General features: G+C 61.1%; 102 protein-coding genes and 1 tRNA gene (1 of these 103 only partly in view). 58 read left to right on the top strand and 45 right to left on the bottom strand.

Annotated features, from left to right (window positions below; translation table 11 throughout):
* On the top strand, nt 1–108 hold the end of the coding sequence (locus ACMGFM_RS05630; RefSeq protein WP_436901463.1) for a hypothetical protein. Its footprint begins 171 nt before the window's first position; 108 of the gene's 279 nt are visible here — the last part of the coding sequence; the start codon falls outside the window, past its left edge; it ends in the stop codon at nt 106–108.
* 68 nt (nt 109–176) lie between these two features.
* Here the strand turns inward: ACMGFM_RS05630 and ACMGFM_RS05625 are convergent, their stop codons facing one another.
* Complete coding sequence (locus ACMGFM_RS05625) at nt 177–1250, bottom strand: tubulin/FtsZ family protein (RefSeq protein ID WP_436901462.1); 1074 nt, start codon at nt 1248–1250, stop codon at nt 177–179.
* A 435-nt stretch (nt 1251–1685) separates the two neighbouring features.
* On the opposite strand from ACMGFM_RS05625, the gene ACMGFM_RS05620 reads away from it, so the two are divergent.
* A complete protein-coding gene (locus ACMGFM_RS05620) occupies nt 1686–2789 on the top strand; it encodes an aminotransferase class V-fold PLP-dependent enzyme (RefSeq protein ID WP_436901461.1) in 1104 nt (367 codons plus the stop codon).
* On the opposite strand, the gene ACMGFM_RS05615 is transcribed toward ACMGFM_RS05620, so the two are convergent.
* A complete protein-coding gene (locus ACMGFM_RS05615) occupies nt 2786–3439 on the bottom strand; it encodes a hypothetical protein (RefSeq protein ID WP_436901460.1) in 654 nt (217 codons plus the stop codon). The genes ACMGFM_RS05620 and ACMGFM_RS05615 overlap by 4 nt on opposite strands.
* Before the next feature lie 76 nt (nt 3440–3515).
* Nucleotides 3516–4499, bottom strand: coding sequence for a preprotein translocase subunit SecD family protein (locus ACMGFM_RS05610; protein WP_436901459.1), 984 nt, complete (start codon nt 4497–4499; stop codon nt 3516–3518).
* A gap of 126 nt (nt 4500–4625) precedes the next feature.
* Here ACMGFM_RS05610 and ACMGFM_RS05605 point away from each other — a divergent pair, with 126 nt between their 5' ends.
* Together ACMGFM_RS05605 and ACMGFM_RS05600 are read left to right on the top strand one after the other, a co-directional pair.
* Nucleotides 4626–5516 (top strand): NAD(P)H-binding protein, encoded by an 891-nt coding sequence (locus tag ACMGFM_RS05605; protein WP_436901458.1) that lies wholly within the window; start codon nt 4626–4628, stop codon nt 5514–5516.
* The gene (locus ACMGFM_RS05600) at nt 5513–6205 is read left to right on the top strand and encodes a DUF7530 family protein (RefSeq protein WP_436901457.1); all 693 of its coding nucleotides are present in this window, start codon (nt 5513–5515) and stop codon (nt 6203–6205) included. The genes ACMGFM_RS05605 and ACMGFM_RS05600 overlap by 4 nt, the downstream gene beginning before the upstream one ends.
* Nucleotide 6206: 1 nt before the next feature.
* On the opposite strand, the gene ACMGFM_RS05595 is transcribed toward ACMGFM_RS05600, so the two are convergent.
* The gene (locus ACMGFM_RS05595) at nt 6207–7904 is read right to left on the bottom strand and encodes a sensor histidine kinase (protein WP_436901456.1); all 1698 of its coding nucleotides are present in this window, start codon (nt 7902–7904) and stop codon (nt 6207–6209) included.
* A 93-nt stretch (nt 7905–7997) separates the two neighbouring features.
* On the opposite strand from ACMGFM_RS05595, the gene ACMGFM_RS05590 reads away from it, so the two are divergent.
* Genes ACMGFM_RS05590 through alaS form a run of 3 tightly spaced genes read left to right on the top strand, consistent with a single transcriptional unit; the run spans nt 7998 to nt 14352 of the window.
* On the top strand, nt 7998–11069 hold the full coding sequence (locus ACMGFM_RS05590; protein WP_436901455.1) for a replication factor C small subunit: 3072 nt from the start codon (nt 7998–8000) through the stop codon (nt 11067–11069).
* Between the two features lies 1 nt (nt 11070).
* Nucleotides 11071–11514: a nucleoside deaminase gene (locus ACMGFM_RS05585; protein ID WP_436901454.1), complete on the top strand. Its 444-nt coding sequence runs from the start codon at nt 11071–11073 to the stop codon at nt 11512–11514.
* Between the two features lie 60 nt (nt 11515–11574).
* Nucleotides 11575–14352, top strand: a complete 2778-nt coding sequence (gene alaS, locus ACMGFM_RS05580) for an alanine--tRNA ligase (protein WP_436901453.1) — start codon at nt 11575–11577, stop codon at nt 14350–14352.
* Here the strand turns inward: alaS and ACMGFM_RS05575 are convergent.
* Nucleotides 14349–15149 carry a GIDE domain-containing protein gene (locus ACMGFM_RS05575; protein ID WP_436901452.1) on the bottom strand — a complete coding sequence of 267 codons (801 nt, stop codon included), beginning with the start codon at nt 15147–15149 and terminating at the stop codon, nt 14349–14351. The genes alaS and ACMGFM_RS05575 overlap by 4 nt on opposite strands.
* A 102-nt stretch (nt 15150–15251) precedes the next feature.
* On the opposite strand from ACMGFM_RS05575, the gene ACMGFM_RS05570 reads away from it, so the two are divergent.
* The 3 genes from ACMGFM_RS05570 to ACMGFM_RS05560 all read left to right on the top strand — a co-directional run bounded on the left by ACMGFM_RS05570 (nt 15252) and on the right by ACMGFM_RS05560 (nt 19022).
* On the top strand, nt 15252–16133 hold the full coding sequence (locus ACMGFM_RS05570; RefSeq protein ID WP_436901451.1) for a PhzF family phenazine biosynthesis protein: 882 nt from the start codon (nt 15252–15254) through the stop codon (nt 16131–16133).
* 108 nt (nt 16134–16241) lie between these two features.
* A complete protein-coding gene (ppsA, locus tag ACMGFM_RS05565) occupies nt 16242–18509 on the top strand; it encodes a phosphoenolpyruvate synthase (protein WP_436901450.1) in 2268 nt (755 codons plus the stop codon).
* Nucleotides 18510–18590: 81 nt separating this feature from the next.
* Nucleotides 18591–19022, top strand: coding sequence for a helix-turn-helix domain-containing protein (locus ACMGFM_RS05560; protein WP_436901449.1), 432 nt, complete (start codon nt 18591–18593; stop codon nt 19020–19022).
* Between the two features lie 3 nt (nt 19023–19025).
* On the opposite strand, the gene ACMGFM_RS05555 is transcribed toward ACMGFM_RS05560, so the two are convergent.
* A complete protein-coding gene (locus tag ACMGFM_RS05555; RefSeq protein WP_436901448.1) occupies nt 19026–19886 on the bottom strand; it encodes a 3-hydroxyacyl-CoA dehydrogenase family protein in 861 nt (286 codons plus the stop codon).
* Between the two features lie 111 nt (nt 19887–19997).
* Between ACMGFM_RS05555 and ACMGFM_RS05550 the strand changes: the two genes are divergently transcribed.
* Both ACMGFM_RS05550 and ACMGFM_RS05545 read left to right on the top strand, forming a co-directional pair.
* On the top strand, nt 19998–20795 hold the full coding sequence (locus ACMGFM_RS05550; protein WP_436901447.1) for a class I fructose-bisphosphate aldolase: 798 nt from the start codon (nt 19998–20000) through the stop codon (nt 20793–20795).
* A gap of 2 nt (nt 20796–20797) precedes the next feature.
* Nucleotides 20798–21649, top strand: a complete 852-nt coding sequence (locus ACMGFM_RS05545) for a class 1 fructose-bisphosphatase (RefSeq protein WP_436901446.1) — start codon at nt 20798–20800, stop codon at nt 21647–21649.
* Here ACMGFM_RS05545 and ACMGFM_RS05540 read toward each other — a convergent pair.
* The 3 genes from ACMGFM_RS05540 to ACMGFM_RS05530 are packed head-to-tail and all read right to left on the bottom strand — an operon-like array spanning nt 21643 to nt 24292.
* A complete protein-coding gene (locus ACMGFM_RS05540; protein ID WP_436901445.1) occupies nt 21643–22569 on the bottom strand; it encodes a COG1361 family protein in 927 nt (308 codons plus the stop codon). The genes ACMGFM_RS05545 and ACMGFM_RS05540 overlap by 7 nt on opposite strands.
* A 52-nt stretch (nt 22570–22621) precedes the next feature.
* Nucleotides 22622–23071, bottom strand: a complete 450-nt coding sequence (locus ACMGFM_RS05535) for a MaoC family dehydratase (protein ID WP_436901444.1) — start codon at nt 23069–23071, stop codon at nt 22622–22624.
* 30 nt (nt 23072–23101) lie between these two features.
* Nucleotides 23102–24292: a hypothetical protein gene (locus ACMGFM_RS05530; RefSeq protein ID WP_436901443.1), complete on the bottom strand. Its 1191-nt coding sequence runs from the start codon at nt 24290–24292 to the stop codon at nt 23102–23104.
* 75 nt (nt 24293–24367) lie between these two features.
* Here ACMGFM_RS05530 and ACMGFM_RS05525 point away from each other — a divergent pair, with 75 nt between their 5' ends.
* Genes ACMGFM_RS05525 through ACMGFM_RS05515 form a run of 3 tightly spaced genes read left to right on the top strand, consistent with a single transcriptional unit; the run spans nt 24368 to nt 27044 of the window.
* Nucleotides 24368–25219 carry an HpcH/HpaI aldolase/citrate lyase family protein gene (locus tag ACMGFM_RS05525; RefSeq protein WP_436901442.1) on the top strand — a complete coding sequence of 284 codons (852 nt, stop codon included), beginning with the start codon at nt 24368–24370 and terminating at the stop codon, nt 25217–25219.
* A gap of 47 nt (nt 25220–25266) precedes the next feature.
* Nucleotides 25267–26523: a Glu/Leu/Phe/Val family dehydrogenase gene (locus tag ACMGFM_RS05520; RefSeq protein WP_436901441.1), complete on the top strand. Its 1257-nt coding sequence runs from the start codon at nt 25267–25269 to the stop codon at nt 26521–26523.
* A gap of 38 nt (nt 26524–26561) precedes the next feature.
* Nucleotides 26562–27044 carry an SRPBCC family protein gene (locus ACMGFM_RS05515; protein ID WP_436901440.1) on the top strand — a complete coding sequence of 161 codons (483 nt, stop codon included), beginning with the start codon at nt 26562–26564 and terminating at the stop codon, nt 27042–27044.
* Between the two features lies 1 nt (nt 27045).
* Here the strand turns inward: ACMGFM_RS05515 and ACMGFM_RS05510 are convergent, their stop codons facing one another.
* Nucleotides 27046–27534 (bottom strand): hypothetical protein, encoded by a 489-nt coding sequence (locus tag ACMGFM_RS05510; protein ID WP_436901439.1) that lies wholly within the window; start codon nt 27532–27534, stop codon nt 27046–27048.
* Between the two features lie 139 nt (nt 27535–27673).
* On the opposite strand from ACMGFM_RS05510, the gene phoU reads away from it, so the two are divergent.
* The 7 genes from phoU (at nt 27674) to thiD (ending at nt 36847) form a co-directional block, all read left to right on the top strand.
* Nucleotides 27674–28348, top strand: coding sequence for a phosphate signaling complex protein PhoU (gene phoU, locus ACMGFM_RS05505; RefSeq protein WP_436901438.1), 675 nt, complete (start codon nt 27674–27676; stop codon nt 28346–28348).
* 204 nt (nt 28349–28552) lie between these two features.
* The gene (locus tag ACMGFM_RS05500) at nt 28553–29671 is read left to right on the top strand and encodes a transposase (RefSeq protein ID WP_436901437.1); all 1119 of its coding nucleotides are present in this window, start codon (nt 28553–28555) and stop codon (nt 29669–29671) included.
* A gap of 285 nt (nt 29672–29956) precedes the next feature.
* On the top strand, nt 29957–30718 hold the full coding sequence (locus ACMGFM_RS05495) for a DICT sensory domain-containing protein (protein WP_436901436.1): 762 nt from the start codon (nt 29957–29959) through the stop codon (nt 30716–30718).
* Between the two features lie 40 nt (nt 30719–30758).
* Complete coding sequence (locus ACMGFM_RS05490) at nt 30759–31280, top strand: DUF7549 family protein (RefSeq protein ID WP_436901435.1); 522 nt, start codon at nt 30759–30761, stop codon at nt 31278–31280.
* Nucleotides 31281–31346: 66 nt separating this feature from the next.
* The gene (locus ACMGFM_RS05485) at nt 31347–32984 is read left to right on the top strand and encodes a type II/IV secretion system ATPase subunit (RefSeq protein ID WP_436901434.1); all 1638 of its coding nucleotides are present in this window, start codon (nt 31347–31349) and stop codon (nt 32982–32984) included.
* Nucleotides 32981–35476: a type II secretion system F family protein gene (locus ACMGFM_RS05480; RefSeq protein ID WP_436901433.1), complete on the top strand. Its 2496-nt coding sequence runs from the start codon at nt 32981–32983 to the stop codon at nt 35474–35476. Before ACMGFM_RS05485 ends, ACMGFM_RS05480 begins: the two co-directional genes overlap by 4 nt.
* Nucleotides 35477–35518: 42 nt before the next feature.
* A complete protein-coding gene (gene thiD / locus ACMGFM_RS05475) occupies nt 35519–36847 on the top strand; it encodes a bifunctional hydroxymethylpyrimidine kinase/phosphomethylpyrimidine kinase (protein WP_436901432.1) in 1329 nt (442 codons plus the stop codon).
* Nucleotides 36848–37246: 399 nt separating this feature from the next.
* Here the strand turns inward: thiD and ppc are convergent, their stop codons facing one another.
* Both ppc and gfcR read right to left on the bottom strand, forming a co-directional pair.
* Nucleotides 37247–39937 carry a phosphoenolpyruvate carboxylase gene (gene ppc / locus ACMGFM_RS05470; RefSeq protein ID WP_436901431.1) on the bottom strand — a complete coding sequence of 897 codons (2691 nt, stop codon included), beginning with the start codon at nt 39935–39937 and terminating at the stop codon, nt 37247–37249.
* Between the two features lie 63 nt (nt 39938–40000).
* Nucleotides 40001–40639: a transcriptional regulator GfcR gene (gene gfcR / locus ACMGFM_RS05465; protein ID WP_436901430.1), complete on the bottom strand. Its 639-nt coding sequence runs from the start codon at nt 40637–40639 to the stop codon at nt 40001–40003.
* A gap of 91 nt (nt 40640–40730) precedes the next feature.
* Between gfcR and ACMGFM_RS05460 the strand changes: the two genes are divergently transcribed.
* Nucleotides 40731–41969, top strand: a complete 1239-nt coding sequence (locus tag ACMGFM_RS05460) for an HAD family hydrolase (protein WP_436901429.1) — start codon at nt 40731–40733, stop codon at nt 41967–41969.
* 10 nt (nt 41970–41979) lie between these two features.
* On the opposite strand, the gene ACMGFM_RS05455 is transcribed toward ACMGFM_RS05460, so the two are convergent.
* From ACMGFM_RS05455 to glpA, 3 genes are read right to left on the bottom strand one after another with little or no spacing between them, the layout of a single operon-like run.
* The gene (locus tag ACMGFM_RS05455) at nt 41980–43350 is read right to left on the bottom strand and encodes an anaerobic glycerol-3-phosphate dehydrogenase subunit C (protein WP_436901428.1); all 1371 of its coding nucleotides are present in this window, start codon (nt 43348–43350) and stop codon (nt 41980–41982) included.
* Entirely contained in the window at nt 43347–44621 is a 1275-nt protein-coding gene (gene glpB / locus ACMGFM_RS05450) for a glycerol-3-phosphate dehydrogenase subunit GlpB (protein WP_436901427.1), read from the bottom strand. Before glpB ends, ACMGFM_RS05455 begins: the two co-directional genes overlap by 4 nt.
* The gene (gene glpA, locus ACMGFM_RS05445) at nt 44611–46338 is read right to left on the bottom strand and encodes an anaerobic glycerol-3-phosphate dehydrogenase subunit GlpA (RefSeq protein WP_436901426.1); all 1728 of its coding nucleotides are present in this window, start codon (nt 46336–46338) and stop codon (nt 44611–44613) included. The genes glpB and glpA overlap by 11 nt, the downstream gene beginning before the upstream one ends.
* A 372-nt stretch (nt 46339–46710) precedes the next feature.
* Here glpA and glpK (ACMGFM_RS05440) point away from each other — a divergent pair, with 372 nt between their 5' ends.
* From glpK (ACMGFM_RS05440) to glpK (ACMGFM_RS05420), 5 genes are all read left to right on the top strand, one after another.
* Nucleotides 46711–48243: a glycerol kinase GlpK gene (gene glpK / locus ACMGFM_RS05440; RefSeq protein WP_436901425.1), complete on the top strand. Its 1533-nt coding sequence runs from the start codon at nt 46711–46713 to the stop codon at nt 48241–48243.
* Between the two features lie 2 nt (nt 48244–48245).
* Nucleotides 48246–49340, top strand: coding sequence for a DUF7973 family transport facilitator (locus ACMGFM_RS05435; RefSeq protein ID WP_436901424.1), 1095 nt, complete (start codon nt 48246–48248; stop codon nt 49338–49340).
* A 144-nt stretch (nt 49341–49484) separates the two neighbouring features.
* Entirely contained in the window at nt 49485–50660 is a 1176-nt protein-coding gene (locus tag ACMGFM_RS05430; protein WP_436901423.1) for a Cdc6/Cdc18 family protein, read from the top strand.
* A gap of 66 nt (nt 50661–50726) precedes the next feature.
* Nucleotides 50727–51200, top strand: coding sequence for an FKBP-type peptidyl-prolyl cis-trans isomerase (locus tag ACMGFM_RS05425; protein ID WP_436901422.1), 474 nt, complete (start codon nt 50727–50729; stop codon nt 51198–51200).
* A gap of 115 nt (nt 51201–51315) precedes the next feature.
* Nucleotides 51316–52848, top strand: coding sequence for a glycerol kinase GlpK (gene glpK, locus ACMGFM_RS05420; protein ID WP_436901421.1), 1533 nt, complete (start codon nt 51316–51318; stop codon nt 52846–52848).
* Between the two features lie 453 nt (nt 52849–53301).
* On the opposite strand, the gene ACMGFM_RS05415 is transcribed toward glpK (ACMGFM_RS05420), so the two are convergent.
* The 5 genes from ACMGFM_RS05415 to thyX form a co-directional block, all read right to left on the bottom strand.
* On the bottom strand, nt 53302–54234 hold the full coding sequence (locus ACMGFM_RS05415; protein ID WP_436901420.1) for an EamA family transporter: 933 nt from the start codon (nt 54232–54234) through the stop codon (nt 53302–53304).
* A 712-nt stretch (nt 54235–54946) separates the two neighbouring features.
* A tRNA-Glu gene (locus tag ACMGFM_RS05410) sits at nt 54947–55021 on the bottom strand.
* Between the two features lie 54 nt (nt 55022–55075).
* A complete protein-coding gene (locus tag ACMGFM_RS05405; protein ID WP_436901419.1) occupies nt 55076–56236 on the bottom strand; it encodes a helix-turn-helix transcriptional regulator in 1161 nt (386 codons plus the stop codon).
* Between the two features lie 67 nt (nt 56237–56303).
* Entirely contained in the window at nt 56304–59426 is a 3123-nt protein-coding gene (locus tag ACMGFM_RS05400; protein ID WP_436901418.1) for an FAD-binding and (Fe-S)-binding domain-containing protein, read from the bottom strand.
* 100 nt (nt 59427–59526) lie between these two features.
* Nucleotides 59527–60270, bottom strand: a complete 744-nt coding sequence (gene thyX / locus ACMGFM_RS05395; RefSeq protein ID WP_436901417.1) for an FAD-dependent thymidylate synthase — start codon at nt 60268–60270, stop codon at nt 59527–59529.
* Nucleotides 60271–60366: 96 nt separating this feature from the next.
* Here thyX and ACMGFM_RS05390 point away from each other — a divergent pair, with 96 nt between their 5' ends.
* Nucleotides 60367–60756 (top strand): hypothetical protein, encoded by a 390-nt coding sequence (locus tag ACMGFM_RS05390; protein WP_436901416.1) that lies wholly within the window; start codon nt 60367–60369, stop codon nt 60754–60756.
* Here the strand turns inward: ACMGFM_RS05390 and ACMGFM_RS05385 are convergent, their stop codons facing one another.
* Both ACMGFM_RS05385 and ACMGFM_RS05380 read right to left on the bottom strand, forming a co-directional pair.
* Entirely contained in the window at nt 60757–62838 is a 2082-nt protein-coding gene (locus tag ACMGFM_RS05385; protein WP_436901415.1) for a DHH family phosphoesterase, read from the bottom strand. It abuts the gene before it with no gap.
* Between the two features lie 80 nt (nt 62839–62918).
* Nucleotides 62919–63974 (bottom strand): M20/M25/M40 family metallo-hydrolase, encoded by a 1056-nt coding sequence (locus tag ACMGFM_RS05380; protein WP_436901414.1) that lies wholly within the window; start codon nt 63972–63974, stop codon nt 62919–62921.
* 78 nt (nt 63975–64052) lie between these two features.
* Between ACMGFM_RS05380 and ACMGFM_RS05375 the strand changes: the two genes are divergently transcribed.
* Entirely contained in the window at nt 64053–64328 is a 276-nt protein-coding gene (locus tag ACMGFM_RS05375) for a hypothetical protein (RefSeq protein WP_436901413.1), read from the top strand.
* A gap of 41 nt (nt 64329–64369) precedes the next feature.
* Nucleotides 64370–65323, top strand: a complete 954-nt coding sequence (locus ACMGFM_RS05370; protein WP_436901412.1) for a zinc-dependent metalloprotease — start codon at nt 64370–64372, stop codon at nt 65321–65323.
* Here ACMGFM_RS05370 and ubaA read toward each other — a convergent pair.
* The 5 genes from ubaA to rpl7ae all read right to left on the bottom strand — a co-directional run bounded on the left by ubaA (nt 65320) and on the right by rpl7ae (nt 67622).
* Nucleotides 65320–66129 carry an SAMP-activating enzyme E1 gene (gene ubaA / locus ACMGFM_RS05365; protein WP_436901411.1) on the bottom strand — a complete coding sequence of 270 codons (810 nt, stop codon included), beginning with the start codon at nt 66127–66129 and terminating at the stop codon, nt 65320–65322. The two genes, ACMGFM_RS05370 and ubaA, sit on opposite strands and share 4 nt — an antisense overlap.
* A gap of 84 nt (nt 66130–66213) precedes the next feature.
* A complete protein-coding gene (gene ndk / locus ACMGFM_RS05360; RefSeq protein WP_436901410.1) occupies nt 66214–66678 on the bottom strand; it encodes a nucleoside-diphosphate kinase in 465 nt (154 codons plus the stop codon).
* The gene (locus tag ACMGFM_RS05355) at nt 66675–67022 is read right to left on the bottom strand and encodes a 50S ribosomal protein L24e (protein ID WP_436901409.1); all 348 of its coding nucleotides are present in this window, start codon (nt 67020–67022) and stop codon (nt 66675–66677) included. Before ACMGFM_RS05355 ends, ndk begins: the two co-directional genes overlap by 4 nt.
* Nucleotides 67022–67249, bottom strand: coding sequence for a 30S ribosomal protein S28e (locus tag ACMGFM_RS05350; RefSeq protein ID WP_299278371.1), 228 nt, complete (start codon nt 67247–67249; stop codon nt 67022–67024). Before ACMGFM_RS05350 ends, ACMGFM_RS05355 begins: the two co-directional genes overlap by 1 nt.
* A gap of 10 nt (nt 67250–67259) precedes the next feature.
* Nucleotides 67260–67622, bottom strand: coding sequence for a 50S ribosomal protein L7Ae (gene rpl7ae, locus ACMGFM_RS05345; protein WP_436901408.1), 363 nt, complete (start codon nt 67620–67622; stop codon nt 67260–67262).
* 546 nt (nt 67623–68168) lie between these two features.
* Between rpl7ae and ACMGFM_RS05340 the strand changes: the two genes are divergently transcribed.
* The 6 genes from ACMGFM_RS05340 (at nt 68169) to ACMGFM_RS05315 (ending at nt 73170) form a co-directional block, all read left to right on the top strand.
* Complete coding sequence (locus tag ACMGFM_RS05340) at nt 68169–68747, top strand: DUF655 domain-containing protein (protein ID WP_436901407.1); 579 nt, start codon at nt 68169–68171, stop codon at nt 68745–68747.
* Entirely contained in the window at nt 68747–69604 is an 858-nt protein-coding gene (locus ACMGFM_RS05335; protein ID WP_436901406.1) for a 16S ribosomal RNA methyltransferase A, read from the top strand. The genes ACMGFM_RS05340 and ACMGFM_RS05335 overlap by 1 nt, the downstream gene beginning before the upstream one ends.
* A complete protein-coding gene (locus ACMGFM_RS05330; protein WP_436901405.1) occupies nt 69601–70185 on the top strand; it encodes a HemK2/MTQ2 family protein methyltransferase in 585 nt (194 codons plus the stop codon). The genes ACMGFM_RS05335 and ACMGFM_RS05330 overlap by 4 nt, the downstream gene beginning before the upstream one ends.
* Nucleotides 70186–70262: 77 nt before the next feature.
* Nucleotides 70263–71015, top strand: coding sequence for a YIP1 family protein (locus ACMGFM_RS05325; protein WP_436901404.1), 753 nt, complete (start codon nt 70263–70265; stop codon nt 71013–71015).
* A 104-nt stretch (nt 71016–71119) separates the two neighbouring features.
* Complete coding sequence (locus ACMGFM_RS05320; protein ID WP_436901403.1) at nt 71120–72112, top strand: 5-methyltetrahydropteroyltriglutamate--homocysteine methyltransferase; 993 nt, start codon at nt 71120–71122, stop codon at nt 72110–72112.
* Nucleotides 72109–73170, top strand: a complete 1062-nt coding sequence (locus ACMGFM_RS05315; protein WP_436901402.1) for a methionine synthase — start codon at nt 72109–72111, stop codon at nt 73168–73170. Before ACMGFM_RS05320 ends, ACMGFM_RS05315 begins: the two co-directional genes overlap by 4 nt.
* Nucleotides 73171–73185: 15 nt before the next feature.
* Here the strand turns inward: ACMGFM_RS05315 and ACMGFM_RS05310 are convergent, their stop codons facing one another.
* Nucleotides 73186–74034 carry an ABC transporter permease subunit gene (locus tag ACMGFM_RS05310; RefSeq protein ID WP_436901401.1) on the bottom strand — a complete coding sequence of 283 codons (849 nt, stop codon included), beginning with the start codon at nt 74032–74034 and terminating at the stop codon, nt 73186–73188.
* Complete coding sequence (locus tag ACMGFM_RS05305) at nt 74031–74999, bottom strand: ABC transporter ATP-binding protein (protein WP_436901400.1); 969 nt, start codon at nt 74997–74999, stop codon at nt 74031–74033. Before ACMGFM_RS05305 ends, ACMGFM_RS05310 begins: the two co-directional genes overlap by 4 nt.
* A 114-nt stretch (nt 75000–75113) precedes the next feature.
* Here ACMGFM_RS05305 and mutS point away from each other — a divergent pair, with 114 nt between their 5' ends.
* Together mutS and yqeC are read left to right on the top strand one after the other, a co-directional pair.
* Nucleotides 75114–77756 carry a DNA mismatch repair protein MutS gene (gene mutS / locus ACMGFM_RS05300; protein ID WP_436901399.1) on the top strand — a complete coding sequence of 881 codons (2643 nt, stop codon included), beginning with the start codon at nt 75114–75116 and terminating at the stop codon, nt 77754–77756.
* A 40-nt stretch (nt 77757–77796) separates the two neighbouring features.
* Nucleotides 77797–78528 (top strand): selenium cofactor biosynthesis protein YqeC, encoded by a 732-nt coding sequence (gene yqeC / locus ACMGFM_RS05295; RefSeq protein ID WP_436901398.1) that lies wholly within the window; start codon nt 77797–77799, stop codon nt 78526–78528.
* Nucleotides 78529–78560: 32 nt separating this feature from the next.
* Here the strand turns inward: yqeC and mobA are convergent, their stop codons facing one another.
* Nucleotides 78561–79175, bottom strand: a complete 615-nt coding sequence (gene mobA / locus ACMGFM_RS05290) for a molybdenum cofactor guanylyltransferase (RefSeq protein ID WP_436901397.1) — start codon at nt 79173–79175, stop codon at nt 78561–78563.
* A 27-nt stretch (nt 79176–79202) separates the two neighbouring features.
* On the bottom strand, nt 79203–79778 hold the full coding sequence (locus ACMGFM_RS05285) for a hypothetical protein (RefSeq protein WP_436901396.1): 576 nt from the start codon (nt 79776–79778) through the stop codon (nt 79203–79205).
* A gap of 119 nt (nt 79779–79897) precedes the next feature.
* On the opposite strand from ACMGFM_RS05285, the gene fdhF reads away from it, so the two are divergent.
* Nucleotides 79898–82027: a formate dehydrogenase subunit alpha gene (gene fdhF, locus ACMGFM_RS05280; protein ID WP_436901395.1), complete on the top strand. Its 2130-nt coding sequence runs from the start codon at nt 79898–79900 to the stop codon at nt 82025–82027.
* 14 nt (nt 82028–82041) lie between these two features.
* On the opposite strand, the gene ACMGFM_RS05275 is transcribed toward fdhF, so the two are convergent.
* Nucleotides 82042–83319 carry an amidohydrolase gene (locus ACMGFM_RS05275; RefSeq protein WP_436901394.1) on the bottom strand — a complete coding sequence of 426 codons (1278 nt, stop codon included), beginning with the start codon at nt 83317–83319 and terminating at the stop codon, nt 82042–82044.
* A 41-nt stretch (nt 83320–83360) separates the two neighbouring features.
* Nucleotides 83361–83684: a 30S ribosomal protein S10 gene (locus ACMGFM_RS05270; protein ID WP_436901393.1), complete on the bottom strand. Its 324-nt coding sequence runs from the start codon at nt 83682–83684 to the stop codon at nt 83361–83363.
* Between the two features lie 125 nt (nt 83685–83809).
* Here ACMGFM_RS05270 and ACMGFM_RS05265 point away from each other — a divergent pair, with 125 nt between their 5' ends.
* Nucleotides 83810–84244, top strand: coding sequence for a bis(5'-nucleosyl)-tetraphosphatase (locus tag ACMGFM_RS05265; protein ID WP_436901392.1), 435 nt, complete (start codon nt 83810–83812; stop codon nt 84242–84244).
* A gap of 10 nt (nt 84245–84254) precedes the next feature.
* On the opposite strand, the gene nth is transcribed toward ACMGFM_RS05265, so the two are convergent.
* Complete coding sequence (gene nth, locus ACMGFM_RS05260; RefSeq protein ID WP_436901391.1) at nt 84255–84941, bottom strand: endonuclease III; 687 nt, start codon at nt 84939–84941, stop codon at nt 84255–84257.
* 38 nt (nt 84942–84979) lie between these two features.
* Nucleotides 84980–85741: a TrmB family transcriptional regulator gene (locus ACMGFM_RS05255; RefSeq protein ID WP_436901390.1), complete on the bottom strand. Its 762-nt coding sequence runs from the start codon at nt 85739–85741 to the stop codon at nt 84980–84982.
* 199 nt (nt 85742–85940) lie between these two features.
* On the opposite strand from ACMGFM_RS05255, the gene ACMGFM_RS05250 reads away from it, so the two are divergent.
* Both ACMGFM_RS05250 and ACMGFM_RS05245 read left to right on the top strand, forming a co-directional pair.
* Nucleotides 85941–87086, top strand: coding sequence for an SPFH domain-containing protein (locus tag ACMGFM_RS05250; protein ID WP_436901389.1), 1146 nt, complete (start codon nt 85941–85943; stop codon nt 87084–87086).
* A gap of 55 nt (nt 87087–87141) precedes the next feature.
* Complete coding sequence (locus tag ACMGFM_RS05245) at nt 87142–87753, top strand: winged helix-turn-helix transcriptional regulator (RefSeq protein ID WP_436901388.1); 612 nt, start codon at nt 87142–87144, stop codon at nt 87751–87753.
* Nucleotide 87754: 1 nt separating this feature from the next.
* On the opposite strand, the gene ACMGFM_RS05240 is transcribed toward ACMGFM_RS05245, so the two are convergent.
* The 5 genes from ACMGFM_RS05240 to ACMGFM_RS05220 form a co-directional block, all read right to left on the bottom strand.
* Nucleotides 87755–88003, bottom strand: a complete 249-nt coding sequence (locus tag ACMGFM_RS05240; protein WP_436901387.1) for a DUF7123 family protein — start codon at nt 88001–88003, stop codon at nt 87755–87757.
* Nucleotides 88004–88136: 133 nt separating this feature from the next.
* Nucleotides 88137–88526 (bottom strand): TRAM domain-containing protein, encoded by a 390-nt coding sequence (locus tag ACMGFM_RS05235; protein WP_436901386.1) that lies wholly within the window; start codon nt 88524–88526, stop codon nt 88137–88139.
* Nucleotides 88527–88589: 63 nt separating this feature from the next.
* Nucleotides 88590–89270, bottom strand: coding sequence for a YkgJ family cysteine cluster protein (locus tag ACMGFM_RS05230; RefSeq protein ID WP_436901385.1), 681 nt, complete (start codon nt 89268–89270; stop codon nt 88590–88592).
* A 43-nt stretch (nt 89271–89313) separates the two neighbouring features.
* A complete protein-coding gene (locus ACMGFM_RS05225) occupies nt 89314–90063 on the bottom strand; it encodes an MBL fold metallo-hydrolase (RefSeq protein ID WP_436901384.1) in 750 nt (249 codons plus the stop codon).
* Between the two features lie 40 nt (nt 90064–90103).
* Complete coding sequence (locus ACMGFM_RS05220) at nt 90104–90385, bottom strand: MarR family transcriptional regulator (RefSeq protein WP_436901383.1); 282 nt, start codon at nt 90383–90385, stop codon at nt 90104–90106.
* 268 nt (nt 90386–90653) lie between these two features.
* Between ACMGFM_RS05220 and ACMGFM_RS05215 the strand changes: the two genes are divergently transcribed.
* The 4 genes from ACMGFM_RS05215 to ACMGFM_RS05200 all read left to right on the top strand — a co-directional run bounded on the left by ACMGFM_RS05215 (nt 90654) and on the right by ACMGFM_RS05200 (nt 95501).
* Nucleotides 90654–91358, top strand: a complete 705-nt coding sequence (locus tag ACMGFM_RS05215; protein WP_436901739.1) for a class I SAM-dependent methyltransferase — start codon at nt 90654–90656, stop codon at nt 91356–91358.
* A gap of 221 nt (nt 91359–91579) precedes the next feature.
* Nucleotides 91580–93343, top strand: a complete 1764-nt coding sequence (locus tag ACMGFM_RS05210) for a 2-oxoacid:acceptor oxidoreductase subunit alpha (protein WP_436901382.1) — start codon at nt 91580–91582, stop codon at nt 93341–93343.
* Nucleotides 93340–94203, top strand: coding sequence for a 2-oxoacid:ferredoxin oxidoreductase subunit beta (locus ACMGFM_RS05205; protein ID WP_436901381.1), 864 nt, complete (start codon nt 93340–93342; stop codon nt 94201–94203). Before ACMGFM_RS05210 ends, ACMGFM_RS05205 begins: the two co-directional genes overlap by 4 nt.
* Before the next feature lie 74 nt (nt 94204–94277).
* Entirely contained in the window at nt 94278–95501 is a 1224-nt protein-coding gene (locus tag ACMGFM_RS05200; RefSeq protein WP_436901380.1) for an FG-GAP repeat protein, read from the top strand.
* Between the two features lie 78 nt (nt 95502–95579).
* Here the strand turns inward: ACMGFM_RS05200 and ACMGFM_RS05195 are convergent, their stop codons facing one another.
* The 4 genes from ACMGFM_RS05195 to ACMGFM_RS05180 are packed head-to-tail and all read right to left on the bottom strand — an operon-like array spanning nt 95580 to nt 98775.
* The gene (locus tag ACMGFM_RS05195) at nt 95580–96287 is read right to left on the bottom strand and encodes a TOBE domain-containing protein (RefSeq protein WP_436901379.1); all 708 of its coding nucleotides are present in this window, start codon (nt 96285–96287) and stop codon (nt 95580–95582) included.
* Between the two features lie 3 nt (nt 96288–96290).
* A complete protein-coding gene (locus ACMGFM_RS05190; protein ID WP_436901378.1) occupies nt 96291–97097 on the bottom strand; it encodes an amino acid ABC transporter ATP-binding protein in 807 nt (268 codons plus the stop codon).
* Nucleotides 97094–97816, bottom strand: a complete 723-nt coding sequence (locus tag ACMGFM_RS05185; RefSeq protein ID WP_436901738.1) for an ABC transporter permease — start codon at nt 97814–97816, stop codon at nt 97094–97096. The genes ACMGFM_RS05190 and ACMGFM_RS05185 overlap by 4 nt, the downstream gene beginning before the upstream one ends.
* A gap of 47 nt (nt 97817–97863) precedes the next feature.
* Nucleotides 97864–98775 carry an ABC transporter substrate-binding protein gene (locus ACMGFM_RS05180; protein ID WP_436901377.1) on the bottom strand — a complete coding sequence of 304 codons (912 nt, stop codon included), beginning with the start codon at nt 98773–98775 and terminating at the stop codon, nt 97864–97866.
* A 113-nt stretch (nt 98776–98888) separates the two neighbouring features.
* On the opposite strand from ACMGFM_RS05180, the gene ACMGFM_RS05175 reads away from it, so the two are divergent.
* From ACMGFM_RS05175 to ACMGFM_RS05140, 8 genes are all read left to right on the top strand, one after another.
* Entirely contained in the window at nt 98889–100292 is a 1404-nt protein-coding gene (locus ACMGFM_RS05175) for a serine/threonine protein kinase (RefSeq protein WP_436901376.1), read from the top strand.
* Nucleotides 100293–100649: 357 nt separating this feature from the next.
* Entirely contained in the window at nt 100650–101375 is a 726-nt protein-coding gene (locus tag ACMGFM_RS05170) for a GNAT family N-acetyltransferase (RefSeq protein ID WP_436901375.1), read from the top strand.
* A 40-nt stretch (nt 101376–101415) separates the two neighbouring features.
* A complete protein-coding gene (locus tag ACMGFM_RS05165; protein ID WP_436901374.1) occupies nt 101416–101880 on the top strand; it encodes a halocyanin domain-containing protein in 465 nt (154 codons plus the stop codon).
* A 126-nt stretch (nt 101881–102006) separates the two neighbouring features.
* Nucleotides 102007–102555: a halocyanin domain-containing protein gene (locus tag ACMGFM_RS05160; protein WP_436901373.1), complete on the top strand. Its 549-nt coding sequence runs from the start codon at nt 102007–102009 to the stop codon at nt 102553–102555.
* 27 nt (nt 102556–102582) lie between these two features.
* Nucleotides 102583–104811, top strand: coding sequence for a 4Fe-4S ferredoxin N-terminal domain-containing protein (locus ACMGFM_RS05155; RefSeq protein WP_436901372.1), 2229 nt, complete (start codon nt 102583–102585; stop codon nt 104809–104811).
* Between the two features lie 2 nt (nt 104812–104813).
* Nucleotides 104814–106154 carry an NrfD/PsrC family molybdoenzyme membrane anchor subunit gene (gene nrfD, locus ACMGFM_RS05150; protein WP_436901371.1) on the top strand — a complete coding sequence of 447 codons (1341 nt, stop codon included), beginning with the start codon at nt 104814–104816 and terminating at the stop codon, nt 106152–106154.
* A complete protein-coding gene (locus ACMGFM_RS05145; protein ID WP_436901370.1) occupies nt 106151–106366 on the top strand; it encodes a hypothetical protein in 216 nt (71 codons plus the stop codon). The genes nrfD and ACMGFM_RS05145 overlap by 4 nt, the downstream gene beginning before the upstream one ends.
* 95 nt (nt 106367–106461) lie before the next feature.
* Entirely contained in the window at nt 106462–107646 is a 1185-nt protein-coding gene (locus ACMGFM_RS05140; RefSeq protein WP_436901369.1) for an Mrp/NBP35 family ATP-binding protein, read from the top strand.
* Here the strand turns inward: ACMGFM_RS05140 and ACMGFM_RS05135 are convergent.
* Nucleotides 107643–108407: a bacteriorhodopsin gene (locus ACMGFM_RS05135; RefSeq protein ID WP_436901368.1), complete on the bottom strand. Its 765-nt coding sequence runs from the start codon at nt 108405–108407 to the stop codon at nt 107643–107645. The genes ACMGFM_RS05140 and ACMGFM_RS05135 overlap by 4 nt on opposite strands.
* A 133-nt stretch (nt 108408–108540) precedes the next feature.
* Between ACMGFM_RS05135 and ACMGFM_RS05130 the strand changes: the two genes are divergently transcribed.
* The 3 genes from ACMGFM_RS05130 to ACMGFM_RS05120 all read left to right on the top strand — a co-directional run bounded on the left by ACMGFM_RS05130 (nt 108541) and on the right by ACMGFM_RS05120 (nt 113186).
* Nucleotides 108541–109950 carry a class II fumarate hydratase gene (locus ACMGFM_RS05130; protein WP_436901367.1) on the top strand — a complete coding sequence of 470 codons (1410 nt, stop codon included), beginning with the start codon at nt 108541–108543 and terminating at the stop codon, nt 109948–109950.
* A gap of 61 nt (nt 109951–110011) precedes the next feature.
* Entirely contained in the window at nt 110012–111580 is a 1569-nt protein-coding gene (locus ACMGFM_RS05125) for an Hvo_1808 family surface protein (RefSeq protein WP_436901366.1), read from the top strand.
* 124 nt (nt 111581–111704) lie between these two features.
* Nucleotides 111705–113186 (top strand): MATE family efflux transporter, encoded by a 1482-nt coding sequence (locus tag ACMGFM_RS05120; protein ID WP_436901365.1) that lies wholly within the window; start codon nt 111705–111707, stop codon nt 113184–113186.
* Nucleotides 113187–113752: the final 566 nt, after the last annotated feature.

The following is a 113752-nucleotide window of genomic DNA, read 5'->3' as shown; positions in this document are numbered from 1 at the left end:
GATTTCACGCACGATGACACCGTTGCGGTTATCGTGGATCACGACGCCGGCACCCTCACAGTTGACGCAGATAGGGTAAACTACACCTTCAGGCGGCCAAGTGGGTGATGACGACATTCGCTGTATCTTGCACGCCCTCCGTAGCAAATTCTACGGAGTTCAGCAGAACCAGAGACTTAGAACAGGTCGTCGAGGTCGTCGTTATCGAACTGTTCGGTCGGGTCGCGGTTTTCGGCTTCTTCGTTGGCTTCGCGTGCGCGGTCCATGAACTCCTGAATTCGCTGGGACCGCTCGACCCCACCGAGCAAGACGAGCGCAGCGAGTCGGTCGCTCTCCAGTGGGAAGTCACCGCCCCGAACCTGCAGCGAGCCAGTTTCCTCTTCGATCCAGCTGCGTGCACGCTCGACACCTTTCCGCGAGATTCGGTCTGGCTGGCCGGCAATCACCAGCAGCGCAGCCTCGGCGTCGACAGCGTTGGGGAGACTCATTCCCGTCAGCAGTGAGTTGCGGGTAAGGCTCGTGATGGTGTTGACGTTCTCACCCGCCTCTGCAGACGCCTCGGCACTGGCGTAGCCAAGGCTGGCGATGCCACCGTTTTTGAGCGTATTGATGATCTCCGAGGAGTCGACGACGCTCTCGCCGACACCCTCGACAACCTCACCGGAGGCGAGCAGCAGACCCACGCGCTGGGCAATCTGTTGGTTGATGTTCTCGAACCCTTCCTGGACAGTCTCGTCGCTGGTCCGCCAGGCGTCGTTGTCGATCAGCAGGGCGGAATCAGATTCTCTGACGATAGTTTTCAGCGAGCGCCCGGCGTTGGCCTGGTACAGCGACCCCTCGTTGCGTCCGGGGAGAATCCCTAGCGTGTAGATTGGGACATCGTAGACGCGATTGAGTTCCTTGGCGAGAGCGGGCGCACCGCCACTGCCGGTCCCCCCGCCGAGACCCGCGACGATCATCACAGCTTCGGCGTCGGTCGCGATTCGCGCGTCGAGTTCGTCCATCACCTCGGTTGCTTCCTCTTGCATAATCTCTGCGCCGAGTTCGTTGTCCCCACCGACACCGTGGCCCTTCACTCGGTCCTGTCCGATCAGCATCGTATCGATATCGAGCGATTGCAGATCCGCTTCTGCCGTGTTGACCGCGAAAGCACCGCGGATGGCGCCGAATCCCATCTCGTGGTCGAATTCAGCGAGCACCTGCGTTACCTTCCCGCCGGCCTGCCCGACACCGATCAGGACGACTTTCATACTACACACTCTCGGCAGGCCGGCTAATAATCATTGGGTCAACGATTCTGGGTATGAGATGGGGTTGCGTTTGGTAGAGACGTAACCGCGAAGAACCAGAAAGCCCCCGGTCGCTTGACCGTCCGGGCCTCGCTGCGCTCCAGCAGGTGCTTGCTTCGGCCGGGACGGACCAAGCGACCGGCCCCTTTTAGCCCCACCCTATGGCTTGTGACACGGGCCACCGCGGGTGGGAATGAAAGGGGCGACACTCTCGGCGAACCCCGACGACGTAAGCACGTGACCGGAGGGAGCGCGCGCAGCGAGTCGCGGGAGTCGAGAGTGTCGGGGCTTTCTGGTTGTTCAACCCAGTTGCCGTACCGTTACAGACCACTTCAGATCCACAAAATTCGCATCGGTGTGGATGGATTCATACCGCTGGCGACCCCAGCAGAGAGCATGAATCCCGAGACGCTTCGCAACGATATTCCTGCGCTGGAGGAGTGCACGTATTTCAACTGGGGCGCCAGCGGCCCGAGTCCACGAGTCGTCGTCGACGCAGCCACAGAATTCGAGTGCTACCACCAGTACGAAAGTCCCGCCGACGAGGGGATGTACGCGGCCGCAGACGAAGCGACCGAGCGCGCTCGCGAGGCCGTCGCTGGATTACTTGGCACAACCAGCGGCCACGTTGGGTTGACTCAGAGCACCGCCGACGGGATCAACCACGTCGCAACCGGACTGGACTGGGAGGACGGCGACGTTGTCGTCCGCACCGATACCGAGCACAGCGCGGCTCGGTTGCCCTGGGAGCGGATGGCCGAGGAGTACGACCTCGAAATCCGCGTTCTCGAAACCGAGCAGGGTCACATCGACATCGAGGAACTGAAAGCCGAAGTACAGGACGCTCGCCTCGTCTGTTTCAACTCGCCGACGTGGAGTTACGGTAACCGCCAGCCGGTCGGCGATATTGTCGATATTGCACACGACGCGGGTGCGATGGTCCTCGTCGACGCTGTGCAGGCTCCGGGCCAGCAACCTGTCAACGTCGGGGAATGGGGCGCAGACTTCGTAACTGGCTCGGGCCACAAGTGGCTGCTCGGCGTCTGGGGCGCGGGTTTTCTGTACGCCAGCGACGCTGGGCTGGACGCGCTACGACCCACGCAGATTGGCTACTACTCCGTCAAAGACTACGGCGCAGCGGAGTTCGAGTTCTACGACGACGCCAGAAAGTTCGACCTCGGGACGCGCTCGCTCGCGCCCTTCGTTGCGCTCGAAACCGCAATCGACCAGCTCCAGTCAATCGGGCTGGAGACGGTCGAACAACGCATTTCCGAGCTAACTGACCGACTGAAAGACGGACTTGGTGACCGGTTGCTCTCGCCACCAGACGCGAGCAGCGGGCTCGTCACCTTCGCCGCAGAGGACCCAGAGGCGACGGTCGAACGACTCGCCGAGCAAGATATTCAGATTCGGTCGCTACCGAGCCCTGACGCCTGCCGCGTCTCGGTGCACGCGGTCAACACCGCTGACGATGTCGACAGACTGCTCGACGCGCTCTAGGAGTCGTCGACCGGATTCCGCCGCAGTTCGTCGATCAGGTCGTGGAGATAGTTGAGTTCTGATTCGAGTTTTTCCCGGCGGTCGATGAGTTCGCTCAGTTCGTCGGTGTTGACCGAGTGGTCCTGCTGGAGGGCCGCCTCTAAGGAGTCGTTCGTTGCCTGCACCAGATAACTCGCCGACTGGAGCACTTCCTCGGGCGAGCCGCGGTACTCGTAGAGGTCGACACCGCCGGAATAGGCAGTGTAAGAGACCAGCGGTACCTCCTCCTGTGAGTGGTAGGTTGTCGTCACGTCCAGTCCCGTCAGCGGGTTGTACCGCTCGTTCGAGACTTCCATCCGGACGAGGCTGAACGGTTCAGTAAGTGAGGGGTAGGTTTCAGAGAGTTCGCGGAGTTTGTCGGCGGGTTCACCACCCAGCTGTGACTCCACGTCCCCAAAGAAATGCTCAGAGCCGGTCAGCGCGAGCGCAACAGTGTAGAAGACCTGCTGGTTATTCTCGGCGAAGTTCCGAATCCGTTCGCGGAGGCGCTCGTGTTCGCCCTCGATGGACAGCTGTTCGAGGTCGTCGAGTAGTGCCAGCGTCCCGCGCTCGCGGTCGAGATACTCCTCGACCAGCGCGCCGGGCATCTCCTGGCTGTCCACGTCGTCCATACAGCCCATTCGGGCGGCCCCGGTCATATGTCTCCCGGCTACACTCGCGGTGTCACCACTGGCCCCGGCCGCCGTGTTAGTCGCCAATCCGTTCGAGTTCGACCGCTGTCGGGAGCACACCACGGCGGAGCGTGCCCGCGGTCGCCTGCGCCTCGTCGAGTGTCGTCGTTATGATAGCGTACCCGCCGCCGAACTGCTCGGAGTCGAGGGTACTTGCGAAGCTCTGATTGAGACCGCTGCCGTTGACGATGTCACCGTCGAGCATCGTGTACAGACAGTACTCGTTCGGATCTGGTTCGGTCCCCGCCTCCCAGCCACAGGCCTGCGGCCCGGTCACCCCGTCGGCGGTATAGCCGGTCTCCACGAGTCGTCGCTGGAACCGGTCGGCCGCAGCCCGTGTCAATTGAACGGTGACATACGGGCTCGGATAGCGATTGTCCGCCGGTTTCGCCTCGGAAACCCGCTCGAAATCGTCGGCTTCGAGCAGCACCTCTGTCTCGGGGTCAGTCGCGTCGGGTTGGTCTGCCGGGGTCGCAAGCACGACCTGCACGGGATTGTCCTCCGTAACGATATCGGACACCCGGTCGGCGTCGGTTTCGCGAACCTCGACCAGAAGGGCTGGCGCGTCACCGTCACTCTCGGTAGACACACTGACCCCTGAGATATCTGCCCGGTCAAAACGACCCCGGAGCGTGTCACGTGCCTGTACCGCAGTGGGTGCTGTGACGCCAGCCCGAACGTCCGCACTGTCGACAGCGAATCCAGTCGCGGAGAGTGCAGCGACGAACTCACTCGGCGAGAAATCACCGCGCCGGACTTCGACCGCCGCTGCCGAGGAGACGACAGCGACATCGACCGGGTCGATGTCGAGTTCGGTCGCAATCGTCGTTTCGACCGCTGCTGGCTCTCGCTCGATATCGAGACCTGTCGCGGTCTGTCCGAGCAAGGAGACTCGAAACGACGCCTCCGGACGCTCATCACTGTCGGGAGAGTTCTCGATACAGCCAGCGAGAGCGGCCGAGAGAGCAATTCCACCCGCGAGAACCTGTCGTCGTCTCATCGTCCCTCGATTATCTGTTGACCAACAAGTTACTTTTCCATCGTGTCTGTGCTCGAAACAGCGGGGCGTTCGGAGAGTCACTGAAACTGTCCCGACTGTTAAGACGCCCGGCTCCTATATCCGTGTATGCGCATTCTCGTCACCGGTGCGACTGGCTTTGTTGGTGGACTTCTCGTCGAAAAGTTGGTCGAGACTGGTCACGAGGTCCGGGCGCTGGTCCGCGACCCGGGCCGGTACGACGCACCCGACGGTGTCGAGGTATACCAGGGTGACGTACTCGATCGGGGGAGTTTCGAGGACGCCCTCGACGGCGTCGACGCCACCTACTATCTCATCCACTCGATGTACGCTGGCGAGGATTTCGAGGAACAGGACCGAATTGCTGCGCGGAACTTCACCCGGGCGGCGAGCGAGGCAAACGTCGACCGAATCATCTATCTCGGCGGCCTCGGCGAAACCAGCGACCAGCTTTCGGCACACCTGCGCTCGCGCCGAGAAGTCGAATACATTCTCGGCGACGGCACGCCCGAACTGACAACCCTGCGAGCGTCGATTATCGTCGGGGCGGGCAGCGTGAGTTTCCAGATTGTCACGCAACTCGTCAAGCGCTTGCCGGTGATGGTCGCACCGCGGTGGGTCCGGACGCAGTGTCAGCCAATTGCCGTCGACGACGCGCTTGCGTATCTCGTCGGCGTCGTCGAGGCGCCGGAGACGGCCGGCAAGACCTACGAAATTGGCGGGCCAGACGTGTTGACCTACGGGGAGATGCTCCGCCAGACTGCGCTGGCGATGGACCGACGGCCGCCGCCAATCGTGCCGGTCCCGGTGCTCACCCCGAAGCTCTCGTCGTACTGGGTGGGGCTGGTCAGCGACGTGGATTGGCGGGTCGCCCAACCGCTGATTAACGGGCTCAAAAACCCGACAATCGTCACCGACGACAGCATCCGCGAGTACGTCAGCCCGGAGCTGATGCCGTTCAGAGAGGCAGTCACGCTGGCGCTCGCGGAGGAATCATGAGCAACTCGCCGTACAGTGAGTCCTGGGTGTACGAGGGTATCGTCGGCGCGCTGCCGGGTATCGCGGTCAGCCCACGGGTGGCGCTGGCGATGCAGTTTCTGCTGTTCGAGAGCGCAGTCCTCGTCGTTGGGTTTGTCTACGACCTGCCGGAGGCGGCCCTCGCTGGAACCGTCGCAGTGGTCGTCGCCACCGCCGGCAGCGCGGAGTTGATCCGCATCGGCGCCAGAGTTCGAGAGATTCCCGTTCCCGAGCCATACAGACGCCTGCTCTTTGGCTCGAACATCGAGGTAGTGCTGTCGGTGCTTGCCTACATCGCGCTGATTACCCACCTCTTCGTCTTCGACCCCAGACAGGCGGAGGTTCCGCTGCTCGACGCGCTGTTCGGGCCGGAGCCACCAGTGGTCGCCGTCTATCTCATGCTGTTGATCCTCTGGGATGTCTGTTACCGGATCGGTGCGGGCTGGTGGGCGAGTGTCGCGGCGCTGTGGCGCACGCTACGCTACGAGTTCGACCCCAAAAGTCGGCGGAGTCTCCGCCGCATCGACGGCGAAGTTGCACTCTTTGGACTCGCGCAGTGTGCCTTCCTTCCGTTCCTTGTCGGCCAGCCAGTGCTCTTTGTCGTCGTTGCGGGACACGTGCTCGCAGTCGTCCTAGTGAATGGACTCTCAGTGCTGTTGTTGTCACGGTAGCTCAGACAGTCGAGGAGGCGGCTTGCTCAGCCACCAGACTCTCAGCGCGCTCGAATCGAAGTGAAACAGTCGGGCCGCCGGTGCTATCGAACGAAAGGTCACCGCCAGATTTCTCGATAACCCAGTAGACCATCCAGAGGCCGAACCCGCTCTCTGCTGCCATCGACTCGTCGCTCTCACCAAGTGCCGAGACGACTGCCTCGTCGATGCCGGGACCATTATCCGTGACATAGAGACAGCCGTGGTCGCCGTCGACTTCAGCCCGGACAGTTACTAGGGGGTCAGCGGCGGTGTTGTACCGGGCCGCGTTGTCGAGTAAATTCTCGATTGCCTGCTCGATCTGTGGGACGGCAATGACCTCGATTGGGTCGAGATTACCCTCGAAGGTAACTTCCGGATACCGCTCGCGGGCGTCGGCCAACAGCGGTTCAACGACCGCAGCGAGGTCATAGCGGCCAGTGTCTTGCACGTCGACGAGTCGTTCGACTGTGCGGGCTTTCTGGCTCCAATCGATGAGGCGGTCAGTCTTCTCGATGAGTTCCTCGTAGGGCTCAGGTGGGTTGTCGTCGTCAACGAGAAGTGCGGCGTTCGTCCGGACGACGTTGAGTTCGTTACGCAGGTTGTGCCGAAGAACGCGGCTCTGGAGGTCTTTGAGGAGTTCGAGTTCGGACTCACGTTGGCGGAGTTCGCGTTGGCGCTGGCGCTGGTCGGTCACGTCTCGACAGACCAGCACAGTCGCCAGTGCCGCCTCCCTGTGAGCGCCAACTTCCGAGCAGGTGACGCTGTACTGCCGAGCCCCGTCGTTGGTCTCCACCACGAGTTCAGTCTGACCGTCGGCGTCCAACTCCGCGAGTGCGTCATCGCCAAATAGCTCCGTCCCCGGCGTGCCGACGAGTCCATCGCTGCCGAATTGGGTAGTTGCGGTGTCGTTACCCATCACGATTCGCTGGTTCTCGTCGAGGACAACGACTGGGTCGTCCATCACGTCGATGACGCGCTGGCGGGCAATAGGGATCGTATCGAGCAAGCGCAGTCTGAACGTCCCGGTCATCAACAGCAGAGCGCTCACGCCGAAACTCACCGGCGTCATATCGAATGGCAGGAAGCCACTCTGGTAGAGGATACTCACCGAGAACGGAACCGCGACGGCGACAAACAGGGCGAGACTCTGGAGGCGATATCGCGACGGCGAGCGAATCATGACGCTGCCGAGTAACGCTACGCCAGCGGCGGCGACGCCGTACGAGTAGAGCACGTGGAGCAGAAATCCTGGCGTCGGCAGGATTTCATATCCCAACGGCGTCGCCGCTGGGACAGTCGAAAACACCGCAGTCCGAAGCGGCGAGGCAGTGATGCCCAGAACAAGCAGTGGTTTGACCAGCAACAGCGCGACCGTCTGGACGGAGACGAGATGGTCTCGTCCAGTATAGCTCAGCCCGAGCAGTAACATCCCGATGACAGTCAGTTCGATACCGAGTACCCGAACCAGCAGTCCACCCCCAACCATCGGATTTCCGTTTGTTTCGAGAACGACGACGTGCAGCGTATCGGCAAACACCCAGCAGGCAACGCCGACGAACATCACTGCGAGCGGAACCGCACCGCGCTTGTCGTCGTTACGGAGACAGTACGCCAGAAAGAACAGCGAAAGTCCAAGTGTCACAACCAGTGTCGCGCCGGTTATGACATGCGCTGTCATTGTCAGTCAATATGGAATGGGCGTATTAATACTTGTGCTGGACGCCGTGGGAGTCTCGCGGGGTTTATTGGCTGTCCCCCCGTCGTCGCTGGTATGAGCGAGGCTGACAGCGCCGCGGCCGGGCGAGAGGAAATCTGGCTCGAACAGTACCGGCCAGAGCGGTTCTCCGACATCGTCGGACAGGAGTCGATTGTCGAACGACTGGAGAGTTACGTCGCACGCGATGACATCCCGAATATGCTGTTTGCGGGGCCGGCAGGCGTGGGGAAATGTGTAACCGGGGAGACGCCCGTGTTGACGAGCAATGGGCTGAGAAAGATCGAGAACGTCGTCGGCAATCACGACGGGTTCGAGCGGCACGACGGGGACACACAGGTTCTCTCGTATACCGAGGAGGGACAGTTCGAGTATCGAGCGCCCTCGCACCGATTCGCGAAGCAAGCCGACCAGTTGCTCCGCGTTCGGACGCGAGACGGAAACGAGTTCACCGTGACACCGGAGCACAAGTTGCTCGTTCTCACTCACAACGGATTAGAATGGAAACCGGCGTCGTCAGTCGATACGCACGACCGGGTCGTCCGCCCGCTTGAATCGCCACTCCCCGAGACTGACTGCTCGCTCGATTGGGCGACAGAGATGGACGAAGCGCGTATCTTCGTCCATGTGACCGAAGAATTCAGTCAGCAGCACGACATCCCGTTCGAGGAGAACCTCGTCGGACTAAAAAAGCAGGCAGTACGCGGTCTCCGGAACGGAAAATCTGTGCGAGAGATCGCTACGGAGGCGGGAATCAAGCGAAGTACTGTCGCAGCCGCAAAGCGAGAATTCGACAGTACGGACCTCGACGTGCCCAGTACGACCTGTTCGCTCGGATTTTGTCGTCAACTTGGCATTTCGGACGCAGAACTGTCTGAGCATGTGACGAAGATTCAGTACGTGTCGGCGAACAACCAGCGCTCGGAGGCGATCACACCGCCATCGGCGGTAACGCCAGAACTCGCTCGATTCGTCGGACTGGCAATCTCCGAAGCAGGGATCGACGGTGGGACAATCAAATTCTACAATACTGACGAGGAACTTCTCGACGACTTCAAATCGCTAAGCGAGCGACTCTTCGATATTACTCCACAGACGGGAACACAGCAAGGTGTCCCGTATGTCGAACTGAATAGTCGGACGTTAACAGAGTATCTCGGCGCTTGCTTCGACGTGTTTCCGCTCTCCGACGATGACGGAATTGGCTCCGCCCTGCTCCGTGCTGACGAACAGAGTCGACGCGCCTTCCTCCGGGCGGTATTCGACGCCGAAGGACACGTGACAGAACACGGAATCGTTGAGCTCACACAGAAGGACGGTGACCTGATCACACTGCTGTCGTATTTGCTTGCTGGCTTTGGCGTCCCGTCACGGCGAAAACAGGTACAGAAGCAAGCCAGCAACGGCAGCGACATCTCCCGGACGTACCATTCACTGTACATCTCCAGCGCAGCGCATCTCGCCCGCTTCCAGTCCGAGGTCGGATTCGGAATCGAACAGAAATCACGGCGGCTCGCCGAAAACGCGGAGCGTGACGGCAACCCGAACGACGACACCGTACCGACACAGAAGGCAGTCACAGCCCTGTGTTCACAACTCAACCTGACCAAACGAGAGTTCGTCCCCGAGACGCTCAACCCAGAATCGCCGGGACGAGAGCGATACCAGCAGTGTCTCTCAGAATTGGTTGACGACGCGAACGCACGGCTGGAGGCGGTACAGGAGGCACGGGAGCGACTCACACAACTGGAGTCTGCGATCACCTCGCTTACCGCTGTCCCGGTCGAGTGGGAACGGAGCCGTGAGAAGTTGAAACCACTCGCAACGCGTCGGGAAGTTGCAACTGTCACCGACGCTCGTGAGGACTACTTGCTCGAAAACGCCCGCGGCGACCGGGTTCCGTACGCCAACCGAGCCCGAACTATCCTGACGAAACTGAACGAGGACGAACGCAGTGTTTCGGTCGAACAGGTTCAGCGTGAACTCGACGCCATCATCGAAACGCTGGATATCAGCTACGCTTCACTAGCAGCAGGGACGGATTTGCGTTCTTCGGATATCGGGAACCTACTCGGCCAAGACGACCACGAAATCAGAGCCCTCTGTCGATTCGGGACGGTCGTAGAGAAACTTGACGGCGTCCTCTCGGAAATGGCTTCGACCGAGACTCTCGAGTACATGCAGACACTACAGCGAGTCGCCGACGCCGACATCTATCTTGACGAAGTCGAAGGCGTCGAGCAGGTTGACGACCGACAACGCGTGTACGATTTAACTGTGCCGGGCGTCCACAACTACGTCGCTGGCGCTGTGCCGACGGTGATGCACAACACGACCTCCGCAGTGACCATCGCCAAGGAACTGTACGGCGAGGGCTGGGAGGAGCATTTCCTCGAACTGAACGCCTCAGACGAGCGCGGTATCGACGTGGTCCGGGACCGCATCAAGAGTTTCGCCAGAACCTCCTTCGGCGGCGTCAACTATCGGATAATCTTCCTCGACGAGGCCGACGCCCTCACGAGTGACGCACAGTCGGCACTTCGCCGGACGATGGAGCAGTTCTCGAACAACGTCCGATTCATTCTCTCCTGTAACTACTCCAGCCAGATTATCGACCCAATCCAGTCGCGGTGTACCGTCTTCCGGTTCTCGCCGCTATCGGACGAGGCTGTCGAGACACAGATTCGCAGTATCGCCGACGACCAAGGCATCGAACTGACCGAAGACGGCGTCGAAGCGCTGGTCTACGTTGCGGGTGGTGACATGCGCGCGGGAATCAACGGGCTGCAGGCCGCCGCAGTCACCGGCGGCGTCGTCGATGAGGAGGCAGTCTTCGAGATTACGAGTACAGCTCGCCCCGAGGATATCGAGGAGATGGTGACACTTGCGCTGGACGGCGACTTCACCGCCTCGCGGAGCCACCTCGACAGACTGCTGACCGAGGAAGGAATCGCCGGTGGCGACATCATCGACCAACTGCACCGCTCCGTCTGGGAGTTTGGCCTGGGCGACGAGGCGGCGGTGCGGGTCCTCGACAGAATTGGCGAGGCGGATTATCGAATCACCGAGGGTGCGAACGAGCGTATCCAACTCGAAGCACTGCTGGCCGCGCTGGCACTGGAGGAGTAAGATGGACGACGAGGAGTACATCCACGAAGCGATCGACCTCGCCCGCGAAGCCGTCGAAAACGGCAACACGCCGTTCGGGTCGCTGCTCGTGCTTGACGGCGAAGTAATCCAGCGCTCCCGAAACACGACGCTGACTGAGGACGACATCACTGCCCATCCCGAACTGAAACTTGCCCGGTGGGCCGCGCGGGAACTCGACGCTGAGGAGTGTGCTGAGACGACGATGTACACGAGCACCGAGCCCTGTGAAATGTGCGCGACAGCAATTCAGTACGCGGGGCTCGGACGAGTCGTATTCAGTGTCTCGACAGGCGCGCTCGCGGACCTGCGTGGCTCCGAGACGGCCGGCTACACCTGTCGAGAACTAATCGAGGCGAAGGACGGGACAACAGAAGTCGAGGGGCCGGTCGCGGAGGCGGCAGGGCTGGCAGTGCACGAGAATTGACAGTAGCACGCGCGTGTTCGGAACTGTTTTACCCGAACGCTCGCCACATACTCCCAACAGATGAGCGACCTCGACGACGAATACGAGCTCGCGTATTTCGAGGAAGAAGGCTTTCACCGGCTGGAATGCTCGGAATGCGGCGCGCACTTCTGGACCCGCGACGGGACACGGGACACCTGCGGCGAACCCCCGTGTGACACCTACGGGTTCATCGACGACCCCGGCTTCGCCGAGGAGTACACGCTGGCGGAGATGCGGGAAGCATATCTCTCCTTTTTCGAGGAGCACGGCCACACCCGAATCGACCCCTACCCGGTCGCGGCGAACCGCTGGCGTGACGACGTGCTGCTGACGCAGGCGTCGATTTACGACTTTCAGCCACTGGTCACTTCGGGAGAGACACCACCGCCAGCCAACCCGCTGACCATCAGCCAGCCCTGTATCCGGATGCAGGATATCGACAACGTGGGCAAGACCGGCCGTCACACCATGGCCTTCGAGATGATGGCGCACCACGCCTTCAACGCCCGCGAGGACGTTGAAGGAGAATATGCCTACGAGGGAGAGGTCTACTGGAAAGACAAAACCGTCGAGTACTGCGACACCCTGCTCGACGAACTGGGCGCGGATATCGAGGAGGTAACCTACATCGAGGACCCGTGGGTCGGCGGCGGCAACGCTGGTCCGGCCATCGAGGTCATCTACAAGGGATTGGAACTGGCGACGCTCGTGTTCATGTCCATGGAGCAAGACGAGGACGGCGAGTACCTGCTCAAGGACGGCAACCGCTACTCGAAGATGGACACCTACGTCGTCGACACGGGCTACGGACTCGAACGCTGGACGTGGATGAGCCAGGGGACGCCGACAGTCTACGAGGCCATCTACCCCGAGATGATCGACTTCTTGCGCGAGAACGCGGGCGTCGAATACAGCGAGGACGAGGAGGAACTCGTCCAGGCTGCGGCGCGACTCTCCGGGAATCTCGACATCGACGATGTCGACGACGTGGAGGCCGCTCGCGGCGATATTGCCGACGAACTCGGCGTAGATGTCGACGAACTTCGCGAACTGGTCGAACCACTCGAACAGATTTACGCCATCGCCGACCACTGCCGCACGCTTGCCTACATGCTCGGCGACGGCATCGTCCCCTCCAACGTCGGGACTGGGTATCTCGTCCGGATGGTGCTGCGCCGCACCAAACGACTGGTGGACACTGTCGGTGTGGACGCGCCGCTTGACGAACTCGTCGACATGCAAGCCGACCGCCTGAACTACGAAAACCGCGATACGATTCGTGACGTCGTCCGGACAGAGGTCGAGAAGTACCGCGAGACACTCGAACGCGGGACCCGCCGTGTCGAGCAACTCGCCGAGGAGTACGCCCGCGAGGGTGAGCCGATTCCGACCGACGAGCTGGTCGAACTGTACGATTCTCACGGCATCCAGCCCGACACTGTCGAAGAGATTGCCGAGGAGTACGAGGCCGGCGTCGACGTACCGGACGACTTCTACTCGGTGGTTGCGCGACGTCACGGCCAAGAGAGCGACGAGGACGACGAGAGCGAGGACCTCGCGCCGGACGACTTTGAGGACCTGCCAGGCACCGACCGCCTCTATTACGAAGACCAGAACCGCATGGAGTTCGAGGCTGTCGTCCTCGATGTCTCCGAACGCGAGGACGGTTACGACGTTGTCCTCGACCAGACGATGTTCTACCCCGAGGGTGGTGGCCAGCCGGCAGACCACGGGACGCTATCGACCGACGACGTGACCGCCGACGTGACCGACGTCCAGCAGGTCGGTGATGTCATCGTCCATCACGCCGACGAGGACCCGGGCAAAGGCGAGTTCGTCCGCGGACAGGTCGACTCACGCCGTCGCCGCCAGCACATGCGCCACCACACCGCGACACATCTGGTCAGCCACGCCGCCCGCCAGATTCTCGGCGACCACATCCGGCAGGCCGGTGCACAGAAAAGCACCGACAGCGCCCGAATCGACCTGAAGCACTACGATTCTGTGAGCCGCGAACAGGTCGAAGAAATCGAGCGCCTCGCAAACGAGTACGTGATGCAGAACGTCTCGGTCGAACAGGAGTGGGTCGACCGCAACGAGGCCGAGGCAGAGTACGGCTTCGACATCTATCAAGGTGGTGTCCCCGAGGGCAAACAGATCCGACTGATCCACGCCGAAGAAGACACGCAAGCCTGCGGTGGAACGCACGTCTCCCGGACCGGCGATATCGGGTCGATCAAGATGCTCGGAACCGAGCGGATTCAGGACGGCGTGATTCGGTTCACCTACGCCGCGGGTGACGCCGCAGTCGAGGCAACACAGCGGACCGAAAACGCGCTGCTCGAAGCCGCAGAGATACTGGACGTGACGCCACAGGACGTTCCAGAAACTGCCAAGCGCTTCTTCGACGAGTGGAAAGCGCGGGGCAAGCGCGTCGACGAACTCAAAGAGGAACTCGCCGCGGCCCGCGCCGGTGGCTCCGGCGACGGCGAAGAGGTCGAAATTGACGGCACGACGGCTGTCATCCAGCGACTCGACGCCGACATGGACGAGCTTCGCGCAACGGCGAACGCGCTGGTCGAAGATGGGAACATTGCGGTTGTCGGCTCCGGTGCCGAGGGTGCACAGTTCGTCGTCGCGGTGCCAGACGGCGTCGCGGTAGACGCCGGTGACGTGGTCGGCGAACTCGCAAGCCGTGTCGGTGGCGGTGGCGGCGGCCCGCCGGATTTCGCACAGGGTGGCGGCCCCGACAGTGAGGCACTGGAGGCGGCGCTGGGAGACGCCCCAGATATTCTCAAGCAGGTTCGCAACGCCTAGAGAAGCGACCCGAGTCCGAGCGCGAGTCCGTACGCACCGATCAGCAGACAGGCAACCGAGAGCAACGGCCACCCGAGGTGGCTCTTGACGATTCGCCACGCGGTATCGCGCTCGGAGCCGTCAGAAATCACGATCGGCGTGTTCTCGTCCCGAGTCAACAGTGCGTCAACCAGATTGCTCCCCCACTCGCCGGCCGGCGCGCGGCCGACTGCTCCGTAGACGTGGACCGACTCGTCGATATCGAGGCGGCGCTCGATGAACTTCTGGCGGTTGCCGAGATTCAGTTCGGTGATGCCCAAATCCAGCGTGCTGTCCTGATACTCGACATCCTCGGTGTCCCGGATATACTGGGCGATGCGCTCGGGCGGTTCGTCGCCCGGCGAGAGTTCCAGTGTCTCTGGCGAGAGGTGGAGTTCGGCCTCGGTGCTGTCAACCTGCACCCGACCAGTGTCGTCCTCGACGAGGAAGGGGACGCTGTTGCTGCCCTCGTCCAGCGTCTTCCAGTGGCTGTGTTGCCCGCTGCTCTGGTACTCCTGGACCTCGTACTCGTAGGCGAGACAGACCGTGCCGGTGAACAGCGCTTCGACGCCCTTCTCGTCGCCGCGGGCGGTGCCCTCAACTTCGGCCGGTCCGTCGTGATAGACCAACTCCTGGACTGCGACCGGGTCGTTCCTGAAAATCGCCAGCGCGGGGCCGAACTCCCGTTTCGTCTTGACGGCCGCCCCGAGACCGACCAGCAGTAACAGGGTACCGCCAGCGAGCGCGATTCCCGACCCAGAGAAAGCGAACTCGGACATAGCTGAACGGAGACAACCAAGTCCCGTAAATGGTGCCGGTCAGTCTCCGGTCGGGAAACGAGCGAGCAACAGGTTCTTTCCAGTGGCGGGAGAGGTAGGGATATGCAACGCCGAGAGGTGCTACTGGTCGACGCATTTGCCGACGAACCGACCGGCGGGCGGCCGGTGGCGGTCGACCCCAGCGGGGAGTTGTCCGAAACACAACACCACCGAGTTGCGAGTGAACTCGGAACCAGCGGTGTCGTCTCTGTCGACGGCGACACTATCTCCTACACAGACTGCGATGGCTCGCAGGCGGTGGTCTCGGGAGCGACCGCCGGGCTGGCTGGACTCTACAACCGCGGCGCACTCGAACCCGGCATGTACGAACTCGCTGCCGGAGAGAGTGAGTCTATCGAGGTCAACCTCGACAAACACGGGACAGTGACCGTCCACCTGCCGACGGCACCGCCCGAACCCCCAGCTGTCGACGTCGACTGGATTGCAGACGCCATCGGCGTCGACGCAGCGACACTCGAAGATGTGGGTGCCGACCTGCCGGCCGCGCGAGTCGATTCCTTCGGCGGCACGCTACTTGTCGCGGTCAACTTCCTCGAACACGTTTCGGGGGCGAGCCCAGACCGCGGGACAGTCGCGCACCTGCTCGACGCCGCCGACTGCCGACGCCTCGTTGCCTTCACCTTCGATACGCTTGTCGCGGAAACCGAGGTGCACGCGAGAGTGTTCGACCCCGAGGCCCGGGACTGTGAGCGCCCGGCGAGTGGCGTCGGCGTCGCGGCGTGTACAGCACATCTCACCGAGCACGCAGTCTTCGACGGTGAGCGCGACGAGATCGGCGTTGAATCTGGCGCGTTTATCGAGCGGCCATCGACGGTGCGGGCGACAGTGGAGCCAGAGCCAAGCGTCGGTGGAACGGCGCTGACGACACTCGACGGCGAACTTGCGGTCCCTGAGGACGACGACGACGACATTATTGAGGTCTGAGTGTGCTTGTATCCGCAAGCTGGCCGGGAGGAATGTAAGTAGATGTGGACGACTCGGTAGCGGTTCAGAAGCTTCATTACGTTTGTCGGTGATGCTACGACCACGTACATGGCTGTACTCTGGCTGGACGACATCCGGGGAGATGACCTGGAAACCGTCGGCGGGAAAGCGGCTTCGCTCGGGGAGATGACCTCCGCGGGCCTGCCAGTCCCGCCTGCATTCGTCGTGACGGCGGATACGTACCGCTCGTTTATCGAGGCAACCGGTATCGAAGACGAGCTATTCGAACTCGTCGACATCGAGACCGAAGATTCGGCGGCACTCGCGGAGGCCGCCGACGCCGCACAGGAACTCATCCGCGAAACGCCCATGCCGGAGGAGCTCCACGAGGAGATTCTCGGAGCGTACGGTGAGCTCGGTGACGACGTGCCCGTCGCGGTCCGCTCCTCAGCGACGGCTGAGGACCTCCCAGACGCATCGTTCGCCGGCCAGCAGGAAACGTTCCTCAACGTCACCGGCGAAGAGTTAGTCGACAAGGTCCGAGAGTGCTGGGCCTCGCTGTTCACCCAGCGCGCGCTCTACTACCGGCAGGAGCAGGGCTTCGCGGAGGAAGTCGTCGACATCGCGGTCGTTGTCCAGCAGATGGTCGACGCCGACAAAAGCGGCGTTATGTTCACCAGCCACCCCTCGACCGGCGCACCAGTCGTCACCATCGAAGCTGCCTGGGGACTCGGTGAAGCCGTCGTCTCCGGAGCGGTCACGCCAGACAACTACGTCGTCGACCGCAACACTGGCGACGTACAGGACAAGACTGTCGCAGAAAAGAAGGTGATGCACGTCCGCGACGAGGAGAGTGGCGAGACGGTCGAGCGAGAAGTGCCTGCCGACAAACAGAGCGAGCAAGTCCTCTCCGACGCCGAACTAGAGGAACTGCGCGAGACCGGGGAGATGATCGAGGAGTACTACGGCACCCCGCAGGATGTCGAGTGGGCGATTTACGACGACGAACTCTATCTCCTCCAGTCTCGACCGATTACGACCATCAGCGAGGAGGCAGCCGAGAGTGGCGTCGCGGACGGCGGCGCAGCGGCCGTCCAGTCAGACGACGAGGAAATTCCAGTCTCGGGGCTTGGTGCAACGCCGGGCCGGGCCTCCGGCGAGGCGAAGATTATCTACGACCTCGACCAGCTGGACAAAATCGGTGAGGGCGACATCATCGTCGCCGAAATGACGACGCCCGATATGGTGCCGGCGATGAAACGCGCCGCGGGAATCGTCACTGACGAGGGTGGAACGACTTCCCACGCTGCCATCGTCTCGCGAGAACTGGGCGTCCCGGCAGTCGTCGGTGCCGAAACCGCGACCCAACAGCTCGAAGATGGGCAGTATATCACCATCGACGGCGAGAAAGGCAGCGTCGAGGCCGGTGCCGACGAGACCGCTGACCACGACGCCGTCGAGGAGGTCAGACCCGACACGCCGGTCACGCCGATGACCGCGACCCGTGTCAAGGTCAACGTCTCGATTCCAAACGCTGCCGAGCGAGCAGCCGCGACCGGCGCTGACGGCGTTGGACTGCTCCGCATCGAGCACATGATTCTCTCGCTGGGCAAGACGCCCGAGCGGTACATCGAAGAGAACGGCAAGGAGGCCTACATCGACCAGATTGTCGACGGTGTTCGGTCCGTCGCCGACGAGTTCTATCCTCGACCAGTTCGAGCGCGGACACTCGACGCGCCGACCGACGAGTTCCGCCAACTCGAAGGTGGGGAGGACGAACCCGAAGAGCACAATCCAATGTTAGGATATCGGGGCATCCGTCGCAGCCTCGACCGACCGGAAGTCTTCAAGTACGAGCTCGAAGCCTTCCGGAAGCTGTACGAAATGGGCTACGACAACGTCGAGATCATGCTCCCGCTGGTCAACGACAGCGAGGACGTGCTCCAGGCCAAACAGTTGATGGAAGAGGCTGGCATCGATACCGAGAAACGCTCGTGGGGTGTGATGGTCGAGACGCCCGCGGCCGCCCTCGGTATCGAGGAGATGGCCGAGACGGGCATCGATTTCGCCAGCTTCGGAACGAACGACCTCACCCAGTACACGCTGGCCGTCGACCGGAACAACGAGAACGTCGCCGACCGCTACGACGCGATGCACCCCTCGATTCTCGAACTCATCGGCCAGACTATCGAAACCTGCCGTGAGCACGATATCGAGACGAGCATCTGCGGCCAGGCCGGCTCTGAAAACGAGATGGTTCGGTTCCTCGTCAACGAGGGCGTCACCTCGATTAGCGCCAACATCGACGCAGTTCGTGATGTCCAACACGAGGTCAAGCGCGTCGAACAGCGGCTGCTGCTGGATTCGGTTCGATAGACAACCGAGTTGCTGTTGAGGCCGGGCGAGTGTCTCGATATCGGCGAACGAATTATTTTCCCGGCTGTCGAACGGTCAACTGTGCCTCCAGAATCTGGGACAGACCGAGGGAATCCACCAGAAAAGCGGGTATCTCATCCGCAGCGAGCGCTCCAAAAGGCCACGGACAAGAAGCGGGCAAATCTCATCGCGGATATCGTCGGCCATCCTGCGGGTGCACCGACAGTCGAGGAACTGGCGTACATGAATCCCAGCCTGAGCGAAGACTCCATCCGGCGTCACCTCGCGACACTGGTCGAAGTCGGGGTCGTCGAGGTCCACTCACTGCCGGAAGGGAAGCGACTTCGAGAGTTTCCCTACAAGTTCTACGCGCTGACAGAGGACGCTCGGACGCTGTTCGACCGGAACAACCTCTTTCCCGAGGGGGCGTGGCAGCGACAGTACGCCGCGGTGGAGAAGACAGCCCGCATCAGAGAGGTCCAGGAGATGCCGCGCCCGGACGCAATCGAGTGACCGTTACTCGTACTCGTAAAATCCCTTCCCGGTCTTTTTCCCGAGTTCGCCAGCCTCAACTTTCCGTTTGAGCAGGTAGGCTGGCTTGTACCGGTCACCCAGTTCTTCGTGCAGCGTCTTGCTGGCGTTGAGAACGATATCCAGTCCGATGTGGTCGGCCAGTTCCAGCGGCCCCATCGGGACGTTCGTCCCGAGTTTCAGCCCCGTGTCCATGTCGTCTTTGGTCGCGACGCCCTCGTCGTAGGCGCGGATTCCCTCGTTGATCCAGGGCATCAACACGCGGTTAACGACGAATCCGGGCTTGTCCTCTGATTCCCACGTCGTCTTGTCCAGGTCTTCAGCGAAGTCGTGAGCCAGTTCGACAACCTCGCTGTCTGTTTTCTCGCCGACGACGACTTCGACGCCCTCCATGATCGGGACAGGATTCATGAAGTGCAAGCCGACGACCAACTCGGGGCGGTCAGTTGCCGCGGCGATGCTCGTAATCGAGAGCGTGCTGGTGTTCGTCGCGAGCACGACATCGTCGTCGATAATCGTGTCGAGTTCCTCGAATACTTCCTTTTTGACAGCCATCTCTTCGAGAACCGCCTCGACAACGAGGTCGGCCTGAGCGAGGTCCGAAAGGTCGGTCGTGCCCGTGATTCGCTGGAGTGTCTGTTCGGCAGTCGACTCCTCAATCGCGTCGCGGGAGACGAGTCTGTCGAGGCTGTACTCGATGTTTTCGATGCCGTTGTCGACGTACTCCTGTTCGATGTCGCGCATCACGACGTCGTAGCCCGCCATCGCCGCGGCCTGTGCGATGCCGTTGCCCATGTTACCCGCGCCGACGACGCCGACGGTGTCGATAGCTGTAAGTTCGCGCATACCTCCGAGTGAGACTGCGAGCGGCGTAAGTGTGTGGGACGGAGGCAAACAAACGGGTCAGAGATTCGTTGAGTAAAGCATTTACGCCGACTGTACGCACCAACAAATACAATGCAACCTATCGATGATTCACCGCTGACGCGGGACGGCAAGATACTCATCCTGGCGTACGACCACGGACTCGAACACGGGCCGGTCGACTTCGAGGCGGTTCCCGAGAGCGCGGACCCCGAACACGTCTTCGAGGTCGCAACACACCCGGCAGTGACCAGCCTCGCAGTCCAGAAAGGTATCGGCGAGGGCTACTATCCCGACTACGCCGACGACGTGACGCTGCTCGCCAAAATCAACGGCACGTCGGATCTGTGGATGGGCGAACCAGACTCGGCAGTCAACTGGTCGGTTGAGTACGCCGACGAGGTCGGCGCAGACTCGATTGGCTTCACGCTGTACGGCGGTTCGAACCACGAAATCGAGATGGTCGAGGAGTTCCGCGACGCCCACGAGGCCGCCCGAGCACACGACATGCCAGTCGTCGCCTGGGCCTACCCGCGCGGCCAGGGCGTCAAAAACGACAAGAAATCTGGCGTCATTTCCTACGCCGCTCGACAGGCGATGGAACTCGGCGCTGACGTTGCCAAGGTGAAATATCCGGGCAGTCCCGAAGCGATGGAAGAAGTTGTGGAGATGGCCGGCCGGACGAAAGTTGTCATGTCGGGTGGCTCGAAGACCAGCGACCGAGAGTTCCTCGAAACGGTCAAGGGTGCAATGGACGCTGGCGCGGCCGGACTCGCGGTCGGTCGCAACGTCTTCCAGCGTGAGAACCCCGAAGCGATTCTCGACGGCCTCGAAGAGATTATCTTCGAGGAGAGTTCTGTCGAGACCGCACTCGCCGCGACCGAGTCGTAGCGATGACTGACACCATCGACGCAATCTTCGACGCTGTCGCCGAGACAGCAGCGGAAGTACGAGGGGTGCTCGGCGAGCGTCGTTCCTACGCGGAGGGTCACAACCCGACCGGCGACCGACAGCTCGCGGCCGATGTCTACGCCGACGAACTGCTCGAACAGCGCCTGCTCGATATTCCTGCCGTTGGCTCGTACGCGAGCGAAGAACGCGACGCCGTGGCCGAGGACAGTGGTTCGTACCACGTCGCCTCCGACCCCCTCGACGGCTCCTCCAATCTCAAATCAAACAACGGAATGGGAACGATCATCGGTGTCTACGACGAGCCCCTCCCTGCCGCCGGCGAGGCGCTGCAGGCAGCAGCGTACGTCCTCTACGGGCCGACGACGACGATGGTCACTGCTGTCGATGAAACCGTTACCGAGTATCTGCTTGAAGACGACGAGCGCTCAGTCCTTCAGGAAGACATAACCGTTCCCGCGGACCCGACGGTCTATGGCTTCGGCGGTCGAGCGCCGGACTGGCCCGACGATTTCAGTACCTTCGTGAAAGAAATCGAAGAAAGGCGACTGAAGCTCCGCTACAGCGGCGCAATGGTCGGTGACGTAAACCAGATACTCACGTACGGCGGACTCTTCGGCTACCCGATGCTTGCCGACCAGCCAGAAGGGAAACTCCGCCTCCTCTTCGAGGGCCACCCAATCGCCGCTATCGTCTCGGCGGCCGGCGGCGCTTCGACAGACGGCACACAGTCGTTACTCACGAAGGAAGCAACCGAGTTGCACGAACGGACGCCGGTGTTCGTCGGCAACGAGTCACTGATTGACGACCTCGAATCGGCTCTGGACGGTCAGTAGCCGAGATAGATAGCCATCGCCTTGAGGACGAGATAGACGGCCGCGATTGGCAGCAGGACAAACAGTGCGACCGTTCTGAGCAGTCCAAGCGGGAGGAAGCCAAGCGGGAGGTTAGGGAGGAATCCGAAAAGCCCCCCGCCGCCCGACACGTCGAGTTGAGTTCCTGCCTCGGTGCCGTTGACGCTCACAGTGTACGTGCCTGCCTGCTGCGGTTTGTAGGTGAAGGTGTACGGAATTGTCACTCCCGCTGTGGTCTGCTGTGAGAGAATATTCTCTGCTGTCGCGGTGGTGACTACCTCGCCGTCGAATTCGAGCGCGACAGAGACATTGACCACCTCGGGACCGGTGTTTACCAGCGTTGCCGTCACTTCGACCGTCTCGCCGACTGCGGCCGACGGCGAGCCGAGCTCTACACTCTCGATGCTCACGTTCTCCGAGTCGACTGAGACTGTCGTCGGTGATTGCTCAGTCGGGACTCCATCGTTGCCGGAGTTGCTGTTGTCGCCGTTCTCGGAGCTTTCGGGTGCCGTAACAGTCAGTGTCTGCGCTGTGTCGACGCCGTTGACCGCGACAGTGTACTCGCCGGCGTCTGAGACGGTTACCTCGAAGGTGACGACAACGGGAAATTCGGGGTCAACTGACGGCTCCCGTGTCGCAACTGACTCGCCGTCAAGCGTCAACGTCGCCGGAATTGTTGCCCGCTCGGCCCCAGTATTTTCGACGATAGCGGTGACGCGCACCGTCTCGCCAGTTTGCACAGCAGAGTTTTCGAGCGTTACGTCAGTCACCGAGCCCTGCCCAGATTGGGCGGAAACAGCGGCGTCTGGCGAGATTGCTGGGCCGGCACCGCTAGCTGCCAGTGCAACACAGGTCAGCGCCAGCAGGACAGCGAATCCTCGCACGCGCAATCGGGAGGCCATTCGCGGCGACGTACGAGACAGGAGAACATAAATCCAACCGCCGTGGCGCACATTAGGTGTCGCGCTTCAGCGACAGCGCCGTCCGTTCCAGTGAGCAGACCAGTTCGTCGTCCTGGTTGAACGCCTCGACGAGCATCGTCACGACGCCGCGCTCGCCGTCGCTCGTTTCGCGCTTGTCCAGTACTTCTGTCTCGGCACGGATGGTGTCGCCGTGGGTTACTGGGGTTGGATGTTCGACGTTGTCGTAGCTCAGGTTCGCGACAATCGTGCCGTCTGTCGTGTCGGCAATCGTCAACCCGACGGCAAGCGACATGGTGTACAGTCCGTTGACGATGCGCTCGCCGAACTGCGTCTCGGCGGCGAACTCGCTGTCGAGATGCAACGGCTGCTGGTTCATCGTCATATCGCAGAACTGCTGGTTGTCCGCCTCGCTGACCGTCCGCCGCTTGTCGTGTTCGATTCGCTGACCGACCTCGAATTCCTCGTAGTACAGACCGGGCATACCGGTTTGTCAGCAGCCAGCCGAAAATACTTATCCCTCACCGAAGCCCTCTTCTTCGCTGATTTTTCGCTCCTCCAGGACGACTTCACGGCTGCCGTCCGACGATTGCCAGACAACCTCGGCGAACCACATACTCATGACCTTCCGGTCGATGAGAATCGAATCCCCTTCTGAGACAGGTGTCTGGTCGTCGTATCCCGGATAGTCACTCCAGAGGTAGATGTTTTCTCCGCTGATGCGTGGATTTCTGACAAAGAGATTGCCCGCGTCGATTGTGTCACCGCCGGCGTGAGTTACTCTGAGTGTGTTTGGGTGCTGGATAAACCGGAACGAGGCGTCTGGCAGCCCATCGTCCTGAGACTGCTCCGTGGAGGAGTCGGTGTCGCTCCCGCGGGCGAACAGTCCCGTGAGTCCCAGCGCACCCAGTCCGAGGACACCCACGGCAGCGCGACGGCTCAGCTGTCCACCACCGCCAGCCCCCGTCGATTGAGACTCCTCTGTCGGTGGCGACGCTGACTCGGCGACCGGCGGGCCAGCCAGCGGTGTCGTCGGGCCGAACAGCAGTGCGCGTTTGAACTCGTAACAGTTCGCGTACGTCGAAGGGCTTGTGAGGGCAGTTTCGAGCACGTCCCACAGTTGCGGTGGGTCACCCGCGCCGGGCCAGACGAGGTTACCGTCGGGGACCGCCTCGCCAGTCAGCAGTTCGTACCCAGCCGCAGCAACGCGTTCCACACCGCTTGGTCCGCCAGTGTCACCCAGCGGCCAGCAAACGGCTGCGCGGCCCGTCTCCGGAGAGAACCGAAACTGCGCGCGGGTCGGCGGGGTCCAGCCGGCGGATTCAATCTGCCAGACGCCCTCCGCGAGGTCGATGAGAAGAGCGCGGACGGTTGCCGGCGGGCGGCTGTCTGTGGGCAACGGTGCCCACGGGTCAACCGCAAACCACGGCCGCGGGCTGTCGCCGTGAGCGAGCACCGATATGACCCCAGCAGAGTGCTCGGCCGCGAGCCACGCCGACCGCACCTGCTCGAAGGTAGTCTGCTGTGTCTCCGTCGCCCCCGACTCAGTAGTGAGGACCGCAACCTTACGGTCAGCGTCAGGGAGTCGTGCCAAAAACTGGGATATCCACGGCACGTCGCCCGTGAGTGGGTCCCACTCCTCGGGCGCAGGCTGGCCATCGCGTAGCTCTGTTGTCGCGACGAACCGGTCTGGGGAGTCGGCCATTAGCCGGTCTTGGGCCTGCAGACTCTTATCTCTCCTGTCGGACGGTTTTTTGTGGAGTGCGAGCGAAGCGGACGTATGGCTCGCAGAAGCGTTCTGTTCTCGCCGGGCGACCAGACGGACCTCCTGCAGAAAGCGCCAAACAGCGGCGCGGACGTCGTGGTGTTCGACCTCGAAGACGCTGTCGCGCCAGCGGCGAAGGCACAGGCCCGTGAGACAGTGCGGTCGGTGCTCGGCTCAATCGACGCCGACTGCGAAGTGTGTGTCCGGATCAACCCACTCGACAACGGCGGAGTGGCTGACCTCGACGCACTCGTGGGCGCGGACAGCGTCGACAGCGTCATGCTCCCAAAGGTGTCCGGTCCGGGAGACGTTGGACGACTTCGAGACGCGCTCGCCGACGAGGGTATCGAGCTGCCAATTCTCGCCTTACTCGAAACGGCAGCGGGTGTGCTCGACGCAGCGGCAATCGCCGAGCAACCCCGTGTCGACGCCCTGCTGTTCGGGGCCGAGGACCTCTCGGCCGACATCGGCGCGACTCGGACCGATGATGGCGACGAGATCAGCTACGCGCGCCAGCGGGTCGTTCTCGCAGCCAGCGCGGCCGGCATCGACGCCATCGATACACTCGTGACTGACTACGAGCGCGATGCGTATCTCCGCTCGGAGACAGAGCGCGCCCTCCAGTTTGGGTTCGACGGCAAGATGGCAATCCATCCAGCGCAGATATCGGTCATCAACGAGAGCTTCACACCCAGTGAGGACCGAATCGAGTGGGCACGTCGTGTGCTGAGCGCAAGCGAAGCGGCCGAAGCGGCGGGCCGAGGTGTTGTTGCCGTCGATGGCGAAATGATCGACGCGCCACTCATCGAGCAGGCTGAGCAGGTACTCGAACGCGCTGGGGCCGCCGGACTTGTCATCGAAGAGTGAACAACGGTGTCGTCAACCATTTGTGCCTCCTAACTGATTGAACGGTAATGAGCAACGAGGCGAACCCATTCGAGAGCCTGCAACAGCAGATCCACCAGGCAGCGACTGAACTCGATGTAGACGATGACGTAATCAACCGGCTGAGCAACCCCGAGCGTGTGCTGGAACTGAACCTCTCGGTCGAACTCGATGACGGCACTATCGACGTTGTCGAGGCGTATCGCGCGCAGTTCAACGGTGACCGTGGCCCCTATAAAGGCGGTATCCGATACCACCCCGGCGTCACCCGCGCAGAGGTCAAGGCGCTGTCGGGCTGGATGGTCTACAAGTGTGCGGCCGTCAACGTCCCCTACGGCGGCGGAAAAGGCGGAATCAAAATCGACCCAGCAGAGTACTCCGAGTCTGAACTGGAGCGACTTACCAGAGCCTATGCCAAGGAACTCAGACCGCTCGTCGGCGAGAGTCGCGATATCCCAGCGCCGGATGTCAACACCGGCCAGCGGGAGATGAACTGGTTCAAAGACACCTACGAGACACTGGAAGGGAGAACCGAACCGGGCGTCGTTACCGGGAAGGCCATCGAGAGTGGCGGGAGCAGAGGGCGAGTCGAAGCGACGGGGCGGTCGGTGATGCTGGTCGTCCGCGAAGCCTTCGAGGAGTTTGACTGGGATATCGAAGACGCGACAGTTGCGGTCCAGGGCTTCGGCAACGCAGGCTCAATCGCGGCCCGGTTGCTCGACGAACTTGGCGCAAACGTTGTTGCTGCCACGGACTCACGGAGCGGGGTCTACAGCGAAGACGGTCTCGACGTTGCGGCAGCGAAAGCGCACAAGTCCAAGACCGGGGCGCTGTCAGGATTCGACGGAGCAACAGAAGAGATCAGCAGTGAAGAACTGTTGACGATGGACGTCGACGTGTTGATTCCAGCCGCACTGGAAAATGCCATTGACGGCGATGTCGCCGAGGAAGTCAGTGCAGACCTGATTGCGGAAGCAGCGAACGGTCCGCTGACGCCCGAGGCCGACAAGGTGCTGGCCGAGCGCGATATCTACGTAATTCCAGACATTCTTGCCAACGCCGGCGGAGTGATAGTCTCGTACTTCGAGTGGGTCCAGAACCGCCAGCGGTTCTCCTGGACCGAACAGCGCGTCAACGACGAACTCGAACGGTACATCACCGAGGCATTCGATGCGATGATCGAGGCATACGAACAGCAGGAGGTGGCAACGTTGCGGATTGCGATGTACACCGTTGCACTCAAGCGGGTCATGCGGGCAGCCGAAGAAGGCGGCATCTGGCCCTGAGTCGAACGGGTTTTCTCTCCTGCGGTCGAAAACGTGGTATGGCGACTTACGAGCGATCGGTCCGCGTGGATGCTCCTTTCGACGAAGTCTGGGACTTTCACTCGACAGAGTCTGGCCTCGTTGACCTGACACCTGAGTGGATGAATCTCGAAATTGAGTCTGTCCGTGGGCCGGACGGCGAGGCTGACCCCGACGTACTCGAAACGGGTGCGGAAATCGAGTCCTCAGTCCGGCCGCTTGGTGTCGGACCTCGGCAGGGCTGGACCTCGGTCATCACCGCCCGAGAAGAGGACGACGGCTCGGCGTACTTTACCGACGTGATGGAAGACGGCCCCTTTACCGAGTGGGAACACACGCACATGTTTTTCGCCGACGGCGACGGCACAATCGTCCGCGACCGCGTCGTCTACGAGTTCCCCTTCGGCGCACTCGGGCGCGCAGTTGGCCCGTTCGGAAAAGTCGGCTTCGAGCCCTTCTTCCGGTACCGACACCGCCGGACGAAAGAACTGCTCGAGGACTGAACTACCCCGACTCAGCCCATCCGTCGCGGAGCGCGCGCACGCTGCGTGCGAATGCCCAGACACAGGCGACTGTGAGGACAGACCCAGCGAGTGCAGTGGGCGACGGCGAGGAAACGAGTGCCAGCGTCCAGAGTAAGCCAAACGCTGCAATGGACCCGAGGGCGGCCAAGATCACACCCCACAGCACCAGATACCGAGCCAGCGTGCCCACCCGCGAGCCACGGGACAGTGCCGACACTCCGTAGAGACGGAGTTGGGCAACCTCGTAGGAGATCCGCATCCAGAGCCACGCCACAAGCACGACGGCAGCGATGAAAAGCGGTGCTGCGAGCGGCCCGGACCCGACCGTGACATCAACGACGTCGAGCGCGAAGAACACGGCGTTGAGGACGACCGTCACCACCGCGTACGTCACTGGTGCTCCGATAAGGATGGCCGAGCCGATGAACACCGCCGCCGCGACCGGTGTCGATACGTTTGTCTGTGACACGAGGTATTCTTTCCGTCAACACTAATTAAATCTATCGTCAAAACAGAAATCACAATCACGAAGACCGCTGCCGTGTCGACGACGGGCCGCCTTCGTGAGACACACAAGCTACAAATCAGGCGAGCATCTTCGTTCGTGTATGCCCAGAGACGGATATCAACAGCGCCTCGACAAACTCTCCGAGGACGTCCTCTACATGAGCGAACTCGTCATCGAGCGCCTGCAGATGGGCCTCGACGCCCTGCAGGAGAAAGACGACGACCTCGCGTGGGAAGTCATCGATGGTGACCACGAAATCAACGAGATGTATCTCGAACTCGAACAGGAATGTATCGACCTGATTGCGCTCCAGCAACCCGTGGCCGGTGACCTCCGGTTTATTGCGGCCTCGTTCAAGATCATCACCGACCTCGAACGCATCGCCGACCTCGCGACGAATCTCGGCGACTACTCACTCGACGCAAAGAAAGACACCTTCCCTGAAGTCGATATTCAGGCAATTGGCTCGAAGACAATCGAGATGATTGGGGAGTCGATGGACGCCTACGCCAACGAGGACCCCGAGGCCTGCTTCAGGATTGCCGACCGCGACGACGAAATCGATGACCTCTGTGAGAACGCCTCGGAACTGGTGGTCCGAGAACTGATCGAACAGCAGGATATCGACGACGAAGAACAGATTCAGGGGACGATGCAGGATGTCTACCGGCTGTTGTTGACCATCCGTGACCTCGAACGGGTCGGCGACCACGCCGTCAACATCGCCGCGCGGACGCTGTACATGGTCGAATCTGACGACGCACTGCTGTACTGACGACGCTGGCACAGTGTCTCGGTCCAGAGGTTTTGATCGAGAATTTTGGCGACAGGTCACCATTCCGGACGCCAGTCTAAGTTCGGTTCCAAAATGTAATTCAGTAGAGCGCCCAGACTGGAACATTGTTGACTTCCTCCCACGGCTGAACAGTAGTTGCTGAAGTGGGAGAGAAGCAATTGTCGTCGCGTTCGTTGTCTCGATATGGTCGAGACAGCCGAGGCGAAACAGGTGAGTCGTGCCGCCTCATCAATGCTGTTCCCGGAGCTTGATTTTGGTGTTGCGGACAACGGTACTTATCCGAGCGAGGACTTCCAGCAAGTCCTCGCTCGGATTTCCTTCGACAACGAGTTTGCTAACGCTGGCGCAAAAGCATACCAACTCGCTCGTGGTAACGACGTAGACGTTGGCGCCGAATCACGGAATCCGCTGGCGAGAGCGCTGTTGTACCATCTTCGTGGGCTGGATGCGGACGCGGTCGACGACCAGTTCGACCGCGTCCGCGATGCTGTTCTCACTGAGGCAGCTCGCAACCGGCTGTTCACACGGCCCGTCGACGTCGCAATCGACGTTCACGACTGGCTGTACTACGGCGACAGCGACACACCGCACGTTTCCCGGACTGATCCCGACCGAGGAACTGACTGTGCCTACAAGTTCGCCACCATCTGTATTGTCGATCCAAGCGTCCGATTCACGCTTGGCTGGGTCGCGCTGGACGGTGAGAAGACTGACGAGTTGGCGGAGGCAATCCGCCAACTCGTCTCACAAGCGCGGGAGTACGTCGAAATCAATCGTGTCTACCTCGACCGTGGCTTCTACCGCGTCCATCTGGCGTTAACGCTCGAAGACCTAGACGTTGAGTTTGTCATGCGTGCGCCACAAACACGGAAGGTACAGCGATTCATCGCTGACCACGACGAAGACACATTCGTCGCAGAGTACGAGATGGCACGGTCGAACCCACCGACGGGCCGGACGACAGTCCGGCTCGTCGTGGTGCCACATCGCTCCCGTGAGGACGATCACTTCTGCCTAGTCACCAACCGCGACGTCACCAGTGACTTCGCTCAGCCGCTTGCAGAAGCCTACCGCCGCCGCTGGGGAATCGAAACATCCTACCGAAAGGTCGCGGAGTTTCTCCCGAAAACGTCTTCACCGACGTTCTCTGTCCGGTTGTTCTACTTTTTGTTTGCAGTGGCCCTCTACAATCTGTGGGTGTTGACGAACCTGCTTCTCACACCAGACCGGGCGGTCGGGAGCACGCCTGTCCTCCCGACCACCCTGTTCCGACAGTTTCTCGGTCCCATTCCGGACGGATAGCGTGTCACTCGGCGGCTGACTCGGGCTGGCATGCCCGAGTCAGGACGCCGCTGGCTACTGGCGAGACTGCCAGAACAATCCTCGTCGAAGGTTCTTGGCCGGCAGATACTAACCTTGTTCTCCACGCTGTATCGTCAATCCAAATTAGTGCCGACAGCCGGATTCTCCGTCAGCAGTTCTCCCGGTCGAATCAGCAACTACTGTAGAGCCGTGGATTTTCTCCTGCGATTTCTATAATCGGCACTACATTCAAAGCCCCTCATATAGTAAGGGGAGCCAGAGCTAATGTCCCTGGAACGGTTTCTGTCGGCCATAGACGGCCCAGCCCGGAAACTCGTGGTCGCTAACAGGACGAAACCTGAACCGTTCCAGCGGATGGTCGAGACGCTCTTCGCCAAGCAGTCGGTCGGCGTTGATGAAACGACTATCGACGAGTATCCAGAGAACACCGTACTGTTGCTCGAAGACGGTGAGGTGGTCGCTGAATCGCCGCTAGATGCGCTTCACGACGCAATTCTGATGGTCAACTCGGACCTCTACAAGACCGGGACACGGTCGCTCGAAGAGACGACAGTCCCGGCAGTCATCGACAAGTTGACCGACGTGCGGTTTTCCCTTCGGGGCTATCCAGAGTCGGGCAGTGAGAAACTGCTGTTGATTCTCATCTCTCGGGAAATCGAGCGCCGCGCCTACGAGGCCGGTGCCGGAACGCTGCGCTCGTCGTTTCAGCAACTCTCTCGAATCAAAGATGAACGCGGCACGCGTCGCGCCTACCGCAAAGTGTCGAATACCGACGTAGATGTCCACGTCTACGGGGAGCCAGACTGGCGGCCAACGGCCGAACTGGACGTGACGATGCACGGCGGCAGTAAGCTTGACTTCGAGGACTCGTGGTTCGTCATCTACCAGCCACCGGCGGACCGCCCCGCAGCAGACGCCGCGGGATTACTTGCGATAGAGAAGGGACCGGCCGAGTGGGAGGGATTCTGGACCTACGACGAGCGCGTTATCGACGACCTGACCGCGTATATCCAGGCCAATCTCTGAAGTCGACAGCTTTTAGCGACGAGCACTCCCTGAGAGTGGTATGTGGGTGCGCTCGGAGTACGCCGGCGAACTGGCGGTGCTGTCGACGTGGCTCTGTGGACTGGCCCCGTGGGCGGTGACGTGGATTGCCCGCGAGGAGGCAACCGGCTACTTCTTCTGGTTTCACGCGATTAATCTGCTCTTTACCCCCGGCATCGACCTCCCCGGCGACCGGCCGGTCTGGGTGTGGGGATTTCTCGACTTTCCCATCTACACCGGCGAAAGCTACGCCACGATTCTCTGGCTGGCGGGCACGTCCGTGTTCGCCGTCGCCTTTGCCCTCAGCGTGGCCTATTACGTTGACGAAGAGCAGGTGCAATCGATGCCCGTCGACCCCGTTCGGGCACTCGGCGGGTTGCTGACAGTCAGTGGACTCTTGCTCGGCGGTGCGTACGTGCTGTTGTTCCAGAACCTCCTTGGGACAACGATTCCAGTCGGACTCTGCTTGCAACTCGTCCTCGGCGTGGTGCTCATCCAGACCGAACGGGTCGAACGCGACGGCGACCACGCGCCCGCCGGGTAACCGCGGTACGATTTAAGTAGCTGGCCCGGTAAGCGGGTGTAACCACGCCGTAGTCGTGGGGTCACGATGGCAAAAGAACAGAACAGAAAGCAGGCGCTGGCAGGTTACGCCGACGAGTCTGGCGGTCTCACCAGCTGGCTCACGCGGACAGCACGGGCGCTTGCTGGCTCGACTATTTCGCCGACAGATTACGACCCCAAGCGCCACGACAACCTCGTCACCTTCGACGGCCTCGACGGTCACGAGGAAATCGACCGGTACTGGGTCAACGCACCCTTCGCGTTCATTTCGATCAACTACTATCCCGAGGAGACCGAACACCGATATTACGTCGTCGAACCGGAGCTGACGGAGCTCGAACAGGAACTGCTCGAACGCCTGTTCGAGGACATCCGCGGACCACTGCTGTACCGGGAGGAGATTGCTGATACGCCCGAACACGCACTCCGCGACGAACTGATCGACAGACTAGAGGAATACGGTGTCGAAGTCGCCGACGAGAGTTTCTACCGCGTATTTTACTATCTCTACCGGGCGTTCCAGGGCTACGGTCGGCTGGACCCGCTGATGCACGACCCACACATTGAGGACATCTCCTGCGATGGGCCGGACCTGCCGGTGTTTGTCTATCACGACGAGTACACCGACATCGAGACGAACGTAATTTACGAGGGCGAAGAACTCGCTGATTTCGTCATCCAACTTGCACAGCGCTCGGGGCGACACGTCTCTGTTTCCGACCCTGTCGTCTCGACAACACTCCCCGACGGCTCACGAATCGAACTCGCACTCGGCGAGGAGGTCACGCCGAAAGGGTCGGCGTTCACCATCCGAAAGTACGCCGATGAGCCGTTCACGCCGATTGACCTGCTGGACTACGGGACGGTCAGCCGCGAGGTGCTCGCGTACATGTGGCTCGCCATCGAGAACAACCGCTCGCTGATTTTCGCTGGCGGGACCGCAGCGGGGAAGACGACGTCGATGAACGCTGTCTCGATGTTCATCCCGCCGCGCTCGAAGGTGTTGACCATCGAAGACACCCGAGAGTTATCGCTGTATCACGACAACTGGCTGTCGTCGGTGACTCGCGAGCGGATGGGTGACGCAGACATTACGATGTACGACCTCCTGCGGTCGGCACTGCGCCACCGGCCAGAATACATCATCGTCGGTGAGGTTCGTGGTGAGGAAGCCATCACGCTGTTCCAGGCGATGAACACTGGCCACACAACCTTCTCGACGATGCACGCCGACTCGGTGCAGACGGTCATCAACCGCCTCGAAAACGAGCCAATCAACGTCCCACGACCGATGGTCACCTCACTCGACATCCTCTGGGTGCAGGTGCTGGGCCGGACCGACGAGGAGCGGGTTCGCCGCGCGAAGACTATCGCAGAGATCGAAGGTATCGACCAGCGGACCGGTGAACTCGACTACTCGAACACCTACTCGTGGAACTCGAAGACAGACACCTTCTCGGAGAACAACTCCGAACTGCTCGAAGAAATCCGCGAGGAACGAGGCTGGAGCCAATCTGAACTGCTCGAAGAGCTGCGCAATCGCCGGCGCTTCCTGAAATATCTCCAGGAGAACGGTGTCAACGACTACCGCCGATTCACGGCGATGGTAAACAAGTACTACGCCGACTCCGAGGAGGTCATGCGCCGAATCGAGAACCGGGGCGTCGAACTCGAAGCAGAATGACGGTCCCGTCGTCGATTCCGTTCTGGGTGCTGCCGAGTCTTCCCGCGCTGGTGCTCATCAGCCTCTGGGTCGGCGGTAAGTTTAGCCCGCGGGTCAGACAGCTGCTCAACCGAGTGAGCCGAATCGTGTTCGGTCGGTTCGTCTCGGATAATCGACGCCGACGCCAGCGGCTTGAAGCCGCCTACACGACCGAAACCTACCAGGTCTACGCCGCAAAGAGCTATCTGTTCGCGGTGATGGCCTTTCTCGCCGGGACAGTTCTCGGCTTCTACACTGTCGCGCTCGTCATCGCGTACTTCGGGCCGATTGTCCAGGCGCTTGCTGGCCTCCCGGATACGATTACGGAGCCGATTGGCATCACGGATGATTACAAACTCGTCCTGAGCCAGCAGACCTACCGGCTGGTGGTCGCAGGTCTTGGACTGGCAATTGGTATCGTGACGACACTGCTGTCGTACACGTTTCGCTGGCAACTCCCGGCGAGTACGGCCTCGGTGCGGGCACAGGGCATCGAAGAAGGACTGCCGCGAACGGCGGCGTTCATGTACGCGCTGTCACGCGGTGGGATGGAGTTTCCGAAGATTCTCCGGACGCTCGCGGAGAACCGGGCCGTCTACGGGGAGACAGCCAACGAGATGAACGTTGCCGTCCGCGAGATGAACCTGTTCGGCCGGGATATGATCACCGCACTCAGGCGGATGGCCGAGCGGACGCCAAGTGAGCAGTTCAAAACCTTCGCGGAGAATATGACCAGCATCCTCCAGAGTGGGAGTGACCTCCCGACCTTTTTCAAAGACCAGTACGAGCGATTCCGGGAGGAGCAGGCAGAGCGACAGGAGGAAGTGCTCGAGCTGCTCGCGACTATCGCCGAGATGTACGTGACCGTCCTCGTCGCGGGGACGCTATTTTTGATTACGATTTTGCTCGTCTTCGGGTTGCTGCTGGCCGATACCCTCATGCTGTTGTCGCTGATGATCTATCTGATGATCCCGCTGGGCAATGCCGGGTTCGCGCTGATTCTCCAGCAGAAACTCGACGAACTCGGCATCGCCAGGGGGAGCGGAACCGAGATTTTGCAGGACATCACGCTCTCAACGCCGATCAACGCCACGCCAGAGACGGCGACCCGACCGGACGGGGGGCTCGCCGATGACCGCGAACTGAGTAACTGGCGAGTGCTGGGGCTGTACAACAGCGTGAGCAAACTCAAGCAGTTCCTCCAAAATCCGCTTCGAGTGTTCCTGGACGACCCGACGAAAATTCTGTACGTGACCGTGCCGATTGCCGTGGTGGCCATTGCCGTCCGGTTACCGACCGCCTTTCAGGCAGAGGGCATCGCGACGCGGACGCTCGACGATATTCTCATTCAGTCCGCGCTGTTCGTGCTGATTACCTACGCCATCATCCGGGAGTACTACACCCGACGGCTGAACAGCATCGAGAACGCGATGCCGGAACTGCTCGAACGACTGGCGAGTCTCAACGAGGCGGGGATGTCTCTCGTCGAAGGGCTCAGACGACTTCGCGGAAGTGACCTCGGTGTGCTCTCCCCGGAAGTCGAGCGAATCTGGCGAGATATCGAGTTCGGCTCGAACGTCGACGACGCGCTGGTCAGACTCGGGCGGCGCGTCCAGACAACCGCCGTGACGCGAGTCGTTGTCCTGCTGACGAACGCGATGCGGGCAAGCGGTGATATGGGGCCGGTGCTGCGAGTCGCCGGCGAGCAGGCCCGTGCCGAGGTCAAACTCCGCCGCCAGCGCAAACAGCAGATGATGACCTATCTGGTCGTCATCTACGTCTCGTTTTTCGTGTTTCTGGTCATCGTTGCGGCGATCAATCAGGTGCTCATCCCGAGTCTGCCCGACACCGTCCCGGCACCGACGAGTGGCGGCGCGAGTCGGTTGCCGAGTGGGTCGAGTCAGTTCGAACAGCTCGGCAGCGTCAACAAGGCGGCGTACTCACTGGTCTTTTTCCACGGCGCGATGATTCAGGCCTGCTTTGCTGGATTTATCGCCGGCCAACTCGGCGAAGGCTCACTCCGCGACGGTGCGAAACACGCGGCGATCATGGTGACTATCGCGTACATCCTGCTGTTGGTGCTCAGTGCGCCCGTGGCCTCCATCACAGCACAGGGTGTGACCGCCGACAAGAACAACGTCTACGGCGTACAGGAAGTCTCACTCTCGGAGGGTGGGTATATCGCAGTCTACGACGAGGACGGTGTCAACGGCGAGTTGCTCGGGAAAACGGGCTATCTCGAACCGGGAACGCACACTGAGGTTGTCATTCCGCTCACTCAAGAGGTGGCTAACGAACAGCCGATACGAATCGTTGCCCATCAGGAGACAAACGGAAACGAGCGCTTCAACTACAAAGGGCCGCCAGCGGCCGGCGAATCAGCAGTCGACGTGCCCTACAAATCCGTCGGGAGCAGCGACCAACCCGGCATCGAGGTGGAGGTCAAGCGGATTGACCTCGCCGACGACGGGTAGGAACCCACCACCGATTTGTACCTGACGGGAATACTGCAGAGCATGACGCGACAACGAGCACCCGTCGAACCGCCAGTCGTCCTGACGATTGCAGGCAGTGATTCCGGCGGCGGCGCGGGGATTCAGGCAGACCTGAAGACTATCGAAGCCGGCGGTGCGTTCGGGACGAGCGTGATTACCAGCGTCACGGCACAGCACACCCGTGGCGTCCAGAGCACGCATCTCCTCCCGCTCGAGGAAATCGAAGCCCAGTACGACGCCGTCACTGAGGACTTTGCGGTCAGCGCGATTAAAACGGGCATGTTGGCGGCCGAACCGGTGATAGAGTTCGTCACCGAGAAACTTGCGAATTCAGACGTGGCAGCGGTTGTCGACCCGGTGATGGTCGCCGCCTCGGGTGACCGACTGCTGGACGAGGGCGCAGAGTCAGCCTACGCAGCACTCGCTCGCGAGGCAACGCTGCTCACGCCGAACGCCGACGAGGCCGAGGTGCTCACCGGAATTACTGTCGACTCGACAGAGGCGGCGATTCAGGCTGGCGAACAGCTCGTCGACGACGGAGTCGAAGCGGCACTGGTCAAGGGCGGCCACGTCGACGGCGAGGAAGTCGTCGATGTGCTGGTGACTGAGGATGGCGTCGAGCAGATTAGCCACCCGCGTGTCGACACTGACGCGAACCACGGGTCGGGCTGTATGCTCTCGTCGGCGATTGCGACACGACTCGCCTACGGCGACGACCTGGAGGCGGCAGTCAGGACCGCGACCGACCTGCTCGCCCGCGCGGTCAGATACAGCCTCGATGTTGGCGAGGGACCCGGCGCAGTGCACCATATGGTCGCCGCCCGCGATTGGGCCGAACGGGACCCGACTGCCGAGCAGGTCCGGACGATGGTTGCTGAACTTGCTGAGACGGACATCCGACCGCTGGTTGCTGAAGGAGGCATGAACGTCGTCGGCGCAACACCCTACGCGGAGGGTCCAGACGAGTGTGCTGCGGTCGACGGTGGACTCGGCCGAGGAACTGACGGTATCGTTGCTCGCGGAGATGTTCGGTTCGGTGCGTCGGGCTCGGTCGCTGAGTCGTTGCTCGCTGCCCGAGAGTTCCACCCTGCCTATCGATTTGCACTCGACTGTCGCTTCGATGGGAGTGTTGAATCCGCGCTGGACGGTGTCGACTGGACGGTTGGTGAGGCCGAAGAGATTGCGGGCGAGCGCGTCTCACCCGAGGCGTTCCAGCCTGCCTTCGACACGGAGACACCGCCGGCCGGAGTGATTGACCGCGGGGGCCACGGCGTCGAACCGCGCCTGTACCTCTTCGGGGCCGACCCGACGACGCTGCTCAGTCGAGTGCGCGAACTGCTGGCTGCCTGAGTCTGTTGAAATTCTCAGTGACTGAGAGGAGCTAGTTGCTGAATACAGAGGATGGATACTGAATATCGGCTTCGTTTGTTTCAGGGCCTTAATTCTGATTTGGCCGCTCGGTAGGGGTGCGCATTGAGCGATTCGCGATACAGCAAGCATCCGCGCGAACGGAGTGAGCGCGGTTCACTGAACGCGAGCAAAGCGAGCGTTCAGCCTTTTTCACCCATGTTTTTCGAGGAGTGGTGTGCGAACAGAGTGAGCACACCCGATGATGAAAAAGATGGCTGTACTGACCGATGCAGAAATTCAAAAGATGGGTGTGCAAACTGTTCTATGACACCTTGTTCGTGTAAACTAAATTCAACTCGCATCGATTGTGTGGATAGCCGACGAGTTTGTCGCTGTGGCTCACCCGGTTGATTTCATCCCGGCCGCGATGCCTTTGACGGTCAGCCGGAGTGTGCGTTCTTCGGTATCGCTGCGTTCCGCCTGGTCGAGCAATCGGACCTGCAGGAGATTTAGCGGGTCGACGTACGGGTTGCGCCGGTCGAGGTTCTCGTCGACCCACTCTCTGGGTGGCAGCCGGTCGCGACCAGTGATTGCACGGACCAGTTCTACGGAGCGCTCGTATTCGGCCACGATGCGCCCGAAAAAGGGCTCGCGGTCCTCGCCGGCCAAGTCGGCGTATTCGGCGGCAATCTCGAGGTCGGTCCGGGCGAGTGCGAGTGCCGCATTGTTGACTGTCGTCCGGAAGAATGGCCACTGGTCGTACAGTTCTTGCAGCGTCTCGACATCTCCGCCCTCGTCGATGTAGCGTTCCAGACCAGTGCCCAGCCCGTACCACCCGGGGATAATACACCGCGCCTGCGTCCAGGAGAACACCCACGGAATTGCCCGGAGGTCCTCGACAGTCCGCTCCCCAGAACGCGAGGCAGGCCGTGACCCGAGATTGAGGTCTTCGATGACTGTGATTGGCGTCGCCTGCTCGAAGTACGAGACGAACCCATCAGTGTCCAGCAGGTCACGATAGGCGTCGTGTGCGGCGCCGGCAGCAGTTTCGAGCGGCCCGTGCCACGCCTCAGGTACGCCGTTGCCCTCGTCGGCAACTGCTTGATAGCGGGCCCGTAGCTGTGCGTTGAGCATCTGCTCGCAGTTGCGCTGAGCAATCTGTGGATTGGCGTACTTTTCAGCGATGGCCTCGCCCTGTTCGGTGAACTTCACCTCGCCCGTGACCGTCTCCGTCGGCAGCGCAAGTAACGCCTCGTTCATCGAACCGCCACCGCGGGAAATCGAGCCGCCTCGGCCGTGGAACAGGCGCAGGTCGACATCGTGGTCCGAACAGATCGCGGCGAGTCGCTTCTGGTTGCGATGGAGCGACCAGTTTGCCGCCAGAAACCCGTTTTCTTTGTTCGAGTCCGAATATCCAAGCATGACCTCCTGCACGTTGTCGCGGGCCTCGATTGCAGCGGCGTAGGCCTCGTTTTCGAACAGTGTCCCCATAATTTCTCTGGCCCCCGACAGCGCTGATTCAGTTTCGAGCAGTGGAACGACATCGAGACCACAGTAGCCGGGGAGGTCGACGACGCCAGCCTGGTCGGCTAAAAACAGCACCTCGAGAACGTGACTCGGCGTCTCGGTCATGCTGATACAGTACGTGTCGATGGCGTCAGCGCCGTACTCACGTTGCCAGTCCGCCAGTGCGTCGAACCGCCGGAGAACTGTCTCGGTCGTTCCCTCGAACGCCCCGTGGGTGCCGACATCGACGACCGGTTCCGACTGCAGGATGGCGTCAGTAAGTGTCTCGACGCGGGCCGATTCCTCCATCGACCGGTAGTCGACGCCCACACTTTCGAACACGTTGGCAACTGTTTCGGTGTGGTTTTCTTGATGGTCGCGAAGGTCGAGGCTAGCGAGACTGAACCCGAAGGTGTCGACCTGTCTGGCAACTGGGTCGACGGCAGCCGCGGCAATCACGTCAGCACCGTCGGCCCTGAGACCAGTGGCGACCGATTCGATATCGGCGAGCAGTTCCTCGGCGTCTGCGTACCCGCCCTGCCGGACGTCGTCAACCCGCTCGATGCGTTCGCGCATCAGCTTCAATTTCTGGCGAAACGGCTCGTTTGGATACCGCTGTTCGACGTCATCCGCGAGACCAGGGAGTCGTTCCTTGTCGGCGTCGAGTCGTGCAGTAAATGGCTCACCGACGCTGAAATCCCGGCCGTCCTGACTCAACCGCCCCGACAGTTCCTTCAATTTCTCGCGGTAGCGGTCGAGAACCACTGTCCGCTGTCGGTCTAGCGTTTCGGCCGTCACCTCGGGTGTGACGTAGGGATTTCCGTCCCTGTCGCTGCCGGCCCACGACCGGAACTCGAACAGTTTCGGGCCATCCACGCCGGGGTAGTGTTCGTCAAGCGCGCGTTCGAGTTCCTCGTAGACATCTCCAACCACGTCAAAGAGCACGTTCTCTAGGTACCACTGGACATTGAGTGCCTCGTCGGTCACCTCGGGGCGGCGGTCTCGAATCTGGGGCGTCTGCCAGAGACTCGTCACCTCCGCCGTCAGGTCGCGGTCGAGAGACCGCCGTTCTCGTTTCGTGAGTCGTCGCTCGTCGAGCGTCTCGATAGTATGTGCGACCGACCGAAGCTTCGCCTTCACCGTCTTGCGCCGTGCCTCGGTCGGGTGTGCGGTGAACGTCGGCTGGATGAGCGTCTCTTCGAGGATTTGCTCGACCGTTTCGGCGTCTGCCCCCTCGGCCGCCAACTGCTCGACTGCTGCGGCGAGACTTTCGGGCAGTGTCCCATCCTCTGTCCGCTCCCGAATTGCCCGCACCCGTTCGCGCTCTTCGGCGAGATTAATCAGTTCAAAGTAGGTCGTGAACGCACGAGCCACGGTTTCTTCGCTCGTAGCGTCGAGCGCTGCCAGTTCCGCCTGGAGGGTGGCCCTGGATTTGGTCTCACCTCGCCGGTAGTCGATGGCCTCTGTCCGAACGCTCTCGACAGTCTCGAGTGCGTCTGCTGAGGTCTGTTCGGCCAGCACATCGCCGAGCAAGGTACTCAGTTCGCGAACGTCCTGCTCGACCCCCCGTGTATGTAGTGACATACCAGTACTACGCTCGTGCGGGCGCTAAAATCTGACGATTCTTAACTCGATACTGAGTAATTTTTATTCCGATCCACCGACGCGGATAGCCTGGATAAGCGAGTATACCGGGACACCATCGATCTCTTCGATACCCTGCTTGTCGACGAGCACGACACAGGCAACGGGGTTGCCGCCGTGGTCGGTGATGCTCTCGATTGTCTCGGTCATCGTCGTTCCGCTGGTGATGGTATCGTCGACGATGTAACAGTCGCGGTCACGGATGTCCGCGAAGTTCTGTGAGAACGTCCCTTGCAGGTCTCCCATGTCGCCGTCATCCCACTGGTGTTTTCGGGGGGCGTACGCGGCGATGTCGGTGTCCAGTTCGCGGGCAACGACAGTTGCGAGCGGCGCACCGGCCTTTTCGACTCCGACCGTCAGGTCGACCGCCTCACCCTGTTTCGAGAGCAGGTCGGCCATCGCCTGTCCGGCGTAGGCAAGGCGGGCCGAGTCCCGTCCCAGCGCACTCCAGTCGACGTGGATGTCGCCCGGCCCGCCGGTCGATTCTGGTTCCGGCGTTGCTTCCGCTGTCGCGTCACTCCGCTCGACGAGCCAACTTGCCGTTTCTCGTGAGACATTCAGTTCGTCTGCGATTTCTCCCCGTGAGAACCCTCGTTGCGAGAGTTCTCGTGCGCTTTCGATGAGGTCATCAACGTTTTTCATACGTTGTTCTCGTCCGCCGGGGTCATTGTTGTTGTGCCAACAGGAGGCTGACGACACAAGCCAATATATGTCTCGCCGTTGTCGTTGGTGTATGGAACGGTACGACCTGCTGTATCGCCTCTACGAGGAGTTCGACACGGAGACGCTCCGGGCCTATCAGGAGTTCGTCGACCTCTTTCCGCCGGTTGACTCCCGCGTCGCCCTCAACCAGTGGCAGGACGCACACGACGAACTCGACGACTACAAACAGCGGTTGCAGGCCGCCTTTCCCGACGACGAGGCCGTTGTCGACCTGGCCGCGCTGGCGACGCGCGACCAGGCGTTTGCCGCGCTCGACCTCTGGAACAAGTACCACCGCGGCGTGAACGTGCTGGTGCTGGACGTCGACGAGACGCTTCGCTCGGCCGGCAACACTGACAACGAAATCCCTCGCGAAACACTGCATCTCCTCACCAAATTCCACAGTGAGGGTGTCCCCATCGTCATCTGCACCGGCCAGACCCTGGAAAACGTCAAAGGGTTTCTCATCCAGGGTCTCGGCAACGAACTCGTCCACTCTGGAACTGTCAGTATCGTCTACGAGGCGGGGACGGGCGTGTTTACACCTGGCCACGGCGCACACACGAAACAACTGCTGTACGAACGACTCGACGACGAAATCCAGTCAGTGTTCAGCACGGTCCGCTCGGGCGTCCTCTCGGAAGCCCCAGAAGAACTCCGTCGGGGCTGTCACCTCCAGGGCAACGAGTTCAACGTCACCCTCAAGCCGAACTTCGAGACTGGCACCGACAACGCTCGCGAGGTTATCGACAAGGGTCTGATCTATCTGCTTGACCTCCTCGAAACCAGCGTCGCCCGCGAAATTGGCGAAGAGCAATCCGCTGCGGGATTCGCCCGGGCGTACTACGCCGACGTGGACCCGGAAATCAAGGATGTTCTCGACGAACGGGACGCAGACCACGGCTCCCGTGAGGACGTGCCCGCGGCGTTCGAGGATGTCTTCGAGCGAATCGATGTGGCCTACTACGAGGCTGACGCCGCCGAAATCGGCTCGCTCGAACTCAACAAAGTTGCGGGTGTCGAAGCAGCGCTCGACGTGTTGGGCATCGACGACCCGTTCGCGCTCGTGATGGGTGACTCGAAAAGCGACTTGCGGGTGATGAAATGGGTCGAAGAGAATAACGCAGGCATCGCCGCTGCCCCCGAGCACGCCTCTCCGGACGTCCTCGACCACGTCTCCCGAACCGATGACCTCGTGTTCGGTACTGGCGACGCTCCAGATATGCTCCGTACCGCCTTCGCGTTGTCTCTGCTCGGCCGGGCAGAGTAAGAATCGATTCTTACTCGACGAGTGCGGCTTCCAGCAGTTCAAGCGGATGGCGGATGTCGTAGCCGGTGCCGTGTTCCATCTGCATCGCGCAAGTGGGACACTCTGTCATCCCGGTTTTCCCGTCGGCGTCTTCCATATGCTCGAACATCTCCGCCCCGATTTCCATCGATTTGTCGTACTTCTCTGACTTCCAGCCGTAGGTTCCGGAGATGCCCGAGCAGGAATCGCCCACGTCGTCGATACCGACACCGTCCAGGTCCCGGAACAGCTCGACGGCTTGGTTGTTGAGTCCCTGATTTCGGGCGTGACACGGCGCGTGGTACGCGAACTCCCTGGCCAGGTCACCGTCGACATCCGCCTCCGCGAGTTCGTCGCGGACATCCTCGTGGATGCGGAGATATTCGAGGGACTCGAAGGTGTGTGACGCTACGTCGTCGACGCCCTCGATGTCGAACAGTTCTGGGTACTCCTGACGGAGCGCCATCGAACAGGAGGTGCAGGAGGCGATGGCGTCGTACCCCTGCTCGACGAGGTCAGCCATCGAGGAGATGTTGACCTCGGCGTGCCGGCGCGCGTCGGCAAGCATTCCGTTGGCGAACATCGGCGTCCCCGAGCACTTCTGTTCGGGAACGACAATCTCGTAGCCGAACTGTTCGTAGACGCGAACCATCGCCTTCCCGACTTCTGGGGTATTGTAGTTCGAGTAACAGCCGTGGAAGTAAGCCACTTTTTTGTCGGCGTCGGGGTCCTCGCCGCGGCGTTCGCGGCTGGCCACTGCTCGCTCGCGGGAACCGGCAGCTCCACCTTCCGCCTGCCACCACTCGCGGAACGTCTCGGTGGCGAAGGCCGGAAACTCCCGCTCGCTCGTGATACCCATCGTCTTCTCCATCACCCACCGCGCTGGGCCGAAGTTCATCGCGAAGTTCGCTACGCGGGGCATCTTGCTCGCGAGCCAGGCCGATGTCCGGTAGTTCGAGAGAATGCGGTTGCGCCAGTACTCGACCGAGAACTTCGACATCTGCTCGCTGACGTACTCCCCGCGGGCGGTGTTGTGCATCTGTGAGAGCGGGACGCCAGACGGACAGGCGTTATCACACCGCATACAGTTCGAGCAATCCATCACCGTCTCGTCGACGTCGTAGTCATCCTCGGACTGTTTGAGTCGCCACTGCTCCGGCCCCTGGAACTTCGGCCCGGGGAACTCGTCGTCGACCTCCGCGACCGGACAGTTCGTATCACAGGTCGAGCACTTGTAACAGGAATCCGCGCCGGGCCGGAGGTCGAAATCGTCGCTGTCGGGAAACACGTCGACTGGCTCGAAGTCTTCGCCGGTGTTCGGTGCCTCTGGGTCAAACTCTGGTGGTGATTCTGCGTCGCTCATTGTGCCTCCTGTGCCGCGCTGGTTCCAGCCGCATAGCCTGTCGCAATCGAGACGCCGCTGCCAGATTTCTCGGCAGCGAAGTCGTAGCCGCCGAGCACTGCCCCCGCCGCCCGGAGGTTCTCGAACTCCACGCGTCCGTCGGCCTGTGTGGGTCGCAGGTCGTCGTCGGTCTGGACGCCGAACCGGGCGAACTCGTGGTCGCCAAAGACATCGGTGTCGAACCAGTCGTAGCGGTCCTCGGCGTGTGGGACGTGACAGTCGAAGACCGGTTCGTAGACACCCTCGCGGTCGGATTCGACGCCTTTCCCGACCAGCCCGCCCGTCGCGAGCACGTACTGCTCGGCGCTGTTCGGTATCTTCGCCCCGTTTTTCTCGATATACACCTGCTCGACACGGTCGTCGCCGTCGAACTCCGCAACGGGGTTGCCCGTCTCGATGCTGGCCCCGGCCGCACGGAGCGCGTCGAACAGCGCGTCTTCGAGACGCAGTCCCGGCAGCGATGGTGGACCCATCGGCACCTCGAATATTTCTGTGCCGAGTCGGTCGCCGAGGTCTTCGCGAATGTCGGCTGCGTTGTCGTCGCCGAGAATCGCCGGAAACCCGACCCGCTGTTCGTCCGCCAGTTCGGGTGCCACGCGTTCGGCGAGCGCCGCACGCACGGGACGCGAACGGCCGCGGACAGATACTTCTCCATCGGTGTCGAGCAGTTTGGCGTAGCGGGTTATTTTCGCGTCGGCCCGGAGATCACCGGGGAACGAAATTGTGACCCCGCGCACGTCGAAGGGGACGCCGGCCGCTCCGAGATGGTCGGCGGCGCGTTCCGCGTCGAAATCGACCATCGATTCGAGGCCAACCAGCAACACGTCTCGCTCGTCACTGGCGACGCCAGCACTCGCCCCGGCCGGATACCGTGCAGTCGGCTTCAGCGTACCGCCGTGTGTCGGTACCAGCGCGTTCGTGTCAGTATGCGACCCGCGGTAGTTCGGCATCACGTCGTCGAACAGCGCCATCGCGTCTCTGACCGTCGACGCGCCGACGGTGCTGTAAGGATGGGCTGCAGGGAGGGTCGGTATCGCAGCGTAGGGGTCGGTCAGCGGTCCATCCCCATCCGGCGTATATCCGAGGATGTCGATGAGACCGGAGGCGTTGCGGAGCGTGCTCTGCTTGTACGAAACTAACCGCACGTCCGCACCTGCCCGTGCCGCCGCGAGTGCGCTCGTCAACCCGCCCAACCCGCCGCCGATGACCAGCACTTCCGACTCAATTGCCATCGTATCCTCCGTCGGTGGCCACGCTGGTCTCTGTCACGTGCTCGGTGTCTTCGGGACCGCTGTCGAAGGCGGTGAAATCGATGCTGTCGTCCTCGGCCGGGTCGTTATCCCGGTTCTGTGTGGTGGCCTGCAACGCGTAGTTCAACATCGCTTGCGAGAGCTGTTCGCCCCAGAGCGCGTGGCGCTGGCCTTTCCAGCGTTCCTGCAGGAGTTCATCCCACGCCTGCCGCGTCGTCGACTCGTCGTACTCGGTGTGGAGTTCGTTTGCCAGCCGATGGCTACAGAACCCACCCTGGCAGTTGCCCATCGAGGCGCGCGTGCGGAGACGAACCGCGTTGAGGTCCGAGCCCGACCCGTCGATTGCGTCCTGAATCTCAGCCCGGGTGACCCCCTCACAGCCACAGACGACCGGGTTTGGCCCGTCGGTCTCCAGCACGTCCTCCGCCCGAGAACCGAGCCGTTCGACGCTCCGGCGACCAATCGGTGACTGGAGTCCGAACTCGTCCATATAGTCGCGTAACACGGTGAACTCCTCACTGCCGGGAAGGGGCACGTCTGCGGTTCGGCAGTCGGCGTCGATGCCGAATTTCGCGCAGACGTGGTCGCTGATCTCCTCGCCCATCATCCGGTAGGTGGTGAACTTGCCGCCGACGATGCTGACCATCCCGCCCAGACTGTCCCGTTCCTCGTGGTCCAGCAGGAAGTAATCGCGCGTGATGTCCGTCGGATCGTCGCTGCCCACGTCTGGGGGTTCGTACAGCGGGCGGACACCCCAGAAGGAGCGAATCGTTCGGGCCTCCTCGAGCATCGGCACCAGTTCTTTGAGCGTGTCGATCATCATATCGACTTCCCACTGTTTCTCGGGGTAGTCCTCCGGGTCGTCCACCTCCTCGTCGGTTGTGCCCAGTATCGCTGTCGTCTCGTGGGGCACGACGATGTCGGCGTCGCCTTTGGGTTTGCAGCGGTTGATGACGGTGTCGACCTGTCGGACGTTCATGATGGTCATGACACCTTTCGATGGCCGTACCTCGATATCGAGGCCGGCCATGTCTCCGATTCGGCCAGCCCACGCACCGGTCGCGTTGACGACGTAATCCGTGCGAATCTCCTCGGTCCCGCCCGTCCGGCCGTGGACGCGCTCACCGGGCCCGGAGTCGTGCTCGACTTCGATGCCAACGACCTCGCTGTCTTCGACCAGCAGGTCCGTGACTTTCGAGTGTGTCTCGATACGCGCGCCGTGTTCCTGCGCGCTGGCGGCGTTTGCCACCACGAGACGGAAGGGGTCGACAGCACCGTCGGGGACCGAGATTGCCTTGTCGATGTCCGTTGCCAGGTGGGGCTCCATCTCGCGGGCCTCCTTGCCGGAAATGACTTCGGCAGGAATGCCACAGGCTTCACAGCCACTCAGTTTCTGCTGGAAGTACTCTTCTGAGTCCTCTGGCCGCTTGACAAACAGGCCGCCGGTCATCTCGACACAGTGGCTGGCAATGTCCCGGAGCACGCGGTTCTCCTCGATACACTCCTCCGCGCTCGCCTGGTCGGAGACGGCGTACCTGCCGCCGCTGTGAAGCAAGCCGTGCATTCGGCCGGTCGTACCGTGTGTCAGGTTTCCCTGCTCGAGGAGTGTCACGTCGAGGCCCCGCATCGCCAGGTCCCGCGCGATGCCCGTCCCGGTCGAACCTCCACCGATGACGGCGATATGTGGTGCCGATGTCATTCGTATACGCACCATTTGGAGTCGAACAACTTTATTTCACCGGTGGATAACTGTTGCCAGTAAATATAATACTAGCTCATGGGGAGCCGGTCACACCCACGCGAGACGAGTTACTGAGGTCCTTATCTCGTCTCCAGAACACACAATTGCACTCCACAGCAGCGGAACTGGCGGTTCTGTGTATCTAATAGTGGTCACAACCGACCTGAGCGGCCTAATTCGAGCAACTATCTCGCACGGACAGGACTAGACGACGTTTTACTTTATTGCTACCCCCAAAGTATGAGTAAGCTTTAATAGACATTGCACTGTTGTCTATTGGCAAGGCGGTATATTGGGGGATAGATATGCCGTCTTAGAGGGGAAGATACAATGTCAAACACATACGTCGGTTCAATCGACCAGGGGACGACCGGAACACGGTTCATGATTTTCGACCACGGTGGCCAGGTCGTCGCCAACGAATACGAACAACACGAACAGATTTACCCAGAACCAGGGTGGGTCGAACACGACCCAGTCGAAATCTGGGAGAACACTAAAGAGGTCGTACAGGCTGGTCTCGACCAGGCAGGTCTCGAGGCGTCACAGCTGGCGGCGCTGGGGATTACGAACCAGCGTGAGACGACTATCGTCTGGGACGAAGCCACCGGCAAACCGGTGTACAACGCGCTCGTCTGGCAGGACCGCCGAACGACCGACCGCGTCGAAGAACTCGAAGCAGCGGGGAAAGTCGAAGACATCCGCGACAAGACAGGTCTGGAGTGTGACGCGTACTTCTCCGCGACCAAAACCGAGTGGATTCTCGACAACGCCGACCCGGTCAAACTCGAAAGCAGTCGCTCGCGGGATTTGCGTGACCGGGCAGAAGACGACGAGTTGTTGATGGGCACTATCGACTCCTGGCTCATCTACAACCTGACTGGCAATCACATCACTGACGTCACCAACGCCTCCCGGACGATGCTGTACAACATCCACGACCTCGCCTGGGACCACGAACTCCTCGAAGAGTTCGATGTTCCAGAGTCGATGCTTCCGGAGGTTCGACCCTCGTCGGACGAGAACCTGTACGGCCACACCGACGCCGATGGCTTTCTGGGCGCGGAGGTGCCGGTCGCGGGTGCGCTCGGCGACCAGCAGGCAGCGCTGTTCGGCCAGACCTGCTTCGACGCCGGTGACGCCAAGAACACCTACGGAACGGGCTCGTTCTACCTGATGAACACCGGCAACGAAGCCGTTGCCTCCGACCACGGCTTGCTTACCACCATTGGCTTCCAGCGCTCGGGCGACCCGGTGCAGTACGCGCTCGAAGGCTCTATCTTCGTTACTGGCGCCGCTATCGAATGGCTCGAAGATGTTGACCTCATCAACAACGCCGCACAGACGGCAGACCTCGCGAGTTCGGTCGACTCGACCGACGGGGTCTACGTCGTGCCAGCGTTCACGGGGTTGGGCGCACCCCACTGGGATGGCCGCGCCCGCGGTACCATCGTCGGGATGACCCGTGGGACGGGGAAAGAGCACATCGTTCGCGCGGTGCTGGAATCCATCGCGTATCAGACTCGAGACATTGCCGAAGCGATGGAGGCCGACTCCGGCGTCGAAACTACCACGCTCCGAGTTGACGGCGGCGCAGTCAAGAACAGCTTCCTCTGTCAGTTGCAGTCAGACATCATCCAGACCGATATCGCCCGGCCTGAAGTCGACGAGACGACCGCGCTGGGCTCGGCGTATGCGGCTGGACTCGCAGTTGGCTACTGGGAGACTCTCGACGAACTCCGCTCGAACTGGCACGTCGACGAGGAGTTCGAACCCGAGATGGACGACGACCAGGCAGACAAGATGTACAGTCGGTGGGACGACGCCGTCGAACGCTCTCTCGACTGGGCACAGGAGGAATAACCATGTACGACATTATCCTACAGGTTCCAGTGCTTGAAATGCCGTGGGAGGATTTCATCATCCTGTTCATTACGGCACTGGCCGGCGGAGCCTTCGGTGCGGCAATCGGCGCACTGCCCGCGTTCATCTTCACCGGGTTCGTCGTGTTCCTCGGTGAAGGGATCAACATCCTCCAGACCGAACTCGCTGGCGCGGCACCGGGTGTTAGCGCGGGAGAACTCGGTGCTGGGATTACCGGCGTCATCGGCTTCGGTCCGATTACCGGGCCACACATTGCCTTCGCCGGGGGTGTCGCAGCCTCGGCGTACGCCGGGAAGAAATATCCCGAGATGGAACCCGAAGACTGGGATTACCACTTCGGGAAGAACATCCTGTACGCCTTCGGGACCAAACCAGACATCCTCGCAGTCGGTGCCATCTTCGGTGCCCTCGGGATGCTCATCGCTAGGTTCGGGAGCGCGCTCGCCGTCGCGGGCGGAACCCCGGTGACTGACTTCGTCGCGGTGGGGGTGGTTCTGACCGCGTTCATCGCACGTGGTGTCTTCGGCTACCCGATTGTCGGGGGTGCGAGCGGCAGTAATCTGCTTGATATGTCGCCGTTCGAGCGTGAGGAGCCACACGTCTCGGCAGACGGCGGCGAAGTACCGGCGGAACACCAGGGACGCCTCGCGACTGAGCCGTGGCTTCCCCACCAGTACAAGTGGTCTGGCGTCACCGCCATCGGTATTGTCGGAGGGATTCTCGGCGGGTTCATCTACCTCAAGACCGGGAGTATCTTCCTGGGCTATGCTATCTCGGCGATGAGTCTGCTGTTCCTGAACCTCGGCGTCGAGAAGATTCCCGTCACGCACCATATCACGCTCATCGGTGCCGTCGGCGCGGTGGTCGTCCTGCCCAGCGCGGGCCCAGTCGCCGCCTTGCTCGCTGCTGGTGCGTTCGGCGCGGTCAGTGGGCTGTTGGGCGAGTTGACCCAGCGGCTGTTCTACGCCCACTCTGGAACGCACGTCGACCCGCCGGCGATGGCTATCGTCATTTCGATGGTCGTCATCGCTGTGCTGTCGATCGTTGGAGTGCTCCCAAACGCCGGGTATCTCTGACGCTTCCAGCTCTCACCATACCACGGACGACCGCACGGCAAGCGAGCTGCCTCCGACTCTCAGCAGGGCAGTATGACACTCTCACAACCGCGGTTCTTTTGATTATGGGGTTGAAACAATCGGTAGAGAACACACGGAGCAGACATGGACATCGACACGAGAATCAAGCGCCGACAGCGTCGTGAGACGGGACCACAGTTGATCCAGGACCACGAGTCGCTGTCACCAGTCGCGCACATCGACGAACCGTCGGACCGGGGCCCCGTCTTCGAGCGCTTGCTCGACCACCTTGACCCGGTTTTCGACGGTAACCTCCCGCCAAACGCCTACGTACATGGGCCGCCTGGCGCGGGGAAGTCTGCGGTCGTTACCGCCCTGTTCACTCACCTGAAACAGCTCTCGACGGAGACCCGGTCGGTCATCTATACGAGCACGCGGGCCGTGCCCCCGACGTCACCGGGGTTCGCGTATCTCGACACCCGCTCGGCCTCAACTGAGTTTTCGTTCTATCACGGCGTCCTCGACGCGCTCGTCGACGAATCGGTCCCTGAACACGGCGTCAGCACCCAGGATATCAAAACGCGCCTCCACGGGATCTTAGACAAATCTCGAACCGGCGTCGTAATCGCTGTCGACCACGTCGGCGAACCAGACAGTGCTGCAATCGAGGACCTCGTCGACCTGTTTGCCGGGCTCCCGAGCAACGTCAGCTGGGTCGCAATCGGGCGTCGAGACCCCGAACAGACGCCGCTCACGACCTACACCGCGAGTTCGATTCACGTCGACCACTACCGGCGTCAGATTCTCGTCGACGTGCTGATGACCCGGGCTTCCAGGGGGCTCTCTCAGCAAGCGCTCGACCACGAACTCGCTAGACACATCGCAGACTGGGCCGAGGGGAACGCCCACGACGCGCTGGCTGCCCTGTTCGCCGCCGCCGACACGGCTACCCAGGAAGGCCAACAGCGGCTAACGGGCCGTCACATCGAAACCGCTATCGAGGAAATCCCTCGGCCCTCGGTTTCCCTCGGACGCGTGCTCGCGCTGCCAGCCAACAAGCAACTCGTCCTCCGGAATCTCGTCGACCTCGACGAGGACGAACGTGCGTCTGTCACCGCGACGACAGAGGCGATCAGCAACCGACCCGACGTCGACCTCACCAGTGGGACGGTGAAGCGCTTTCTCTACGAAATGGCCGAGATCGGTATTGTCGAACGGGTCCAGTCAGAGCGACAGAGCGGCAAGGGACGCCCGCCCAGTCGAGTCGAACTTCGGTTCCCGCCGACTGTCTTCTGCCGTCTCTACGACCTCCAACAGTAACGGCTGCCCTCTGGCGCGCTCTGTTCTCACCGAAGCGTCTATATGCCTCTTGGCGGTAACGTAACTGTGACAGTCGAAGCCGGCAGTACCGTCCGACTGGCGTACGTCGGCCGGTTCGAAGACGGGAGCGTGTTCGCCACTTCCGACCCCGACGTAGCCGACGAACACGGATTACGCTCGACAGCTAGCGACGAGCAACCGACCGTCTCCCCGCTCTCGTTCACTGTCGGTGCCGGAGAAGTGATTCCCGGGCTGGACGAGGCAGTCGTCGGGATGACTGCTGGTGAGGAGGCAACTATTGCTGTCCCACCCGAGGACGCGTACGGAGAGTACGACCCCTATCGGGTCCGCGAGTACGACGCCGAGACATTCGAACAGATGGTTGGAAAGCCCCCAAAGATTGGGCTCCACGTCGAGGCAAAAAACGACCTTCACGGCGACGTCACGGCTGTCTCCGATGGGACTGTCGAAGTAGATTTCAACCACGAACTGGCGGGCAAACGGCTCATCTTCGACGTGGAAGTGCTCGCCGTCACGTAGCGTCTCGTGGCCACGACGTGCGCTGTCTGGGAGCAACTATTATACTTCCTGTTGTCATCTAGTGTGTCATGATAATCCAATACACGGCACAGTTCTACCGCCCGGGTCGGTAATCATGTCCCAGACGTATATCGGCGCCATCGACCAGGGAACAACTGGGACTCGCTTCATGGTGTTCGACCACGAGGGCCAGGTCGTCGCCAACGAGTACGAACAACACGAACAGCTGTACCCCGAACCGGGCTGGGTCGAACACGACCCACTCGAAATCTGGGAGGCTGTCGAGCGGCTGGTCCCTCGTGGACTGAAACGGGCGGCTATCGACCCTGACCAACTCGCCGCGCTGGGGATTACGAACCAGCGAGAGACGACTATCGTCTGGGACGAAGCCACCGGCAAACCCGTATACAATGCCATCGTCTGGCAGGACCGCCGAACGACCGACCGCGTCGAAGAACTCGAAGCAGCGGGCAAAGTCGAAGACATCCGCGACAAAACCGGGCTGGAGTGTGACGCCTACTTCTCCGCGACGAAAGCCGAGTGGATTCTCGATAACGCCGACCCTGTCAAGCTTGATGCGACTCGCTCGCGGGACTTGCGTGACCGGGCAGAAGATGGCGAGTTGCTCATGGGAACGATTGACTCCTGGCTCGTCTATAACCTGACTGGCAACCACATCACTGACGTCACCAACGCCTCCCGGACGATGCTGTACAACATCCACGACCTCGCCTGGGACCAAGAGTTGCTTGCGGAGTTTCGCGTGCCGGAGACGATGCTCCCGGAAGTTCGGCCCTCGTCGGACGAAACCCTGTACGGCTACACCGACGCCGACGGCTTCCTCGGTACCGAGATTCCCGTTGCCGGCGCGCTCGGTGACCAGCAGGCGGCACTGTTCGGTCAGACCTGCTTCGATGTTGGTCAGGCGAAGAACACCTACGGCACGGGTTCATTCTACCTGATGAACACCGGCAACGAAGCCGTTGCCTCCGACCACGGCTTGCTTACCACAATCGGCTTCCAGCGCTCAGGTGACCCGGTGCAGTACGCGCTCGAAGGCTCGATTTTTGCCACTGGGGCCGCCATCGAGTGGCTCAGCACCGTCGGGTTCGTGACCGACCCACTGGAGACAGCAGAACTGGCACAGTCCGTCGATTCGACAAATGGTGTGTACGTCGTTCCAGCCTTCACGGGGTTGGGCGCACCCCACTGGGATGGGCGTGCTCGTGGTACTATTGTCGGAATGACACTCGGAACGAGACGGGAACACATTATCCGCGCCGTCCTGGAGTCAATCGCCTACCAGACCCGAGATATCGCGGAGGCGATGGAGGCTGCCTCCGGTCCCGAGACCACATCCCTGCGGGTTGACGGTGGCGCCGTGAAAAATGATTTTCTCTGCCAACTGCAGGCAGACATCACCCAAACCACGATTACCCGGCCGGAGGTTGACGAGACGACGGCGCTCGGCGCTGCGTATGCGGCTGGACTCGCAGTTGGCTACTGGGAGACACTCGACGAACTCCGCTCGAACTGGCACGTCGACGAGGAGTTCGAGCCGGAAATGACGGCGACAGAGGCAGACAAACTGTACGGCCGCTGGGAGGACGCCGTCGAACGGTCTCTCGACTGGACGGTAGATGACTAACACGGTCCGCTGTCACGGCACATCCAGTGATAGCGATTGCTCCAGTAGTCCCGAGACATCCCAACATCGCTCTCCTCGAAAGCCGGGCAGTCTCCGACTCGTCGTGGTCCATTCGTTACCGGTTGTGTCACGTTTTCAGTCATTGAACCTGACGGTGAAGGGACTCACACCGGTCGCGCTAGTGTGAGTAGAGACGCTCTCGTCAGTATTTGCTTGTGATTAAATACAGGTAGATTGCCTCCACAAAGCAACGGTCCAGCACTGGAGTGACAGCACCACCAGCAGCTAACTCACATGCAAGATGTATCCTCTAAGTCTTGCACGCCATTTGTAACAGATTCGATATATGTTCCAGACAGCTCCAGTACGGGGACCACACTGTGCAAGCGGTTCACTACCAGTAGTCCTGAAAGTACACCCATTTAGTATGTGCTCCAACAGCGCCGGACGAGTTTACCCGCCAATCTGGACGAGCGTCGCGCCGGCGACGATGGCTGCGACCGCAACGAGGAGGCGCCTGGAGCGCGGGAGCTGGCGCTCCGCGCCGTAGGTGATGGCCATGATGAGCAGCGGCATCGTGTTGATGAGCGGGACGACGGTCACGATGTCGCCCAACTGGAGCGCGTAAAAGTTGCCCAGCCACCCGACAAAGTTGAACGCCCCGGCGACGGCGAACGCGCCCAAGACGGGCCGGCTGAGCCGGAGTTCACCCGTACGAACGCCAACCGCGCCTGCCCACCCTGCGAAGATGACGAGCGCAGGGGTCTGCGTGATGGCCGTCGCCACCACGGGGTCGGGGAAGTCAGCGAGGCCGTAGTCGATGAGGACGAACGCGCTGCCCGTCAGCAGCATCGCGCCTGCGGGGTAGAGGAGATCTAGCGGCCTAGCGCCGGCGAGTTTCGCGGTGACAACGTCCTCAATATCGCCCTTGTCTGCATCCTGAGTGAACTGCAGGAGGACGACGCCCCCGACCACAAGGCCGACGCCTGCCGCCGCGACGAGGCCGAGGGCGTCGCCCAACACGGCGACCGCGAGCAGTACTGAGACCACCGGGTACGCCCCCATGATTGCCGCCGTGACGCTTGCGCCAACGCGGTCAATGCCCTCGTAGTAGAGGAAGCGAAAGAGCGCGGGGTAGGCCGTCCCGGCGACGACAAAAGGCCAAATCTGTGCGGGGTCGGTCGCCGCCTCAGGAATTCCGCGGAGCGCCGCCAGCACCCAGAAGCCTGCGACGACGACCAGCGTGCTGTAGAAGGCGGCTGCGAGGACCGGGGAGCCATCGCCCTCGGTCCAGGCCATCCCGTACTCGACGATAACCGTGTAGCAGGCGAACCCGCCCGCTGCGACGAGCGCCAGCATCCACGGGTCCAGACCGAAGGCCACCATGGTGCGTAGGATTCATCGGTGGTACTTGGCTCTTGTGTCGAGTTGAACGGCAGTGCCGGGCTCACTGTTGTTGGAGCGGTTCGTTACCTGAAACAGCGTGTCATAGAAGTCTTCACACACTATAGTCAATATTATTAGCATTTGAGGGCGTTATGGTCGCAGAAAAGCGTGCACCAAGTGCACGACGCTTAGAACAACTCATAGATCAGCTTTTTGTTTCTGAATAGTGACTATTACTCCCAAGTTAGCGTAATTCAGCTTATTGATCATGATATCTATAGAGCTGAAGACAGTAGGCTCAGAGCTGATGACGCTGAATCCGTCGATAGCCATGAGACCTGTTGTATGACACCCTCTACCGCTAGTAACCAGCCAAAACAATCCTCACGCTGGGATTTGTAATCGAGTAGCTGCCGTTTATTCAGTTCGTCTTTTGTGGGCTGAGGGACGATTGTGAGGTCGTCGAGACGACTCATTTGCGGCCCCCTCCGGATAATATTCCTACTTTTTTCGATGGTGGTCCTACATTTACAGTTCCCCGAATCGCAAGACAGCACCGGGACAGTCCGGTGAGCTTCGATGGTGGGGCAACAGTTCTAACCGCACGACAGCGGCGGTGCGGTCCGTTCCTAGTTTTGGCATTGCCTTCGTACATAATGCTCGCCCTATGGTGTTACGAGCGAAAAGCCACCAGATGGCGTTGGGAAAAGAGTGCTCCGGCTGGGATTCGAACCCAGGTCATTGCCGTGAGAGGGCAATATGATTGGCCGGACTACACCACCGGAGCGCAGGCATTTCCGGGTAACCGGGGTACAGGTTTAATGATTGCGTTTCGACCCGGCTAGTCTTCGTCATCGAACGGTGAGCCGGCCGCTTCTGGTTCCTCACCGGAGAGACTGACGATGTTCTCACGGCCGACGCGAAGCTTGCTGATGTCGCCGTTGTCTTCCATATCCGAAAGGAGCATACTCACCTTCGATTTCGACCACTCAGTCTCTTCGACGATGCTGACCTGGCGCATTCGCCCGCCGTTTTCTTCGAGAAGTTTGAGTACGCGGTCCTCGTCCGAGAGCAACTGCTCGGCCTCGACTTCTGCACCGCCAGCCCCAGCATCCGGGCTTGGTGGTGACTTCGTCGACGCGGGTTCGCTCTCATCTCCGGACCGGACCCTCGTGTAGTAGACGACCGTCCCACCAGCACCGAGCAGGAGTGCCAGCACAACCAGTATTGGCACCATCGATGACGCGCCACTGCCGTCCGGCGACCCGCTATCGTCGGCGCCGTTCGTCGAAGCTGTGTCACTGTTGTCACCGGTCGATACATCCGGTGGTGAGAGTTGCACGTCGATCTCGCCAGCCCCGAACTCTCGATAGCCGTTCCACTCGACCCAGTCACCTGGTTCTGCGGTGTCGTCGCTGGCAACCGCATCGGGCGTCGGCGAGACGCTGTCAAATTCGACGTTCTCGCCGCCTTTGATTCGGAGTCGCTGGTCTTCGAGGATGACGAACCCGCCGTCGAAGACATCAGAGACGACGACGGCGCCGTTTCGCTGCTCCGCGAAGCCACTCCACCGGAAGGACATCTGGACGATACCATCTCGACTAATCTCGCTGTATCGTGCCTCGCGCTCGAAGCCAGTCGCGTTCATATCCCGGCCGGTAATCTCGGTACCGTCGGCTGTGAGTCGACTGGCTCGGGCCTGGAAGTTCGTGAACGTCTCTGTCTCCTCTGTGTTGAACTGCTCCGCGAACTGATTGAACTGCTCGATTTCGGTGTCGTTGGTGATCCGCTGTCGGTACTCTACGGTCCACCGCGCGTCGCCGTTCTCGAAGACCCGAATCTGGAATAGTGTCTCGTTGGCGTCTTCGACCTGTGCCAGTTCGAGCCGCTGGTCTGGTGGCTGGGTCTCGGGTGGCTCTGCGGGACCATCGAGGACCGCAATACCCACCCCTCCCAGCAAGACTGCGGCGATGACGAGACCGACCAGAACCCGGCGATGCATCTACTTGCTAACACCAGCAGGCAGGATAAAAACACTACGCCTGACACTGGCATATCCTGACTCAGTTTCAGGACCCGCTCGAACAACTATCCGCCAGCACCTCGATGGGATGGGGTGGAAGGTCACCGGCCCGGTCGAAGGGGTCCTCGACATCGCGGCGGTGGCCCACCTGACTTCGACAGGACGCTCCCGGCGTGACGACTACCTCGCCCGAACTGTTCTCAATTTGCTCGTCGAGAATCTCGGCGATAGACTGGCTCATCGAGTAGTGCTCGGCCTCGTAGCCGAAACTGCCAGCCATCCCACAACAGCCCGAATCGAGTGCGTCAACTTCGTAGCCGGCCCGGCGCAACGCGGCCGCAGCGTGCTGGTCTTTGCTGTGCGCTTTCTGGTGACAGTGGCCGTGATAGACCAGCGAGGTTTCCGCTGGCTCAAACTCGAGCGCCTCGTCCAGACGGAAGCGGTCGAGATATTCACAGAAGCCGAAGGTATTCGCCGCGACTCGCTGTGCGCCCTCACCGTCGAGCAAGTCGAGGTAATCTGACTGCAGCATCACCGCGTCCGAGGGTTCGGCGACGACAATATCCCAGCCCGTCGCAACTTTCGGCGCGAGTGCTGTGACGTTGGTTTCGGCCCGCTCACGCGCAGCATCGAGAAATCCTTTCGAGTGTGCCGCGCGACCGCTGGCGGTCACACCCCCGGCAATCTGGACATGCACGCCGGCCGCTTCCAGCAACTCGACGGCTGCTTTCCCCACCGTTGGGTGGCTGTAGTTGGTGTAGGTGTCCGGGAACAGCAGCACGCGCCGCGAAGCCGTCTCGGCGGATACCTCGGGCTCGCGGTCCTCTGCCCAGTCGACCAGCGTCTCGCGTCGGAACGTTGGCAACGCTCGCTCACGCGCGATGCCGAGCAGTTTCTCAGTGACGAGTCCGCTTCCCGGTAGTCGCTGGAGTAGGGAGGGCAGTGGCGCGAGCGCGCTGCCGACAGCGCTGACCCGGTCGACGTGTGCGAACAGTCGGTCACGGAGGCTCGGACTCGACTGCTCGTGCTGTTCGTGCTGGAACTCGGCCTTGAGTTTCGCCATATCGACCTCACTGGGGCAGTTTTTCGCACAGCCCTTGCAGCCAATACAGAGGTCCATCACCTCAGCCGCGAACTCCTCGTCAGTCTCCGAAAGCGAGAGGTCACCGCTGAGCGCCTGCCTGAGCGCGTTCGCCCGGCCGCGGGTACTCGTCGACTCTTCCTCGCTCGCACGGTAGGTCGGACACATCACGCCGCCTGTTGTCTCCTGTGGTCCGCGACAGCCGCCACAGCCGTGACAGAGTTCGACCATTCCCTGCACGCCGTTGTCGTTGTCCCAGTTGAGTGTTGGCTCGAAGTCCACGTCAGCGTCGTACTCCGGTGAGAACCGCAGGTTTTCGACCATTGAGACAGCAACGGCCCGGCCCGGGGTATCCTCGGGCAACGGTTCGTCGGCGGCGTAGCCCACGACCTGCCCCGGATTCAACAGCCAGTTCGGGTCGAACGCGGTCTTTAGCTCCCGGAACAGTTCCCAGACCTCCTGTCCGTACAGTTTGCGATTGAACTCCGTCCGTGCACGGCCGTCGCCGTGCTCGCCCGACACGGAGCCGCCGTACTTCACCGCGAGGTCAGTAACAGCCTCAGAAATCCCCTTCATCTGTTCGAGGCCTGTCTCCTCTTTCATATTGATCAGCGGCCGGACGTGTAGACAACCGGGGCCGGCGTGGCCGTAGAAACTCGCGAATGTGTCGTGGTCGTCGAGAATCTCCTCGAAGTCAGCGACGAACTCTGGAAGCGACGCTGGCGGAACCGCGACATCTTCGATGAAACTGGCGTGTTTGGCGTCACTGGTCCGGGAGAGCAGGATTGGCAGCCCGCTCTTGCGGAGTTTCCAGAACCGCGCTCGCTCGCTCTCGTCGTAGGCCTCGAGTGCCGAGGTTGCATGCGTTTGGGCTTCGGTTTTACCGTCGCCGGTCTCTCGGTCTGGCAGTCGGTCTGCGAGCAGGTTGTCGATCTGCTGGTGGCCCTCCTCGACAGAGTCGGCGTAGAACTCCACGAGCAGTACAGCCTCCGTTCCTTCGGGAACCAACTCGTCGACGAGCTCACCAAATTCCGCAGTGTCGCGGGCTAACTCTAACAGAACGTCATCTAACACCTCGACGGCCGCCGGGCCGTGCTCGACAATCGGAGCCACGTCAGCCATCGCGTCGGCGACGGTCTCGTACCGCAACAGCGCAACGGACTTCTCCGCGGGAATCGGTTCGAGCGCGATGGTTGCCTCGGTAACGATGGCAAGCGTCCCTTCACTGCCAGCTAACAGGCGGGCGAGGTTCACGTCTCCATCTTCGGCCTCAGCAACCAGCCTGTCGAGATTGTATCCTGAGACGTTGCGCTTGAGTTCCGGATAGGACCGCTCGATCAACTCGCGGTTGTCGAGCACCGAACAGACTGCCGCGTAGATTCGTTGTTCGGCCGCGGATATGTCGCCCTTACCGTCCGCGCCCGCTCGAAGGTCTTCGACCGAGATAGTGCCAAATCTGGTGACGGTCCCGTCGGCGAGAACCACCTCGCACTCCTCGACGTAGGCGTCAGTCTTCCCGTACTTGAGTGAGTGCGACCCTGTCGAGTTGTTTCCGATTGCGCCGCCGAGGGCGCTCTTTTCGCCCCATGCGGGGTCCGGCGCGAACTTCAGCCCCTCGGGTTCGAGCGCGGCGTTGAGATTGCCAAGTGTCACTCCCGGCTGTGCTCGTGCCAGCCGTTCCTCGGGGTTGATTGACCGCACGTCGTTCATGTATCGGGTAAAATCCAGCACGACAGCCTCGTTGACGGATTGGCCGGCGAGACTTGTGCCGCCGCCGCGCGGCAGCACGCCCATCTCTCGGGCGTGACAGTAGTCGACAACTGCCGCGACGTCAGACGTCGACGTTGGGTAGACGACGCCGATTGGCGTCACTTCGTACGCGCTGGCGTCGGTCGCGTACAGCTGTCGTGAGAGGTCATCGAACCGCACGTCGCCGTCGACTCGCTCGTGTAACTCCGCCTGCGGGGCCGGACGCTCGACGGTGCCGCCGGTGTAATCGTAGTGCGCCCGGCTGTCACGTTCCGGGCTACCCGGCGTCGCTCCAACTCCCGGCTCCCCCGTCCGGCGTGAATCGTCCCGACGTGCCATGTCCACGGCTTCGGTCGGCGACGGATTAAATCACCGGCTTGCGCGAACTGCTGGCGGAGAGAAATCTGACACGGCCGCTGCAACCGCTATGCGGACTGGTCTACGGTGCGAGCCTGTTCTTCCGGTTTTTCATCTCCTCTTCGTAGTACTCGAAGGTGATTGGGCACCACTCTGCAGCCAGATCGAGTACTCGCTCGGTCATATCTCGAATCTCCCACTGGCTGTCGGCTGCGGCCCGCATATCAGCAACGTGCATCAACATTCGGGGGTTCATCGACATGACCATATTGACTTTCGACCCGATTGGGAGCACGAAGCGAGCGTCCTCGGGCGGCAGACCGAGGTCGAGTAACTCCTGATAGGACTCGAACGCCGTTTCGATCGTTTCCTCGAACAATTCTTCTCGTCGCTGTGCAGTCTCCTCGTCAACGTCGCCGGTTTGCTGATTGCGACCGACCCAGTCCGGGTCGCTCACTGACGGCGGCACGACGACCATCTCGCCAGTCTCGACTTCCGCCGGGTCAATATCGTCGAAGGCGACGTACCGCATCGACTGCACGTCGAAAGAGACGTGTCGGTGACGGGTAATCTGGGCCATACAGGAGCGACTGATTCCCTTGATTGCGAAGGTTGCCTGCGGGTGCTCGAACGGGCCGAAGTGGCCGTGGTCGAGCAGGCGGTTGATGAGTGTCTCTTTGCGCTCGTCCAGGGAGTCCCCTTCGATACTCGCCATTACTTCGTCGAAGGCTGTCTCCCCGACGAACTCCTCCATGTAGTCGTTGCGTGCCGCCTGACAGATCAGCCGTTCGGGCCGGTCAGTCGCTTCCAGCAGTTCGACTTCCATACTCATCTCGGCGGACCGGAGGGGTAAATTTCTGTCTCTCCCGGCGGACTGTGGTCTGGTTTTAAGAACCTCTCGACAAAACAACCGTGCCGTAGTATGTCATACTTCGATGAGGGGTTCGCAGAGGTAACCTACGACAGTGAGATAGGTGCTATCGTTGCACGAATGGACGAATACGCTGAAGGCGATGAGTTCCGCCGATACATGGATTCAATTATCGACGCAATGGCTGACACGGGCTCGGACCGTATCATTGCAGATACGAGTGAGATTCCGCCACTGGACCAGGACGACCAGCAGTGGTCGGTCGTTGACTGGGCGCCGCGCGCGGAGAATTCGGGACTCGAACACATGGCGATGGTCATGCCAGAGAGTGTCGTCTCAGAGATGTCCATCGAAAACGTCGTCGAGATGTCTGACGACACGATTAACAGAGAGCTATTTGACGAACTAGAAGACGCAAAAACGTGGATCGGCCGACAGTAATCAGGCCGTCTGCAGTGCCGATAGCTCGTCAGCGAGACTCTCGACCAGCGCCTCTCTGGCAGCGTCGCGTTCGCCCGAGAGGAACTCGATGCGGCCGTCTCGGGCGCCACGAACGTCCAGTGCCGCTTTCGGGGCGGCCTCGCTCGCTTTCTCCGCGAGGGCACGCACGTCGATATCTGCGTGGGACCGAATGTACGCTTCGTCAGTGCCAACGCCGACGAGTGCGCCCGCGTCCTCGTGTCGACGAGCCAGTTCGTCGAGCAACAGCGCCACCGGCGGGAACTCGTACTGGTGGGTGTACGACTCCGTGTCGAGGACGAGGATGCTTTCGTCGTCGACAGTTCGCTCCTCGATGTTCGCCTCTGCGGTCTCGATCTCTTCGTCGAGTCGCGTCCGGAACTGCTCGCTAATGTGCTCTGCAAGCCCGACCGGGTCGTCGGCCTCGTCAGCAAAGAGCAAGTCGGAGATGAGTTCGCGCTTGTCCTCGTAGGACTGGTAAAAGGCCTCCAGCGCGACGGCTTCGCGAAGCATTCGGGTATCTTCTGCGTCGTACCCGGTCTCTGCGGCCAGCGCCGTGTACTGGTCGGGTGTGTCGGCCCAGAAACTCACTGCCGGCAGATGACCCAGTTCCTCGCGGACGTCGGGGTTGACGTGGGCGGCGACAGTTGCGCCGAGCACTGTTGCGCTCGTCTCGTAGTCGCCTTCGAGCGTTGGGCTGACGAGCATATCGACAGCTTCAGCAACGCCCGCCTCGATGGCTCGCTCGTCGACCACGACACGACGCGCGTCGTACGTGTCGAGCAGGTCGAAGCCGTCGATGGATTCTGCCGACCCACCTGCGCCGACAAAGACGAACAGCGGCAGCGTCTCGCCGTGTCGGTCACGGTTCTGGAGCATCGTGGTGATGTCCTTGGTCGCGTCGTTCATGTCGTAGACCGACCCTTCGAGTGGCCGCCGGTCGAAGTAGTGATACTCCGCGTCGCCGGCACCGTGTTCGTCCCGAATCAGCGGCAGCGCAGCCCGCTCGATAGCGGAGCTTGCTGCGTAGCCGTCGGCCGTGTCAGCGTGCCTGACGACGATTGGTCGACCCTCGATGACCGCTCGCCGGATTGCTGTTGCGGCGTCACGGATTGGTTCGGCAACGGCGTCGACTGCTGGGTCCTCGGTCAGCGCCTCGAACTCTGCGGGTCGGGCGCGCTGGACGACTGCTTCTTCCATCCGCTCGGTGACGGCGTCTCGCTCGTCGTCTTCGAGGATAACGAGTCCTTCAGTTTCGACCTGAATGTCGCCGCGTCGGCGCTCGACCTCACCTTCGATTCGGACGATGTCACCCTCTTCGACCTCGGGGTAGGCGCGGACGCCTGCCTCCTCGAATGCTGCACATTCGACGGTGCCGGTCTCGTCACGAAGCTGGAAGACTGTCGGGCCGCTGGTCTGGCGTGCGGAGTCGATTTCACCTTCGAGCCGAACTCGGTCGCCGACCAGACCTTCGAGACGGTCGACCGTCGTCTGCTCGAACTCGATGGTCTGTTCTGGCTGTTCGTCTGCTGTGTCTGGTTCAGATTCCGGCTCTGCCTCTGTTTTCTCGGTGTCGTCGCCCGTTGAGGGCTCGGAGTCCGCTGTGTCGTCGCTCGACCTCGCGACTGGTTCTGGGTCGCCAACGCTAGCTGTCTCTTCAGTCGTCTCGTCGTCTTCGCTCTCGTCGAGCAGTGTCTCCTCGGCGTCGGGGTCGTCGATAAGTGCGCCCCGGAACCGGGATTTCTCTTGGCGGATCGACCAGCCAAGGTCGATGTCGCCGTTGTCTCTGACGTTCTGTACTTGGACGTAAATCGTCTCGCCCGGGTCGAGGTCCATGCTGTCGAGGCGGCTGTCGAGTTCACTTTTGTGCAACAGACCGGTGACACTGTCACCGATGTCGACGAAGATACCGAACTCGGCGTAGCCGTCGACCGTTCCGCGGTAGTACCGATTCGACGTTAACTCGTCCGGTTGCGTCCCCCGGAACTCGAACACGACATCTTCTTCGTGAAGCTCACAAACTCGTCCATCGACAGATGAACCGCAAATGATACACGATCCCATTGGCAGTAGCAACGGCACCCGGCCTAAAACTGTTGTCGGATTGGCTCTGTCAGCTGCGCGCTTGGTTCCTCCGTGTGAACTCAGATGTCGACAGCGAACTCGTACGTCTCTGCTCTGGCGGCGAATCTCCCCAACAGCTCTGCTGTCGCGTCGAGGTCTGCGAGGTCGAGTGTCTCCGTGGGCGTGTGCATGTACCGGTTCGGGACGCCGACGTTCAGCGCGGGTGTCCCGCCGCGGGCCGTGTAGAACGCGTCTGCGTCCGTCCCTGTTCGACTTCCTCGTGCCTCCAGTTGGATGTCAATTGCCTCCCGCTCGGCCACTTCGCGCACGGCCGCGACGAGGTTCGGGTGGTTCGCGCTCCCGCGGCCGACCGCAGGCCCGCCGCCGAGTTCGATGCTCCGCTGGTGTTTGCCCGGCACTCCGGGGCCGTCGGTGGCGTGGGTCACGTCGGTCGCAATCACCGCGTCGGGGTTGAGGTCGAAGCCGACCATCTGTGCGCCACGCAGGCCAAGTTCTTCTTGAACCGTGCTGACGGCGTAGATTGTCGCCTCGGGCTCGCTCGCGACGGCGCGGCGAAAGCCCTCGGCAGCGGCCCAGATGCCGACGCGGTTGTCCAGTCCGCGGGCCGCGATACGGCCGTTTTCGAGCTCCGAAACCGTCTGGTCGAAGGTAATCGGGTCGCCGCGTTCGACCAGTTCCTCCGCCTCGTCGGCATCGGCCGCGCCGATATCGACCTGTTGTTCGGCAATCTCCGCGGCATCCTCAGTGTCCTTGTCGCGCATGTGGATGGCGGTCTGGCCGATGACGCCGGGCACCGGCCCGTCGCCGGTGTGGATTTGGACGTGCTGGCCCCGGGTGACGGTCCTGTCGGACCCGCCGATTGGCGTCAGGTGAATCGTTCCGTCCTCGGCGATGTCTCGGACCATGAACCCGATTTCGTCGCCGTGACCAGCCAGTGCGACGGCTGGGTCGCCGCCGTCGTAGATGGCGACCGCGTTGCCGTACTCGTCGGCCCGTACCTCGTCGGCGTACTCCTGCAGGTACTCGATCCAGACCTGCTGTGTGGCCGTCTCGAATCCCGACGGGCTGGCTGTGTCGAGCAACTCGTCAAGAAAGGCTCGCTGTCGTGACTCCATACGCTCTGTTGCCCCCCTGTCGTGTAAACAATTGCTATAGTCACAACGGGTAAATGTGGGCTGGTCGAACAGGTAGGTATGGTCGAAATCACGATTTTCGAACTGAACGTCGAAGACGGCTCGTTCGCCGCCAACCTTCCGTTCAGCAGCGGCAGCCCCGGAAGTGACGAGATGTTCACCGACGAAGAATCCGACGAGCAAGCAGTGAGCGTACCCGACGAGGAGAGCGGTGGCGGCTCGAAAGGCCTCGTCCTGCTCGGTGTGCTGGTCTTTTTGATTCTCGCAACCGCCGCCGTGAAGTACCTCACCGGCGATGACGAGGACGACGCCGACGACCCAACCGCCCCGGCCTGACAGCGAAAAGGCCTATATTCTTAACCCCGTTCGTTCGAGGTATGAGCATCTATCGGAGTGTCAGGGCCGTCACCGGTGCGTCCGGCGACGGGCCGGTCGACTGGGCGGCAGTCACAGACGCTGCCCGCGCCTCGACAGCCCCCGGAGATATCGAGCTGGACGCCGCCGAACGACAGGGCTACGCTGAGGACGTGGGTGACGCGCGTGACCGCGTCCGTGAGGTTACTGCTCTGGAGTTCGACCTTCCCGACCGCGTCGAGGTGATGAACCGCCACCACTGGCTCGACGCCAACGTCGAAACCTTCGAGCGCGTGATGGACCCTATTGAGCAACAGGCCGAGGTGATGCCGGGCTTTGCGCGGGTTATCAACACCGGCTCGATGGCGTTTGCACTCTCTTTTCTCTCGAATCACGTCCTCGGACAGTACGACCCACTCCTATTAGCCGACGGCGAGGCACACGCGCTGTATTTCGTCCGACCGAACATCAAACGAGTTGCCGACATGCTCGACACCGACTACGACCGCTTCCGGCGCTGGATTGCCTTCCACGAGGTGACCCACGCTGCCGAGTTCGGCGCTGCGCCGTGGCTGCCTGACCACCTCGAATCGACGATGATGGAGGCTGTCGAGAATCTCTCGACGGGCAGCATCGACAAAGAAAATCTCGGCCAACTCGATACCACGATGACCGCTGTCGAGGGCTACGCTGAACTCATTATGGACGAAGCTTTCGACGACGAATACGAGGACCTGCGGCGAAAACTCGACCAGCGACGGCAGGGGCGCAGCCCAATCGAACAGCTCATTCGCCGACTGCTCGGCCTGAGCATGAAACGCCGACAGTACGAGCGCGGCAAGGAGTTCTTCGATGGTGTCGTCGAATTACGAGATATCGAGGCTGCTGGCCGGGTCTGGGAGTCACCCGAGACACTCCCGACTGACGCCGAGTTCGACGACCCGCAGGCGTGGCTCGATAGAATGGACCGCCGCTAGTCTCCGAGCGTACACGCTCCGGCGTACTCGCCGTCGGCGACGGACTCGATTTTTGCCTGGTCGCTACACACTGGACACGCTGGGTTCGGTGCGATTGGCACGAAATCGAAACTCATGCCACTCGCGTCGTAGGCCAGCAATCGGCCCTCGAGCGTATCCCCCTCGTCGAGAATCAACTTCAGCACCTCTGTTGCCTGAATTGCGCCAATCGTACCGGGCAGGACGCCGAGCACACCAGCCTCCGCGCAGTTCGGAATCGTCCCCTCCGGCGGGGCTTCGGGGAACAGACAGCGGTAACACGGCCCCCCGGTTAGTGTCGTTGCCTGGCCCTCGAACTTGTAGACTGCGCCGTGGCTCAGCGGGATGTTAGCGAGCATACAGGCGTCGTTGAGCAAAAATCGCGTCGGGAAGTTATCTGAGGCGTCGACGACAATATCGTATTCTTCGATCAGTGACTCGACGTTGTCCTGTGTAACTCGCGTTTCGTAGCTCTCGACGTCGACATCGGGATTCTGGTTGTTGATGAACTCCGCGGCGCTGTCGACTTTCGGCCGTCCTACGTCGTCGTTGCCGTGAATAACCTGCCGCTGAAGATTACTCCGCTCCACAACATCGTCGTCAGCGATGCCGAGCGTGCCGACCCCGGCAGCGGCGAGATACTGCAACACTGGTGCGCCAAGCCCCCCAGCCCCGACGACCAGTACTCGACTGTCGAGCACGGCAGCCTGTCCCTCCGGCCCGATTTCGTCCATGATGATATGTCTGGAGTACCGGTCGAGTTGTTCGGCGTCCAAAGAGAGTCCCATACAACTGCTAGGAGTGGGACAGGTAAAAATCGGCCGGGCGCTGCTGCTCAGCCAAATTGCGCGGCGGAAAAAGCGGGAATCTGACTACTCGTACAGCCAGGTTTCGTCGACTCGCTCCCAGCCAACGAGTTCCTCTTCGTCGAAAAAGAGGTCGATTTCGCGTTCGTTTGCGCCGGGGTCTTCGTGGTCAGAGGCGTGGATGACGTTGCGACCGAGGTCGAGCCCGAAGTCACCGCGAATCGAGCCCGGTGGGGACTCGGCGGGGTCGGTCTCGCCGACCATACTCCGAACCTGTCGGGTCGCGTCCTGTCCTTCCCAGACCATCGCCATCACCGGGTCGGAGGTGATGAATCCAACGAGGTCATCGAAGAACGGCTTGTCCTCGTGTTCGCCGTAGTGGTCTTCGGCAAGCTCTTGGTCGATCTGCATGAACTTCGCGCCGACGAGCTTCAGTCCGCGCTCCTCGAACCGCGAGATGATCTTGCCGATGAGTCCGCGCTGGACGCCATCAGGTTTGACCATCACAAAGGTTCGCTCGGCCTCGCTCATGCTTCAGCTTCCTCCTCCTCAGGCTCGTCTGCCTCGGAGTCTGCGTCAACTTCGTCCTCGGACTCGTCAGCGTCGGCCTCCTCGGCTTCGTCAGCGTCAGCTTCTTCGTCTTCTTCGTCAGCCTCCTGCTCTGCTTCTTCAGCTTCGGATTCGTCTGCTTCCTCAGCGTCGGCTTCTTCGTAGCCGATCCATTCGAGATCCCGGGACTCGCGGCCCATCATGTAGTTCTTCTGGGCTTTGGAGTCTTTGAACCAGAGGACGGTACCGTCCTTCAGGACGAACATCTTCCCGGTTCCGGGCTCGATATCCTCGCCTGTGTAGTCACAAGTGCGTTGCTGAACCATTATTGACCTCCAATCTGGTCGGCTTCGCGGGCTGTTTCGCGCAACTGGAGCACGTCACCCTCACGGACGGGACCGAGCACGTTCCGGGTGATGATACGCCCTTTGTTCGAGCCTTCACGGATGCGGCATTTGACCTGCATGGCCTCGCCGTGCATCCCTGTCCGGCCGACGAGCTCGATCACTTCTGCGGCCGTCGATCCGCTATCTTCGGATTCCTCTGCGCTCATCTCTGCTCACCTACTGAAGCTCCTCGAGCTTGTCGACGATGTCCTCGACGTCGCCCTCAGCGTCGCCGGCGTCGACGATCGCTGCGGCGGCGCTGCCGACTTCGAGCCCAGCCGAGCGGCCAAGGTCGTCCTGTGTCCCGATGAAGATGTACGGCACATTCTTCTCGTCCGAAAGCTCCGGCAGGTGCATCACGACCTCCTCGGGCTGGACGTCCTCGGCGACGTAAATGAGCTCTGCGTTGCCGCGCTCGACGGCTTTTGTTGTTTCGTTCGTTCCCTTCTTCACCGATCCTGTGTCCCGTGCTACCTCGAGTGCGTTGAGTGCGTCGTCCTCGAGATCTGCAGGGACGTCAAAGTCAGCATATACTGGCATGATTGTTCACCTCCTGCGCGTGGGCTCGCACTTCCCCGCTGTTGTGGCACTGCCACAGCCGCCTGAGGGCGGCAAATCCTATTCGAGCTGGAAGCGTCATCAACCCCGCACAGGCTGTACTCACAACTGGCCTAGCTTCCCCTAAAGCGCTTTCGATGGCTTACTCGCTTGTGAGGGCTGCCCACGGCTTTGCTCACGGTTCCGAGGCCTCGCGGCTCACGGTGCGCTTCGCTTACCGCTCACGTTTTCGAGGACTCCCTGCGGTCGTCCTCGCGGTCCGCGGTTCCCTGACGGTTACCGCTCGCCGTGTCGAGGGTTCACTGTGTTCACCCTCGCGGCTCACGGCGTGGCCGTTCGCCTGTCTGGGACCTCGCGACGCTCGGTCCCACTGTTCGCGGCTGCGCCGCTCACGGTTCCGAGGCCTCGCGTTGCTCGGCCTCGCTGCTCGCGGTGCGCTTCGCTTACCGCTCGCCATGTCGAGGGCTCCCTTCGGTCGCCCTCGCGCCTTGCCCACGTTTAAGTGAACGGTCGCCGTAGGTACTTGACATGACCGACGCCGAACGCGACGACGACGGTGGGGTGGCCACGGATATTGTACTGGATTTCCTCCCGCACGGCCGCACTGAGGATGACCGCCCGCAGTACGAGAAAGACCCTCTCGCGTACGTGCTCAATTCCGAGGAGTTCGAGCTGTTCGAGGTCATCGCCGACAGCGACGCGAACGTCTCCATTGGTGACCGTGTTGACCTCTCGACCGCCGACTTTGTCTCCCGCTACAGCAGCATCGAGTACGAGGACCTCCCGGGCGGTGCCCAGTCCGAACTGGAATACGTCATCGAAGACCTCGTGGAAGAGCAGGAACAACGGTTCGTCGACTTCTACAACGACGCCCAACCCATTACGCTCCGACTCCACCAGCTCAATCTCCTCCCTGGCATTGGGAAGAAACTCCGGAACAACATCCTCGACGAGCGCAAGCGCAACCCCTTCGAGAGCTTCGAGGAGCTCGAAGAGCGCATCGGCGGCCTCCACGACCCAGAGCAGGTGCTGGTCGACCGCATTATGGAAGAACTGCGTGAAGACGACCTGAAGTATCGCATCTTCGCCCCCCGCGAGGAGGAGTGATGACCGGCCAGTTCCGTGACCCCGACGCCTTGCGAGCACGCGCTGGCGTGGCCGGCGACCCGAATCAAGACCAGCACTTTCTGGTCGACGACCGTGTGCTCGACCGTCTGCCAGAGTACGCAACAGCAGGCGAAATGGACCTCTCCCACGTGCTCGAAATCGGCGGCGGGACTGGCGCGCTGACCGACCGACTGCTCGCCGTCGCCGACGAGGTGACTGTCGTTGAGCGTGACCCCGAACTCGCGGAGTTTCTCCGCTCGGAGTTCGCCGAGGCAATTTCCGAGGGGCGACTGACTGTCGTCGAGGGTGACGCGCTCGACGTCGAGTTGCCCGACTTCACCGCCTCAATCTCGAATCTCCCGTACGGAATTTCCAGTGAAATCGTTTTCCGACTGCTTCCGACGGGGAAGCCGCTCGTGTTGATGTTCCAGTCGGAGTTTGCCGAGCGGATGGCCGCCGACCCTGGCACCGACGAGTACGGTCGACTGTCGGTGACTGCCGGCCATTACGCCGATATCGAACTCGTCGAAGACGTGCCGCCAGAGGCTTTCGACCCACAGCCTGCAGTCGACAGCGCCGTCATCAGAACGCGGCCCCGAGACCCCGATTACGACGTGCCCGACGACGGGTTTTTCATGCGGTTTCTCCGGGCAGTGTTCACACAGCGCCGGAAGACGATGCGCAACGCCGTCCGGAACACGGTCCACATCTCTGGACTGCAGGACGGCGACGCTGTCGTTGACGCCGCAAGCGAGGAACTGATGAGTGCCAGAGCGGGCAACGTGACGCCGGCAGAGTTCGCCCAGCTCGCAACGCTGGCGTGGGATGTGGGCGACCCCGGCGAACCGGACGCATGACTGACGAGGGCGTTCCCCAGTTGGCCAACCAGCGCGATATCGAGACGGTCTACCAGCCTGCAGAGGACTCGAAACTACTCGCCGACGCCGTTGTCGAGGCAGTCGAACCGGGCCAGCGCGTCCTGGATGTTGGCACGGGCTCGGGATACGTCGCGACACGGTTACGCCGGGAGGCTGAGGCAGAGGCACTTGGTGTCGACCTGAACCCAGAGGCCTGCGAGCAGGCCCGTGACGCGGGCGTTCCGGTGGTCCGTGGCGATATGGTGTCTCCGTTCCGCGACGAGGCCTTCGACGTAGTGGTCTGTAACCCACCGTATCTCCCGACACCGCCCGAGCAGGAGTGGGACGATTGGATGGAACGCGCGCTTTCGGGCGGCGAGGACGGCCGCGCGATGGTCGACCCGTTTCTCGATTCAGTTGGGCGAGTGCTCCGGCCCGATGGCGAGGCTTACCTGCTCATCTCGACGCTAACCAGTCCCGAAGAAGTTCGTGCGTACGCCCGTGAGCGCGGGCTTCAGAGTGAGATTGTAGTCGAGGAATGCCATCCCTTCGAGAAACTGCTCGTCCTGCGGTTCTGGTAACTCCTGTCACCTTTATTTCGGCGAAATAACGTTAGATATATGATGCGTGGTTCATAGTATGCGCACGAAGCGAAGCAATGCGACCAGCCCTCCACGCCGTCCGAGAGTTGCTGCTTTCACCCCGGCAGTTCTTCGAGAGCCACGACCCAGCAGCGACGCTGCCGTATGCTGTTGCTGCTGTGCTCGGTTTCGCTCTCGCGTTCACAGGAGTCCTTCTCTTTGTCACGGATCAGATTGTCACGTCTATCAGCGTCGACGTACTCGTGCTCGACAATCCAGACCACCCCGTACAGTCGCTCTGCCAGTCCTACGGCCCCGAAGCATACCCAGAATGTGCCGAACCGGATTTTTACCGCCGCACACCAACGGCAGTTGCCCAGGAGAGTCTCGTTGAGTTGGGCTGGCACGCGGCCCGTACGTTCATCATACTGTGGGTGCTTGGGACGATGGGATTTGCCTTCTTCGCCCGTCTCGTCGGCGGCTCTCCCTCAGTGCGCGGCACGGTCGCGGTGACGGCGTGGTGTGTTGTCCCGGCTTTCGTCTACCTCGGCGTCGCTGTTGCAGTGGTCCACTCCGCGCTTCCGGTCGCGGTGCTCTCACTAACAGACGAACACAACCTGATTGTCTACGCATTTGCTGACCACAAACTTCCCTTCCTCCTCGCGACAATTGTCATTGTCCTGTGGCAGTGGCGGATTGCCCGCCACGGGGTAGCGGCTGACGCGGACCTCGATTCCGGAGGCGGAGCCGTCGTTGCGATGATTCCGCTGTTACTCGCGTTCATTGCGGCAGTCGGCCTCCCGGGCCTCAGTGTTCTGTCTCCGTACTAATCGCTCGTCTAGCCCGTCGTGGGTCGCGGCGGCGTAGGCTGCAATTACTAATGGGCATATCCAAAGAGAAAATATTAAAGCCCGTCATGACCTACTCAAATTCAATGACAGAGATTGTTGCGACGACACCGGGGTTGTATCCATTGCCCGACTGGGCCAAGGAGCAACTCAAAGACCAGAAAGGCAACCAGAAAGTGGACCTCATCGGCGGCGACGAGGGCGAGGAGATTCAGCAGTCCTACGCAGAGGTCCGCGAAGAGTTCATCAACGCACAGCAGGCAGCGAGCCTCGACCGAATCGTCGAAGGACAGGGCCGGTGGGACGATATGCTCGCCCATCCGCTGGCGGTCAACGACGCCGTCGACACGCAGGGGATTGTCCGCTACTACGACAACAACAACTTCTACCGAGACCCGGTCGTCACCGACGAACTCTCCGCGAGTGGTGACGTGGCCGACGAACTCGAAGCAGCAACAGCCCAGACCGACGACCTGCAGGCTGTACTCCCCGGACCGTACTCGCTTGCGGACCTGGCGACTGACGAGTACTACGGCGACGACGCCTCGTTCCAGGCCGCTATCGGCGAGTTTCTCGCCGAGGAAGCCGACCTCCTGCCCGACGTCGAGACGCTCTTTTTGCTCGAACCATCGCTCGTCGAGAATGCGCCTGACGATGGTGCTGACGAGCGCGCGAGCGAAGCTATCGACACCGTCGCCGCTGCGACCGACGCCGACGTCGTTGTCCACCCATACTGGGGCGCACTGGAGGAGAAGGTCTACGCCCACGTGATGGACGCCGACATCGACGCGCTCGGCTTCGACCTGATTTCCGACCACGAGCAGAATGTCTACAACGCACAGGAGTACGGTGCTCCTGACGACGTTGCACTGGGTATCGTCGACGGCCAGAACACGCTGGTCGAAGACCCCGAAACGCTCGAGGAGCGAATCGAGTGGTTCACCGACCAGACCCAGCAGAACGACTACGAGCGAATCTACGCGACAACCAACACGGAGACGTTCTACCTGCCGGTCAACCGCTTCGAGGAGAAACTGGAGGCGCTTGGCGCACTCAACAAGACAGAGGTGACAGCATGACACGCGAACAATTTCGACCCGAGAATCACGACAACGACCACTTCCTGCTGACGACTGTCGTCGGCTCGTATCCGAAGCCAAAGTGGCTGCACCGTGCGCGTGACCTCTTCGAGGACGAGGACCACGACTTCGACGAGGAGAATTTCGAGGAAGCGAAAGACGACGCCTCCCGGCTGATCACCAAAGAGCACGAACGCTGCGGCATGGATGTCGTCGTCGACGGCGAGATGCGGCGCAACGAGATGGTCGAATACTTCGCCCACCGCATCGACGGCTACGAGTTCAACGGCCCAGTGAAGGTCTGGGGTCACAACTACTTCGACAAACCGAGCGTCGTCGAAGAGGTAGAGTACGACGAAGAGTGGCTCATCTCCGAGTACGAGTTCACGACCGATGTCACCGACGTGCCGGTGAAGGTCCCGATTACGGGGCCGTACACGCTCGCCAAGTGGTCGTTCAACGAGGTCTACGAGGACCACGAAGAACTGGCCTACGAACTGGCCGAACTGGTCAACGAGGAAATCGAAGGGCTAGTCGAGGCTGGCGCGCGGTACATCCAGATTGACGAACCCGCGCTGGCGACGACGCCAGACGACCACGCCATCGTTGGCGAGTGTCTCGAACGCATAGCGAACAACGTCCCCGACGACGTCCGTCTCGGCCTCCACGTCTGTTACGGCGATTACTCGCGCATCTACCCCGAGATGCTCGACTATCCCGTCGAGGAGTACGACCTCGAACTCTGCAACGGCGATTACGACCAACTCGACGTGTTCAAAGAGCACGAGTTCACGAAAGACCTCGCGCTTGGCGTGGTCGATGTCCACGTTCGCGAACCCGAGCCGGTCGAGGAGATAAAGGAGAACATCAAGAAAGGGCTGGAGATTGTCCCGCCAGAACGGTTGACAATCAGCCCGGACTGTGGCCTGAAACTGCTCCCGCGTGACGTTGCCTACGGCAAGATGGAGAACATGGTGCAAGCTGCCCGCGAAGTCGAAGAAGAACTCGACGCCGGCGAAATCGATATCGACGCGCCGACGATTTCGGCCGACGACTGAGTCTGTTCTCTGAGACTATCCGATATTTGCTCTATCGAACCGCCAAATCCCAATCAGCAGTGGTATGACCAGCCACGCGACCAGCAGCGCCAGGCCCATCTCACCCTGGACATACCACGCCATCTCCTCGGGGTTCAGTTGTTGAACCGTGAGGAAATCGCCGGGGAAGGCCAGCAGCACCGAACTGAGATAGGACTGCGTCGGACTGATAACCATCGTGATGAACGTCAGTGGGTCCTGCCCGACGCCCGCGTTAAGCAGGTCATTGAGGACGTAATCGAGCAAGCCACGAATAGAGAGGTCGCCAAAGATGACGAGCAGATTTGTCACGAAGTAGAAGCCGAGCGCGCCACCCATCGCACGTGAGCGGGAACTCGTCGAGGCCGAGATCGCGATTGCGACGGCCACGTACGAGAGCGCGTACAGCGTCGTCAGGCCCGCGACAGCAACGAAGGACCCGATTCTGAGCTCCTCGAACCAGACTACTGACAGCCCGGCGGTGATGACAAAGGCGACCAGCAGCGAAGCGCTGACCACCGTCGTCCGCGAGAGAAACTTTCCGAGAACAAGTTCACGGCGGTTGATTGGCGTCGAGAGCAGGAACTTGATGCTCCCCGACTCGCGTTCGCCAGCAATCGAGAGATAGGCCGTGACCAGCGCAATTGCCGGAATGAACAGCGCGCCGATGAAGACGAGATTCCACAACGCAAGCAGGACGTCCGGAATGCCCGGTAGCCCGCCGCTGACGTTGATCTGGTAGAAAAACAGCACCGTCACCAGCGTAAACAGCAGGCCGACGAACCAGACAATTTTCGCCCGGCGCACGTCGAGAATATCCTTGCGCATCACACCGAAGGCGCTCATTGTACCACCTCCGCTGGCTGCTGTTCAGTCGAGTTGGTCTCGGCCGTAGTGGCCGAGTCGGCCGGACTGTCGCCCGTGTAGGTGTTGAACAGCTGTTCGAGCGAGGTATCCTCAGAGAGGATATCCTCGACAGTGGTCTGTTCGTCCAGTGCGGTGACGACGCGAACCTTCGCCGCGGCGTCGGCCAGCGTAGCGTCCACAGTGTTGTCCTCGACGGTGATTTCCTGCACGCCGTCGATATCTCGTGCGTGCTCAGCCGCTGCCGTGTCGGCAACCTCGACGCGAATCGACGCGCCAAGGTCCAGTTCTCCGCGGAGTTCGTCGAGTGTTCCTTCGGCGACGAGCTTTCCTTCGTTCATGATTCCAACGCGGTCACAGACAGCCTCGACTTCGCCGAGGATATGGCTCGAAAAGAAGACCGTCCGGCTAGAGGCGGCCTCCTGGCGGATAATCTCGCGCATCTCTTGCATTCCGGTTGGGTCCAGCCCAGAGGATGGTTCGTCGAGAATCAGCAGGTCAGGGTCACCGGTCAGTGCCATCCCGAAGGCTAGTCGCTGTTGCATCCCCTTGGAGTAGCCGCTAATCGAGCGGTCGCCGTCTTCTGGCGAGAGACCAACGCGTTCGAGTGTCGCCTCGACATCGGGGTCGGCGCCTTTGGACTTGGCCATCCAGTTGAGATGTTCACGGCCAGTGAGCCGGTCGTACAGTTCGGCGCCCTCGGGGAGCACGCCGATTCGCCCTCTGATCTGCTTTGCCTCTCTCGTCGGGTCGTGACCGAGCACCCGTGCTGACCCAGAACTTGGCCGGATCAGGTCTAGTAACATGTTGATCGTTGTCGACTTCCCAGCGCCGTTCGGCCCGAGGAAGCCGTATATCTCGCCGTCCTCGATGGCAAGGTCTAATCCTTCGACAGCAGTGACGTCGCCGAAGGTTTTGGTCAGATTGGTTGTTTCGATAACGCTCATATCTCTCTTTTCGATAGCCCCTTTAATGTAGTCGGGTGTGGGATTTCTCGGCAAGAAACGCGAGAGCAAATCGCACCCGTGACGTTTTAATCGGCGACGCACGCAGGGGTTGGTATGACAGGAATCGTCGGCGAGTTTTTCGACCTGAAAGCCGACACTGACGCGGATATTCTGGCGATGCAGGTCGGTGATTTCTACGAGTTTTTCGACGAGGACGCCGAACTCGTTGCCGAGGAACTCGAACTGAAAGTCTCGCAGAAATCCTCTCACGGCTCTTCGTACCCGATGGCTGGTGTTCCCGTCGATGACCTCACTCCGTATCTCACCGCGCTGGTCGAACGAGGCTACCGTGTTGCTGTGGCGGACCAGCACGAACGCGGTGACGACCACGCACGCGAGATTACACGAGTTGTCACTCCCGGAACGCTACTCGAACGGACCGACGCCGACTCACAGTATCTCGCCGCAGTCGTCGAAAGCGAGGACGGCTATGGGCTCGCATTCGCTGATGTGACGACCGGTCAGTTTCACGTCTCGAGCGTCTCTGGACCTGACGCCGAAGACCGACTCCTCGCTGAACTCTACCGCTTCGACCCCGCGGAGGTGTTATCCGGACCGGACGTGCGCACTGACGAAGCCCTGCTGGAACGACTTCGCAACCGCACGAATGCGACGTTCACGCTCCACACTGCCGAAGCCTTCGCGCCGGGCCGCGCTCGTCACCGCCTCCGTGAGCAGTTCGGTGACGAAACACTCGACAGCGTCGGGGTCGACACCGACGCAACCGTGCAGGCTGCCGGTGGCATTCTTTCCTACGTGGAAGAGACCGGCGTCGGCGTCTTGCAGTCGATAACCCGTCTGCAAAGCCACGGCTCGGGTGACCACGTCGAACTCGATGGGACAACACAGCGCAACCTCGAACTGACCGAGACGATGCAGGGCGACCGCTCGGGCAGTCTGCTGGATACCATCGACCACACCGCGACCAGTGCCGGACGCCGCCTGCTTGCCGAATGGCTCGGACGCCCCCGGCAATCACTCGACGAACTCAACCGAAGACAGTCGGCAGTGCAGGGATTCGCCGAGGCCGCAATCGAGCGCGAACGACTCCAAGAAATACTCTCTGGAACGGCCGACCTCGCCCGATTGGCCTCGCGGTCGGCCTCGGGCAGTGCCGACGCTCGTGACCTGCGTGGCGGTATCGAGACGCTCGCAATTGTGCCAGAGGTGGCCGACCTCATCGACTCGACCGATGCACTGGCCGATTCGGCATTGCCCGCGGTGCTCGATGGGTTCGACCGCGACCGTGCGGCCGACCTCCGCGCTGAACTTGACGCCGCCATCGCCGAAGAACCGCCGGGAACCATCACAGAGGGTAACATCATTGCCCGCGGATACGACGACGAACTCGACGAAATCATCGACCGCCACGAAGAGGCGCTTCAATGGATCAGGACACTGGCCGACCGCGAGAAGCGCAAACACGGTATTACTCATCTCACAGTTGACCGCAACAAGACCGACGGCTACTATATCCAGGTCGGCAACAGCGAAACCGACGACGTTCCCGAGGAGTACGACCGCATCAAGTCGCTAAAAAACTCCGAGCGCTACACCATCCCCGAACTCGACGAGCGTGAACGCGACATTCTCCGTCTGGAGGAGTCCAGACACGAACTCGAACGCGAGTTGTTCGAGGAGGTCCGTGCGACTGTCGCCGCCAACGCCGAACTCCTCCAGTCGGTCGGCCGCGTGCTGGCTGAACTCGACGTGCTGGCGAGTCTCGCCAGCCACGCTGTCCGAAATGACTGGAACCGGCCCGAACTCCACGACGGCCGAGGGCTCGACATCGACGCTGGGCGACACCCCGTTGTCGAGCAAACGACCGAGTTCGTCCCCAACGACCTGCGACTCGACGAGCACCGCCAGTTCCTCATCGTGACTGGGCCGAACATGAGCGGCAAATCGACGTACATGCGTCAGGCCGCGCTGATTACGCTGCTCGCCCAGATTGGGAGTTTCGTCCCAGCTCGGGCCGCGACAATCGGCGTCGTCGACGGCATCTATACTCGTGTCGGGGCGCTCGACGAACTCGCACAGGGGCGCTCGACGTTCATGGTCGAGATGCAGGAACTCTCGAACATCCTCCACTCTGCCACCAAAGACTCGCTGGTTATCCTCGACGAGGTCGGGCGCGGGACCGCTACCTACGACGGCATTTCTATCGCGTGGGCGGCAACAGAGTACCTCCACAACACCGTTCGCGCCCAGACACTCTTTGCGACGCACTATCACGAACTCACGTCGCTCGGCGACCACCTCGAACGCGTCGCGAACGTCCACGTCGCAGTCGATGACACCGACGGAGACGTGACCTTCCTGCGGACTATCCGTGACGGCTCAACGGACCGGAGCTACGGAATCCACGTTGCGAATCTGGCTGGCGTTCCGGGGCCAGTTGTCGAGCGCTCCGAAGAGGTGCTCCAGCGCCTGCGCGAAGAGAAAGCCATCGAGGCCCGCGGCGGCGAGAGCGGTGAACCGGTGCAAGCAGTGTTCGACCTTGGAAGCGGCGAGTTCTCTGCGACTGACTCTACTCCAGAAGACGACACCGAACCGGTGGAATCAGGACTGTCGGCCGAGCAGCAGGCAGTGCTCGACGCCGTGGCTGACCTAGATGTCAACGAAACGCCGCCAGTCGAACTGCTGGCGAAAGTGCAGGACTGGCAGCGGCAGTTAGATGGCAAGCCCTCACAGTAACGGGCGAGCTTTTTCAGCCAAGCCGTCGAACTCCAATGAAATGCGTCTGGAAACTGCACTGGAGGCAACCGACGGGCTGGTGAGCGTCGTCGGAGCCGGGGGCAAGAAATCGACGCTGTACACGCTGGCGTCCCGCCTCGACCGCGCGGTAGTCACGGCGACGGTCAGAATCCCGATTTTTGACGAGCACGTCAGGAGTGTCCGGGTGACTCAAAACCCGGTCGCGGCGGTACGCGCTGCTGCTGACGACGACTGGCCGCTGGGGATCGTCCCGGAGCGCGAACGCGACGACCGGTATCGCGGCTACGATTTGGAAACGGTCGCAGAGATTGCGGAGGTCGATTCGGTCGGGACAACGCTCGTGAAAGCCGACGGGGCGCGGATGCGCGAACTGAAAGCGCCGAACGAGCGCGAACCGCAGATTCCCGCGGCCACAGATACCGTCCTCCCGGTCGCGAGCGTCCGCGCCGTCGGCGAGGCACTCACCGACGAACTCGTCCACCGGCCCGAACTGGTCGCCGAACTCACCGGGCGAGGGATTGGGGAGACAATCCGCCCGGAAGATGTCGCGGCCACGCTCGCGAGTCCGAGTGGTGGCATGAAAGACGTTGGTAACGCAACAGTCGTACCGATTCTGAATAAAGTCGATGAACCGGACCTTGCGGCGACGGCCCGCGAGATTGCGAGCGAGGTTCTGGACCGAGCAGACGTTACTCGGGTTGCACTGACCCAGATGACTGGCGACCAGCCGCTCGTCGATGTTGTCGAGTGAACTGCCGAACGGAGTCTTTCGAGGTCGAGAACTTACTGGAGGCGATCTGTTGCGGCCGCGAGTTCCTCGGGCGTGTTGACGTTCTCGAAACTCTCGGTCGACGCGACGGATTCGATAGCTGATTGGTCGACGACGACAACCTCCGCCAGTTCGTCAATTGCGTCGACGATCCGCGGACCCTCGGTATCGAGCGCTCGCTCGCAGGCATCAATCATCGACTCGACGCGGTAGACCGCTTGCGTGGGCTCGTAGTAGCCAGAGTCGAGGCGTGAAACCGCAGCGTCGGCTGCTTCTGCTCGCTCGAACAGGTATTCGACGAGCGCCGATTCGACGAACGGCATGTCGCAAGCGACCACTGCAGCGTACTCACCGGCGGCGGGTTGGAGTCCATTCCGGATGCCAGCTACCGGCCCCAGGTCCGACTGCTCGTCGAGGCCGTACTCCACCGCCAACGGATAGCCGTCCATGGCGGCGCGAATCCGCTCGGTCTGGGCCGGCCGACAGTTCACAATAAGTTCGTCGACGACCGGTTCCAGCCGGTCGGCGACTCGACGAATCATCGGCCGGCCAGCTAGTTCGGCAACTGCCTTGTCGGCCTCACCGAATCGGGTGGAGTAGCCACCAGCGATGATGACTCCGCTTCGCATAGCTCTCTGTGGACGACCCACGCTTAATTATCTCTCGTCGTGACGCTCCTGCCAAAGCCGCCACAGCCCTCGGTACAGCGTCCAGGGGTCGACATCGAAGCGCTCCGTGAGCCGCTGGCAGGCGTCGTCGAAGCGGCGATAGGTGTCTATTGTCGGTTCTTCAGGATACGGGCCGTCGAGTTCGCCACACTCACCGAGTATCTCCCAGAGCCGCGAATCGAGCGCAACGTAGCGGTCGGGATGGGTGAACTGCAAGAATGCGGAGGCGACCGGCACGTCGACACCAGAGAGTTCGCACAACAGGTGGAGGTTCTCAGCAGTCTCGTCTCTCCTGTCGGCAACAGTCGCCAGCGTCTCTAGTACTACGGAAAAGTCGTTATCTCGAAAGCGCTCTTCTGTCTCCCGGCGCTCCTTGTCGGGGTACGCTCCCAGATATCGCCTGAAGTACCACTGGACGACCCACTCGACGTCTCGGCGGCCGTACTCCTCACCGGCGAACGTCTCTGGAAGCATCTCGATGTGCTCCTGTTCGACGGCTGCCAGCGGTTCGACTGACATATATCTCTCGGCCAGCGAGTCGACCTGTGCCGCCGTGAGTTCCATTACTCGTAATTCAGTGCTGACGACCGTGAAGGTTTGGCCGCTTGGGCCGTCGATGCGGTGGGTGGTATCGCGTAACAAGATTCAAACGCTTTGGGAACGCAGTATCAGTAACGACAGCCATGTCAACTGAAGATACCCAGACAAAGACAATCTGCCCGTACTGTGGGGTCGGTTGCGGGATTCGGGTTCGTGAGGGCGACGAGCGCGGCGAGATGCGGTTCATGCCGTGGGGGGACGCGCCTGTCAACGAAGGCAGGGTCTGCATCAAAGGCGGCGCTGCAACGGAAGTCGTCGACCACGAAGACCGGCTTACTGACCCGCTTATCAGGGACGATGGCGAGTTCCGCGAGGCGACGTGGGAGGAGGCCTACAGCCACATTGTCTCCGAGTTAGAACGGGTCAGAGATGAGCATGGTCCGGACGGAATGGGGTTCTATGGCTCCTCGAAGACGACCAACGAGGAGAACTACCTCCTCCAGAAACTCGCTCGCCGGTACGGCACGAACAACGTCGACAACTGCACGCGGATGTGCCACGCCTCGACTGTGTGGGCGCTCCGAACGAGCCTCGGGATGGGCGCGATGACAAACAGCATGGCCGACCTGGAGGAGTCGGCCGATGTCCTCTGGATTCAGGGTGCCAATCCGGGCGAACAACACCCCATCGCCAACAGCCAGTACTTCCGGCAAGCAGTTCTGGAGGGCGCAACTGTCATCCAGGTCGACCCACACGCGAACAAGACCACGCGCTCGTTCAAGATTGACGAGACTGAGCGCCACCAGCACCTTCAACTGAAGCCCGGAACTGACATCCCACTGTTGAATATCGTCCTCAAGACGATTCTCGACAATCACGAAGAAAACCCCAACGAGGGCTGGATTGACGAGCAGTTCATCGAGGAGCGAACCGAAGGGTTCGAGCACCTGAAAGAGACGCTCGCGGACTTCGACAAGGAAGCCGCGGCCGAGACGTGTGGCGTCCCGCTCGAAGACATCGAACTCGCCGCCGAGAAGTACGCGATGGCGAACAACGCCGCCATCTTCACCGGCATGGGGATGAGCCAGCACACTTGCGGCGTCGACAACGTCCAAAACGAGATCAACCTCGCGCTGGTGACCGGCAACCTCGGCAAACCCGGTACCGGAGTCAACCCACTCCGTGGCCAGAACAACGTTCAGGGCACCTGTGACGTCGGTGCGATGCCAAACGTCCTGCCGGGGTACCAACTCGTCGACGACGACGAGGCCCGCGAGTCCGTCGAAGCGGTCTGGGGCTTCGACATTCCCGACGAACCGGGACTCACGAACGTCGAAATCTCACACGAAATTGGCGACTCGATTCACGGGCTGTACGTCATGGGCGAGAATCCGGTCATGAGCGAACCCGACGGGAACGTGGTCGAACGGCGGATGCGCGAGGAGTTGGAGTTCATGGTCGTCCAGGATATCTTCATGACCGAGACGGCCGAACTCGCGGATGTTGTCCTCCCCGCGACGACGTGGGCCGAACGGGGCGGCACCGTCACCAACACCGACCGCCGGGTCCAGCGAATGCGCGAAGTCCACAAAGTTCACGATAACACGAAACACGACCGTGAAATTCTCTGCGAGGTCGGGACCAGACTCTTCGGTGAGGGCTTCGAGTTCGCTGACGCCGAAGAAATTTTCGAGGAACTCCGGGAAGTCTGTCCGATTATGTACGGGATGACCTACGACGCCCTCGGTGAAGAGGGAATCCAGTGGCCCTGCTACGAGGAGGGCGACGAGGGCGACCAGTATCTCTACGAAGCGGAGTTCGAGACCGAAAACGGGCTGGGCCAGATCGAAGGTGTCGTTCATCAAGAGCCGAAGGAGGTGCCTGACGACGAGTATCCACTCGTGCTTACCACGGCGCGGGTCGAGGAACACTACAACACGGGGACGATGAGCCGTCGGTCGCCTACACTCTCCCGGCAGGTGCCAGAGAACTTCGTCGACGTCCACCCCGCCGACGCCGAGCGATACGGAATCGACGACGGCGAGCACGTGACGCTCCGGTCTCGCCGCGGTGAAATCACGGTCACGGCCCAGGTCACGGAGGACACGAAGGAGGGCGTGGTCTGGACAACGCCGCACTTCGCGGCCGCGTCGGCCAACCGACTGACCAACGATGTGCTCGACGAGCGGGCGAAAATTCCCGAGTACAAAGCTGCCGCCGCCGAAATCGAGGTTGGAATCGAACCCGCCGACGAGGCCGTTGGCGACGACTGAGTAGTCGGAGCCGACTACTCTGTACTGAGGTTGCGAATTGCCCCGGACAACACATCAACGCCAATGTCCAGTGAGCGCTCGTCAACGTCGAACGTCGAGGTGTGGTGGCCGCCGGGGTGGTCGGTTCCGATACCGACGTAACCCGCGACGCCGCCGTTGTCCTGGACGCGCTGCATGAGGTAGGTCGCGTCTTCGCTGCCGCCGAGGTCATCACGGTGGAGAATCGAGTCGACGCCAGCGGCACCTTCGGCGGCGCGGGCCACCTGTTCGACGACTGCCTCGTCACTCGTCGCACTGGGTGCTTCGCCGCCGCCCGTGACCGCAACCTCACACTCGTGCATCGCCGCCGCAGATTCGAGCACGTTGACCGCTTTCTCGCGAGTGTATTCCATTAGCTCCGTCGTCTCACCGCGAACCTCGCCGTGGATAAACGCTTCTTCTGGGATGATGTTCGACGCGGTACCGCCGCCGACGTGGCCGGCGTTGATGCGGGTTGCGCCGTCGCTGTTGCGCGGAATCGCGTAGAGATTCTGGACCGCTGTCGCCATCGCCTGAACCGCGTTGCGACCGTCCTCCGGGTGGCCGCCGGCGTGGGCGGGTTCGCCCGTGAACTCGGCGTCGAAGTGTGAGACGGCGAGAAAGCCATCGACGCCCGCGACAACCTCGCCTGTCGGGTGGTCGAGGCCGAGGTGGACCGCGAGCAGTGCGTCGAGGTCGTCGAGATGGCCGCTCTCGGCGACGGCTTTCCCGCCGCCGACAATCTCCTCCGCTGGCTGGAAGAAGAGTTTCAGCGTGCCCTGGAAATCGCTGTTTGCGATTGCCTCGATAACACCGAGTCCGATGACAGCGTGGCCGTCGTGACCGCAGGCGTGCATATGCCCGTCGTGAGTCGAGCGAAAGCCATTCGCAGCGGGATGGTGGGTCTCGGCTGTGCTCTCCTCCTGCGGGAGACCGTCAATGTCGACTCTGAGACCGATTGTTGGCCCCTCGCCGCGTTCGAGGACGGCCATCGCACCAGTGTGGCCGCCCGCCAGTTTGTCGAGCACGTCCTCGTCTACGTCGTATTCGCGGGCGCGTTCGAGCCACGGCTCGAGCGTTTCGTCGTCAGGGACACCGAGGCGCTGGTCTGTGTCGAGTATCTCGGGGCCGATGAGAATCTCGTCGACAGGGAGCGAGCGCAATTGCTTGACGATGCGTGCTGTCGTGTAGAATTCTCGCCACGCGGGTTCGGGCCGTTTGTGCAGTTCCCGGCGCAGCGAAACAAGCCAGTCCTGCTCTGTGTCGGTTGCCATACCCATTCAACGGCCAGCAGTTGCTTAAAATCGGCGGGCGGTCAGTCGCTGGTCTGGTTGTACTGCTCGATGTCGGCAGTGATGTAGATTCGGTCGGGGTACTCCTGTTCGGCGACGGTCCGGGCAAACTCGTTGTGGTCGATAATTTCGATGTCGCGCGTGTAGACGGTATAATCCCAGGTCCCGAACGATTCTGTGGCAGAGAGGTCCTTGTACTGCGGGACGCCGTGGCGACTCGGGGGCTTTGGGTGTGGGCCTTTGAGCTGGACACCCTTGCGCTCGGCCCGGTCTTTGATATCTGTGACGATGGAATCGAGCAGTTCACCGTCGCCGCTCTGGAGTGTGAGCCGAGTCACGAATGGCATAGACGACCCGAACACCTCGGCGGGCAAAACCGGTTCGGTTTTCCTAGCGAGTGCGAATGCGTCTCACTGACCTGGCACCCGGCACTCCGATAATCCCTTAACGGGGGGCCGAGTAATACCCTGTAATGATCGAGGCCACGAGCGCGGGAGCCATCCTCTTTCGCGATACGCGTGGCCGGAGAGAGTACCTCCTGCTCAAAAGCCGCCCCGGTGACTGGGAATTTCCCAAAGGCGGCGTCGAGGGCGAGGAAGAACTCCAGCAAACCGCGATACGCGAAGTGAAAGAGGAGGCCGGAATCAGTAATTTCCGGCTCATTGATGGCTTCCGCCGAGACTACGATTACGTGTTCGAGGCGGGTGGAAATACGATTCACAAGACGGTCCACCTGTTCATCGCACACTCAGAAGAAGCGTCGGCAGAACTCTCACAGGAACACCGCGACCACCAGTGGCGCGACTACGACCAGGCGATCAACACGATCACGCAGGACGGCCCGCGTGAAATCTTCGAGGACGCCCACGAGTTCATCGACGAGGAGTACTACGGGGACGACGAGTAACCCGTCGCACTCACTCCCACGATTCGCCACTCGCCAAGTCGACATCGCTGTCAGTCTTCGACGACGGACAGATGTCCGCCAGCCGACAGTCCGAACAGTCCGGGTTCCGCGCCGTGCAGACCGCGCGTCCGTGACTGATAAACAAGTGGGTGAGTTCTTGCCACTCCGAGTTGGGCGCGAGCTCCATCAGTTCCTGTTCGATATCCTCGGGGCGCTCCTGTTCAGTGATTCCCAGCCGCCGGGTCAGCCGCTGGACGTGCGTGTCGACGACGACACCCTCGACCACGTCGTGGCCGTGCTGGAGAACGACGTTTGCAGTCTTGCGCCCAACGCCGGGCAGGTCCGTCAGTGCCGACATCGTGTCGGGGACCTCGCCGTCGTGGTCGTCGATAATCTGCTGGCAGGCGGTGCGGATGTACTCCGCTTTGTTGTTGTAGTAGGTGACTGAATTCAGGTCTTCCGCGAGTTCGTCCTGTTCGACCGCGGCGTAGTCAGCAGCGTCGTCGTACTTTGCAAAGAGGTCGGCGGTTACCGTGTTGACTCGCTCGTCGGTACACTGTGCGGAGAGAATGACGGCAATCAGTAGTTCGAGCCGGTTCGAGAAATTCAGCGAAATGGTCGTATCAGGATACTCCTCGTGGAGGCGCTCGAGCACTTCCCCCAACTGCTCTTCTTGGCTGTCGAGTGCGGTTCCCATAGCAAGTCGTTGGTGACCAGCAGTATCAGCCCACCGACTTACTCGGCCGCGAACGGTTCGCGGAACCACTCCTCGACCAGTTCGACCATAATCGACGCGAAGATATTTTGGCTCGTCCAGAATGCAATTTCCGAGGCTTCGGCGGCCGCGGAATAGGTACTCAATAACAGTGTATCGTCGTCGACCATCAGCATCTGTGCGATGTCGACGTCGGTCTGGCGGTCCTCGGGAACCTGATAGGTTGTGATGGCACTGTCCGCACCGACGGCGTCGAGTACCGCGGACTCCAGACTCGCAATCACGACAGTGACACCGTCTTCGGCAGCCGCCTCCAGGGCTGCGTGAATCTCGTCATCGAGCAGCTCGGGGTCTTCCGTTGCGTAGAGCACCCGTTCGTCTGCACCCTCGACGAGCTCCGCAGCGCGAGACCTGATCGCGTCCGACCCGTTCAACAGCCAGATCGATTCTGTTCGTTCGTCCTGCTCGTGGCTGTTCTGGATTGCGTCGAGATAATCGAATGTTTCTGCGCCTGTCTCGGCGAGCTGGTCGAGCAGCAGTCGCCGCGCCTGTTCTAGCGGCACCGGCCGGTAGACCGTCGGTGTCGACTGCTGGGTTTCGACCAGCCCACGCTCTTCGAGTCCCTCTGCGGCGCCGTACACCTGCGAGCGCGGGACATCTGCGACGTTGCTCACCTCACTTGCGGCGCCCCGGCCCAGTTTCTGCAGTGCCAGAAAGACTCGTGCCTCGTAGGTTGTCAATCCGAGTCGCTTTAGCCCCTCGATTGCGTGCTCGTCGTTCATACTTGTTCCCCGTGACCGCCTGATATCAGCGATATGAGGCGTGCTTCGATCATTGCTGTCCTCTGGGACGCGTCGATGTACCTACTTCCATACTAACAGATTAGTGTCGTAGCGTAAAAAAGCAGTCATCTCGGACGGTTTCGGCACGGGAAACACTGTACCAACCCTTTTTGAGTGTTCCATCCAACTTGTAACTGCAATGATTCCAGCAGTCGCACTCCAGTCGATTTCGACCGTGAGTTTACTCGCGATTATTCTCCTTTTGCTTGCGGTCGTGACGGCGTACAACAGCGTCATTATTGTCGACGCCTACGAGAAACGGGCCTACACGCGGTTCGGGAAGTACCAGGGCCTGCTCCAACCCGGCCTGAACCTCGTCCTCCCGTTCGTGACGAAGGCCTATACGTTCGATATGCGAACGATGACGCTCGACGTGCCCCGTCAGGAGGCTATCACACGGGACAACTCACCGGTGACTGCCGACGCTGTCGTCTACATCAAAGTGATGGACGCCGAGAAAGCCTTCCTCGAAGTGGACGACTACAAGAAGGCCGTCTCGAATCTTGCCCAGACGACGCTTCGGGCAGTGCTGGGTGACATGGAATTGGACGATACGCTGAACAAACGCCAAGAGATCAACGCGAAAATCCGGACGGAACTGGACGAACCGACCGACGAATGGGGAATCCGCGTCGAGTCTGTTGAGGTCCGTGAGGTCAACCCATCGAAAGACGTCCAGCAGGCGATGGAGAAACAGACCTCCGCCGAGCGCCGTCGCCGTGCGATGATTCTCGAAGCACAGGGTGAACGACGGAGTTCCATCGAGGAAGCCCAGGGTGACAAACAGTCCAACATCATCCGCGCACAGGGTGAGAAACAGAGCCAGATTCTCGAAGCCCAGGGTGACGCGATTTCGACCGTGCTGCGCGCGAAATCCGCCGAGTCGATGGGCGAGCGTGCCGTTATCGAGCGTGGAATGGAGACTCTCGAAGAGATTGGCAAGGGCGAGTCGACGAAGTTCGTCCTGCCGCAGGAACTTACCTCGCTGGTGGGTCGCTACGGCAAACACCTCCAGGGTAGTGACGCCAAGGAGAACGGTCACGTCCTCGAAGGGATGGAGTTCGACGACGAAACGCGTGAGATGCTCGGTCTCGACGACATCGAGGAAATAATCAACGAGTTCAGCGACGAGGACAACGTCGTCGACATCGAGCAGATGGAAGAAGAGGCACAGGCTGTCAAGGAAGGCCAGAGCCAGGCCGATATCAAAGACCCTGACGAGATCATCGAGGATGGACAAGACGACCTCGATATCGACGCGACGGACGGCACCGACGGCAAGTGACCTGTCGTCTGGCGTAGCGAAGCCGTTTTATTCCTGCCTGTCGTTGCTATGCTCAATGGAACGCCCGGACGTCGACCAATCCAAGCGGGCGACACTCCGGCGATTCGCCGCGCTGGGTGCGGCGAGTCCCCTTGTCGGACTTGCGAGCGCCGAAGAAAGCGACAGCGATACGCCGGAGGCGATTGCAGGCTACATCTCTGCGACGCCGGGCGCACACTTCTCGAAGGTCCGTGACGACCTGCAACTGGGCACGGGCGAGACCCAACACCACCTCGATGAGCTCGAATCATCGGGCGTCATCGAGAGTCGTCGCGACGGTGATTACCGGCGATTTTTCCCGGCCGACCAGTTCAGTGAGTTCGAGCAGACGACGCTGGGCCAACTGCGCCGCGAGACCCCTCGCAGGATGATGATTGCATTGCTCGATGACCCGACCGCGACCGCTGGCGCAATTGCTGACCGTCTCGGTGTCTCGCGACCAGCAGTGAGTAACTGCGCAAAGACGCTCGAATCCGCTGGACTGCTCTCGCGGGCCGACGGCTACTCGCTGGTCGACCCCGAGACAATTCTGCTGTTGCTGGTCAGATATGCTGATTCCTTCGGCGAGGACGCCGCCACCCTTGCGGCGACGGCACCCTCGCTGGTTGAGTACACTGGCGGCGAGTAACTCAGGCCGTGACCATCCACGTCGTACTGGACGAGTAGCCCCACTTTTCGACGCTGATGTCGAACTCCCCTCGTTCGATAGCCGTCATATTCGTTCCCACTTCTTTCGCAGACATATCGAGTTCGTCAGCGATCAGCCGAGACTTGAAGTAGGTCTTGTCGTCGGCTTCGTCGCGCAAAAACTCCAGAATCTGATGCTGTTTTTCCGAAAGGTTCGCCAGTTCAGTCGCGGTCTCCGCTGTGGTACTCATATTCACAGCTACGACTGCACCACGTATAGCCCGTTTGGTACGATCAGTTAATGCCGTGCATTCCTGCGGTTTGGTCTCGTCTTACTCGGTCTGGGCTGCTGGGTCACCGGGTAGTGGTACGGCTCGCTAACGGTCAGTTGCCAGCGATGGCTTCGCCGACAGCAAAGTTCGACTTCACTTCGGTCACTTCGATTTTGACACGCTCGCCGATGTCGGTGTCCGGGACGATGATGACGTAGCCGCGCTCGACGCGTGCGATGCCGTCGCCCTGTTTGCCGATGTCTTCGATTTCGACGTAGCGCATTTCGCCGGGTTCGACCGGGGGCTGTGGCTCGTCAGGTGCTGGCTGGTCGGCGTCAGTTGTCTCCTCCTCGTCGGCCGAAATCAGCGCCACGCGGTACGTCTCGCCGGGTTCGACAGCACCCGTCTCGATCTCTCGGCGTGGGATCTCGACAACATGGCTTCCCTCACGTTCCGAAACATCAGCACTGAACAGACAAAGTAGCTTATTCGAGATTTCCAAAGGTAGTAGACCTCCGTACCAGTGAAACGGAGTCCTGTTCAAAATATCTATCGGACAGTCCGTTCACTCCTCAGAGTAAGCAGTTCCGTCCAGCCGCTTGGCTCCCTCCGAGTCGTGGACGACAACGTCGCCCGACTCGACTGCAACGGGTGCGTACTCCTCGCGGACCGCAATCGCTTCTTCCAGCTCCCGGACTGCTCGCTCTTTGAGCGCCGCGGCAAGTTCTTCGGCGTCTTCTCGTGAGATATCCCGGCCGAGTCCCTCGCACTCGTGAGCGCGAACCATTCCTTCCTCGTCGACTGCCTCACCCATAGGCTGGCTCGTCCCGCCCAGCGCGACACTGAATGGATACGTTTTACAGAGTAACGGCCGGTCGCCGTAGACCGTACAGGACCCATCGCCGCCTCCCTCTCCGTCGTCGTAGAACGCACAGTCACCACAGGAGTCGGTCTGCAGCGCCCACTCGAAGGTTTCTCCTTCTGGGCCGTCTGTACCGTCGCTGAGGCCGTAGGGCATCGGTCTCGCGACATCGCGCCAGTCGTAGTCCTCACTGCGCTGAATCTCGCGAATCTCCTCGGGAAACACCGTTGCAGTGTGGTCCTCGCTGGTGCCGTCCTCGCGCTCGGCGGCGGTACAACAGCCCCCACAGCGGGTACACTCGAAGCCGATAGCTTCGATGGCGTCGGCCAGTTCAGCGACTGACAGCGACTGCGCCTCGGTGAGTTCGGCTTCGAGTGAACGCATATCCATCTCTACGAAACAAGCCCGCAAAACACCTCCGCTCCGGTCAGGCTGGTCGCGCGCGCTCGCCGTCGAAGGCAACCCGGCCCTCCACGACGAGCTTCTCGATGTGTGCGAGCACGGTTGCCCGAGCGAGGTCGTAGACAGCCGAGATATCTTTGTCGTAGGCTGCCTCGACGACCGCATCGAGGGTCTCAGCCCCGTCGTCGATTGCCGCTTCGACAGACTTCTCGCGGTCGAGTCGGTGCTCGATGAGTCGCTGGCAGGTCGCCTGTGGCTCTTCGATAACCGGGCCGTGGCCGGGGTAGAGACGGTCAGGGTTGGACGCGTAGACCCGCCGGAGTGAACTCAGATAGGCCCGCATATCTCCCTCGGGTGCGCCGACGACGACACTGCCTGCCGCGACAGCGAGGTCACCGCTGATGAGTCCATCGGGCGAGACGAAGGCCGTGTGTTCGGCCGCGTGGCCCGGCGTATCCATCGCGACGAGTGACTCCGTAATCTGGTCACCGGGCTTGAACGTCCGGTCCGGTGCAATCCCAGCCGCAGCCTCGAACGCGGCGCTTCGACCGTATTTTGCCCACACCGTCAGGTCTGCTTCGACCGCATAGTCCGCAACCGCGCCGACGTGGTCAGGGTGGTGGTGGGTAACGAGGATGTGTTCGAGGTCGTCCAGTAGTTCGTCGAGGTCTGCACTGCGGGCAGCAGGGTCAATTACGACGCCATCGTGAACGTACGCGTTCGTTGCGCCGGTGGGTGCGCGTGTCTCGACAGCGAGAGAAAATCGCTCAACCATTGTCTGGCGCCTCGGCAGCCAGTTGCCTATCTCTTTGGGTTCAACTGCGCTCGGTCAGCGAGTAGACCTGTTTCCGGGCGTCCTGGACGCTGTAGCGTGACTCGACGAGTCCGGCGTCTTCGAGTCGGTTCAGCGCGTATCGCACTGTCCGGTCCGGCAGCAGCGATTCCTCGGCAAGTTGGCCCTGCGAGAGCGGACCGTCAGTTTCGAGAATCTTTGCGACGAGTTTCGCGCTCGGCGGGAGTTCGCGCAGGCGTTTGCGGTACTCCTCTTCTGAAAGAGTCTGTCGTGGTTTGCCCGGATCTTCGACAATCGTGCTCATATACACGCTACTCTTGATTAGACTTGTAAACGTTTGCTATATTCAGATCAAACGGATAGGGGGTGTATAATCCCTGCAGGTGGCCCTTATACAAAGCTCGCTTATGTGTCTCTCTGGGTTGCTTTCGGCGGTTCGAGCAGGTATCTCACATATTCCGTACCGGTCCTGTCCGGAGATGGGCAGTCGTTTCGACACGCAGGAGAGCAGCCGGGAATGCCGGCTCCGTTTCAGTATCATTTTAATACTCGGGGAGAAAATGCCCGGTAGCGTGAAAGGACAGGAGTGGTACCAGGCCGATGATGTCGCCGAAGAGTACGACGAGAAGCGATTCTCACAGGGTGGGCGACTCATCGACCGACGGGAGAAACAGGCGGTACTGAACGCTGTGGGCCCAGTCGAGGACAAGCAGATTCTCGAAATTGCCTGCGGAACTGGCCGGTTTACCGCGATGCTGGCCGAGCGCGGCGCAGATATCGTCGGGCTCGACATCTCGGGACCGATGCTCCAGCAAGGCCGAGAGCGCGCCCAGTCCGCGGGCGTTGCCGACCATCTGGAGTATATGCGCGGCGACGCCGGCCGTCTGCCGTTTCCAGACGACCACTTCGACGTGGTCTTTGCGATGCGGTTTTTCCACCTCGCGGATACACCCGAGGAGTTTCTGCGAGAGATGTGCCGGGTCTCCAAGGACCAGATTTTCTTCGATACCTTCAACCGGTACTCGACGCGGTCGCTGTACAACTGGGCACTGCCCATGGGGTCACGGCTGTACTCGGGCAGTGAGGTCCACTCCCTGCTCGAGGCGACCGACCTCGAACTCGTTGCGGCCGAACACGACTGGATTTTCCCGTACGGGCTCTACCGAGAGCTTCCCAACCGAGTTGCCTCGGCAGTGCGGTGGCTCGATGGCTCTATTCGCTCGCTCCCGCTGGGTGAGCGGTTGGCCTCGGTCTCGTACTGGGACGCTCGCCTGTAACTAATCCGAGTAGTTCGGCGAGTCGAGTTTGGACAGTCGCAGTCGCTGTTATTCGTACACTTCGACAATTCCTGTCCGACGAATCCATCACGATTATTAGTAAGCAATTGTGTTCCTCTCCCGAGTGAATGTCTCAAATTTTGATGTTTTGGCGGCTAATGCCGGTCGGTTCACGGGATTGCAGAAGGCTTTTGCACCGGCCCTTTGTACCCTGAGCTAGTATGCCCGAGGACCTGAACTGGGCCATCGGCGGCGAAGCCGGCGATGGGATCGATTCAACAGGGAAAATATTTGCACAGGCGCTCTCGCGGGCAGGCAGACACGTCTTTACCTCGAAAGACTTCGCTTCACGGATTCGGGGCGGCTACACCGCCTACAAGGTACGGACGTCTGTCGACCGCGTCGAGAGTGTCGTCGATCGGCTAGATATTCTCATTGCGTTGACTGAGCGAACCATCGACGAAAACATGGACGAACTCCACGAGGGGAGCGTTATCATCTACGACGGGGAACGAACCTCGATGCAGGATGTCGAGATTCCCGACGGGATGGTCGGCCTCAACGTGCCGCTGAAACGCCTCGCCGAGGAGGCTGGCGGTGCAATCATGGCCAATATCGTCGCGCTGGGGGCTGCCTGTGAAGTTTCGCAGTTCCCAATCGAGAATCTGGACGCGTCACTGGAAAAACGATTCTCCGACAAGGGGACGGCAATCGTCGAGAACAACAAGAAGTCGGCTCGGCTTGGTCAGGAGTACGTCCAGGAGAACTACGACCACGAGTTCGATTACGACCTCGAAACGACGGACAACGATTACGTCCTCCTGAACGGTGACGAAGCCATCGGGATGGGCGCTATCGCTGCTGGCTGTAAGTTCTACTCCGGCTACCCCATCACGCCTGCGACGGACGTGATGGAGTATCTGACCGGACGAATCGACCAGTTCGGCGGGAAAGTCGTTCAGGCCGAGGACGAACTCTCGGCAATCAACATGGCACTCGGTGCGGCGCGGGCCGGTGCGCGGTCGATGACCGCCACCTCTGGCCCGGGAATCGACCTGATGACCGAAACCTTCGGGCTGGTTGCCACCACCGAAACGCCGCTCGTTATCTGTGACGTGATGCGCTCTGGTCCCTCGACGGGGATGCCGACCAAACAGGAGCAGGGCGACCTGAACATGTTGCTCTACGGTGGCCACGGCGAGATTCCGCGCTTCGTCGTCGGCCCGACGACAGTCTCGGAGTGTTTCTGGAAGACCGTCGAGGCCTTCAACCTCGCCGAGAAGTACCAGACGCCGGTGTTCCTCGTTTCTGACCTCGCGCTGGCAGTGACCGAGCAGACGTTCCCGCCGGAAGCCTTCGACATGGACGAGGTCGAAATCGACCGCGGGAAAGTTGTCGACGAAAACGATATCGACACCTGGCAGGACGAACAGGGCCGTTTCCAGCCACACTTCGCGACCGCCGACGGGATCAGTCCCCGAACGTTCCCCGGCAACACCCAGGGTGCTCACATGACGACTGGGCTGGAACACGACTCGCTGGGCCGGCGAACCGAGGATACTGACGTTCGTATCGAACAGGTCGATAAGCGCGAACGGAAGGTCCAGACTGCCCGCGAGGAGGAAGACTGGGAACCCCGCGAGTTCGGTGATTCCGACGCGGATACACTCGTAATTTCGTGGGGGTCGAACGAGGGCGCATTGCGGGAGGCACTCGAGTTCCTCGAAGAGGACGACGTCGACGTTCGTATCCTCTCTGTTCCGTATCTGTTCCCGCGACCTGACCTCGAAGCAGCAATCGAAGACGCCGAGACGACAATTGTCGTCGAGTGTAACGCGACCGGCCAGTTCGCCGATGTCGTCGAACACGATGTGCTCGAACGAGTCGAACGGATCAACAAGTACAACGGAATCCGCTTCAAGGCGGACGAACTCGCAGAAGATATCAAGGCTACCGTCAGCCCACAGGCGGAGGTAGAACAATGAGCTCCGAGGTAAGCTTCGTCGACTTCAAGTCGGATAAACAGCCGACATGGTGCCCAGGCTGCGGTGACTTCGGCACCATGAACGGCATGATGAAAGCCCTTGCCGAGACGGGCAACAGCCCCGACGATACCTTCATCGTCGCCGGGATTGGCTGTTCAGGCAAGATTGGCACCTACATGCACAGCTACGCGCTGCACGGTGTCCACGGCCGAGCACTCCCAGTCGGGATTGGTGTGAAGATGGCCAACCCAGAACTGGAGGTAATGGTTGCCGGCGGTGACGGTGACGGCTACTCGATTGGCGCAGGCCACTTCGTCCACGCAGTACGCCGAAACGTCGACATGACCTACGTCGTGATGGACAACCGCATCTACGGGCTGACCAAGGGTCAGGCCTCACCAACCAGTCGCGAGGACTTCGAGACATCCACCTCGCCTGACGGCACCAACATGCCGCCGGTGAATCCGCTCGCGCTCGCACTCGCCTCTGGCGCGACATTCATCGCACAATCCTTTAGCTCGGACTCGAAACGCCACGCCGAGATTGTGCAAAAGGCCGTCGAACACGACGGCTTCGGCTTCGTCAACGTCTACTCACCGTGCGTGACGTTCAACGACGTCGACACCTACGACTACTTCCGCGATTCGCTCGTGGACCTCAAAGAAGACGACCACGACCCGACCGACCGAGAGGAAGCGAAAGAAGTCATCCTCAGCGGCGACAAGGAATATCAGGGCGTTATCTACCAGAACGAAAACAGCGTCCCATTCGAGGAACAAGAAGGCATCGACGCACCAATGAACACGGTGCCCGATGGCGCGCCTGAGGGCGCGATGGACCTCGTCCGCGAGTTCTACTGACGGACACTCTTTTCGCACAAATTCCTCTTTAAGCCTCACTGACGTTTATACCAATCTGCATTTTCTGTTTTGACATGCCCAGACGAACGAGGCGGGCCGTTCTGGGGTCTCTCACGGGAGGCACACTCGCCGGTCTGTGTGGGTGCCTGCAGATATTTCCGGAGCAGGCAAGCAGTCCCGAATGCGAGAGTGAGCGCTGGCAGACTGTCTCGCCACAGCCGTTCACCGCGGTAGCCACGTCCCGCACGCCGGTTGCAACGTTCGGCGGCCCCAATCGACCGCCCTCGTTTGGTCAGGCGGTCGCGACGACGGGTACCACCGTCTTCGTCGGCGTGCCCCAGGCTGCTCCCGATGGTGTCGAGAAGGCCGGACGTGTGGCCGTATTCGAACGGGCTGGTGGGCGGTGGAAGCAGACAGCAACGCTGACTGGTCGGAAACAGACCAGAGACTATTTCGGCGGGCGAATCGTCGCCAACGGGTCGACACTGCTGGCCGGCAACGAGTACAACTACTCGGGAACGTCGCGAATCCCCGTGTCGGTGTTCGAGCGGTCGGACGGTGACGGGTGGGCACTGCGGACAGAACTAACCGACGGTGTCTACGTCGAATCGATGGCGGTAGACGGCGATACCGCGGTCTTACGGACTGTCGACAGCGACGGGCGTGGAACTGTCTTCGGGCGTGAGGGCGGAGAGTGGGAGTGGCGACAGACGCTGTCCGTCGACAATCGGGACGACGGACGGGTCGTCAGGTCGGTTGCGACTGATGGCGAGACGATACTGGTCGGAGCGCCACCGAAGGCAGGTTCGAAGTGCCGACGCGCCAAATCAGGTGTCGTTCACGTCTTCCGGAAATCGGGGGGCACCTGGCGCCATCGGAGGACTCTCTCTGGTGCTGCGGGGAGCGACCACTTCGGCTGGTCGGTTTCGATGGCCGACGGACGGGCTGTGATTGGAGACTACATCAACGATACAGCGTACGTGTTCGACTCCACAGACGGACGCTGGTCTCGCGAGCAGATGTACACCGCGACCAGCGGCGACTCTCACCAGTACTTCGGTGACACAGTCGCGACGGGCGGGCAGATATCGCTGGTCGGCGCACCGCAAGTCTCGTATGGTGACTCGGTCGGTGCGATATATCGCCTGACCAACCCATCCAGTGCGAATGACTCGCGGTACTTCACAGCGGCCAGTCAGACCGAACAGTTCGGCGGCGAAATAGCAACTGCAGGTGGAACGACGGTCGTCACGGGCAGACACTCGAATGAGCAGTTCGTCTCCATCTACGAACAGTAACCCCGGTCGGTTTCCCTGTCTTCGACACAGCGAGCAGACGAGTCGCTGCGGACCCCGATAGCGCTACTGGTCCTGCTGTCAGCGATTCTCACTGACCAGTCGCGTCGCCGTGGCCTTCCAGGTGAGCACGACCTCCCGGCCCTCCGCCAACCCGAGTCGCTGTGCGCTGTTGTGTGTGACCAGCGCTTGGAACTCAGTATCGCCGATAGCGACATGGACCGTCAGGACAGTCTCGCCGCTGTCGATTTCAGAAACCGTTCCGAGGAGTCGGTTGCGAGCGCTCGTTTCGTCAGGTTCGGGGTCGCTGCCGGGGTCAAGGAGCGTGACCGAGTCAGCACCGATGCGGACCTGCAACTGGTCGCCGACCGCAACGTCGTCGTGGAGGCCGCGGACCGCGCCAACAGGGGTGTCGACCTCGGCAAGTTCACCCGACAACTCCGATACCGTTCCCTGCAATACCGTCTCCGGAACCTGTGCCGTGGCCGTGAGTGCAACCTGCAGGCGCTCGTAGCGGGCCAGCAACTGCTCGGCGGTGTCGGTCAACTGGCTGCCGCCGCCACCGCTGCCGCCCCGACGGCGCTCGACGAGTTCGCCGAAGGTCGCTTCGAGCGTCTCGATCCGTGAGAGGTCTCGTGGCCGTGACCGACCGAGATTCGACGAGGCCGCTGCGACCGAGCCGGTCCGGTCGATTTCACGAAGCAGCGCCCTGTCACGCTCGTCGAACTCGACGCCGTCGCGAACCAGTGCGGCTGTCCCGTGTCCGTCTGCCCCCGGGTCGTCGGCCATAACTCAGTAGACTAACTCCCCGTCGATAAACTTCCGGGCTCGCTCGTCGTGTGGATTCTCGAAGACCCGGTCGGTCGGCCCGACTTCGATGAGTTCGCCGCCGAGCATCACCGCGACCCGGTCGGCGACGCGCTCGGCCTGGTTCATATCGTGGGTCGCGATAGCCACACCGCGGTCCTCCGACCGGGCAGTCTCCATCGCTTCTTCGAGCACCGCCGTGTTCCGGGGGTCGAGGTCGGAAGTCGGCTCGTCGAGCAGGAGAAAATCGGGGTCGTACGCGAGTGCGCGGGCGAAGGCGACCCGCTGGGCCTCGCCGCCCGACAGCGAGTCGGCCTGCTGGCCGTGTACGTCGTCCAGCCCGACCGTTTCCAGTGCCTCGGCGACGGCGGGGTCGGCCTCATTGGTTCCGAACCGGGCGACCAGCTCCCGGAGTCGTTCGCGCCAGCCGCGTCGAATATGGAGGCCGTAGGCGACGTTTCGCCGGACGGTCGCGTCGAAGAGGTTCGGCTCTTGAAACACCATCCCGATTCGCCGCCGGGCGGCGAGACGCTCGTCACCCGAACGCGCCCAGATGTCCGCTTCGCCGAGCGAGATGGTTCCGCAGTCGGACTCCTCGAAGAGCGCGAGCAAGCGCAGAAGCGTCGTCTTGCCCGTCCCCGAGGGACCGATTATCGCCACGATTTCACCCTGCTCGACCGAGAGCGTCACGTCGTCGAGCACGCCTGTGCCGTCGAAGCCGTGGCTGACACCGTCGAGTCGGAGTCGTTCGAGAGACGACTGCTGTTGCTCGCTCGTGGTTGCGAGGCTCACGTTCGCCCACCTCCGAGTCGGAGCACGAGTCCGTTGACGAGCAGGACAAGCACGAGCAAAATCGCGCCCAGCACCAGCGCCGTGTCGAACTGTCCCTGCCGGGCTTCGAGCTGGATTGCTGTGGTGAGCGTCCGGGTGACTGAAGTGCCGTCGGCTCTGGCAATGTTGCCCCCGACGATGAGCACCGACCCGACCTCGCTGATTGCCCGGCCGAGTCCCGCGAGCACACCCGTCACGATACCGTAGCGGGCCTCCTTGATCGTGACCAGCGCCACGTCGATTCGGGTACCGCCGGTCGCATAGGCCGCGTCACGAACTCCCTGTTCGACGCTGGTGACGGCCGCTAGACTGACGCCCGTGATGACCGGCGTCGCCAGCACGAACTGTGACAGAATCATCGCCTCCGTCGTGAAGATGAGGTCGAGAGCTCCCAGTGGTCCCTGATTCGAGACTGCAAAGAGCACGACTAACCCAACGACGACGCTCGGAAAGCCCATCCCGGTATTGATGATAGCGACGACAACACCCTTGCCGGGAAAGTCGGCGAAGCCGACGAGCATCGCAATCGGCAGACTCACGAGCGTGCTCAACAGGACGGCCGTGAGACTGACGTACAGTGAGACAACGATGATGCTCTGGACGTAGGTGCGCTCGAAGGGGAAGGTGACGAGCAGGCGGGTTGTGTCGAGCAGGTGAGCTACACCCTCGAACAGCGCCATTCCGCAGTCCATCATACTGTGCCACAGCGCTGTCGCTATCATAAAGGTCAGTTATCCGCGTCCCAGCCCTCGGGGACGTACTGCTGGAAGTCGGGGTCTTCCGACAGTGCCCGCGGGAAAAAGAGCTGGTTCCCGTCGACGGTGTACTCTTCGATGAGCTGTTGGCCCTGTGGCGAGGTGACGAAGCCGATGTATGCCATCGCCAGGTCGTAGTTCACGCTCTCGTGGACCGCGGGGTTGACCGCAATCACGCCGTAGGGGTTGGCGAGCAGTTCCGGTCCGTCCTCGATTGGCCCCTGAACGCGAATCCCGAGGTCGAGTTCTGAACGCTGGGAGATGAACGTCCCGCGGTCCGACAGCGTGTACGCCTCGCTGAGGTTCGCCTGGTTCAACGCCTCGCCCATGCCGCTCCCGGTCTCGCGGTACCACGCTCCGCCAGGTTCGACATCCGCTTCGTCCCAGATGATGAGTTCTTTGGTGTGCGTGCCGGAGTTGTCCCCCCGAGAGACGAACGTCGACTGGCTCTCTGCAATTGTCTGGAATGCCTCGGTCGCACTCCCAAGTCCGTCGATTCCCGCCGGGTCGCTCTCCGGGCCAACGACGACAAAGTCGTTGAACATCAGGTCCCGCCGGTTGATGCCGTACCCCTGCCGCAGGAACTCGTCTTCGAGCGAGCGGGCGTGGACCATCACCACGTCGGAGTCGCCGTTGCGTGCCGTCTCCAGCGCGGCGCCGGTCCCCTGGGCCACCGCATCGACCTTTGCACCGAACTCGTCGGTGAACGCCGCGTTCACCTCGTCGAGTAATCCAGTGTCGTAGGTACTCGTTGTCGTCGTGAGTGTCAGTGTCTCGCCGGCAACAGCACCATCCCCCCTGGCAGTGCTTCCGAGTGAACAGCCAGCGAGTGCTGCCGTTGCCCCTCCCGCGAGTAGTCCGAGAAACGTCCGCCGTTGTACCATACTAGATACAACGGTCGCAGCGGATTGACTTCAGTGTTTTCCCAGTCCTGAAACGTGGCAGTTCGTTGTCGACTCGGCCAATATTCTTACCCAGCAGGTGTCTACGTGTAGTAATGGCATCGGAGGGCAAGCAACCGGAGAGACGAGACAGCGTCGAGACGAACTCGTTCATCCGGTCGTTGTTTGCCGGTCTTGCGACACCGGACAACCGGTTGATTCGCCACGCTGGCTATATTCTCTGTCAGACCGCAAGCGCGAACGACCAGTTGCGGCCACGGATTATCAACGGCCTCACCCAGTGGGCGGTCCGACAAGACCACCACGAAGCAGTCCTCCGAACACTCGCAACGATCCAGAACCGCTACGACACGACAGTACAGAAGGCGCTGCTGAACGCCACCGACCGCCGGCAGGCCGGCCTGCTGTACAACCGCCTGCAGTCCATCCGTCCGTGGGAAGTGACCTTCGAGACGGACGAGGACGGCGAAGGCGAGACGCTCGTCGACGTGGGCGGTTCTGGCATGATTCGTGTCCCGCGGGAATTTCTGGACCGAATCAGAGAGTCTGAGACCGACTCAGACAGCGGATCCCCACAGAACAAACATCTCCAGACATCGAGCCCCGACCAGAACCGCAACTGGTCGCAGTTCTCCCGGCGCAAACAACTCGCGGAGATGCCCCACGGTCAGGAGTTCGCCTCCGTCGAAGCCCAGAGCAAGTTCGACGAGTTCGAGTTTCTCGGCCCAGAGACTGAGAGTCGATACAGTCATTCTGTGCGCACACGCACACTCGAAGGGAGTCAAGAGGATATCGCCATCGTTCGACTGTACCGTGACCAGGAACCCGGTAGTTTCGACAGAGCACTGGGTGCACAAATTGAGGATTGGGCGGCGACGGAAACGCCGGGTGTCGTCGGTATTCAGGACTGGGGGGACTCACCCCGGCCGTGGGCGGTCACGGAATTTACCGAGGAGACGCTGTGGGAGCGGGGCAAGCTTACACCGGAGGAAGCGGTCAAAACGGCGCTCGACCTCACGGCGTCGCTGGCACAACTCCACCAGCGTGACCGGATTCACGGTGGCATCGACCCACACTGCATCCGGTATACACCCGCCATCTTCGGCGACCGACCGGAGCCAATGGTCGACAACGTCGGGCTGATTCCTGTTTACCGGCAGTTTGACAACCCTGCCTCCTACACCGACCCTCGCTACGCCGCACCGGAGTATTTCACCGAAGCACACGGGAATATCAGCCACGCCACCGATATCTACCAGCTCGGGATGACACTGTACACCGCCTTCACTGGTGACCCACCGTACGAGGGGGAACTGAGTGATATTCGCACGCAGGTGCTCAAGGACCGACCGCTGGGACTCAGCCCGGATAATCCCGAACTGCCGGGCGGTATCGGCGAGATTCTCGCCAAGGCCACTGCTCGGGAGAAACTGGCACGGTACGAGACGGCGACGCAGTTTCACAACGCTGTGCGGAGTGTCTACGACCGGTTACTCTAAAAACGGGCGTGAGCCCGCTGAAAACACACATCGTACTGACCGGCGACGAGGGGGGAGAGCCGGCCGACCCGACGTGGTAGGTGACTGGCCAGGCAGTCGCGGATTGACAGGTGTCTCGTTACGTTCGTGGTCTGTACTGGTCTGTCCACTGAATGTTGTCGTTTTTGTCTTTCTGTTTTCTTCTATTCCAATTAGGTTGTTGATAGTGGAGTATATATGCTTTTTGCTGACCATATATCCGACACACTGAGGTATTTTAGGAGGTTTAAGGTAGGGCTGACCACACAACGACCGTCTGTACAGACAAAGTGTGTCGAAGTGACATACGTTTATTGCACACCGGTCCGAACAGTCGGTATGGAAGCACGACAGGCTCGATCACAGGACCGACCGTCGATTAGGGACGTCGCGCGGCGCTCGCTTCAGACCTCGTATTCACTGACGCCGTCGGCGATCAACGGTGCAGTTGAGGAGTGGTACGACGAGAACCGTCTCAGAGATATGCTTTCTGACGACGAAAAGACACTACTCGTCGCAGAGGCCGACGGACAGGTTGTTGCCTTCTCGGAGAGCCGGCAGACCGACGCGAACACTGCGGAACTGCTCTGGCTCCACGTCGACCCCGACTACCGCGGAGAGGGCTACGGTGAAGTCCTCTACGAGCGGACCCGCGACCACCTCGCCGAGCAGGGTGTGACCAGCATTCAGGCTCGGGTGCTGGCGGACAACGCTGGCGGGAACACCTTCTACAAGGACAAAGACCTCTCGAAGGTTGGCGAAGAAGAGGTAGATATCGACGGCACGACCTACGTCGAAAACGTCTATTCTGAGATCGAACAGGAAGGAATCGAGCCGCTCGACCTCGCCGAACGGACGGTGTTTATCGACCACGACAACACTGAAAAGGGCTCTATTGCGCCGTTCCGGGTCATCTACACCGAGGAAGACGGCAAAGAGATCTACGGCTACTGGTGCACCAAATGCGACGACCAGGCCAACGCGATGGACGCGATGGGCCGTATCCAGTGTGATAGCTGTGGCAACGCCCGCAAGCCGACGCGGTGGGACTCTGCGTATCTCTAGCGAAGCGCTCAACTGTTGCTGTTTCTAAGCGTCACATCCTATGAACTCACCGCTGGACCGGCGGGACGTGTTGCGAGCGAGTACTGCAGTAGCTGTCGGCGCACTCGCTGGCTGCTCGAATCCATTTGGATCGGACATCGAGTTCGACGACGACGTACCCGACGCTGTCGCCGACCACCTCTCCGGAGCAAACAACGTTGATGGCTCAATTACTGACCTGACCGGCCAATCCTCGGTTACCATCGACGTGGGGCCCAACGGAAACTTCGCGTACGGTCCTGCGCTTGCGCGTGTGGACGCCGGGACGACAGTCACCTGGGAGTGGCAGACGAGCGGCCACACTGTCACCAGCGACTCGACACCGGGGGATTCGTTCGACAGTGGTCTCAGCAACACCGGCTCGACCTTCGAGCAGACGTTCGAACAAACAGGAACTGTCCTCTATATCTGTGAGCCACACCGGAGTCAGGGCCATCGCGGTGCGCTCATTGTCAGCTCTCAGTAAGCTAGATACCGGAGTGGTAAATGCGTGTCGTCTTCACACACCCGATAGTGCGGGATTTAACGGTAATCGTGTCACCCACAACCGAAGCATTAAATCCTATGTGGTCGCTACGCTCGCCTGAAGCAAATGTCCCGAATAGATCGTGACCGACGAAAGTTCTTGGCTGCGGGGAGTACGGCCGCAGCCATTTCGCTTGCCGGCTGTAGCAGTGTGTTGCTGAACAGAATTGGCGGTGACGGCGACGGCGGTGAAGATGGCGGCGACGACGGTGGCGGTGGCGGCGGTGGCGGCGGTGGCGGTACGAACCGGGGCGAGAACGTCCCCGAAGCAGTTCACTCGTATCTGACGGACAACAGTGCAAAACTCTACGAGGGCCAGGCCAACGATCAGACCGGCAACAGCGAAGTGACGATCAGCGTCGGTGCTGGCGACGGATTCGCCTTCGACCATCCGGCGGTTCTCGTCGACGCCGGGACGACAATCGTTTGGGAGTGGGTTGGCGGGCAACACAACGTTGTTTCAGCCGACTCGAGTGCGACTGAGTTCCGTAGTGGAGATCCAGCACAAGGCTCGGACATCACGTTCCCCCAGACGTTCGAGGAAAGCGGCAACCAACTGTACTACTGCTCTCCCCATACTGCGGTTGGGATGTACGGAGCAGTGATCGTCGAATGACCAACCAGACCCGTTGCGACACAAACAATGAGTACTGAAAATCCAAAAGACACGGAAGACGGCAAACACCCATACGAGACTGACGACTCGTTCCACCCGATGGGCGAGCAGTGGGAAGAGAGCATGCGCGAAGAGCTCGAGGACACCGATTACGACGCGGACCTCGGGATGGAGATGGCGAAAGATGCCCAGCGACTCGTCGCGGGCGAACTATCTGAAGAGGAGTTCTACGCCGAGTATCACGACGACGTCAAAGAGGAGTTCGAGGCCGACGAGCGCCCGATTTTCGACGACCTCGAGGGCGTCGACCTCGACGACTTCGAGGACGAGTCGCTGCTCGAATCGCTGGCTGATGTCGACCTGAGCGCGGACGACGTCTCCCGGCGTGACATGATGAACAAGATGGGCGCAGCTGGTCTCTTCCTCGGCTACAGCGCCTTTGCGACCTACGACAACGGCAACGACGAGGAGGTACCACAGCTCGTCGACGGCGTCCGGCCGGCCGACGCAGACGAACGTGAACACCGCTGGGGGATGACGATTGACCTCGACCGGTGTGACGGTTGTCTTGCCTGCGTCTCCGGCTGTATCAACGAAAACGGGACCTCGACCGGTGCAAACTGGATGTACATCTTCACCTACGAAGATGAGCATTCCGAGTCCGAGAACCCGAACCAGCTGGTTCGACCGTGCCAGCACTGTTCGAACGCACCGTGTGCGAAGGTCTGTCCAGTTCGTGCACGACACGTCCGCGGAAAGGACGGCCTCGTGCTGACGAACTACGAGACCTGTATTGGCTGCCGATACTGTCAGGTCGCCTGTCCGTACGGTGTCAACTACTTCCAGTGGGGCGACCCCGACGTGGAGATGGACCGACTGGAGCACGCGAACCACACCCCGGACGAACTCCGCGAGATGGACTTCGAGGAGCGCAAAGACGTCCTGCAGGACGCCAACGACCACGTCTACGACGAGCGTGGCTGGTGGACCGACAGTCGCCCGCCGATTGGCACGATGGGCAAGTGTACGATGTGTCCGTCCCGTCAGGACGAGCACACTGACAATCCGAAAGGAACGGTCGCCTGTCAGGACGCCTGTGACGCACAGGGTATGAGCGCGATTCACTTCGGTGACCTCGACGCTGAGGTCGGCGACGATTACGACCGCGCAGTCCGATACCTCGAAGAGCGACAGGCCAAATCTGATACCGAAGACCGCACCAACAAGTTCGACGCCAACATCTTCTTCTCCTCGGACGCCGAGGCAGACAGCGACACCGAGAAGGCGGCGAACGCACCGGACCTCAGCGGTATCAGCACGGGCTACTACTCGCTTAACCTCGTCCAGCGTGACGGTGCTGGCTCCGAGTGGGGTGTCTACGACACCGAGGAAGTGCTGGTCGCCGACACGATGCTGAGCGAGAACGGTGACTTCGCGAACTCCTCGATTGGCTCCTTCGGCAGTATCCCATCCTCGGACCTGCAGGTGCTCAACACCAACGGCGAGCAGATTCCGGCCTCGCTGGTCTACGACGGCGACCTCGGGGACGGCGAGACGCTGGACGTGACCGCCTCGCTCCAACTTGCGGGCACAGAACTCGCGAGCCAGCAGGTCACCATCCAGGCAGCAGGAACCAGTACTGACGTCACCTTCACCGTGCCGGCGTCGGCTATCAGCGACGAGGGCGCGAACCTGCTGTACCTTGTCGTCGAAGCCAACGGCGAATCCGGTGCGGCAGCCCACGAGGAAGTCTACGTGACCAGCGGCGACCTGAACGTCGAGACGCCAGGCACGCCGTACGATTCGGTCATCGGACAGGAGGGCGAACTCCTGAATGTTCCGGCTATCGCCTACCAGAGCGAACCGCCGGGCGTCGAGGCGGAAATTTCCTACCCGTCCTCCGGTGAGGGAGAAAAACAGGTTGGCCTGGTTCTGTACGACGGCGAGGCCGAGACAGTCGTCGCACAGACCACGTTCTTCTTCGGTGACGAGTACACCTCAAACACGGCTTGGGACTCCGGGCTATCGTCGTTCAAGCTGCTCGAAGACCTCGGCACGAGCCCGAACATCACCTACATCGGCAACGAGCCGAGTCCGAAGGCAGAACAGGTCCCAGAAGACGAGGCACCTGTCGCCTACGCCGATATCGACAACCAGTGGGGCGTCAACGTCCTCGACAAACGGATGGAACGACTCCAGTACGGCGCAACCGTTCCTGAGGGCGTAACGCCCGGAGAAGGTGAGGGAGGTCACTAACAATGGCAACGAGAGAACCACAACCCGACGACATCATCGAGCCCATCCTGAACACCTCGAAGTGGTGGTTCCTGGGTGCGACAACCGCAATTGGAGTTATCCTGCTGTGGCTGGTCGCCTGGGGCTGGCAGCTTCAGAACGGACTTATCGTCACCGGCCTCGGTGACTGGGGTAGCGGTGGCGGTGTGACCTGGGGACTGTACATCGGTGCGTTCATCTGGTGGATCGGTGTTGCACACGGTGGGATTATCCTCTCGGCGGCCGTCCGGCTGTTCGGGATGGACAAGTACCAGCCGGTCGCTCGCGTCGCAGAGCTACTGACGCTGACTGCGCTGACGATGGCGGGAATGTATATCGTCATGCACACTGGTCGACCAGACCGAATGGTCACCAGTGTCATTGGCGCGTATCCGTGGACGGTGACCTCGTCCCCGCTCGTGTGGGACCTGACAGTCATTACACTCTACTTCGTCCTGACGGCGACGTACATCAGCCTCACGCTGCGGTACGACATCGTTCGGCTCCGACACAAACTGCCGGATTACCTCGCGCCGCTGTACGCCGCGATTACGCTCGGCTACACCAAAAAGGAAGACGAAATCATCGAGCGGATGGTCTGGTGGCTCGCGCTGGGTATTATCATCCTCGCGCCGCTGCTGCTGCACGGAGGTGTGATTCCGTGGCTGTTCGCTCTGCTGCCATCGATGCCGAAATGGCAGGGTGCAGTTCAGGGACCACAGTTCCTTTCGATTGCGCTGACCTCCGCGATTGGTGGCGTGATCATCATCTCCCACGGTCTGCGCTGGGCCTACGACTGGGACCACATCCTCACTGACGAGGTGTTCAAGGGACTGACGAAGTGGCTTGGACTGTTCAGCCTGCTGTACATCTGGCTGCAGCTCCAGCAGCTCATCAACGGGCTGTACGCCGCACCGCTTGACCTGCGAAAAGTGACGGAGGCGACGATTACGAACCCGATCTACGTGGACATGCTCATCCTGATGACCATCGTCCTCGGGTACATCTTTGCCTCCTCGCTCAGTGACAGAGTGTTCTCCCGGCGTCGCTCGGTCGTCATCTCATTCATGGCACTGTACGCGACGTTGTCGGAGAAGATTCTGTTCGTCTTCGAGGGACTGGAGTACCCAACCTTCAGCCTCTATCACGCAGTGCCAGGACACTACACGCCGAGCCCGGTCGAGATTGCGTCAATCTTCGGGACCGTCTCGCTGTGTTTCCTGCTGTTCCTGGTCATCCTCAAGCTGTTCCCGGTGATCGAACTCCACGCTGTGGAGAACCACGATGACCATGATGATGGTCACGACGAGGAGGTGTCAGCATGACGTGGGACGTTATTAACCCAGGTATCTGGGTCATCTTCGGCGTTATCGGGCTCCCGGTGTACACCCTCTTCCTCGGGTGGTTCCTCGGGAAACCCAAACGGTACAGCACGACTGTGCTAGGACTCTCGGTATTCGCGAGCCTTGTCCTCTCGCTGTGGGGCGGGCTGTGGGCCCTCACGATGCTCATCCGCGCGGTCTTCTTCGCCGGATAACGAGCACAACGTGCGGTTTTTTTCGACTTTTTTGGAGTGGGCAGCCACGATGCTAACCCGAAAGGGACACACCCTTCCAGCCCTTACTGACGTGTATGACCACAGAAGAGACGCTCATGGAACGACTCGGTGAGATTGAGGAGCCGTTGATCGGTGACGATAGCGAGGCGCAAAGCGCCTCGGACCATGCGAGCGGGCAGAGCCCGCGAGCAGACATTGTCTCGCTTAATCTGGTCAACAGCGTCCAGATTGACGGCGACACCGCGCACATCTCGCTCGCATTCAACTCTCCGTTTGCGCCGACCGAAATGGACCTCGGGCAGGAGATTCGCGACGTAGTGCGTGACGAAGGACTCGAACCAGAACTCCACGCCGATGTCGACCACCTCGACGCCTTCGAGGACGACGTGTTCCCGAACATCCGTAACGTCATTGCCGTCGCGTCCGGTAAGGGCGGCGTCGGAAAGACCACCGTCGCCGCGAACCTCGCCGCCGGACTGGACAAACTCGGCGGCCGTGTCGGACTGCTCGACGCAGACATTCACGGCCCGAACGTCCCCCGGATTCTGCCGACCGACGAGGACCCAGGCGTCACATCCGAGGAAGAGACGATGATTCCGGCCGTCTCTGACGGTGTCAAGGTCATCAGCATGGACTTCCTCACCAAAAACCAGGACGACCCGACGATCATGCGGGGGCCGATGGTCAACAACGTGATGACCCACTTCCTCGAGAACGTCGAATGGGGAACGCTGGATTATCTGGTCGTCGACCTGCCGCCGGGCACCGGTGACGCGTCGCTGGACCTGCTCCAGACGCTCCCGGTCACGGGCGCGGCAATCGTCACGACACCACAGCAGATGGCCGTCGACGACGCTCGAAAGGGACTGCGCCTGTTCGAGAAACACGACACGCCCGTCCTGGGCATCGTCGAGAACATGAGCGCGTTTCACTGTGGGAATTGTGGCGACGTGCACGACCCATTCGGCTCTGGTGGTGCCGAAACCATCGCCGAGGACTACAACGTCGAAAACCTCGGCTCGCTGCCGATTCACGAAGACTTCGGCGCAGACGGGACCACCGACCCAGTCATCAAAAACGAGTCCAGTGCAGTTCACGACTCGGCCGTCGAACTGGTCGAATCGATGGCAGACCGCATCGGCGAGGTCAACCGCCGAAAGGTCGCTGGCAGGCTGAATACTGTCGATAGTGGCTCCGCGTTCGATGACCAGCCCTCCGGGCAGGCGACGCTTGGGACGAAGGGTCCAGGCGGCCGTTAATCGTCCGTCGGCTGCGCGTCACCGCCTGCTTCGCTCGTCTCGCTCGTTCGTGCGGTGAACGTTGCCAGCGGTGAACTGTATTCCTGGGCGACTTCTTCGATCGTTTCTCTGGAGTAGACGATGAGTCCCGCCAGTCCGAGGTGAGCGAGCAGGTCGACGTAGGCCGCGACGAACACGCCGACGAAGGCGTCGAACAGACCCAGCGCTTGCCGGGTCATGAGCGCGAGCAATAGATACGAAATAAACACGAGCGTCCCAATGTTTCGGAGCTTTGCGAACAGCAGCCGGCGGTTCCCCGAGACAGACTGGGCTGCCTGCGTGAGCGGCCGGTAGAAGGCCCACAGCACGAGTGCGAGACTCGCGAGGACAACGAGACTGCCAAGCGAGTCTATCGGCGCGGGCGCGAGTTGGACGACCAGCGTTCCGTAGGTGAATCCCAGCGTGGCGATACCGGGAACCAGTCTGGTCCGGCGGCTCGCACCTGCGATCAGCCCAATATAGCTCAATAGCACCGTGTACGTGAGCGTGTAGACAGCAAACCGACTGATGTAAACGGGTTCACCATCTGGCGTCGAAAGCACCAGCAGGTCCAGCGCCATCACCACGTATCCGGCCGAGAGCGCGACAAGCGAGAGCACGGCAACAGCAGCGTGTCGACGTGCGTCGCCGCGGTAGTTTCGCAACAGGATCGCCGTAACCACTGCTGCACCGAGCGCAACCACTGCCGTAATCGCGTAGAGTGTCTGTTCCTGAACAACCATCGTATTCCCCCACTACCGCGTGGTTTCACCCGAACTGACTGGCTCCCGAGACTTAAATACCAGTGTGAGTCTGCTGGCAGGTCACCGCGACCGTTTCAGTAGCTTTTACGCACCCCGGGCCAAACGACCGGGTATGACAGACGACGAATACCGAACGGAACGCGACAGTCTCGGCGAGATGCAGGTCCCAGCGGACGCCTACTGGGGCGCACAGACACAGCGAGCGGTCGAGAACTTCCCGATCTCTGATCTCACCTTCGGACGACGATTCATCCGCGCGCTGGGTATCGTCAAGAAGGGTGCCGCCCAGGCCAACCGTGACCTCGACCTCCTCGAAGACGAGAAAGCCGACTGCATCATCGAGGCCGCCGACGAGGTTATCGCCGGCGACCACGACGACCAGTTCCCGGTCGATATCTTCCAGACTGGCTCGGGAACGTCCTCGAACATGAACGCCAACGAGGTTATCTCGAACCGTGCGACCGAACTTTACGGCGGTGAGATTGGCTCCCGCGAGATTCACCCCAACGACCACGTCAACTACGGCCAGTCAAGCAACGACGTTATTCCAACGGCCATGCACGTTGCATCGCTGGAAGCAGTCGAGCGTGACCTGTTGCCCGCCCTCGCCGCACTTCGTGACGAACTCGAAGCGAAAGAAAAAGAGTTCGACGATGTAGTCAAAACGGGCCGAACTCATCTGCAGGACGCGACGCCAGTCACGCTGGGCCAGGAGTTCGGCGGCTATCGCGCACAGGTCGAGAAAGGAATCGAGCGCGTGCGTAACACACGTGAACACCTCTCCGAACTCGCCCTCGGCGGTACCGCCGTCGGCACTGGACTGAACACCCACCCTGAGTTCCCCGAACTGGCTGCGGAGTACATGTCTGAGGAGACTGATATCGACTTCCAAGAAGCCGACAACCACTTCGAGGCACAGGCTGCCCACGACGCGATGAGCGAGGCCCACGGTGCCCTCCGGACGGTTGCTGGCAGTCTGAACAAGATTGCAAACGACCTGCGCCTGCTCGCCTCCGGGCCCCGGAACGGTCTCGGTGAGGTCGAACAGCCGGAGAACCAGCCTGGCTCGTCGATTATGCCCGGCAAGATCAACCCGGTTGTCGCGGAGGCGGTCAATCAGGTCCACAAGCAGGTCGTCGGCAACGACGCTGCCGTCTCTGCCGGCGCGGCCGAGGGCCAGATCGACCTCAACCTCTACAAGCCGGTGCTGGCGCACAACTTCCTCGAATCGGCGAACATCCTCGCCAACAGCAGTGAGGTCTTCGCCGAGAAGTTCGTCCGAAAACTCGAAGCCAACGAGGAACACTGTGCGGACCGCGTCGAGCAGAGCATGGCGCTCGCGACGGCACTCAACCCTGCCATCGGCTACGACAAGGCCAGCGAAGTCGCCAAGGCGGCGCTGAAAGAAGGCAAATCCGTCCGACAGGTCGCAGTCGAGAAGGGGTACCTCAGCGAGGAGGAAGCCGACGAAGTACTCGACCCCGCGAAAATGACCGAGCGAGTTATCCTCGGCGACGACTGACGAGTCGAGGGTACTTCATCGAGCGGGTTGTTTATGTCACGTCCGACCGACAGAAACAGTAATGAGTAACGGACGGCAGTTGTTCGTTGTCGCGGTTATTCTTGCGACGTTTGGTGCGGTAGCCGTCGCTGGTGGACCGGCTCTCACCCCCGGCGACTCACCTGCCGAGAGTCCCGCCTCGTCGGCTCCCACGACTGACGAACCGGGAGGGACCGAGACGCAGTCCGAAAGCGAGTCAGAGCAGGCAGTGAGAGTTGTGGACGAGTGTGCTGCGACGCCGCCGGCAGATTACGAAGACCCGAACGGGAACACGTCTGATACGCTTGGCTGGGCTGGCGGCTACTGGTACGACGAACCTCTGCCCGTGAACACGAGCGATGGACTCAACAGCTCCGAAGTTGAGATGATGAGCGCTCGTGCCGCCGCACGGGTCGAGGCTCTGCGGTGTCTTCCGACCAAAGACGGCGTGCCGCCGGTCGAGATTCTGAGCCGCGAGCAGTTCCGCGAGAACCAGTCCAGCCTGTTCGATGTCTCTCAGGAACGCAGGCTGGCCGACAACGCGGCGCTGGCGATTCGGTTGCTCTCTGAAACAGAGACCGACAGCACAGAAGAGCGCGAGCAGAACCGTGGCGCAACCGTCGGCGGGACCTACAACTTCGTCACGAAGGAAATTGTCATCGTCTCCGACGACCCCGAACGCCTGAGCATCGACGAGGCAGTGCTGGCCCACGAGATTGGCCACGCGATTCAGGACCAGCATTTCGACCTTGGTCAGTACAGGCGGGACACGTTCGACCGTGACAAGGCAATTCTGGGCCTCATCGAGGGTGATGTCCACTACATCGAACAGCAGTACCGCCGCGCCTGTACCAACGGCGGGTGGGAAAAGGGCTGTCTCACGCCGCGGTCCGAGGGCGGGGGTAGCGGCAGTGGCTCGTCGTCCAGCCCAGCAAACTGGGGGCTGTACTTCCAGACGATTCAGCCGTACAACGACGGTCCTGCGTTCATCAACTACATCTACGAGACTGGCAACGGCTGGGAGTCAGTCAACGAGCTGTACGATAACCCGCCGACCAGCGCGCTGGAAGTCATCCGTCCGGAGCGCTATCCTGACTTCGAGGTTGCGAACGTCACTGTTCCAGACCGGAGTTCAGCCGACTTCGAGCGGTACGATGGCTCCTATGGCCCCGGCTACGACCGGATCGGTATCGCTGGCGTCTCGGCGATGTTCATCGCTCCGACAATCGAATCCGGCGGCGCAGTGACAATCTACGAACCGGAGGCGTTCCGCGCACGAGGCAGCCTCCGCACCTACCAGTACTATCAGCCCGAAACCGCCGGCTGGCGCGGCGACCGACTCTATACGTATCAGGGGCCAGCGAACGAGACCGGCGCAGTCTGGACGACGGAGTGGGCCTCTCCCGAGGAGTGGGAACCGTTCGTCGCAGGGTACGAGCAACTGATTGCGTTCCGAGGCGGCGAGGAAGTCACCGACCGCACGTACGAGTTCGACCCCGAATCAGGCTACGATATGGCGCTGGAGATTCGCACTGACGGCTCACAGGTTACTATCGTCACCGCGCCGACTGTCGAACAACTCGACGCGGTTCACGCCGAGGCACCCTCCTGACTCCGCGGTCATTCATAAGTACTATAGATTCCCACCCCATCCGTATGAACGTGAACTGTCTGACTGGTCAGTCAACTCGCCACTACTGCCGGACCCGCCCAATCGTAAGCAGGGTGAGCGCCTGATGTTCAAAGGCCCCGACGAACTCGAACTGACCAGCGGCGATATCGGGATGCCACTGTTCTGGCTTTCCCTTCCAATCGTCATCACGAATCTCCTCCAGACCGCCTACAACCTCGTCGATACGTTCTGGCTGGGCCAGTACTCGACGACTGCGCTGGCGGCGATTTCTTTTGGCTTCCCGCTGGTGTTTCTGTTCATCTCGCTGGGACTGGGCCTTTCAGTCGCTGGCTCGGTCTTGGTCGCCCAGAACACGGGTGCCGGCGACGAGCGACAGGCGGAGTATGCCGCCTCACAGACTGTGATGTTTTCTTTTGTTCTGGCGGCGATACTGGGGGTGATTGGCTACTTTATCGTCGAAGACCTGCTCCGGATATTCGGGGCTGAGCCCGCGACGGTTGTCGCAGCGACGGCGTACATGCAGGTTATCTCGCTGGGACTCCCGCTCATGTTCGGCTTTTTCGTGTTCATCTCGCTGATGCGGGGCTACGGCGACACCGTCACGCCGATGGTTGTGATGTTCGGCTCGGTCGTGTTGAATATCGCCCTCGACCCGTTTCTCATCTTTGGCTGGTGGGTCTTCCCGGAGCTGGGAATCGAGGGTGCTGCCTACGCGACGGTGTTCTCTCGGGGTGTTGCGATGGTCGCCGGACTGGCAATCATGTTCGCAGGCCACCGCGGCGTCCAGATTCGACTCTCCGAAATGCGCCCGGACTTGGACTACGCCAAGAAGATCTTGCGCATTGGCGTCCCAGCCTCTGTCGAAGGGACCGGACGGGCCATCTCGGTCAACGCCCTGCTGATAGTTGTCGGTGGCTTCTCGACGGTCGTCGTGGCAGGATTCGGGATCGGTATTCGCATCTTCTCGGTTATCTTCCTGCCCGCGATTGCAGTCTCACAGGGTGTCGAGACAATGGTCGGGCAAAACGTCGGGGCCGAGCGGGTCGACCGCGCGAGCATCGCGACCCAGTTCGCAGCGAAGTGGATGTTCATCCTGCTGGGAGCACTGGGTGTCCTCATCTTCCTCGTGCCACGGCCGATTGCTGCGGTGTTCACGAACGACCCCGCAGTCGTCGACGTTGCTGCGTCATTCCTCAGATACGTGGCGCTCACGTTCGGCTTCATCGGCGTCCTGCGGGCATACACTGGGGCGTTCCGTGGCGCGGGCCACACGCTGATGGCCGCTGTCGTCGCGGTGTCGTTTCTCGGATTTATCCGGCTGCCAGTCGCCGCCGCGCTGGCGTATGGCGTCGGTCCAGCCACGATATCACTCGCTGGCGTCACACTCGAAGTCCCACAACTCATTGGAGCGCTTGGCCCGCCGGGCATCTGGTGGGGTTTCATTGTCTCGAATATTGCCGGTGCGGCAATTGCCTACGCCCTCTTTCGGCAGGGTCGCTGGAAGACAGGCGACGTTCGCGGGCCGGCCGGCCAGAGCCCCGACAACGAGGCCGACCCAACGACGGAGCCCTCGGTGGACGACTGACGGTGGTGTTTAGTTAAGCGGCAACAGGTTTCAAGAACCAGAAAGCCCCGGCATCATCGGGCGCACAGCGCCCGATTGCCCGCGAGAGCTTCGCTCTCGCCCTGGCTACGCTCCCGCGACTCGCTGTCTCAGAAAATCGGAGATTTTCAGGATGACGAGAGAGCTCCACTCTCTCGAACCACGCGCGCTCTCGATGGTCGCGTGCTTGTGATCTGAAAATCGCCAGCGGCGATTTTCATCATCCCGAAAGAGCGGCGCTCTTTCGGGCGACGTCGTCGGGGTTCGCGTAGCCTGTCGCCCCTTTCAGTCCCACCCGCGGTGGCCTGTGTCACAAGCCACAGGGTGGGACTGAAAGGGGCCGTCCGCTTGGTCCGTCCCGGGCGACGTAAGGACCCACTGGACCGTGGTTCGAAAGACGGCTCTGCCGTCTTTCGTCATCACGAGAGAGCTTCGCTCTCTCGAACGACAACGAGCCCCGGACGGTCAAGCGGACGGGGGCTTTCTGGTTGTTCCAGGCAAGACACCACCAAATCCTCCTAAAGTAAACACCGCCCGACTGACTGCCC

Origin of the sequence: Halovenus halobia (genome assembly GCF_051414135.1) — an archaeon.
Classification (GTDB): domain Archaea; phylum Halobacteriota; class Halobacteria; order Halobacteriales; family Haloarculaceae; genus Halovenus; species Halovenus halobia.
The sequence above is the reverse complement of the archived record's forward strand: the minus strand, read 5'-3'. Positions and strand labels throughout refer to the sequence as shown.

What these genes read in the sequence shown, in the direction of transcription:
- ACMGFM_RS05625 (WP_436901462.1), bottom strand. Translation starts at nt 1,250, where the DNA reads ATGAAAGTCGTCCTGATCGGTGTCGGGCAGGCCGGCGGGAAGGTAACG.
- ACMGFM_RS05620 (WP_436901461.1), top strand. Translation starts at nt 1,686, where the DNA reads ATGAATCCCGAGACGCTTCGCAACGATATTCCTGCGCTGGAGGAGTGC.
- ACMGFM_RS05615 (WP_436901460.1), bottom strand. Translation starts at nt 3,439, where the DNA reads ATGGACGACGTGGACAGCCAGGAGATGCCCGGCGCGCTGGTCGAGGAG.
- ACMGFM_RS05610 (WP_436901459.1), bottom strand. Translation starts at nt 4,499, where the DNA reads ATGAGACGACGACAGGTTCTCGCGGGTGGAATTGCTCTCTCGGCCGCT.
- ACMGFM_RS05605 (WP_436901458.1), top strand. Translation starts at nt 4,626, where the DNA reads ATGCGCATTCTCGTCACCGGTGCGACTGGCTTTGTTGGTGGACTTCTC.
- ACMGFM_RS05600 (WP_436901457.1), top strand. Translation starts at nt 5,513, where the DNA reads ATGAGCAACTCGCCGTACAGTGAGTCCTGGGTGTACGAGGGTATCGTC.
- ACMGFM_RS05595 (WP_436901456.1), bottom strand. Translation starts at nt 7,904, where the DNA reads ATGACAGCGCATGTCATAACCGGCGCGACACTGGTTGTGACACTTGGA.
- ACMGFM_RS05590 (WP_436901455.1), top strand. Translation starts at nt 7,998, where the DNA reads ATGAGCGAGGCTGACAGCGCCGCGGCCGGGCGAGAGGAAATCTGGCTC.
- ACMGFM_RS05585 (WP_436901454.1), top strand. Translation starts at nt 11,071, where the DNA reads ATGGACGACGAGGAGTACATCCACGAAGCGATCGACCTCGCCCGCGAA.
- alaS (WP_436901453.1), top strand. Translation starts at nt 11,575, where the DNA reads ATGAGCGACCTCGACGACGAATACGAGCTCGCGTATTTCGAGGAAGAA.
- ACMGFM_RS05575 (WP_436901452.1), bottom strand. Translation starts at nt 15,149, where the DNA reads ATGTCCGAGTTCGCTTTCTCTGGGTCGGGAATCGCGCTCGCTGGCGGT.
- ACMGFM_RS05570 (WP_436901451.1), top strand. Translation starts at nt 15,252, where the DNA reads ATGCAACGCCGAGAGGTGCTACTGGTCGACGCATTTGCCGACGAACCG.
- ppsA (WP_436901450.1), top strand. Translation starts at nt 16,242, where the DNA reads ATGGCTGTACTCTGGCTGGACGACATCCGGGGAGATGACCTGGAAACC.
- ACMGFM_RS05555 (WP_436901448.1), bottom strand. Translation starts at nt 19,886, where the DNA reads ATGCGCGAACTTACAGCTATCGACACCGTCGGCGTCGTCGGCGCGGGT.
- ACMGFM_RS05550 (WP_436901447.1), top strand. Translation starts at nt 19,998, where the DNA reads ATGCAACCTATCGATGATTCACCGCTGACGCGGGACGGCAAGATACTC.
- ACMGFM_RS05545 (WP_436901446.1), top strand. Translation starts at nt 20,798, where the DNA reads ATGACTGACACCATCGACGCAATCTTCGACGCTGTCGCCGAGACAGCA.
- ACMGFM_RS05540 (WP_436901445.1), bottom strand. Translation starts at nt 22,569, where the DNA reads ATGGCCTCCCGATTGCGCGTGCGAGGATTCGCTGTCCTGCTGGCGCTG.
- ACMGFM_RS05535 (WP_436901444.1), bottom strand. Translation starts at nt 23,071, where the DNA reads ATGCCCGGTCTGTACTACGAGGAATTCGAGGTCGGTCAGCGAATCGAA.
- ACMGFM_RS05530 (WP_436901443.1), bottom strand. Translation starts at nt 24,292, where the DNA reads ATGGCCGACTCCCCAGACCGGTTCGTCGCGACAACAGAGCTACGCGAT.
- ACMGFM_RS05525 (WP_436901442.1), top strand. Translation starts at nt 24,368, where the DNA reads ATGGCTCGCAGAAGCGTTCTGTTCTCGCCGGGCGACCAGACGGACCTC.
- ACMGFM_RS05520 (WP_436901441.1), top strand. Translation starts at nt 25,267, where the DNA reads ATGAGCAACGAGGCGAACCCATTCGAGAGCCTGCAACAGCAGATCCAC.
- ACMGFM_RS05515 (WP_436901440.1), top strand. Translation starts at nt 26,562, where the DNA reads ATGGCGACTTACGAGCGATCGGTCCGCGTGGATGCTCCTTTCGACGAA.
- phoU (WP_436901438.1), top strand. Translation starts at nt 27,674, where the DNA reads ATGCCCAGAGACGGATATCAACAGCGCCTCGACAAACTCTCCGAGGAC.
- ACMGFM_RS05500 (WP_436901437.1), top strand. Translation starts at nt 28,553, where the DNA reads ATGGTCGAGACAGCCGAGGCGAAACAGGTGAGTCGTGCCGCCTCATCA.
- ACMGFM_RS05495 (WP_436901436.1), top strand. Translation starts at nt 29,957, where the DNA reads ATGTCCCTGGAACGGTTTCTGTCGGCCATAGACGGCCCAGCCCGGAAA.
- ACMGFM_RS05490 (WP_436901435.1), top strand. Translation starts at nt 30,759, where the DNA reads ATGTGGGTGCGCTCGGAGTACGCCGGCGAACTGGCGGTGCTGTCGACG.
- ACMGFM_RS05485 (WP_436901434.1), top strand. Translation starts at nt 31,347, where the DNA reads ATGGCAAAAGAACAGAACAGAAAGCAGGCGCTGGCAGGTTACGCCGAC.
- ACMGFM_RS05480 (WP_436901433.1), top strand. Translation starts at nt 32,981, where the DNA reads ATGACGGTCCCGTCGTCGATTCCGTTCTGGGTGCTGCCGAGTCTTCCC.
- thiD (WP_436901432.1), top strand. Translation starts at nt 35,519, where the DNA reads ATGACGCGACAACGAGCACCCGTCGAACCGCCAGTCGTCCTGACGATT.
- ppc (WP_436901431.1), bottom strand. Translation starts at nt 39,937, where the DNA reads ATGTCACTACATACACGGGGGGTCGAGCAGGACGTTCGCGAACTGAGT.
- gfcR (WP_436901430.1), bottom strand. Translation starts at nt 40,639, where the DNA reads ATGAAAAACGTTGATGACCTCATCGAAAGCGCACGAGAACTCTCGCAA.
- ACMGFM_RS05460 (WP_436901429.1), top strand. Translation starts at nt 40,731, where the DNA reads ATGGAACGGTACGACCTGCTGTATCGCCTCTACGAGGAGTTCGACACG.
- ACMGFM_RS05455 (WP_436901428.1), bottom strand. Translation starts at nt 43,350, where the DNA reads ATGAGCGACGCAGAATCACCACCAGAGTTTGACCCAGAGGCACCGAAC.
- glpB (WP_436901427.1), bottom strand. Translation starts at nt 44,621, where the DNA reads ATGGCAATTGAGTCGGAAGTGCTGGTCATCGGCGGCGGGTTGGGCGGG.
- glpA (WP_436901426.1), bottom strand. Translation starts at nt 46,338, where the DNA reads ATGACATCGGCACCACATATCGCCGTCATCGGTGGAGGTTCGACCGGG.
- glpK (WP_436901425.1), top strand. Translation starts at nt 46,711, where the DNA reads ATGTCAAACACATACGTCGGTTCAATCGACCAGGGGACGACCGGAACA.
- ACMGFM_RS05435 (WP_436901424.1), top strand. Translation starts at nt 48,246, where the DNA reads ATGTACGACATTATCCTACAGGTTCCAGTGCTTGAAATGCCGTGGGAG.
- ACMGFM_RS05430 (WP_436901423.1), top strand. Translation starts at nt 49,485, where the DNA reads ATGGACATCGACACGAGAATCAAGCGCCGACAGCGTCGTGAGACGGGA.
- glpK (WP_436901421.1), top strand. Translation starts at nt 51,316, where the DNA reads ATGTCCCAGACGTATATCGGCGCCATCGACCAGGGAACAACTGGGACT.
- ACMGFM_RS05415 (WP_436901420.1), bottom strand. Translation starts at nt 54,234, where the DNA reads ATGGTGGCCTTCGGTCTGGACCCGTGGATGCTGGCGCTCGTCGCAGCG.
- ACMGFM_RS05405 (WP_436901419.1), bottom strand. Translation starts at nt 56,236, where the DNA reads ATGCATCGCCGGGTTCTGGTCGGTCTCGTCATCGCCGCAGTCTTGCTG.
- ACMGFM_RS05400 (WP_436901418.1), bottom strand. Translation starts at nt 59,426, where the DNA reads ATGGCACGTCGGGACGATTCACGCCGGACGGGGGAGCCGGGAGTTGGA.
- thyX (WP_436901417.1), bottom strand. Translation starts at nt 60,270, where the DNA reads ATGGAAGTCGAACTGCTGGAAGCGACTGACCGGCCCGAACGGCTGATC.
- ACMGFM_RS05390 (WP_436901416.1), top strand. Translation starts at nt 60,367, where the DNA reads ATGTCATACTTCGATGAGGGGTTCGCAGAGGTAACCTACGACAGTGAG.
- ACMGFM_RS05385 (WP_436901415.1), bottom strand. Translation starts at nt 62,838, where the DNA reads ATGGGATCGTGTATCATTTGCGGTTCATCTGTCGATGGACGAGTTTGT.
- ACMGFM_RS05380 (WP_436901414.1), bottom strand. Translation starts at nt 63,974, where the DNA reads ATGGAGTCACGACAGCGAGCCTTTCTTGACGAGTTGCTCGACACAGCC.
- ACMGFM_RS05375 (WP_436901413.1), top strand. Translation starts at nt 64,053, where the DNA reads ATGGTCGAAATCACGATTTTCGAACTGAACGTCGAAGACGGCTCGTTC.
- ACMGFM_RS05370 (WP_436901412.1), top strand. Translation starts at nt 64,370, where the DNA reads ATGAGCATCTATCGGAGTGTCAGGGCCGTCACCGGTGCGTCCGGCGAC.
- ubaA (WP_436901411.1), bottom strand. Translation starts at nt 66,129, where the DNA reads ATGGGACTCTCTTTGGACGCCGAACAACTCGACCGGTACTCCAGACAT.
- ndk (WP_436901410.1), bottom strand. Translation starts at nt 66,678, where the DNA reads ATGAGCGAGGCCGAGCGAACCTTTGTGATGGTCAAACCTGATGGCGTC.
- ACMGFM_RS05355 (WP_436901409.1), bottom strand. Translation starts at nt 67,022, where the DNA reads ATGGTTCAGCAACGCACTTGTGACTACACAGGCGAGGATATCGAGCCC.
- ACMGFM_RS05350 (WP_299278371.1), bottom strand. Translation starts at nt 67,249, where the DNA reads ATGAGCGCAGAGGAATCCGAAGATAGCGGATCGACGGCCGCAGAAGTG.
- rpl7ae (WP_436901408.1), bottom strand. Translation starts at nt 67,622, where the DNA reads ATGCCAGTATATGCTGACTTTGACGTCCCTGCAGATCTCGAGGACGAC.
- ACMGFM_RS05340 (WP_436901407.1), top strand. Translation starts at nt 68,169, where the DNA reads ATGACCGACGCCGAACGCGACGACGACGGTGGGGTGGCCACGGATATT.
- ACMGFM_RS05335 (WP_436901406.1), top strand. Translation starts at nt 68,747, where the DNA reads ATGACCGGCCAGTTCCGTGACCCCGACGCCTTGCGAGCACGCGCTGGC.
- ACMGFM_RS05330 (WP_436901405.1), top strand. Translation starts at nt 69,601, where the DNA reads ATGACTGACGAGGGCGTTCCCCAGTTGGCCAACCAGCGCGATATCGAG.
- ACMGFM_RS05325 (WP_436901404.1), top strand. Translation starts at nt 70,263, where the DNA reads ATGCGACCAGCCCTCCACGCCGTCCGAGAGTTGCTGCTTTCACCCCGG.
- ACMGFM_RS05320 (WP_436901403.1), top strand. Translation starts at nt 71,120, where the DNA reads ATGACAGAGATTGTTGCGACGACACCGGGGTTGTATCCATTGCCCGAC.
- ACMGFM_RS05315 (WP_436901402.1), top strand. Translation starts at nt 72,109, where the DNA reads ATGACACGCGAACAATTTCGACCCGAGAATCACGACAACGACCACTTC.
- ACMGFM_RS05310 (WP_436901401.1), bottom strand. Translation starts at nt 74,034, where the DNA reads ATGAGCGCCTTCGGTGTGATGCGCAAGGATATTCTCGACGTGCGCCGG.
- ACMGFM_RS05305 (WP_436901400.1), bottom strand. Translation starts at nt 74,999, where the DNA reads ATGAGCGTTATCGAAACAACCAATCTGACCAAAACCTTCGGCGACGTC.
- mutS (WP_436901399.1), top strand. Translation starts at nt 75,114, where the DNA reads ATGACAGGAATCGTCGGCGAGTTTTTCGACCTGAAAGCCGACACTGAC.
- yqeC (WP_436901398.1), top strand. Translation starts at nt 77,797, where the DNA reads ATGCGTCTGGAAACTGCACTGGAGGCAACCGACGGGCTGGTGAGCGTC.
- mobA (WP_436901397.1), bottom strand. Translation starts at nt 79,175, where the DNA reads ATGCGAAGCGGAGTCATCATCGCTGGTGGCTACTCCACCCGATTCGGT.
- ACMGFM_RS05285 (WP_436901396.1), bottom strand. Translation starts at nt 79,778, where the DNA reads ATGGAACTCACGGCGGCACAGGTCGACTCGCTGGCCGAGAGATATATG.
- fdhF (WP_436901395.1), top strand. Translation starts at nt 79,898, where the DNA reads ATGTCAACTGAAGATACCCAGACAAAGACAATCTGCCCGTACTGTGGG.
- ACMGFM_RS05275 (WP_436901394.1), bottom strand. Translation starts at nt 83,319, where the DNA reads ATGGCAACCGACACAGAGCAGGACTGGCTTGTTTCGCTGCGCCGGGAA.
- ACMGFM_RS05270 (WP_436901393.1), bottom strand. Translation starts at nt 83,684, where the DNA reads ATGCCATTCGTGACTCGGCTCACACTCCAGAGCGGCGACGGTGAACTG.
- ACMGFM_RS05265 (WP_436901392.1), top strand. Translation starts at nt 83,810, where the DNA reads ATGATCGAGGCCACGAGCGCGGGAGCCATCCTCTTTCGCGATACGCGT.
- nth (WP_436901391.1), bottom strand. Translation starts at nt 84,941, where the DNA reads ATGGGAACCGCACTCGACAGCCAAGAAGAGCAGTTGGGGGAAGTGCTC.
- ACMGFM_RS05255 (WP_436901390.1), bottom strand. Translation starts at nt 85,741, where the DNA reads ATGAACGACGAGCACGCAATCGAGGGGCTAAAGCGACTCGGATTGACA.
- ACMGFM_RS05250 (WP_436901389.1), top strand. Translation starts at nt 85,941, where the DNA reads ATGATTCCAGCAGTCGCACTCCAGTCGATTTCGACCGTGAGTTTACTC.
- ACMGFM_RS05245 (WP_436901388.1), top strand. Translation starts at nt 87,142, where the DNA reads ATGGAACGCCCGGACGTCGACCAATCCAAGCGGGCGACACTCCGGCGA.
- ACMGFM_RS05240 (WP_436901387.1), bottom strand. Translation starts at nt 88,003, where the DNA reads ATGAGTACCACAGCGGAGACCGCGACTGAACTGGCGAACCTTTCGGAA.
- ACMGFM_RS05230 (WP_436901385.1), bottom strand. Translation starts at nt 89,270, where the DNA reads ATGCGTTCACTCGAAGCCGAACTCACCGAGGCGCAGTCGCTGTCAGTC.
- ACMGFM_RS05225 (WP_436901384.1), bottom strand. Translation starts at nt 90,063, where the DNA reads ATGGTTGAGCGATTTTCTCTCGCTGTCGAGACACGCGCACCCACCGGC.
- ACMGFM_RS05220 (WP_436901383.1), bottom strand. Translation starts at nt 90,385, where the DNA reads ATGAGCACGATTGTCGAAGATCCGGGCAAACCACGACAGACTCTTTCA.
- ACMGFM_RS05210 (WP_436901382.1), top strand. Translation starts at nt 91,580, where the DNA reads ATGCCCGAGGACCTGAACTGGGCCATCGGCGGCGAAGCCGGCGATGGG.
- ACMGFM_RS05205 (WP_436901381.1), top strand. Translation starts at nt 93,340, where the DNA reads ATGAGCTCCGAGGTAAGCTTCGTCGACTTCAAGTCGGATAAACAGCCG.
- ACMGFM_RS05200 (WP_436901380.1), top strand. Translation starts at nt 94,278, where the DNA reads ATGCCCAGACGAACGAGGCGGGCCGTTCTGGGGTCTCTCACGGGAGGC.
- ACMGFM_RS05195 (WP_436901379.1), bottom strand. Translation starts at nt 96,287, where the DNA reads ATGGCCGACGACCCGGGGGCAGACGGACACGGGACAGCCGCACTGGTT.
- ACMGFM_RS05185 (WP_436901738.1), bottom strand. Translation starts at nt 97,816, where the DNA reads ATGGCGCTGTTCGAGGGTGTAGCTCACCTGCTCGACACAACCCGCCTG.
- ACMGFM_RS05180 (WP_436901377.1), bottom strand. Translation starts at nt 98,775, where the DNA reads ATGGTACAACGGCGGACGTTTCTCGGACTACTCGCGGGAGGGGCAACG.
- ACMGFM_RS05175 (WP_436901376.1), top strand. Translation starts at nt 98,889, where the DNA reads ATGGCATCGGAGGGCAAGCAACCGGAGAGACGAGACAGCGTCGAGACG.
- ACMGFM_RS05170 (WP_436901375.1), top strand. Translation starts at nt 100,650, where the DNA reads ATGGAAGCACGACAGGCTCGATCACAGGACCGACCGTCGATTAGGGAC.
- ACMGFM_RS05165 (WP_436901374.1), top strand. Translation starts at nt 101,416, where the DNA reads ATGAACTCACCGCTGGACCGGCGGGACGTGTTGCGAGCGAGTACTGCA.
- ACMGFM_RS05160 (WP_436901373.1), top strand. Translation starts at nt 102,007, where the DNA reads ATGTCCCGAATAGATCGTGACCGACGAAAGTTCTTGGCTGCGGGGAGT.
- ACMGFM_RS05155 (WP_436901372.1), top strand. Translation starts at nt 102,583, where the DNA reads ATGAGTACTGAAAATCCAAAAGACACGGAAGACGGCAAACACCCATAC.
- nrfD (WP_436901371.1), top strand. Translation starts at nt 104,814, where the DNA reads ATGGCAACGAGAGAACCACAACCCGACGACATCATCGAGCCCATCCTG.
- ACMGFM_RS05145 (WP_436901370.1), top strand. Translation starts at nt 106,151, where the DNA reads ATGACGTGGGACGTTATTAACCCAGGTATCTGGGTCATCTTCGGCGTT.
- ACMGFM_RS05140 (WP_436901369.1), top strand. Translation starts at nt 106,462, where the DNA reads ATGACCACAGAAGAGACGCTCATGGAACGACTCGGTGAGATTGAGGAG.
- ACMGFM_RS05135 (WP_436901368.1), bottom strand. Translation starts at nt 108,407, where the DNA reads ATGGTTGTTCAGGAACAGACACTCTACGCGATTACGGCAGTGGTTGCG.
- ACMGFM_RS05130 (WP_436901367.1), top strand. Translation starts at nt 108,541, where the DNA reads ATGACAGACGACGAATACCGAACGGAACGCGACAGTCTCGGCGAGATG.
- ACMGFM_RS05125 (WP_436901366.1), top strand. Translation starts at nt 110,012, where the DNA reads ATGAGTAACGGACGGCAGTTGTTCGTTGTCGCGGTTATTCTTGCGACG.
- ACMGFM_RS05120 (WP_436901365.1), top strand. Translation starts at nt 111,705, where the DNA reads ATGTTCAAAGGCCCCGACGAACTCGAACTGACCAGCGGCGATATCGGG.